Genomic DNA, 111586 nt, shown 5'->3' on the forward strand with positions numbered 1-111586 from the left:
GACGATGCGAGAGCCTCGTCCCCCGAAAAACCGGGGATCGATGCGAGCAGAACCTTGCCGATGCTGGGTTCTGCCGGTGTTACGGTCGCTTCATGACTGCGGAAAATGTTTCTCCTCGCCCCGACGACGGCTCAGCACCGTTAGCGGTCATCGCCGGAGCCTCCGGTTTCATCGGCAGATCGCTCCTCGCTCCTCTTCAGTCGTGGGGTTACCAGGTGCGCACCATCGGGCGGGCTGCTTCCTGGGGCACACATGTCTCCTGGGACGATCCGGACGGAATCGCTGCCGTGATCGACGGCGCCGATCTGCTCATCAACTTCGCCGGCCGCAGCGTGGGGTGTCGATACAACGATCGCAACCGGCAGGCGGTCTGGGATTCACGAGTCACGACGACTCGGATCTTGAACGATGCAGTCAGGGCCGCCTCGGCGCCACCGCGTCTGTGGATCAACTCGAGCACGGCCACTATCTACCGCCATGCCATGGACCGGCCGCAGACCGAGAACGATGGGGACATCGGTGAGGGCTTCTCAGTGGATGTGGCCAAAGGCTGGGAGCGAGAATTCTTCCGTGGTGATCTCCTGCTGACCAGACGGGTCGCTTTGCGGATGGCGATCGTACTCGGTGACGGCGCGGCGTTGAACATGCTCGCGACCGCAGCCAGATTCGGCGCCGGCGGTCCCCAGCTGGAAGGGCGCTGGTTTGGCCATACTCGCTACCGCGGCATCGGACCCGATGCGTCAGGACCTGAGGACTGGCGGGGACATCCGCTCAGTCGTGGGAAGCAGAGGTTCAGCTGGGTGCACATCGACGATGTTGTGCGTGCAATCCGTTTCATCGATGCCCACGAGGAGATCACCGGTCCTATCAACGTCTCGAGTCCCGGTGTCTCGGACAACACCGCGCTGATGGCTGCCCTGAGACGAGCCGTCCGGATGCCGATCGGCATTCCGGCACCACGCTGGCTCTTGGAAATCGGGATGATCGTCCTCCGACAGGAATCGGAGCTGGTGCTCAAGAGCCGCTGGGTGCTGCCGCAGAGATTGGAGCAGGCAGGGTTCGAGTTCAGGTGGACGGATATCGGTGCGGCGACGAAGAGCCTGCTTCGGTAGAAGCTGCACAACACGGGTCCGGCACGGACGGCGTCAGCCTGCGGTCACCTCGGCGGGGATCCCGGCCTGCACACAATCGGGGCAGTAGGGCTGACGGTTCTTCTCCGTGCAGTCCTCACAGCGCAGGTACTGCTCACGGCAGTCGAGGTTCGCGCAGTTGACGAAGTTCGGGGTCGCCTTCTCACACGCGACGCAGTGACCGATCGATTCGGCTCCTTCGCCGAACTCCACGTGCATGCGCTTGTCGAAGACGTAGAGGGAACCGTCCCAGTACCCGGTGTTGCCGAAGGTCTCTCCATAGCGGACGATGCCGCCGTCGAGCTGGTAGACCTCTTCGAAGCCCCGGTTCTTCATCAGCACGGACAGGACCTCACAGCGGATGCCGCCGGTGCAGTAGGTGACGACCGGTTTGTCCTTGAGGTCGTCGTACTTACCCGATTCGATCTCGGCGATGAAGTCCTTGGTTGTGTCCGTCTCGGGCACGATCGCATCGCGGAACTTCCCGATCTGAGCTTCCATCGCATTGCGGCCGTCGAAGAAGACGACATCGTCGCCGCGTTCGTCGAGGAGTTTGTGCAGAGCTCCCGGTTTGAGATGCTCGCCGCCGCCTTCGACTCCGCTCTCAGTCACCGTGATCTCGTCGTCGGTGCCGAAGGTGACGAGCTCGGGTCGGACCTTGACGCTCAGGCGGGGGAAATCGTCTCCCTCGCCGTTGGACCATTTGATGTCGGCTTTCTTGAACGGCTCATAGGATCGCGTCGCCCGCACATACTGCTTGACGTCGAAGATATCGCCGCCGATGGTGGCGTTGATGCCGTCCTTCGACACGATCACGCGCCCCTTGAGCCCGAGACTCTCGGCCAGAGTAAGTTGCCACAGCTTGACTGCCGCTGGGTCCGCCAAGGGGGTGAAGACGTAGAACAAGACGATTTTGGGAGTTGCCATGGCCCATATTCTAGTTGGCGAGACCTCGGGCGGTACCCGCATAAGGCGCAGACCAATGGTCGACTCGATCACATAATCCACTCAAGGATGAGACCGGTTTCTTCCCCTCCCCCGCACCACGGCTAAGATTGGCCCTGATGCCGTGTCGTATGAAAGGGCCGTTAAGAGGACATGTCGAGTAACCTCAACTCTGCGAATTCCACGCAGGTCGAATCCCAGCAGATCGAAACCGATCAGGCCGCCTCCAAGAAGGTCAAGGAGACCGTTGAGTTCGCTGCTGCGAATCCCGACGTGGACCAGCCCTATGCCGACCTCGGACTGAAGGCCGACGAATACGCGCAGATCCGCGAGATCCTGGGACGTCGCCCCACCTCGGCGGAGTTGGCGATGTACTCGGTCATGTGGTCCGAGCACTGCTCCTACAAGTCGTCGAAGGTGCATCTGTCGAAGTTCGGTGACAAGGTCACCGAAGATATGAAGAAGCACCTGCTCGTGGGCATCGGCGAGAACGCCGGCGTCGTCGACATCGGCGACGGCTGGGCCGTGACCTTCAAGGTCGAGTCCCACAACCACCCCAGCTACGTCGAGCCCCACCAGGGTGCGGCCACCGGCGTAGGCGGAATCGTGCGCGACATCATCTCGATGGGCGCACGACCCGTCGCCGTGATGGATCAGCTGCGCTTCGGCGCCATCGACCACCCCGACACCTCTCGCGTGCTCCACGGAGTCGTCTCCGGAATCAGCAACTACGGCAACTCCCTCGGCCTGCCCAACATCGGCGGCGAGACCGTCTTCGACTCCGTCTACCAGGGAAACCCCCTGGTCAACGCCCTCGCAGTCGGCGTCATGCGCCACGAGGACATCCGTCTGGCCAATGCTTCGGGCAAGGGCAACAAGGTCATCCTCTTCGGCGCCCGCACCGGTGGCGACGGCATCGGCGGAGCCTCGATCCTTGCCTCGGAGTCCTTTGATGACACCAAACCTTCGAAGCGTCCAGCTGTGCAGGTCGGCGACCCCTTCGCAGAGAAGGTCCTCATCGAATGCTGCCTCGAACTCTTCCGCGCAGGCGTTGTCGAAGGCATCCAGGACCTCGGTGCTGCCGGCATCAGCTGCGCTACCTCCGAGCTGGCCTCGAACGGTGACGGCGGGATGCACATCGCCCTCGACGACGTGCTGCTGCGCGATGAGACCCTGACCCCTGAGGAGATCCTCATGTCGGAGTCCCAGGAGCGGATGATGGCCGTGGTCACCCCCGAACGCCTCGACGACTTCCTGGCGATCGTGGGCAAATGGGACGTCGAAACCTCCGTGCTCGGCGAGGTCACGGACTCCGAACGCCTCATCATCGAATGGCACGGAGACGTCATCGTCGATGTGCCTCCTCGCTCGGTCGCCCACGACGGCCCCGTCTACGAACGTCCGATGGTCGAGCCATCATGGACCGCCGAGGTCGCCGCGAACACCGTGGAATCCGCTGGTCTGGTCAAGCCCGAGGGCGACGAGCAGCTGCGCGCGACCGTCCTCCAGCTGGCAGGGGCACCGAACCTGGCGTCGAAGGACTGGATCACCTCCCAGTACGACAAGTACGTGCAGGGAAACACTGCGCAGGCGTTCCCCGATGACGCGGGAGTCATTCGCGTCGACGAGAAGTCCGGGCTCGGCGTGGCCATCGCCACCGACGCCAACGGTCGCTACTGCTACCTCGATCCGGCCCGCGGCGCGGCGCTGGCGCTGGCCGAGGCCTACCGCAACGTCACCACTGCCGGGGCCATCCCGCGCGCGGTCACTGACTGCCTCAACTTCGGCTCCCCCGAGGACCCTGAGATCATGTGGCAGTTCGCGGCCGCAGTCGAGGGCCTCGCCGAGGCGTGCCAGGATCTGGGCATTCCCGTGACCGGTGGCAACGTCTCCCTCTACAACCAGACCGGCGGCGTGGCTATCCACCCGACCCCGGTCGTCGGTGTCCTCGGCGTCTTCGATGACGTCACCCGCGCCACTCCGAGCGGTTGGAAGGAGCCGGGCCAGACCATCTACCTGCTCGGAACGACCGAAGCCGAACTCGACGGTTCGGCGTGGGCCGACGTGACTGCCGGCCACCTCGGTGGAGTGCCTCCTCAGTACAAGCCGGGCACGGAGAAGGAACTCGGTGAGATCCTCATCAACTCCTCGCGTGACGGCATGATCGATGCTGCGCACGACCTGTCAGAAGGCGGTCTGTCGCAAGCACTCATCGAATCCTGCCTGCGCTTCGGCACCGGTGCCCGCATCTGGCTCGACGAGGTGTGCGAACGCGACAACATCGACGTGTTCACCGCTCTGTTCTCCGAGTCCACCGCGCGTGCGATCGTGGCCGTGCCGCGGTCCGAAGAGGTCCGCTTCAAGGACATGTGCACCGCCAGGCACTTCCCGTTCATCCGCATCGGCATGACCGACACCGGCGACGAGGCACCTGTCCTCGAGGTCGTCGATCACTTCGAGATCGGACTCGACGAGCTGCGCGAGGCTCACGAGGGGACGCTCCCGAAGCACTTCGGCTGAGCCGGAATTCAGCTGAGTTCGTCGGCTGTTCGCGGCGGCGGGCAGCACGTCCTCACCTGCACGCTCAGTGGTCCCCTCGGCGATTCACACACGGCGTAGCTGATCGTTCACATGTGGAGGAAGGGCACCAGCAGGGACACGATGAAGAGGTTCACAGCCCCGCCGAGTCGAGTGCTCAAGGCCGCGAAGGGCATGAGGTGGATGCGGTTGGCGGCGCTGAGCACCGCCACATCTCCGCTTCCTCCTGTATCTGCCATGACCAGCCCCGGGGTGATGGCGGCTTCGACGAAGTTGAACTTCAGCAACCAGCCCAACACACCTGCCACCAATCCTGCCGAGATGACTGTGAGCACTGTCAGTCCCATGAAGATCGGGTCCGAGATCGCACCGACGACTTCGTTGATGTCGATGTAGGTGATGCTCACGGTGACAAGTAGAGCCGGTAAGAAGTAGGAGGTCATGAGCTCTCCCCATTCGGTGCTCGCCTCTTCTAGCTCCCTGGGGAACAGGCCGAATATCTTGATCAGCGCTGCTGCGATGATGGTCCACGCATAGGGGTGGAGGAATGGCATGATCGCACCCAGCAGTGTCCCCAGGATGAACAGCCCGGCGGCGATCGCCACTCCGATTCCCAGTTGCTGGAATGTCGACCCGCTCTTCTTCTCCGGCAAGCTCAGCTCGTTCTTCCGTCCCTTGACTCTCATCAGCTCGCCGTCGCCGTTGAATCCGACGAACCATTGCCTTCCGGACCGTCCGAGGCCGTTGAGCAGACCGGCGAAGATGATGCAGAAGATGTTGCCGATCACCAGCGCTGCCATGAGGTCGGCCATGAAGACCGATGCGTCGGTGCCGGTCTGAGCCGCATACATCTGCGACATCGGGACCGCCCCGATGCCGAGGCCACCGGCCATGATCGGTCCCGCGACGAAGAGGATGCCCTTGATGAATCCGAACCCGAGAATTGCGCTGATGCCTCCGATGACGAGGAATGTGATGACGATGCAGCCCAGCAGCGGGATGAGGAAGCGCGGGCCTGCTTTGAGCAGGAGTGCCCTCGGCATCCCCAGGACAGAACCGGCGATCACGGCGACGACGAAGAAGTCGAGGAAACCGTAACCGTCGAGGAAGTTCGTCACCACTGGCGGGATCGAGTCCGGCATCACTCCGGCGTAGATGAGGATGGCCGGGACGAAGGTGCACAAGAGCGTGGGCAGTCCGTAGTCGCGGACCTTCGGAATCGATTGGCCGATGGCCATGAGTGCCCCACCCAGTACGACCGTGATCCCGAAGCCCACGAGCATGCTGTCGGGCAGATTGTCGGTCAGTGCCGCAACAAGGAAGGTGATGAACAGTGCGCCGAAGTAGAGATAGGGCATGCCTGCGATGCGAAGCAGATCACGTTTCCTGCGGGTACCTGTGGATGAGTCGAGCGCGGGGGCGGCAGTAGCTTCAGTCTCGGGGTGAGCGGGACGACGAACTTCTGACATCATTGTCTCTTTTCGTTTGATGCGAATGGTGCCGATTCTCTTACTGGGATGACCGTTGTACGGAGAGACCGAGCTGTGTCGATCGTCCGTCGTATTCAGGCGGCGACGGGTGTACCTCTCGCGAGGGCTGCCGTCAGGAGTTCTCTGACTTTCGCCAGCCCCTCAAGGTCGATGCCGGTCTCGAATCCCCGCGCGTTCAGGTGCTCAACGAGTTCTTCCGTGGCGATGTTTCCGTGGGCACCAGGTGCGAAGGGGCAACCTCCGTATCCTCCTGTGGCTGCGTCGAATTCGGTGATGCCGAGGTCGAGTGCTCGATCAACGGTGTCGAATGCCTGTCCTTGGGCGTTGTGCAGATGCAGGCTGAGGTCGATGTCGGGCAGTTCGGCTCGCAGATGCTCGAGACTAGTCTGCACATCCTGCGGTCTCGCGGTGCCTATGGTGTCGGCCAGACCGATCCTGCTCACGCCGATGTCGGCGTACGCTCCGGCGATCTCGGCCACTGCCTCAGATGCGATGTCGCCTTCGAAGGGGCACGCGAATGCTGTCGAGATTCCTCCGCTGAAGTCCACTGCGGGATATGACTCAACGATCGGAGCCAGTTCGGCGATCGCCTCGCTCGGACTCCTTCCGGCGTTGGCCCGACTGTGAGCGGCACTGGCGGAGACTACCAGGGTGACGGTGGTGAATCCGGCTGAGACAGCTCGATCGACTCCACGTCGATTGAGCGCCAGTGCCCGCCATGTGATCGACGGGCGTTCAGAGACCAGACCGGCCAGCTCCTCGGCGCCGCTCATCTGCGGGACCCGTCGCGGATTGACGAACGAGGCCGCTTCGATGTCGTTGATTCCGGCTTCGACGAGGGCTGCCGCGATGAGCAGTCGGTCCTCCACCGAAGTGACTCGGGGTTCGTCCTGCAGACCATCGCGCAAGACGACGTCGGTGATCCTCGCTTGCGGTTTCGTCATCAGACCACTCCTTTGCGTTTGAGGTCCGAGTAGTCCTCGGCACTCACTCCGAGGACGCCGGTGAGAATGGATTCGGTGTGCTCTCCCAGCTCAGGTCCGACCCATCTGATGTGCCCTTCTGACCCGGGGATCCGCGGTACGACTCCGGGGAAGCGGATCGCCTCGGTCGTATCGTCCTCGATGCTGACATCGATGGACTCGAGCATTCCCCTGGCCGCGAAGTGCTCGTCCGCAGCTATGCCCGTGGCATCGTAGACGGGACCAGCGGGCACTCCTGCAGCGGCGAGTTCGTCCACGGCTTCAGAGACCGTACGGTGCAGCGTCCAGTTCCGGACGATGTCGTCGAGTTCGGTCTCGCGTTGGCTGCGTATGTGCCCGTCAGCCAAGGTCGCGTCGTCTGCCAGATCCGGACGGCCGCACAGCTGCATGAGCGCTCGGAATGGCTTTGCCGCGTTGCCGGCGATCATCACTGACTGTCCATCGGCCGTCGGGTAGCTTCCGCTGGGGACGACCCCGGGGAGGTTGGCCCCGCTGCGTTCGCGCACCATTCCGTAGGCATCGTAGTCGGGGATGAGAGATTCCATTGCCGAATACACTGCCTCGTAGAGAGCGACGTCGACCACACGAGCCTGCTCGACCCTATGACCGTTCTTGAGTGCGAACAGCTGGATCACCGCGCCGAGGGCACCATAGAGTCCGGCCATCGCATCTCCGATCGGAGCGGCAGGTCGAACAGGGGCGCGGTCGGCGTGGCCGGTGACATGTCGCAGTCCGGCGAACGCCTCGGCCACTCCCCCGAACCCGGCACGGTCACGGTAGGGCCCGGTCTGCCCGTACCCGGAGATGCGCACCATGATGATGTCGGAATTCACCGCTTTGAGGTCATCCTCACCGAGGTGCCAATTCTCCAGGGTGCCCGGACGGAAGTTCTCGATGACGACGTCGGACTTGGCGACGAGGTCTCTGACGATCTCCTGACCCTCTTCGGTGCGCAGATCTACGGTGACGGATCGTTTGTTGCGGGCCAGAGTTCGGAACATCATCGACACTTTGCCGCGCTGGCGGCGCCAGGTGCGCAGTTCATCCCCGGTGCCGGGCGTCTCGACCTTGATGACTTCCGCTCCGAAGTCGGCGAGGAGACGGGTGGCGAATGGTGCTGCGATGAAATTGCCCAGTTCGAGTACCCGCACGTCGCTGAGCAGCGCGCCATCATTTCGGCTGTCGGCCTGTGGTGCGTTCTTGGCTTCCTCTGTGGTGGCCAACTGCGCCCTCCCATCCATTGATTATCAGTATTTGATAACATACGATCATAATATGATTGGACATAATGTAACGGACGTCGGAGTCCTTGACAAGAGCATGGCCATAATCTCAGCCTGCGAAGCCTCACCGAGGATGGCAGCAGACATCGCCGAAGCTCTGGGTCTCTCTGTTCCGACGGTCCACCGACTGGCTCGGGCACTGGTGGCACATGGGCTACTCGCAAGAGAATCCAGCGGAGCGTTCCGACTCGGTGCACGCTTCATCAGCTTCGGCTTGGGCCAGATCGCTCGTGGACCTCTGCGCACCCTCGCCGAGCTCACAGGTGAGGCATGTCAGCTGTGGGTCCCCCGCGGACCCAATCGCCTGTGCCTGGTCAGCGAGGCCATGCCCAACGAACTTCATGTCGAGCTCCACGAGGGCACTCAGCTGCCCCTCGAGGACGGAGGGACCGCGGCCCGCGTCATCGGGGGTGAACGTTCGGAACAAGGGTGGGTGCTCACCGTTTCGGAGCGGACGGTCGGTCTCACCAGCGTCAGCGCACCGGTAGAGACCAAAGATGGTCTGGTCGGAGCCGTGTGCATCGTGGCACCGGTCGCCAGAGCCAGCAGCAACCTCGGCGAACTCTACGGAACCCGCCTGCTCGTCACTGCCTCGGCGATCGAGCGGGCACTGGCCGCGGCATAGCGATCCGATGGTCCGCTGGCCACTCGGCCGAGACCGTGCAGAAGTCCCAGGCCGCCGAATGAGGCTCCCAGCAGGACGAACTGTGTCAGGACCATTGACGTCGCGAACGAGGAACCAAGCGAGTTCATCGCCCATTCGACGAAGGCGACGACGAGTCCCGCGCATACCGCATAGCCGGCGGCGACGAGGTGCGTCCACCAGGGCCTGTTGCGCGCGAGGTTCCAGGCGATGAGCAGTCCGGCCAGCACGACGCCGCCGTGGAAGGTCCAGATGATGCTCTGGATGTTCATCGCCAGATCGACGCTGCTGACAGCACGGTTGACGATGATCGGCAGCAGATGCGGCAAGGCGAATGCGTAGATGCTGATGAAGATGAGCAGTCCCATCCCGAACAGGCGCATCGTCATCGGACTGGCCTTCACGATGAGCAGTGCGACGACGCCGAGGATGAGTTCGAGGATCGCGACCACGACGGTCACGGCCGGATACAGGGTGAAGAATTCCGGGCGCACTCCATCGATCATCATCGGCATCAGCACGAATTCCGGCAATGAGCCGACGGCCATGGCGGACCAGAACAGGAGTCGCGCCGTCCACCCTGGACCGGCTGCGCGTTCGTATCCTCCCGAGGAAGCCTGCTGACTCATGTCATCACTGTAGGTCTGCAAGGGCGTGGACCGCATTCTTTTCACCAGGTGAAAGCCGCAGCACGTGACCCAACATGACAACCCCCTCGCATGCGGGACCGCTTATGTGATTGCCTGAAGGAGAACGCTGCGGCTGAACTGCCGCCGAACAACCAGAGGAGTCACCTATGGCCACGATCCGCACCTCGCACGCAGGATCCTTACCCCGCACCCCCGAGCTCATCGAAGCCAACAAGGTCAAGCAGGCTCAGAACCACGCTCGCCTCGCCGGTGAAACCGTCTCCGACGCTCAGACGCAGGAATTCGATGATCTCCTCGCCGCCAGCGTGGCCGACCTCGTCAAGCGCCAGAAGGATCTCGGCATCTCGAACCCCAACGACGGGGAGTACGGCCATTCGATGGCCGCGGACTTCGACTACGGCGCCTGGTGGCACTACTCCTTTGCCCGTACCGGCGGACTCGAACTCGACAATGTCGACAAGTGGGATGCACCGGCTGTGCGCTCAGAACCGGGCAAGACGGTGCTGACCAGCTTCGGCGACCGCCGCGATCGCAATCTCTTCCCCGGCGTCTACGGCGATGCCAACGCCGGCACCGACACCGGTGACCAGCCGCAGTTCCCCAAGGCCACCAGCGCCATCAGCTACGTGGGCCAGGACCAGGTCGCCAGCGACATCGCCAACCTCAAGGCCGGTCTCGCAGCGGCCGGGTACGGTGAACGCGACGGCTACATCAACGCCCTGTCCCCCGGCTCGGCGTCTCGCATCGCCAATGAGTACTACACGACCGATGAGGAGTTCATCTGGGCGTGGGCCGATGTGCTGCGTGAGGAATACCTCGCCATCACCGAGGCGGGTCTGACCGTTCAGATCGACGATCCTTCCCTGGCCGAGAACTTCGACCAGATCAACCCGGAACCGTCCTTCGCCGACTACCGGTCCTTCATCCAGGTCCGCATCGATGCACTCAACCACGCACTGCGCGGCATCAATCCGGCCCAGGTGCGCGTCCACACCTGCTGGGGTTCCTGGCACGGGCCCCACGTGACGGACCTGCCGTTCAAGGAGATCGTCGACCAGGTACTCACACTCAATGCCGCTGGCATCACCTTCGAGGCTGCCAACGTCCGCCACGAACACGAATGGCGGATCTGGGAGGACACGAAGCTGCCCGAAGGCAAGTACCTCATCCCGGGCATCGTCTCCCACTCAACGAATGTCGTCGAGCATCCCGAACTCGTCGCCAATCGCATCGAACGTTTCGCGAAGCTCGTCGGTCCCGACAATGTCATGGCTTCGACGGACTGCGGCCTGGGCGGTCGCGTCCACCCTGAGATCGCCATTGCGAAGCTGCAGTCGCTGACCGCAGGTGCCGAAATCGCCGGAAAGCGTCTCTGAACTCAGGTTCCTCCGAGGCCCACGAGCCTCACCTGAAACCTTTCGCCCACTTCACGCTCCGCTGCCGAGTTCCTCCTCAAGGCAGTCGGACAGCGTGGGGTGGGCGAACTGGTATCCGGTCTCTTCCAGCTTCTCCGGACGCACCTTCTGGTCAGCCAGGGCGAGTTCCTTGGCCCCGTCGGCCCCGAGCACCAGCTCGGTGACGAAGCCGGGCGTGGGGATGCGGGCCGGGCGGTGCAGGTGGGCGGCGAGCGCCTCGGCGAACTCCTGCTGCGAGATCATGTCCGGGGCCACCGCGTTGACAGGCCCGCGGACATAGTCGGTGAGCACCGCATGGACATAGGATCGGGCCAGATCGTCGAGGGAGATCCAGGCCAGCCCCTGTTCACCGCTGCCCAATCGCCCTCCGGCGCCGGCCAGGTACAGAGGCGTCTGAAGTCTGAGGAATCCACTCAGTGAGGTCAGCGCAATGCCAGATCGGATCGAGACCCGGCGGATGCCCAGCTCTTCGACACGGGCGGCTGCGGCTTCCCATTCCTGGCACACCTCGGCGAGGAATCCGTCCCCGGCCGGAGCGGTCTCGTCCACCGGCGCTTCAGCGTGGGATCCGTAGATCCCGACGGCGGAGGCGCAGACGAAGACGTCGGGTCGTTTCGCCTCGGGCAAGGTACGCATCGTCTCCGCCAGCAGGGTCGTCGAATCGATGCGTGAGGAGCGGATCTCCTCTTTCGCCTTCTTCGTGAACCGAGTGGCGATGGTGCGCCCGCCGAGGTGGACGACCGCATCCGCCCAGGCCAGGTCGCGCGGGTTGATGATTCCGAGTTCGGGATTCCAGTGGGATTCGTATTCGGCCTTCGGAGAGCGACGCACGAGCAGACGCACGAAATGTCCTGCGGTGGAGAAGAGTGCCGCGACCTGCCGGCCGACAAGTCCGCTGCCGCCGGCGATGAGGATGCGTTTACCCTTCTTACGCGTCAGCAGTGGTGCGTTCATGCGTTCGAGGAACTCGATGTCCATGAGCATGCGCTGTTGTCTGGCCTCGAAAGTCGCTTCCAAGTTGTGGATGAGGCTGCGGTCGATCGAGTCGAAGCCAGCCGGTGCCATCGAGAACTCGATGTGGTCGTCGATCTTGGTTCCCCCGGCCACTGAGGAGAATTCGTGGGTGTGCTTCCACTGGCTCAGCGGACCCTTCTTGAGCTCATCGACGAACGAGAACCGGGAGGGGCCTTCGGAATGCACAGAACTGAATGGTCGTCGGACGAGGCCGTAGCTGCCGGGCACACTGGCCCTGACCTGTGCCACCGACCCGGGCGCGAGCGGAGGGTAGCTCTCCTCGACGATCTCTTGGGCCCAGTGCGGGGACAGTCTGGTCAGTGCTCCGGGCTGTGCGTGCCACAGATAGGTTGTCTCGGCGGCAAGCGGGACTTCAGATGTCCACTCGAAATTGGTCATGGCATCCCTCCTACTCCCGATGATGCCACCGGAGTCTGAGAGTGTGACCTGCAACTCGCCCACTCCTGAGTGAATTATTCCTGCCGAGGTGGGGAGTCGGCACGAGCTGGGCCTCATCGAGCGCACGCCTCACCGTCGAGAGCCGACCGCAGGGACTCACCTTTCGATGCTGCAGTCGGCTCTCGACGATTCGGGGACTAGCCCGCGGGCGCCTGCGCCTCGCCTCAGGCGGTGGTGTCGGGAATCTTTCCGAACCTGAACGCGGTCCAGAAGTCTCCGCGGACGTAGCCGTTCTCGGGTTCCGGATCGTAGTCCCAGTGCCGGACCGTGCCGATCTTGAGCGCATCGGCGACGAGCTGGCGGCTCGACTGGCTGCCCAACACATGCTCCTCAAGATGCTCGAGGTCGTAACGCGAATCGAGCTCGGCTCGCATCGTGGCCACGAGCTCCGCGTATCCGGCGTCACCGGCACGGTTGACCAGCTCGTCCGGATCCGTTTCGAGGTCGAAGAGCAGCTCCGGATCTCCCGGGCAGATCGTCAGCTTGTACTGTCCGCGGATGAGCGTCACCTGCGGTCGGTATGTGCCCTCGGCGAAGTACTCAATGATGACATCACGATCGGCAGGTTCCATCTCTCCTGCGGCTTCCCGTCGAGCGGACTCGAACAGGGAGACACCTGTCGCATCGGGATCCGAGGTTCCTGCCAGGTCCAGCAGAGTCGGCATCAGGTCGACGAGGCTGACGGGGTTGGCATACCGACCCGGCGTGACTGCCTCGGCGGGGCCGTTGATGATGATCGGGACGCGGGAGGACTGCTCGTACGGGGACATCTTGTACCACAGGCCCTTCTCCCCCAGCATGTCTCCATGGTCGCTGGTGACGATGATGACCGTGTTGTCCTCCAGGTCGAGCTCGCGCAGACGCTGGCGGATCTTGCCGATGTGATCGTCGATGTAGCTCACCGACGCATAATAGGCGCGGCGGGCCCGACGGATGTCCTCGGTTCCCGGTTCCCGCTTGTCCAGTCCGCTCATCGTGCGCAGCCGGTGGCTGTGCGGGTCCTCGGCGATGTCGGGGACCTCGGGGTGGGCTGGGTCCGGGATGTCCACCTCGGCGAATCTGTCCCAGTTCTCCCGCGGCGGCTCGTACGGGTCGTGCGGGTGGATGAACGAGGTGACCATGAGGAACGGCTGGTTCTCACCGGCGGCCTGGTTCGCGCGCACTCGTCCGTTGAGGTGACGCAGGGTCCGGAAGATCACCTCGTCGTCGAAGTCCTGCTGGACGTTCGCCTTCGCGGCACCGGCGGTGAACACCGGATCGGCTTCGTGATACCACTGCAGCTTCTGGTCGAGGGGACGCTGCCAGTCGGGAACCATGTCGAGATCGGCCGGGTAGACGTCGGTGGTCAGGCGCTCTTCGAATCCGTGGTGCTGATCGGGGCCGATGAAGTGCATCCGCCCGATGAGCGCGGTGTGGTATCCGAGCTTGCGCAGGCGGTGGGCGAACGTCGGCACCGAGGCGGCGAAGTCGTCGCCGTTGTCGAGGCAGTCGATGTCGGAGGGCATCCGGCCGGTCATCATCGACGCCCGGGAGGGCGAGCACAGCGGGGTGTTGCAGTAGGCGCGATCGAAGACCGCTCCGTCCTCGGCCAGGGAGTCTATGTTCGGGGTGAGTGCGGCGGTGTCTCCGTAGGCCCCCAGTGCCTGTGCGGCCATCTGGTCGGCCTGGATCACTACGATGTTCGGCGGTTGCATATGCTTGGTCACGTCCTTTCTCAAAAACGTATGGTCTGCTTGTGAAAGCATGATCTGCGAAGTCAGCTGCGTTGAAGACCTGCGCAGGTGTGTCAGATGGAACAGATTCTTGCGAAACCGGTTCTTAGATATGGATTGAAGGTGGCGACATTGGCCTCATGCTGTGGCCCGGCACGGAACTCGCCCGTCGGAGCGAGCCAGGGCAGTCCTGGGTCCGCCGAGGTGGGTGTTGAGGAAGAAGAATCCCCCGCCGAGGTGCGAACGTCGAGCCGGGAATCGGCCCCCGTGCCCACTCCCGATCGGCTGCTGCTGATCGAGCTCGCGGCTCTGGCCCCGCGGGATCTGGCGATGATCGGCCTCAGCGGCGGCACATTCCTTATGGGCAGCGAGGACCCGCTGGCCTATCCCGAGGACGGTGAAGGCCCGGTCCGCGAAGTCGGCGTCGAAGGTTTCGCCATCGGTGCGACGACCGTCACGGTCGCAGAATTCGCCGCGTTCGTTGCAGCGACGGGTCATCGCACCGATGCCGAAACTCATGGTGACTCCTTGGTCTTCACTGGCCTGTTGGCCGAAGGTCTGGCCGAGATCTCTCCCTCTGTGCAGGCTACCCCCTGGTGGCGTCAGGTCACAGGGGCCACCTGGTTCCACCCCGGCGGACCCGTGCCGACCGGTGTGGCAGGTGTGACTGGTTCGAGTCTCGAAGCTTCGAGTCTCGAACAGTGGGCCAGGCATCCGGTCACCCATGTCTCCCGCACCGACGCCGAGGCGTATGCGCAGTGGGTGGGTGCCCGGCTGCCGACCGAAGTCGAGTGGGAGTTCGCGTCCCGCGGCGGCCTTGAGCAGCAACCCTACCCCTGGGGTTCGGTGCGCGAACCCGACGGCGTGGCCCGCATGAACACCTTCGCCGGTGTCTTCCCCAGCGGACCGACGGCGCCGGTCGGCACCGTTCCCGCCGACGCGTTTCCTCCCAACGGCTTCGGTCTGCACAACACGACCGGAAACGTATGGGAATGGACGAGCAGTCACTTCAGTGCACTCGACCAGCGACCGGTGCTGCGTGGCGGATCCTATATGTGCCATGACTCGTATTGCCGCAGGTACCGGACCTCGGCACGCTCGGCCGCGACACCGGACACCTCACTCGGTCACACGGGATTCCGTCTTGCCCTCGACCTCTGAACTCGCCGAGGTGGTGCCGGGGTCATCGCTCTCGTCCTCCTCGGGAGTCCAGCCGTCGGCCCATTCGCCGGTTTCGTAGTCGAAACCGACCGGCTCACCGTCGGCATTGGTGCGCTGGTACCAATCGGTGTAGTCCCCATGCTCGGAGTCGATGCCGCCGTTGGCACCGTCGCCCGGTTCGGTCTGCACGACCTGGAACGCGAAGTCGTCACCGAATCGGTCGGCACCTTCGACCACTGCATTGTCCACAGCGTTCTGCGCGTACTGTCGCCGCAGAGCCAGCGGGTCGGTGCGCAGTTCTTTGAACCAGGCGATGATGATGAACAGCATGACGACCGCGAACGGCACTGCGGTGACGATCACGAGCTGCTGCAGACCTTCCAGTGCATTGGCATTTCCCAGCAGCAGCATGACCACGGCGATGCCGGACATCACGAGACCCCAGAAGACCACGACCCATTTCCTGGGTTCCTGGTCACCGCGACTCGTGAGCATTCCCATCACGATCGAAGCAGAGTCCGCAGATGTGATGAAGAAGATGGCGAGTACGACGATCGCGACGAAGGGCAGCCACTCGACGAAGGGCAGATTGTCGATGAGGGTGAAGAACACCTCGGGGGCGGCCATGCTGTCGGTGAATCCGGGCGCGCCCTCTCGGTACATCCAGATCGACGTTCCGCCCATGATGCCGTAGGCCACGAAGAGAAGCGTCGAGGGAATGAAGATCGTGCCCAGGATGAACTGCCGAATGCTGCGCCCGCGCGAAATGCGGGCGATGAACGTGCCGACGAACGGCGACCAGGAGATCCACCATGCCCAGTAGTAGACCGTCCACACGGATTGGAACTCCTGTGTCTCCGCTCCCCAGGACAGTGACTTGCCCATCATGTCGAAGAGCGAGCCGAAGTATTCCATCAGCGCCGAGGGGAGAAGGTTGAGCAGGAACAGTGTCGGTCCGAGGAAGAGCACGAGGCCCACGATTCCTACGGTGAGGATGATGTTGATGCTCGACAGGTAACGGATGCCCTTCGAGACACCGGAGACTGCGGAGATGATGAAGCCGACAGTGAGGACGCAGATGATGACGACGAGCATGTTGTTCGTCATCTCACCGACGCCGCTGACGATGCTGACGCCAGAGCCGATCTGCATCGCAGCGATCCCCAATGCCGCGGCGGTGCCGAACAGGGTCGCCACGATCGCGAAGATGTCGACGAGCTTTCCTGCGAGGCCTTCGGTGTGGCGCTTGCCGAAGAGCGTCTGGAAGATCGAGGACAGAAGCAGGGAGCGACCGCGTCGGTAGGCAGCATAGGCGATCGCCCCGCCGACGAGAGCGTACATTGCCCACGCATGGAAGCCCCAGTGGAAATATGTCTGGGCCATGGCGCCGTGCAGTGCCTCGGTGGTTTCGGGAGCGTTCGTCATCGGCGGCGGGGACACGAAGTAGGTGAGCGGCTCCGATGGTCCGAAGAAGAGCACGCCGATCCCGATGCCGGCGGCGAACAGCATCGCCACCCACGAGAAGGTGCTGAACTCGGCCTTCTCATCGTCCTTGCCCAGCGGAATCTTGCCGTAGGGGGTGAACGCGAGAATGATCAGCGCGACGAGAACGATGATCGCCACGAGGTTGAAGAACCAGCCGACGTTCAACGTCGACCAGTTATAGGCGGCTGTGGCCACCGTGGAGACGCCGTCCGAATCGACGATGCCCCAGATGACGAAGGCGACTGTCAGCGTGCCGGCGACGGCGAAGATGATCTTGTCGAGGGAGTAGTGGCGACGCTGTTCGTCGATCGCGATTCCCGGGACCAGAATCGGGTGGGTGTTGTGCGGATACTGAGTGTTGTTCTCCGGCTCGGCATCTTCCGGACGCCGGGGACGACTGTAGTCGAGCTTGCCCAGCCTCTTGCCCGTCGCTTTGCTCACACGCCTGGCATCGGCCTTGAGCTTTTCGCGTGAGGCTCTGCGTTCGGGGCGCAGGGAGCCGGAACCGTCAGAGCCGAGGGTCGGCGCGGTGGTCGCCGAGGTGTCAGCATCTGCTGCCGAAGCATCGGTCCCCGTGGTGTCTGTTCCTGTGGGTCTGGATGTGTCTGGTGTGGAGTCATCGGACATGCAGCGATGGCCCTTTCTCAATCGTCGAGGAAACTGATGATCGAAAGTTGCCAGAGTGACCTAAGGCTCTGAACCGCACCACCCGATTGCTGCGCCTTCCCAGGAATCATTGGCGAAACCGGCAGTGGGATGAGGTGCTGTGCGTGTGGCAGAAAGGGTCCAGGCACAGAGGTCTGCCCCAAAAATACCCGTCTGTGCCATAGCTTCGGACCTTAACAGCTTCCTGAGAGCTTCTCAAAGGAATCCTGCCATATTGCTGCAGCGCCCCACGCAATCGCACGGAGGTTTGCGCTGCCCCCGATCAGTCGGTGAGGTAACGCTCCTCGATGAGATCCACGATCTCCTCGCTCGCAGCAGCGGTGTCGTATCCCGGATCCTCGAGTGCCTCGCCGACGACAGCGTCAATGGCACCGCCGATGATGAGTGCAGCCGTCCGCGAATCGGACGGACCCTTGACTCCGCGCGCTTCACGTGCCGCTTTGAGGAGCTCAGCCACCGGCTTCCACCTTGCGGAACTGTCTGTTCTTGCCCCACCGTGGATCAGCGCTTCGACGCTCAGTCGGGAGTGACTGCGATGACTGACGAAATGAGCGACTATGGATCGCACATAGACCCTCGGCCTCTCGGCCACCTCGGCAGACGACACTGCTTCTCCGACCGATTCGACCATGGCGTCGAGCACATGCTGATAGGCGCCACGGACAAGAGTGGCTTTGTCGGTGAAGTGATACAGGACAGTCGGCTTGGTCACCCCTGCACGATCAGCGATCTGAGACAGTGACACACCGGAGAATCCGTGCTCGGCGAGCAGCTCGATCGTGACGTCGATGATCTGTGCGCGCCGTGCGCGTTGTGTGAAGGTCGACTGCCGATCCTTCGTCTTCTCCTCTGCCGAGTCTTGTCCCATGACGCAATCATACTATACGGTTGAATCACTGACCGATCGGTAGAGGAGCGCTGATGACGGATCACGATACCCAAACCCCCAGACGCCGAATGCTGCGCTTCCGGGTGCTCATGCCGATAGCCTCGGCCATTGTTGCTGCGGTTGCCATCGGGTACTTCCTCCGCGCTCCCGCGCCCGTCGGCCACTGGGACAGCGCCGAGGGAGAGGAAGAGTTCGACTCCGCCTATACCGAGGCTTTCGCCAGCATGCCGAAGCCAGCAGACACTTTGGACATACGCACCGACTTCGGATTCGTCCGGGTCTATCGCTTCGAAGGAACCGGCGACGCCGCGCCGATGATGCTGCTCCCCGGCACCGCCTCATCGACTCCGGTCTGGGCAGACAACATGCCGTCTCTGCTCCGGACGGCCGATGTCTACACCCTCGATCTCCTTGGTGAACCGGGTCGGAGCGTACAGAGTTCGCCGATCACCGATAGCGAAGATGAGGCCGCTTGGCTCGCTGAGACGATCGCTGCGCTTCCAGAGGATTCTGTGAACCTGGTCGGGCTCTCGCTCGGGGGTTGGACAGCGGCCAATCTCGCCATCCGTCATCCGGAGCATGTGAGGACCCTGACCCTCATCGATCCCGTCCAGACCTTCGACGGCATACCAGTGGAGACGGTCCTTCGTGCGATCCCTGCAACGGTTCCGTGGATGCCCAAGGCCGGACGGGATGCGTTCAATTCATACACCGCCGGCGGCATCGAGGTCGAAGATGTCCCGGTAGCCGACATGATCGAGTCCGGGATGCATCATTACGCTATGAAGAAGCCCCAGCCGTCCCGGATCACCGAAGGACAGCTGTCCGACCTGCCGATGCCGGTGCTCGCGATCATTGCGGGACGCTCGGTCATGCATGACCCGGAAACTGCCTCGGCCACGGCAAAGCGAACCCTGGGTACTGGTGCGGTGCATGTCTATGAGGACGCCTCACACGCCGTCACCGGCGAATATCCCGACGAGGTCGCAGCTGACATCGAGGAATTCATCACTCGACGGTGACCGGCGCCAGGTCAGTTCAGCAGCGCCCGGTCCCCCAGTGTCGCGCCCTTGAGTTTGGAGAACTCGCCCAGCAGCGTCTTCACCGTCAGCGTCTTCTTCTCTTCGGCCGAGGCCTGGTAGATGATCTCGCCTTCGTGCATCATGATGAGGCGGTTGCCCAGCGCGATCGCCTGTTCCATGTTGTGCGTGACCATGAGCGTGGTCAGCCCATCGTTCGACACGATCTTCTGCGTCAAGTCCGTCACGAGTGCCGCACGCTGGGGGTCGAGTGCCGCTGTGTGCTCGTCGAGGAGCAAGATGCGAGGCTGGGTGAATCCGGCCATGAGCAGGCTCAGCGCCTGGCGCTGTCCGCCGGAGAGCAGGCCCACCTTGGTCTTCAGCCGGTTCTCCAGGCCGAGCTCCAAAGTGGCAAGCTCATCGCTGAACAGGTCCCGCCTCGCCGAGGTGGTTCCTCGTCCCAGCCCACGTGCTTTTCCGCGCTTGAGTGCCAGAGACAGGTTCTGTTCGATCGTGAGGTCCGGTGCGGTGCCGGCCATCGGGTCCTGGAATACCCGGCCCAGATATTTGGCCCGTTTGTATTCGGGCATCCGGGACACCTCGGCGCCGTCGATCGTGATCGATCCGGAGTCGATGGGCAGTCGGCCCGAGATCGTGTTGAGCAGTGTCGACTTTCCTGCGCCGTTGGAGCCGATGACGGTGACGAAGTCGGACTCGTCGAGCTCGAGCGACAGATTCTGCAGGGCCTTGCGTTCATTGACGGTGCCGGGGAAGAAAGTCTTCGAGATGGTGTCGATCTTCAGCATGTGTCTCAGTCCTCCTTCTGATCTGACGCCGCAGCGGTTCCTGCGGTCCTTGCAGACGTCCCCGCCGGGACGTCGGTGGTCCCGGCGGGCACGTCGACCGTGCCAGCGGGCACTTGGGCACCCGCCTCGTTCGCAGGATCGCCAACTGCCGCAGCTCCTGACACGGCTCGGTTGCCGCGCGATCTCAGCGACGGTACTCGCTTGAGGAATCCCCACCTGGGCAGCAGCAGTGCGACCACGACGAGCAGTGCCGTTGTCAGCTTCATGTCGTTGGTGTCGAGGCCGGCACGCAGCGCCAGGAAGATGATGAGGCGGTAGATGACCGAGCCCATGAGAGCTCCGAGGCTGGCCATGAAGATGTTGCGGCTGCCGAAGACTGCCTGCCCGAGGATGACCGAGGCGAGTCCGACGAGGATGAGGCCGATGCCCATGCTGATGTCGGAGAATCCCTGGTATTGGGCGATGAGCGCGCCGCAGAGTGCGACGAAGCCGTTGGACAGGGCCAGGGTGAGCATCGTCGTGTTGTCAGTGTTCACGCCGAGGCTGCGGATCATCTGTCTGTTGTTGCCGTTGGCCTGGATCGCCAGGCCAAGGTCGGTGGTGAGGAACCAGTCGATGGCGAATTTCAGAATCAGGGTGAAGATGAGGAGCACTGCGATGGAGACCCAGGTGCCCAGCCACATGTTCTCCCGCAGCGGGGTGAACACGGTGTCTTCTCGCAGGAGCGGGAGATTCGCCTTGCCCATGATCCGCAGATTGATCGACCACAGTCCGATCATCGTCAGGATTCCGGCGAGCAGGCCGTCGATGCCGCCCTTGGTGTGGAGGAGTCCGGTGATATAGCCGGCGATGAGTCCTGCGCCGATGGCTGCCAGGGTCGCCAGGAAGGGGTTGACCCCGGCGATGATCAAGGAGGCTGCGGTGGCACCACCCGTGGTGAAGCTTCCGTCGACGGTGAGGTCGGGGAAGTTGAGAACCTTGAAGGTCAGGTAGACCCCGAGCGCCATCGCTCCGTAGATGAGCCCGAGTTCCAGTGCTCCGAACATGTGTTTCCGATCAGGTGGTGATGTGAGGCGTGGATAGGTGTCGCCGACCGGTCCCGTGACGCGGCCGGCGACGGGGGCCGATCAGTCGATGACCTTGTCGGCTTCGTCGATGATCTTCTTCGGGATCTCAACACCCTGGGCCTTGGCGGCCTTCGGGTTGACGACGAGCTCGAGGTCGGAGCTGGTCTCCACTGGCATGTCGGCTGGCTTCTCACCATCCTGGAGGATCTTCAGTGCCATCTTGCCGGTCTGTTCGCCCAGCTTCGTGTAGTCGATGCCGCGAGTGATCGCCGCACCCTGTTCCACCTGACCCGCTTCAGAACCGACGAGGAGCGCCTTGTTCTTCTCAGCTGCCTGGACCATGGTGGTGACGGCGGAGACGACGTTGTTGTCGGTCGGAACATAGTAGGCGTCGACCTTGCCGAGGGAGTCCACTGCTTGCGCCAGCTCACTGGAGTTGGCGATCGTGGCTTCCTTGATCTCGACGCCCATGTCCTTCGCGGCCTTCTTCGCGAGCTCCACCTGCACCTCCGAGTTGACCTCGCCGGAGCTGTAGACGATGCCGACAGTCTTGGCATCAGGCTTGAGATCCTTGACCAGTTGGAGCTGTTCGGCGACCGGGTTGAGGTCGGAGGTGCCGGTGACGTTGGCTCCCGGTGCATCGTCGGACTTCACGAGGCCGGCTTCTTGGGCGTCGGTGACGGCAGTGAAGAGCACAGGAACGTTGGTGATTGCCTGTGCGGCTGCCTGTGCTGCGGGGGTGGCCACTGCGAGGACGAGGTCGAGGTCTTCGTTGGCGAATGTCTGCGCGATCGAAGTCGCGTTGGCCTGCTCGCCCTGAGCGTTCTGCTCGTCCCATTCGACGGTGACGTCGGCATCTTCGAAGGACTTCTTGAATCCTGCGCTGGCCGCGTCGAGTGCCGGGTGCTGAACCAGCTGGGAGATGCCGATCGAGTAGGAATCGCCGCCTTCCCCGCCACCGCTGGAGCCGTCTCCGCCCGAACATGCTGACACCGCAATAACCGAACTCACCGCCACAATCGCTGTGGCCAGATGCCTGAGACGCATTCTTCTCCCCTTTGAATAAACCGGTCCACCTGCGCAGAACCGGAACGAACCCTGTCACTTGTTCCCGGTCGGACCCATCGGTGGGCCGCACGTGGAACTGCAGACGCCCCACGCACCGACGCAGCTCAGATCATTCTGATTCCGCAGTCGGTCAGGGGTGCGACTGTGATGACAACCACTCTATTGGGCGCCGCTGACACGACCGACCAAAACAATGTTTTGGAGACAATCGTCCCAGTATTGTTATCTGTCGCGACAAACGTCCCCTGGCGCCGCACATCCGCCATCCAAGCGTCCTGGCACGGCGTTCCCGCGGGGACGCCGTGCCAGAGGATCAGGCATCGATGTCGACGTCCGATCGACCCAGCACATCAAGGATCCACGCGAAGTCGAAAGCGGTTTCCTTCCAGGAGTCGTAACGTCCCGACGCGCCCCCGTGACCGGCGACCATTTCGGTCTTGAGCAGTGCATCGGCTCCGACCTCACGCAGTCGGGCGACCCATTTGGCCGGTTCGACGTAGAGGACTCGGGTGTCGTTGAGCGAGGTCACGGCCAAGATCTTCGGATGGGCCACCTCGGCGACGTTCTCGTAGGGAGAATAGGAGCGCATGTACTCATAGACGTCCTGGTCATGGAGTGGGTCTCCCCATTCCTCCCATTCGATGACGGTCAGCGGAAGTTCGGGCATGAGGATCGAGGTCAGTGCGTCGACGAAGGGCACATGAGCGCTGACCCCGGCGAAGAGATCCGGTGCCATGTTCGTCACCGCTCCCATCAGCAGGCCTCCGGCCGATCCCCCTGTGGCAACGAGCCTGTCCGGGCTCGTCCACCCCTCGGCGACGAGGTGGCGTCCGGCGGCGATGAAGTCAGTGAAAGTATTCTTCTTCGTTGTGGTTTTGCCCTGGTCGTACCAATGGCGGCCCATCTCGCCGCCGCCGCGCACGTGGGCGATGGCGAAGACGACCCCGCGGTCGAGCAGGGAGAGCCGAGACACGGAGAAGTACGGGTCCATGCTCATCTCATAGGAGCCGTACCCGTAGAGCACCAGAGGCGCAGGCTCGACGGGGGCTGCTTCGTGGACTTCGGTTTCCCTCGCCGAGGTGGTGCTCGCCGAGGTGCTCGCCGAGGTGGTCGCCGAGGTGGTGGTGCCGTTGGCAAGTGCGATGAGGTCGGTGCGATAGACCAGGGAGATCGGAACCTGCGTTCCGTCCTCGGCACTGGCCCAGACGAGGGATTCGCTGTAGCGGTCGAGGTCGACCGAGCCGAGGACGGGCTGGCGCTTGAGGACCGTGTCAGTGCCGTCTGCCACGCTGTGCTGATAGATCACAGCGGGCGTGGACATGGAGGTGAAGAGCAGTCGGATGCTCGTCTGTGTGAACTCGGGATTGCCGGCGAATCCCAAGGTTCCGGTCTCTCGCGAGAAGGGCAGTTCCTGCAAAGGGCCGAAGGGCGATGCGGTGTCACCGGACGTGGGCTGCTCATGCGCGGCCAACTCGATGATGCCGACTCGGGCGAATCCGCCGCGGCGATAGCTGACGACGATGAAGCTCGCGAAGGCATCGACATCTTCGATGCGCAGCCCGTCGACGTCAGCGAGCAGCGGACGACCGATGGAGGTCGGATCGGCGACGATGTCCGGTTCGTCGACGGCATCGACGCTTTCACGTGCTGTACCGGCTGGATCGGAGACGGGCACGTCGACGATGTCGAAGTCCTCGCGCTCCTGGTTGTGCGTGATGAGGAAGCGATCCTCACCGGCGATGATCGCGTGCTCCACAGAGTATTCGACCCCGTCGACGCGGGGCCAGACGACCTGCGGTGCGGATTCGAGGTCATCGGCTTCAAGCGACCAGAAGCCCGTGGTGGTCTTGGACCCGGTGACGATGAACATGTATTTGCCCGAGCGGGAGAATCCCGAGCCGACGAAGAAGCGCTCGTCGGGCTCGTGGAAGATGCAGACATCGTCGCTGCTGTCGGTGCCGACACTGTGACGCCAGACCTTCTCTGGTCGCCAAGCCTCGTCGACGGTGGTGTAGAAGACGTAGCGGCCGGTGGGGTCGATCGAGGCTCCGGCGAATGTGCCGTCGACGGTGTCGGTCAGATCCTCGCCTGTGCTCAGGTCGCGCAGTCTCAGTGTGTACCGCTCGTCGCCGGAATTATCCACGCCGAAGAGCAGATACCGGCCGTCGTCGGTCAGCGAGAAGGTGCCCAGCGAGAAGAATTCTTGGCCTTCGGCGGCGATGTTCGAGTCGAAGATGACCTCTTCGCCGAGAAGCGCCTCCTCGCCGACCTCGGGCGGAGTCCAGTCGTCGACATCCGCGATGGGCGCGCGAACGCTGATCCCGTAGTCGAGGCCGGCCTTCGTTCGGGAGAAATACCAGTAGTTCCCGCGCCTGGTCGGCACCGACATGTCTGTTTCCTTGATGCGGGTCTTGATCTCGGTGAAGATCGATTCGCGCAGCGGCCCGAGCCCGGATGTCTGCGTGCTCGTCCACTCGTTTTCGGCTTCGAGGTGGGCGATGACCTCCGGGGACTCCTTCTCGCGCATCCATTCATAGTCGTCGACGAAGGTGTGGCCATGGTGGGTGCGCTGTTGGGGGATCTTCTTAGCCACAGGGGCGCTGGGGGCAGTGTCGTTCATGGTCCCAGCCTAGCTACTTCGACACCGACGACGCAGTACAGGACGACGAAGCACCAGAAGCACCGCTGGGACCGGATGCCCTTGCCACGTTCCAGTCCCGTACCATCGAGTGAGCAGAATGAGCAGAACGCGATCAGTGCGCACAAGCGCGTAATGTGACCTGCATCAATCTAAGCTATGACGAGCCTCACATGCAGTTCACAACAGATATGAAAGTTTGGTCAATGACGAACCAATCCGCCTCAGGTCCTGGCGCAGATCCGGGGTCCGCGCCGCCCCATCCGACTCGGCGCATGTTCGGCCGAATCACCTACGGCGCAATCGCAGTGGCAGCCATCGGGACGGCCACCACCTACTCGGTCAGAGCCGCATCGGCCAAGGGTGATCTCTCCTCCAACCTCACGCTCATCGCACCAGCCGGTGCCGGTGGCGGTTGGGACGGGTTCGCCCGGGAGACCCAGCAGGCCATGCGCGCGAATAAGCTGGCCAACAACGCCCAGGTCGTCAACATCCCCGGAGCCGGTGGCACCATCGGTCTCGGCAAGTTCTCCACCATGGGCGGGCAGGCCGATACCATTCTGGCCACAGGCACCGCGATGGTCGGCGGCATTGCGCTCAACAAGTCGCCCGTTGGGTTCGATGACACCACCTTGCTCGCCAGGGTAGCGGAGGACTACGACGTGCTCATCGCCGCCGCCGATTCCCCCTACAACACGATCGACGACGTCATCAGCGCCTGGAAGAAGGATGCGGAAGGGTTCGTCTGGACCGGCGGCTCCGCCGGTTCAGTCGATCACCTCACGATCGCACAGCTGGCACTGCTGGCCGACATCCCTGCCTCGAGCATCACCTACATTCCCAAATCCGGCGGCGGTGAAGCGATCCAAACACTGCTCTCGGGCACCACGGACTTCGCGTCCTGTGGCTTCAACGAGGTCTCTGACCAGATCGAAGCCGGCCGAGTCAAAGCAATCGGCGTGGCCGCACCGAAGCGCATCGCCGGCTTCGACGACGTACCCACGATGACCGAACAGGGCTACAAGGTGACGCTGACCAACTGGCGCGGCTGGCTCGGCGCACCAGGCATCACCGAGGACGAGGCCCCACAGCTTGTCGACATTCTCAAGCAGACTCGCGACAGCGCGGAATGGGCAGATGCCCTCGAACGCAACAAATGGACGGACGTGTGGCAGACAGGTGATGAGTTCGCTGAATTCATCAAAGAGGACACCTCCCGGATCGAGAAGCTGCTGAAGGAGTTGGGACTGTGAGTGCTCAGACGTCAACGAAGAAGAGAACCAGGACGGCTCACCTCGGCGCCGGGACCTGGTGGCAGGGTCGATCAGGTCTCCTGGTCCCCCTCATCATGGCAGGGTTCTCGACCTACCTGCTCATCGGCATCATCACGATGGACATTGCCGAGGACACTGATCTGCCCGGACCGCAGTTCTTCCCTATGATCATCATGATCGTCGGCTACGTGCTCACGATCCTGCTGACGATCGCCTATATCCGCAATCCCGAACCCGTCGATGTCGATGATGATCTCCCCGCCGAGGTGGAGGAGCAGAAGGCGTTCTCGACACCTGTGACTTCCGCGGTGTCGGCCTCACGTCTCGACCCGCATGTCGAGGATGAACCGGCTCAGGATCGCAAGGCACTCGCCGAGGCGCGGGTCGCCGATTCGCGCCACCGCACGCACAGCGACTTCGTGTCTCTGGCCTGGAGCGCCGGCGGATTCGCAGCCTTCGCCCTCATCCTCGAGTTCGCCGGGTGGATCCTCGCCGCGGCACTCCTGTTCTGGTGCGTGGCCAGGTCGATGGGCTCAAAGCGACCCCTGTTCGACCTGACTATGGCACTGACATTCTCTTCCCTGGTCTACATCGCGTTCTCGGTGCTGCTGGGGCTTAATCTTCCTTCGGGAATTCTGGGAGGTGGTTTCTGATATGGACGCTCTCATGTCCCTCTTCGAAGGTTTCACACATGCGCTGACGCCGATGAACCTGCTGTGGGTCCTCGTCGGCTGCTTCCTCGGCACCGCCGTCGGCGTCCTGCCGGGCCTGGGCTCGTCGATGGCCGTGGCCCTGCTGCTGCCGATGACCTTCGCACTCGACCCGACCGGCGCATTCATCATGTTCGCCGGCGTCTACTTCGGTGGTCTCTTCGGTGACTCCACCATGGCCATCCTCATGAACACCCCCGGCCAGGCCTCGGCGATCGCCTCGACGTTCGAAGGCCACAAGATGGCCCGCAACGGGCGAGCACCCCAGGCTTTGGCCACGGCCGCGATCGGTGCGTTCATCGGCGGGTTCATCTCCTGCTTCCTGGTCGTCTTCGTTGCGCCTGCTCTGGCGGACTTCTCGACGAACTTCGGTCCCGCCGAGTTCTTCGCACTCGCCCTGTTCGCATTCGTGGCAACCTCGTCGGTCGTTGCGGACTCTGTTCTCAAGGGCCTCATGGCTCTCGTGCTCGGCATCGGCTTCTCGGTCATCGGCATCGATTCGGTCTCCGGCACCGAGCGTTTCACCATGGGTGTCCCCGAACTCTTCGACGGAGTTTCACTGGTCACGGTGACCGTGGCGATCCTGGCCCTGGGCGAGGTCTTCTTCATCGCCTCCCGGATCCGCCGCAAGGTCAACGACAATACGATCAACTCATCGGGTCGCCCATTCCTCTCCCGCAAGGAGTTCGGCGAGGCGCTGCCCGCGTGGCTGCGCGGCACTGCGATCGGTCTGCCCTTCGGCGTGATCCCAGTCGGCGGTGCCGATGTGCCGACGTTCATGTCCTATGGCCTCGAGCGCAAGCTCGACTCGAAGCGCAAGGATCCGCAGTTCGGTGACAAGGGCGCCATCCGCGGCCTGGCTGGCCCCGAGTCTGCGGGTTCTGCCACCACCGGTATTGCAATGGGCGCTCTGCTGGCTCTGGGCCTGCCGATCTCCGCGACGGCTGCGATCATGCTTGCCGCATTCCGACAGTACGGCCTGCAGCCAGGACCGCTGCTCTTCGATCGGTCTCCGGAACTCGTCTGGGGTCTGCTGGCGAGCTTCTTCATCGCCATGATCGTCCTGCTCATCATCAACCTGCCCTTCGCTCCCTTGTGGGCGAAGCTGCTCAAGATCCCGGATCCCTACCTCTACGGCGGCATCGCGGTGTTCTGCGGGCTGGGCATCTATGCCACCTCGGCGTCGCAGTTCGAGCTCATGATCCTGCTGGGAATCGGCATCATCAGCTTCGTGCTCAAGCGCTACGGTGTACCGCTGGCGCCGCTGATGATCGGCATGGTCCTCGGCCCGCTGGCCGAGTCCAGCCTGCGCGATGCCCTGCTGGCTTCGGGCAACGATGTCTCGGTCCTCGTGTCCTCACCGATCACGATCGTCCTCTACGTCATCCTCATCGGTGCGCTGCTCTACACGGGCATCGGCCGAGTGCTGGCACGCAGGCGACAGAAGAATGTCGCCGAGACGGTGCCTCGGAACAGCGAATCGTTCAGCTCATGATGTGAGGTGACGCGGCGGGCGTGACGCCAGACGCGTTCGGTGGCCCGGGCCGAAGGAGAATCCCCCTTCGGCCCGGGCCACCGGCGCATTCACTGTGGAAAGACGTTCGCATTCCGCCCCGCCGACGACCATCTGTGGACAGTGATTGCCTATTCCCCCCAAGCATTCGGGGATGCCCGCCGGGTTCAGTGGGTTCAGTGGGTTCAGGCCAGCGCGATTCCCGTCGCGGCCCCGACGAACGCCTCTGTTAGTTCAGCGCGATGATCTCAAAGTCTTCTCGGCCGTGGTGCCGAGCTTCAGGCTGGGTCCCGAGTCCGGCCCGCACCCTTGAGGCCGAAGGACGTGAGGACCGCAGCGATGAGCACCAGGACGACCGCAGCCCCCGCCGCCCATTGGACGCCGAGGTCGAAGGACGTCACAGCCGCCTCGGCGATCTGTTCGCCAAGACGTCCCCCTTTGGCGCTCGCATGTTCGAGGGCTGAACCGAGGGTCTCGAATTCGGCTCCAGCAGCCTTGGCCCCGAGCGCTGACTGCAGTTGAGAGCTGTAGACCATGGTCGTGAGTCCCCCGAGGACGGCGGTTCCCATGACAGATCCGAATTCGTACGCAGTCTCGGAGATCGCCGAGGCGGCTCCGGCCTTGTTCGCGGGCACTGCAGACAGGATGAGATCGTTCGTGATGACCTCTGCGGTACCGAGTCCCACACCGAGGATGAGGAAGGAGATGAGCATGCCTGCCACCGAATGTTCGGGCGTGAAAGCTACGATCCCCAGACCGACTGAGTTGAGCACGAGGGCACAGGGCACGACCACGCGCGGTTGCAGTCGGGCGATGATCGGCACCGCGGTGTAACCGGCGACGATCGAAGTGATGAGGCCGGGCACGAGGACTAGTGCAGCTTCGACCGGGGAGAGTCCGAGCACCAGCTGGAGCAGCTGCGTACCGAAATACAGGAAGCCCGCCAGTCCCATGACGCTGAGCAGGTTGGACAGCACTGCCGAGGTGAAGATCTTGTCGGCAAAGAGCCTGACATCGAGCATCGGGTTCGCCGAGGCGAGCTGCCGCATGACGAAGCCGGTTCCCGCAATGACGGTGACCGCGAGACTGGCCCAGAAGAGCATGTCCACGCCATCGGCCATGACGTGCTTGATGGCGAAGACGAGCGGGGCGAGCATGAGCATCGACAGCCCGATCGACAGCGGATCGATTCGGCCCGGGTTCGGATCACGCGATTCGGGCAGCAGCAGAAGAGCCGCCGGGATGAAGAGCGCGATGAGCGGCAGGTTGATGAAGAAGACCGAACTCCAATGGAAGTGCTCGAGCAGGATTCCGCCGACGATGGGCCCGAGCGCGGCACCGCCGCTGAACATGGCAGCCCAGGTGGCGATCGCGACGCGGCGGTCCTTGTCGTGGAAGAAGATATTGCGAATGAGCGAGAGGGTCGAGGGCATCAGCGTGGCGCCGAAAATGCCCAACAGTGCGCGAGCAAGGATGAGCATCTCCGGTGACGTCGAGTATGCCGCCAACAGTGAAGCCAAGCCGAAGCCGAAGGCGCCGATGATGAGCAGTTTGCGGCGTCCGACCCGGTCGCCGATGCTGCCCATGGCCACGAGCAGGCCTGCGAGCATGAGTGCATAGATATCGACGATCCAGAGGAGCTGGGTACCTGTGGGATGGAGTCCGGTGCTGATGGCCGGTATAGCGAATCCCAAGACGGTGTTGTCGATCGAGATGAGCAGAACAGGAATCATCAGCACAGCCAGGCCAGCCCATTCGCGCCGGCCGGCGCGCACTTGTGGTGTCTGTGTGGTGAACATGAAATCTACTGTACCGTCTAGACGGTACAGTAGGCAAGATAGGTCGCAGACGATGATTGGCCTGCGGGCTTCGGCTAGGCTCGGCGCTATGGCACGCAACTCCACCGACACCAAAGAGAAGCTCCTCGACGCCTTCGACATCCTCTTGGACAAGCAGGGCATCTCCGGCGCAACCCTGGATGCGGTCGCGGCAAAGGCCGGTGTGTCCAAGGGAGGCCTGCTTTACCACTACGGCTCGAAGGCGGAGCTGATCAAGGGAAGCCTTGAGCGGCTCGACAGGCTCGTTGATGAGGATGTCGAGTCGATGAAGGCCGCCGGCGAGCGCCTCCACCTCTATTACCTCGAGACCTCGGCTGAGATCGGAACGCCTCTGGACCGCAGCCTCATCGCCGCCAGCTGTCTGGCACAGGAGAACGACGAGGCGAAGAGCGCTCTGCGCAGGACCCGTGAGGCCTGGTTCAACGCACTCAACAATCACCTCGGCGATGCCGATATGGCCATGACGATCCAGCTCATCGGCGACGGCATGTACTTCAATCAGAATTTCGGGCTGTCCCAGGACGAGGCCCTCGCCCACGTCAAGAACGTCCTGGCACGGTTGGGACTGTAGACAGCTCACCGGTGCTTTAACACCGCACCCCGGGGCAGGGATCGCCTCGGCGAGCTTCGTCCGCGCATGCGGAGCCTCCACCCTCAGAGCTAGGTGCCCGGCATCAATCGAGTACCTGCGAGTGATTCTCGAGTCGGATCTTGCATGTTCACATGGTGGACGTCGACAACCGCCCCTGGAAGAAACGAGAATCGTCGTGCGCCCAACGGACAACCGCCCCCTTCCCGCGAGCACCGCAACCGACCGGATTCAACGCCTGCGGCACCTCTCGGTCGTGGCCCTCTTCATCGCCTTGGCGGCAGGCGTCGCAGAGATGATCGCCCACCTGTGGGAAGCGGAGGACCTCAGCGGAGAAGGACCGGCAATCCTTCTCCGCCTCGGAATCTACGCTGTTGTCGCCGGCCTCGTACTCGCCTTCGCCCGCGGTCACAGGTGGGCGGCGGTGGTGCTCATCGTGGGACTCGGCGTCGTCGGCATGGCGTCGCTGATCGCCGAACCGTTGACCTGGCTCTTCACCGACAGTGATATAGGTTCACTGCTCGCCACCGCGGACGCCTCAATAACGCTGATCATCCTCATCAGAATTGTGCACATCGCTGCCGTCGTCGTCGCGGTCCCACTCATGATCCGAATCCTTGCGATCACTCGCAGAGTCAGGTAAGCGCGCCTAGCAGCACACTCGACGCAATACTGATCGTGCATACGATTTCCCACCTCACCGATGCGTCGCCTCAGCTCAAGTGGTGCACCTCCTGCACCCCGTACACCGGGGTATCCAACCCCTCAAATCGAGCCTTGAGCTGGAGCCCCAAGTACAGCGAGTAGTGCCGCGACTGGTGAAGATTGCCGCCCATGAACCACAGGTTCTCCTGCTGAGTGGGCTTCCACATGTTCCGCTCCTCGCCCTCCCATGGGCCGGGGTCCTTGGCAGTGTCCGAGCCCAGGCCCCAGCATTTGCCCACTTTGTCCGCCGTCTCCTGATCGACGAGGTCGGCCACCCAGCCGTTCATTGACCCATATCCGGTGGCATAGACGACGAGGTCCGCAGGCAGCTCGGTCCCATCGGCGAGGACCACAGAGGTCTCGGTCAGATGATCGACGTCTCCCTTGGCCAGCTTCACCTTGCCGTCGGCGACGAGTTCTGCCGAACCGACGTCGATGTAGTAGCCCGAGCCGCGGCGCAGGTACTTGAGGAAGAGCCCGGACTCGTCGTCGCCGAAGTCGAGATCGAAACCGGCGTCTTCCATGCGCTGGTAGAAATCCTTGTCGCGTTCCTTCATCTGGTCGTAGAGCGGAATCTGGAATTCGTGCATGATCCGATACGGCAAGGAAGCGAAGATCAGGTCCGCCTTCTCGGTCGTCACGCCGTTGGCCAGCGCCTTCTCCGAGTAGAGGTCGCCGAGCCCGATCTCCATGAGGGAGTCGCTTTTGACGATGTGTGTGCTCGAGCGCTGCACCATCGTGACATCGGCCCCGTGTTCGTAAAGAGCGCCGCAGATGTCGAAGGCGGAGTTGTTGCTGCCGATGACGACGACCTTCTTGCCCGTATAGGCGTCGGGACCCCGGTGCTGCGAGGAATGCTGCTGCTCTCCTCTGAATATGTCGGCACCAGGGAAGGATGGGACATTCGGTTTGCCCGACATCCCCGTGGCCATTACCAGGTGCGCCGGGTTGAGCGTCACATTCTTACCGTCGCGGTCGACTTCCACCGTCCACTTTTTGGCCTCCTCGTCATACCTCGCCGAGTTCGCAGTCGTCGATGACCAGTAAGGAATCTCCATCACCTTGGTGTAGAACTCCAACCAATCGGCAATCTTGTCCTTGGGCGCGAATACGGGCCAGTTATCGGGGAATTTGAGATAGGGCAGGTGGTCGTACCACACGGGGTCGTGCAGGCACAGCGACTTGTACCGTGAACGCCACTGGTCTCCCGGCCGTTCCCACCGATCGATGACGAGCGCCGGGACTCCCATCTGACGCAGGCGAGCGCCGAGCGCAATGCCGCCCTGTCCCCCGCCGACGACGAGAGTATACGGCTGCGCGGTGTCTCCCCAGGCTGCGTCCTCCTCTGCAAGCTTCTCCGACCAGCTCTTCCGCGCAGGATCGACGCCGTGTTCGGCTCCCTTGACCCGTCGGTCTCCGCGAGGTTCTTCATAACCTGTCAATTCTTGCAACGAGGTGAGCATGGTCCATGCTTTGGTCCCGTCCTCGTCGATGAGTCGCACCAGACCCTTGCCGCGGCCGACAGAGGTGGCGAAGGTGAACCATGCTTCGGTGACTCCGTCGGCGGTGGTGGCGGGATCGCTGAGCTCGAAATCGGATGGCGAGACCCGGTCCGCGTTCACGGTCAATATGTCCCTGACCCCGTCATGGTTCTCCACCGTATTGAGATTCCACGTGAAAGACACGAGATCCCTCCAGTAACTCGTGGTGGCGAACAGTCCCACTGCTGCTTCGATGTCACGCACCCGCAGTGCAGATTCGAAGCTGCTGAGCCACTCGGTCGCAATGTCATCGGCGGTGAGCTGTGTGCGATCAATTGTCGTTGTCATGTCACTCCTCTTCGTTGAGCTGTGTGTCCTCAAGCTATCCCGCCAAGAACAGCCGCGGAAGAGTTGCATCGAGTTGCATGGTCAGTGCCGACGACCGCACCTATACTCGTCATATGCCTCAGCCGGATCTGGCGCATCTCGCCAGAGATCTGACACGCATTCACGATGCCGTGATCACCGGCGGTTCACCGCCGGAGCAACCGCGAGCGCTCGTTGCGCGCTCGTGGGACCGAATGCTGCGCCTGGGTCTTGACCCGGCTGGTGACAATCGCAGAATCTTCTCCGCCGAGGCGGACGTCGAGTCCCGTAGGCACAGATCGAAGCTTCGCCTGATCGTCGAAGAACTGAAATCTGTGCTTCTGAGGATGCCCGATGCCAGCAGCTTCATCCTCGTCGTCGCCGATGCCGAGGGCGTGATCTTGTGGCGCGACGGAGCCACCGCGGCCAGACGTCAGGCTGATGTTCTCGGATTCGCCGAAGGCGCCCACTGGTCCGAGTCCAAGGTGGGCACGAATGCCATCGGCACAGCTCTGGCCGAGGAAGCTCCAGTTCAGCTGTTCTCCGCCGAGCACTTCGAAACGTCACAGCACCCCTGGTACTGCAGTGCGGTTCCCATCCATGACCCAGTAGACGGCAGGCTCCTCGGGGTCGTGGACATCAGCGGGCCTGCACTCACTCTTCATCCTGCTGTTCAGTCTCTGGTCACGACTGCCGTTCACCTGGCGCAGGCGAGGCTCTCGCTCATCCAGCAGGAGCAGCTGAGCAGTTTGCGGAATCGCATGTCCATTGTCCTCAGCGGCAGTCACGGTCCTGCGCTGGTCGTCGACGACGATGGATGGGTCGCCTATCAGCAGGGTGTGCGCAGCCGCGATCGGATCGAAGTGCCGGCACCTGACCGCACGATCCTCATCCCCGGCGCTGGACTATGCCTGCCGGAGAAGATCACCGGCGGGTGGCTGTTGAGACCAGCAGAGACTGTCGACGATGCACAAGTCTCGGTCACGCTGCGACAGACAAGCCAACCCGCGGTGCTCGAGATCAACTCCGGCGGTGATCCGGTCACCGTTCCGCTCACGCCACGGCGTGCGCAGGTCCTCGCCGCGATCACCTCGGCGGGGCCTTCTGGAATCAGCGCTGCCGATCTCAGTCGCACGCTCTACGGCGATGCCGAGCATCTGGTCACGGTGCGTGCAGAAGTCTCCCGCCTCCGCCGCTCGATCGGCGCGCTTCTTGCGACTCAGCCTTATCGCTGGGCAGAGGGCGTCAGCGCGAGACGCGCGTAATCCAGCATGACCCGCAGGTGAGAAAGCACGTGCAGGATCAGTTTCCAGCCGCGTCGAGCCACCACCGATAGCGCATGCGCAGTGCTCTTTCCGTGCTGGCGAGCGCGGCAACGAGACCCAGACCGATCGACAGCCATAGGGGAAGGTGGATCAACGGCTCGACGGGCCCGATCTGTTCAGCAATCGGCGGAATTCTCAAGATCGGCACGGCGATCTGCTGCAGCAGCAGGCCGACGCCCACCAGCAGCGCAACAATTGAGACTATTCCGATCAGCCGGCTCAGTTGTGGCCGGCGCTCGTCGAAACGGGCTCGGCGGCCTTCTGCGGAATGAACATCGGGGTGCATTTGCCGTTCAACTCCGGCATCGGACACGAAGTGGCAGCGCTTCAATCCGAAATTGCTGGCGGCAACTTCAATCGCTCCGCCCTCGACCGGGAAGACTGCGGGGGCCCGGGATACTGCGTGCTGGAGGCCATTGCGATAGAGAAACACCTTCACGTAGCCGTTCTCGTCCGTCTTCCACTGCCGCACGTCCACTGAGTATTCACTGCAGCGACCAGTCGAATCGGCGATTTCCAAGTGAAAGAGTGACCGACCCAGCAGTTGCCACCAACGGAATCTCTTCACGGGCCTTCCGTCTCCGGCCTCTATCCGTCTGACTGCTCGCTGTCGGCGCCATTGCTTGAACATCTGGGTACCCTCCCTGGCCCTAGACACAGGACCAACACAGTGTGTTGGTGGAAACACCAGTACACTAACACAGTGTGTTGTTTGGAGGAATCGCAGAGAAGAAGCCGGTATGTGAATGAGTGAACGTGAGGACTCGAACACCCGTGAGCGAATACTCGCCGCGGCTGCAGACATCATCACCGAAGACGGCGTGACAGCGAAGCTGAGTGTGCGTGCGATCGCTGCGCGAGTCGGGGTGAGTACAGGGTCGCTGCGTCACCACTTCCCCACCCAGCAGGCGCTGCGGGACGAAGTCATGCGGCGCGCCTATGACTGGATGCTGGCGGACACCGACATCCACAACGCGACGATTCCCGCCCGAGATCGGCTCGTCGAGTGCCTTCTTCAGGTGCTGGCAACGGCCAGAGCCGGAGCTGAAGCACGCGAGGCGATGACGGCGGTCAGCACTGCCTTCATCGTCGCGGACCAGAACGAGCAGGTACGCGAGACGTACCTCGCTATTCAGCGTGATGGGCAACGGAGAACAGAGGATTGGCTGCGTGTGCTCGCTGATGAGGGTGGGGTCCCCGACCGAGGCGACATCCCACGCCTTGCGCGCTTCCTATGCACCGTCCTCAATGGAATCGCCCTCGAACGAGCTCTGCCCGCTGAGGACTCACTCTCGCAGCTGGAGAAGCAGACTCTCTACGTTGCGGCCGACGCTGTGCTCGGGGATCACTCCTGATCTGCGCCCGCACCCCGATAGGTCCCGAAGCTCCACAGCACCCCTTCGGGGTCGGTGACACTGAAGTCCTTGGACCCATAGTCCTGTTCACTCAGCCCCATGACCTTCGTGGCACCGGCCGCGATCGCGCGTTGATAGAGCTCCTCGACTCGGCCTGTGGCGATGTACACCGAGCCTGCTGCGACTCCGGTCTTCGTCATGACACCGCCGTCGTCACGCGTGGAGCCGAGCATGACTCCCCCACCTTCTGGCCAACGCAGTTCAGCGTGATCGACTCGCTGCGGGACATCGGCGTTCGCGTACTCAGCGACGACTTCGAAGCCGAAGGCGTCCTGTAGGAACGCGATCGCGGCCTTCGCATCTCGGTAGCGGAATGTGGGCCAGACATTGGCTCCGGTGGTCGTTGACATGATGTGTCCCTTCTTCGTCGTATCGGTCCACACCATCGTGGACCCGGCGCCACCTCGGCGGCTTGGACATTTGGGAACGGCGCGGGCCGCGGAGACAAAGGGTGCAGCTGCACCGACACTCGCCGAGGCGGCGCTTACCGATCCAGCGGACGCCGATCCCGGTCCTGCCGCACCATGGGGTCCTCGGTCAGCCACAGGGACGGACTGGTGCCGGCGAGCAGTCGGAAGTCGCGGTTGAGATGGGATTGGTCGGCATAACCGCAGGTCGCGGCGATATCTGCCAACGTCCGAGACTGCGCCGAGATCATTCGTCTCGCCCGATCGAATCGCATGACCCGCGCCGCCTCCTTAGGTCCGATGCCGAATTCTGCACGGAACACTCCGTTGAGGTGGCGTCTGCTCCAACCGATCCGATCCGCCACGAGAGAGACGGGCAGCCCGCCGTGGCTGCGGGCGATCAGCTGCCAGGAGCTGACCACCTCGGGCCGAGGCTGGGTGCCTTCGTGAACGGCGCGCACGAGGACCTCGTCGATGGCATCGAAGCGGGCAGACCAGGTCGTGGCTTCGTTGACGCGCCCGTGCAGCTCGGCGGCGATGGGTCGTGCGATCTCGGCAAGATCGTGCGTGCGATGAGCGAGGTCGACGGCAGGGGTGTCGAAGAGGATGCGAGGAGCGAAGGGGGTGAAGTTGATCTGAATTCCGGCCATTGCGCCGTTATGCCTGATGAGGGTCGGCCGCAGATGCAGGCCCGCGAGCAGTACGTCGAACGACTCGGTGCACTCGGTTGCCGCGTCGTATTGGTGCAGCGGTTCGTCGATGGAGACGATGAACGTCAAGGTGCCCGATGGCAGCCCGAGATGTGTCCCGGCGGGGACGCCCGAAACGTCGTAGGCGACATAGTCACCCACGAAGGGGCACAGGCGCGGGTGTGGCCTGCGAATGAGGTCATCCCGAGTCGCCGCGGACATGACAGCAGTGTAGACCCGGGGTCTGACACTGGCTTGGCCCACCGGCCGCTGTTCAGGTCTGCCCGCAGATCCTCAGACCGGGCACTTCACCCCTCAGCGGTCGCGCTCCACACCAGATCCGTGAATTCCCTGTCGAGGTCGAGTCCGAATTCAGTCGACAGCAGCTCGGCGAATTCCGTGGCATCAGACAGGGTCCGTTCGTGTCGGTCGGGTCGCGCACCGCCGATCATGCGCCCCAGTCGGCGCCCCTCCAAAGTGACCCTGCCGCCTTCGGGCAGCAGCAGAGCGAGGATCGGCGGACCGGTGAACCGCGACCCGGGTTTCGTCGAGGTGAACCAGTTCGCCAGGTCCAGATCGGCCTGCTGGCGAGGGACTTCGCTGAACGCATAGACGGTGCGAAAGTCCTGGTCATCTCTTGCTCGTGATTGGAGCACCCAGTCGCTGTCGGCGCGCAGCTGAGGTGTGAGAACAGACCTGGCGGGGACAAGTCGGTGTTCGCCGTGGGACGTCATTCTCGCCGCAGCGGATTCGGAGAGCTCGAGCGCAGCTTCCGGTGTTCCCCCGCCGAAGCCGGAATCAATGAGAAAACGACGGCCGTCGAGGTCGACGATGGTCGCCTGGTGAGTCAGTGCTCCCGGTGCCGTCTGCCCGTCGCCGAGGTGGACTCGGGCCAGAATCGGGTGTGCCCTCAGACCCAGATCGGTGACGACCCCGCGGATGAGTGACGCATGCTCGTGGCAGTATCCGCCCCGACCATCAGTGAGCAGTTTGCCCGCGGCTCCGTCGACATCGATGGCAACGGCCTTGAGGTCTCCCCTGGCGCGAAAGGCAACGACGTCGAGATTCTCAAAGCAGATCGAGTGCGTGTGCGCGACCAGGATCTCGTCGAGAAGTTCGACAGTCTGCGCACAGGATCCCTGAGCACGTCGATGCAATTCGGGGGCAGAATCACTCAATCCGAGCCGATCCGCATAACGGCTGAGAAGCGAAGCGTGCGTCATGTGACGACCTCCTTGGGGTTCCTGTCATTGTCTGATTCGATCCTATGACTGAGGGGGCTGGGAACCCTATTGCGGTTTGATGCCGCCACCCTATTGACATATGCAGGCAAATGCCTGCATATTAGAGATGTGACCGACGCCGACACACTCGACAAAGTGTTCAAAGCCCTCGCCGACTCAACCCGCCGACGACTCCTTGACGTCCTCCGCCAAGAGGATGGGCAGTCACTGAGCGAGCTCTGCGAAGGACTCTCGATGGCCAGACAGTCAGTGACACAGCACTTGAATCTGCTCGTCGACGCCGACCTGGTCACGATCGTCCGACACGGAAGAGAACGACGACACTACCTGAACTCGCACCCGATCCATGAGATGCAGAATCGATGGACCCGCGAGTTCGACCAGCACCACTTCGACGTCATCGACGCCGTCAAGAGAAGAGCCGAGGAGACAGCCATGACCACCACCGAAGAATTTCCCGATTTCGTCTATGTCACCTATATCCGAGCCACTCCGCAGCAGGTCTGGGACGCGCTCACCGACCCCGAGATCACGCGCCTGTACTGGGACGATGTCGCCGTTGTCTCCGACTGGCAGGTCGGGTCGTCATGGGCTCACCACAAAGGCGGACCGGACGGCAAAGCCGATGTCTGGGGCAAGATCCTTGAGACGGATCCACCGAAAAAACTCGTCTTCACCTTCCAACCCATCGACCAGGATCTCGACGACGAGGGCTCCGTTGCCTCATACCTCATCGAGCAGTCCGGCGAAGTGGTGAAACTGACCGTCACCCACACGAACTTCGCCGATTCCAGTCTGCACACCGGAATCTCGAAAGGCTGGCCCGCGGTTCTCGCCGGGCTCAAGTCCTACCTGGAGACCGGTCAGGCACTGCCCGACGACAGCTGGGACATGGCGGTGCGCTGAGCACCGTCACTCCTGCAGCGCAGACTCCGCCTGCAGCACGGACTCCAGCAAGCCCGGGAAGCGCGCATCGATGTCGTCCCGCCGCAGCGTCAAGCGGCGGTTCCGGCCGTGCAGTTCACTGATGATGACGCCGGCTTCGCGCAGCACCTTGACCTGATGCGAACGCGTGGACTTCGGTGCGCTCGGATCCAGTGCCGAGCAGTTCGCCATGTCCATTGGACCCTCCTTAAGCTGCTGAACCAGAGCGAGTCTGGCCTCGTCGCTCAGCGCGAAGAGCACAGACGTCAGTTCGATGTCCTCACGATCGGGATGCGGCAGTTTTTCGTTAGCAACCATAGTTCGATAATAGTTGAACTGTTTGAGAATGTCGTATAACCTCCAAGAATGGTTCCAAAAGTTTCGAACACTATGGAGGAGGCTTCTGTCTCCGCGGTTCAGCCGGCACCCACCTATGTTTGGCGGTCACGCGAGCGCTGGCGTCTGCGCCTAGTCCTGATCGCCACCTCGGCGATGATGGCCGGAGCCAGCGCTCCGTCGCCGTTCTACCCTGTCATCCAGGCCGATTTCGGCTTTGCTCCGGTGATGATCACGGTGGTGTTCGCCGCTTACGCCGTGGCATTGCTGGCGGCACTGCTCACTGCAGGCGCACTCTCCGATCACATCGGACGCCGCCCCGTCATCTGCGCGGCGTTCGTCGTGCTCGCCATCAGCATGTTTCTGTTCTGGCATGCCGACAGCGCTGCAGCACTGATCCTCTCCCGAGTCATCCAAGGAATTGCCAGCGGAATTCTGCTGTCGACCCTCTCGGCGACGGTCGTCGACCTGGAACTGCCGCACAAGCCAGGATCAGCCTCGTCATGGAACGCGATTTCGGCAATGGCTGGCCTAGCCATCGGCGGACTGTTCGCCGGAGCAACTCTCGCCGCACTCGTCGTGAGCAGCGGCGCCGCGGTGGTCTTCGGAACCCTCGTGGGAACATATCTGCTGTTGGCCATCATCGTCTGGGTCCTGCCGGAGACCTCGGCCCGACGACGAGGAGCCTGGGCATCTCTGCTGCCGCGCGCGGCTCTGCCCCGGGAAGTCCGCAAGGCGTTCCTGTTCGCCGTGCCTGCCTTCGTCGCCGGCTGGGCCACGGGAGGCTTGTACCTCTCCCTCGGCTCAAACATCATCACCACCGAGTTCCATACGAGTTCCCACCTCGTCAGCGGACTCGTCGTCACGATGCTCGCCGGTTCCGGAGGACTGGCCGGATTCTTCATGCGCAACCGATCCGCGCGCACCGTGACCCTCTACGGCACGATCTCACTCGCCGTCGGCAGCACTCTCACCCTGGTGGCCTTGCCCCTCACCTCGCCGGAACTGTACTGCCTCGCCGTCATCATCACCGGAACCGGCTTCGGCACGGCCTTCCCGGGTGCCCTGAAGACCATCCAGGCAGTCGTGAAGCCGGAGGCCAACGCCGAGGTGATGGCCGCAGTCTTCGTCGTCTGCTATCTGGCATTCGGCCTTCCGGTCGTCATCGCCGGGATCCTCGTCCCCGCCATCGGACTCTTCGCAACCGCATGCTGGTACGGCGGCTTCGTGGCATTCCTTGCCCTCTGCGCGGCACTCCTGCGCTGGTTCAGCGGCGGACGCCTAAACTCGGCCGGCACCCAGAGCGCTTAAGTTCACCCCCAGGGCTGGGGCTTCAGCCCGTGCCCGCCCCGATAATTCGGTGAGTTCGGTTCCCTCCAGTCGCCGAGGAGGCCCTCCGGCAACGCATAGACGGTGACCTTGAGTGGGTGACAGTTCTCGACAGGGTCCTCGTTGTCCTCGCCGAACATCGGCTTGGACAGGTCTCCCCCAGGACAGGTCGAGAGTGCTGCCAACAGATCCTGCTCCGCGAAGAATTCGAAATGGTCACCCTGTTGGGCAGGACAGGTCTTCATGAAATATTCGTCTTTGTCGTTCAGACCCGTGCATTGGAAGACGTTGAGGACATCGTGGACGTCGAACTCCGTCAGTCCGAACGGGAGAATGGCTCGGACAAGATTCGAGTGACAGTGATAGTCGAAGTCGACGCCGTTGAGCATCGTGGAGACATAGGGATCACAACGCGTGCCGAGAGTGTCGTGGAAGCGACCGCCCTCGGAATCTGTGCCATAGTCAGCCAAAGTGTCGCCGACGATCGTGGCCATGGGGCGCAGGAACGGCAGTGTCGACCACAGCCGGTCGAACGTCGAGACGTGTGCCGCCTGCAGCTGACGGGTCCGCGATGCCCAGAACCTCTCCCGAGGATCGTGCCGATTCCACAGGTTGAGGTCCCCGACCTGCGGCCCCTCAACGGTGGAGATCCGACAGACATGACCGGCTGGTACCTCCCAAGCCTGTCCCGAACGGATCGGGATAGTGAACTCCCCGACGACTTCGCGCCGTTCGGTCTGCTCACCGATGGGCCGATAGAAGTCACGATCGACTTCGAGGGCTGGGCCCTGATAGGCGGCCTCGGTCAGTCGCGGTTGCTGCGACATTTGGTGTCCTTTCCTTGGGCGGCTACTTGAAAACGTCGTGTTCTACCACCCAAGATATAGACTCAGCGAGCGGAAGTACCAGCTTCGGACTTCGTGGCCGTTTCAGGCCGTGACTTCTCAGTGAGGCGCTTAACGGTGAAGCCGGTGTATCCGTAGATGATGTTCAACAGCGGAACGATAAAGGCGAATAGGATCCACGGAATGAATTCCGTCGGTTGCAGTCCGAATACCCCGGCAGCAAATATTGCGGGCACGCCCCAAGGCACTAGGTTGATGCCGACCGTTCCCGCAGATTCCACCGCTCTTGACAGGTTCAACGGAGAGAGGTTCATTCGCCTATACGGTTCCAAGAATCCTCGGGCCGGCAAGATGATAGCGAGGAATTGAGCACCGCTCGAGAACCCGACCAAGAATGTCGAGAGGATCGTTGCTGCAATGAGCGATCCGGCTCGCCGGATGCGTCGGATCATTGGTTCAATGAGAGCGGCGAATATACCGGTCTTTTCGAGAATTCCGCCCAGCGCAGTAGCAACAATGACCAGACCGACCGTTTCGAACATGGAGGTCACACCACCGTTGCTCAGCAAACTGTCAATTGCTTTCTGTCCCGTTTCCGAAATGTATCCGGCAGTCATTGCCTGCATGGCATCGGCGAGTGTTCTGCCCTGCACTAACAGTGCGGTGGCTCCACCCATCAGAGCGATAAGGAACAGGGCTGGCACAGCCGGCACTCGCATGGCGATAATGGCTAAGGACAATACGACTACGACCAACAACAGCGGGTGGATGACGAATTGGGCCTGCAAACCAGTGAGGATCGCTTCCTGCCCTGAGGATGCCATTTCCGAAGTACGAGCAACGTTGAGACCGATGATCCAATAGAGAATCGCGCTGATGAGGAGCGCCGGTATCGTGTCCCACAGCATGTGTCGAATATGATCGAAAAGTTTCTCACCCACCATCGCCGGGGCCACATTCGTGGTGTCTGACAATGGAGACAGCTTGTCCCCGAAAAAAGCTCCGGAGATGACCGCTCCAGCGACAATTGGCAGTGGCATCTGCATGCCCTCCCCGATCGCAATGAACGCAAGGCCGATCGTGGCAATAGAAGTGAACGAACTGCCCAAAACCAGCGATATGAACGCTGTGATCAGACATGCCAAGGGTAAGAAGATGCTCGGATGGATGAAACTGAGTCCGTAATAGATAAGCGTCGGGATAATGCCGCCGCTGATCCATGTACCGATGATCATGCCGATCAGCAGCAAAATGAACACTGCGGTCAAGGCTTTGCTCACCCCGTCGGCCAAGGACTGCTCCAGCTCCGGCCACGAAAATCCGAGCAGTTTGCCGATGACGGCAGCTACCGCCACTCCGGAGATGATGGGCACAATCATGCCGATGCCCCAGTTGGTGGTCGACATGAATGCCATGCCGACCAGAGTCAGCAAGGGCAGGATCGCGATCATAAAGTGTGGCTTCTTGTACGTGTGCATCATCGTCACCCGGTGAGAGTCGTCGGTCTGATGGTTGGCGGAACATTCTGCGTTCAGTGACCCCGCAGCGGAAGAACACTCAGGTCATCTGGAACGATTACTCTCGTCTCTGCCTCCGTGGCCAGTTGCTTCCTGAATGAGGGAGCAGACGTTCCTGGCACCAAATGGTGCAGCGCAAGCTGACCGACACCTGCGTATCGTGCGATCTTCGTAGCGTCTGTGATCGAGGTGTGTGAGCGTTCGTGATGGCTGCGAGTGGCTCGGGCGCTGGGTTCACTTGGGTCCGCAAATTTCGACAGCAGCCATTCCAGATCGATAGCTTCGTGCAGGAGCAGATCGGCGTTCTCGGCGAGCGTGATCATGTTCGAGGTGTAAGCAGTGTCCCCTGAGACCACCACCGATCCATCATCAGTGTCGAAGCGGTACCCGAACGCGGGAGCCATCGGCGGATGTTCTACAAGAATGGCAGAGACTCTGACTTTGGAGTCCTCATACACGACGAAGGGTGCCATCTCGGGAGACGCGTTCTCGTTCGGCTGGAATCCCACCGAGGCAGGGATGACGATGTCCTGCGCCGCGATGACATCCAGTGGAGATGGTCGCAGGCTGTCGAGAATACGTTCATTGAGGTCGGTCGCGTGTGCTTCGACGAGGCGGGTCAGAGTGTCGACTGTCCCCGGTGTCGGAGCACCCTCCGATACTGGCCGGGGCGCCGACTTCGCATGAGGTGAAATAAGCGGGAGTGCGCCTCGGTCTCCCGGCCCGATCAGAGCAATAGGGTCGCGAATGTCATCGGTAACTTCATACGTGCTGAAAAGAGCGATTGAGGCTAGGTCGGCAATGTGGTCCGAATGCAGATGAGTCAGGAATATGGCCGTGACGTCATTGAGTCCGAAACCTGCTTGGATTAGTTGACGGCCCGAACCGTAGCCGCAATCGACCAGATAGACGGCGCCACCGACAACGATCGCGGTCGAGATCCCCGCGCGGACGCTCTGCCCCTTGTAGCGCCACCATCGTGGCCCACCAGCGGTTCCCAGCGTCACTACGTAGGGCTTAACGGTCTCAGGCATATTCGGCAGTCGTCCTTCACATCAGGCAGTGATCGTGTTGCAGTCAAGTGTGCGTCACGTCACCGGTTTTGTAGAATCAATTGATCCTAAGAAGTAGATAGGAAACATTGATGAGTGAGATCACCCTGCGGCAGTTGGAGTACTTCGTCGCCGTCGTCGACGCGGAGTCAGTGACTGCTGGCTCACGGAAGGTCAACGTCTCCCAGGCGACCGTATCGATGTCCATCGCACAGTTGGAAAAGACTTTGGGAGCAGATCTGCTCATCCGTCAGAGGGCGAAAGGCATCGCTCCGACACGCTCGGGGCGAGAGTTCGCGGCACGCGCCAGGCGCGTGCTGGCTCTGACGGCCGAACTCGAAGACACCACGACATCAGAGATGTCCGGACCCATCAAGGTCGGGTGCGTCTCTTCTCTGTCACCCCAGGTGGTCCCTCCACTGGCCGCACATTTCAGTGCTGAATTTCCCGAAGTCGACTTCACGTACCAAGAGGGATCGGCCGACGAGCTGCAATCTGCCCTCTTCGAGGGCACCGTGGACGTAGCCATCGTATTCTCCCGGCAGCGTGTCGCCACGGTAACTGCTGTGGAAGTTGCCAACGCCACCCTTAAAGTGATGCTTCCAAGTACCCATGCGCTGCGCCATCGGTCAATGATCTCCTTCGCCGATATCGCGGGCGAACCAGCCATCTTCATCGATCTTCCTCCCAGCAGAGACAGATCCATCGAGTTCATGCGTGCAGCCGGAGTCGAACCGCAGATTCGCTGGACAAGCTCGAACCTCGCAACGGTGGTGGCGCTCGTTGCAAACGGGCTCGGCTATTCTTTGCGCTACTCGCTTCCCGGAGAAACTCGCTCATCGGATCACGGGATCATCGAGATTCCGGTTTCCGATCCAATTCCGGACAACGGAGTCAGTGCTGTATTGCCCACCGGAATACGGGCTCCATACCGAGTCGAGGAAGTCATTCGCTACCTGCGCCAGCATTTCGAATGAAGAAAACACTTCGGCGGTGACCTTCGCCGAGAAGATCACCGCCGATGAGACACAGCCGTTGCTGTCCGTCAGGCGCTCAGTCCAGCAGGTCGTGCCGCACGATCGACTGTTCGCGATCGGGACCGACGCCGATGACCGACATCCGGCAGCCCGAACGCTCTTCGAGTGCGAGCACGTACTTCTGCGCGTTCTCGGGCAGGTCTGCGAAGGTGCGAGCCCCGGTGATGTCCTCTGCCCAGCCCTCGAAGTATTCGAAGATGGGCTTGGCGTGGTGGAACTCGGTCTGCGACATCGGCATCTCGTCCTGACGGACACCGTCGACCTCGTAGGCCACGCACACGGGGATGGACTCGATGCCGGTGAGCACATCGAGCTTGGTGAGCACATAGTCGGTGAACCCGTTGACGCGTGCGGCGTAGCGGGCGATGACGGCGTCGTACCAACCGCAGCGGCGTGGGCGTCCTGTATTGACTCCGAACTCACCGCCGGCCTTCTGCAGGTACTCCCCCATGTCATCGAAGAGCTCGGTGGGGAACGGTCCGGCCCCCACGCGCGTGGTGTAGGCCTTGACGATTCCGACGACGCGGTTGATGCGTGTGGGTCCGATGCCCGAGCCGACGCAGGATCCGCCGGCGGTCGGGTTCGAGGAGGTCACAAAGGGGTAGGTGCCGTGGTCGACGTCGAGCATCGTGGCCTGTCCGCCTTCCATGACGATGACCTCGTCACGATCCAGGGCGTCGTTGAGCAGCTGCTCGGTCTCGGCGACGTAGGGGCGCAGTCGTTCGACGAAGGGCAGGAAGTAGTCGACGATCTCTTCGACGTCGACGGCTCGGCGGTTGTAGACCTTGACGAGGAGTTCGTTCTTCTGCCGCAGCGAGCCTTCGATCTTCTGGCGCAGGATCGACTCGTCGAAGATGTCCTGGACGCGGATGCCGAGGCGTCCGATCTTGTCCATGTAGGCCGGTCCGATGCCGCGTCCGGTGGTGCCGATGGCGCGCTTGCCCAGGAACCTTTCGGTCACCTTGTCCAGGGTCTGGTGGTAGGGCGCGACGAGGTGGGCATTAGCCGAGATCCGCAGCTTCGAGGTGTCTGCACCGCGGGATTCCAGGGCTTCGATCTCTTCGAAGAGGGCTTCGAGGTTGACCACGACGCCGTTGCCGATGACCGGAGTGACGTTGGGCGAGAGGATGCCTGCCGGCAGAAGCTTGAGTTCGTACTTCTCACCGCCGACGACAACCGTGTGGCCTGCGTTGTTCCCACCGTTGGGCTTGACCACGTAGTCGACGCTGGTGCCGAGGATATCGGTCGTTTTACCTTTACCTTCGTCGCCCCATTGAGCGCCGACGACAACGATTGCTGGCATGAGAGTTCTTCACCTCAAAGTGAAAGCGGGGATGTCATTACCGCATTAGTCTACTGGGTCACCATGACACGACGGCGAGCAGGCTCTACATCCGGGTGCTCGGGATCTGAGCCCGCTGCGCAAGGACCTGCTCTCGCAGGATCTCCGCATGGCCGCAATGCTGGGCCAGCTCACGCAGCATGTGAAGGTAGATCCAACGCAGCGGCATCGGCCCCGACCGGTGCCCGGTGAGCACCGTGTCCAGAGTCATCTCCTCCACCGCGTGATGCGAGCGCTCGACAGCCTGCCAATACGCCTCAGTGACGCTTGCCACGGTGTCCTCATCAGCAAGGTTGAACGAGTCTCCGGAATCACTCGGCAGCCCGTATTCGGTTCGGTACCGCCCGGTCACGACCTCCCCGAACCACACGGTCTCGACGAAGATCGCGTGCTTGGCCAAGGACAGCAGAGTCGTCCGGCTGGGCACCAGAGAACGGCGTGCCTCGTCCTCGCTCACCCCCTCCAAACTAGCAAGGAGCTTGCCCCGGTATTCGTCGACGAGTGCGGGCAGCTGTTCATCGATGGGAGCAGTCCTGATGTCACGCTCTTTTGAGTCGGCCATGACCACCAGCATAGGCCTCACCCTCGCCGAGGTGGCCCGCCGTTGGCCTGCCGACTCACCCACCCAGCCGCGCCTCTTGCCCCGCCGAGCTCGTCGTACTTATGCTGAGACCACCAGTAGTTCCGTCGTTCGGGCAGATTGCTCCTGAACATCGCCGGTGACGTCGACGTCAGGCATGCAGCCCCGTTGGAGGTCATCATGTCAATCGCGAGCCCGTCAGCTTCATCCTCAGCGTCATCGCGTCCCACCCTTCCCTTCGCCAGCCGGGCCGACAGCCTCGTCGGCTCTGTCATCGATTCCTCCGTGGCGATGCTCGCTGCCTACGACCACGACATCGTCAAGTTCGGCATGGGCTCACCTGCACCCGATATGCTGCCGGCCGAGGACTTCGCTCGGATCGCGAACAGCGTCTTCACTCCGGAGAGCTTCACCTACGGGGAGACGCAGGGCGAGCCTGTCCTCATCGATGCGCTGCTGAACTACCTGCATGAGACCGGTCAGATCCCGGCCGAGCATTTCGGCAACCGTGAGCGCCTGGTCATCACCACCGGCGGCATGCAGGGAATCGATCTCGGCTTCAAGCTCTTCGTCAGCCCCGGCGACCTCGTCCTCTGTGAGGCCCCCACGTATACGAACGGCTCGGCCACAGCCCTGAGCTATGAAGCGGAGATCGCCGAGGTGCCGGTCGACGACGAGGGGATGCAGGTAGACGCGCTCGACGACATCGTGGCCCGGGCCGGTCGCGCCCCCTCGGTGATCTATACGGTCCCGACATTCCAGAACCCGGCCGGCGTGACGATGTCCCTGGCCCGCCGTGAGAAGCTCCTCGAATTCGCCCACCGCCACAATTCGGTCATCCTCGAGGACAACCCCTACGGCACTCTGCGCTTCTCCGGGGAGGACATCCCCTCCCTCAGCCAGCTCAGCCCCAATGATCCGCTGATCTTCGGTGTGCGCACCTTCTCCAAATTCGTCGCCCCCGGCCTGCGCATCGGCTGGCTCGACATCGACCCGGACCTGCGCGGTCTGATCATCAACGCCAAGCAGACCATGGACTCGTGCACGAGCCTGCCCACCCAGCACATGGTCGCGAAGTGGCTCAATGACGGCAATGCCGAGATCCACGTCGCCCATCTGCGCAGCTCCTATGGCGAGCGCAAGACGGCGATGACGTCCGGGCTCGAACGGCTCTTCGGCGAGGAGATCCGGTCAACGGATCCCGATGGGGGCTTCTTCCTATGGGTGACGTTCAATGACGAGACCATCAACACCGAGGACCTCATGCCCGTGGCTCTGGAGGAAGGCGTGGCCTACATTCCCGGAACCGCGTTCTCCCAGACCGGTGACTTTACGAACGCGCTGCGCCTGTGCTTCGCCTCGGCGGAACCGCAGCGCATCGAGGAAGGGCTGCAGCGACTGCACCGAGCCGTTGGCAAGTACTCGTCGGCTCACTCGCACGCCCGTCACTGATCCTGTTCTGTCCACTCACCCTCGCCGAGGCGGCTGATCCATTGGATGAGCAGCTGGGTCTCGGCTGCACCGAGGACCTCCGGATGCGCTGCCGCACGTTCGATCACCGAGTGCCCCAAGTGCTGCCCATCATCGCCGGCCTGCCCCGATCCGGTGATCGCGGCGAGCACGCCCTCACGCACTCCTGCTGAGAGATCCGGATCGGCTCGGCCCTGGATGATCAGCCGCAGTGTCACTCCGATGTTCGTCGCCAGGATGTGGGCCGCGGCCTGTTCATAGCCAACCACCAGCCGCCCCTGCTCTTCGGCCCGACGTGTCAGTGAACGGAGGATCTCGCTCGGCTTCGATTGCGCTTCCGGTGAGTACCCGGGCCTGACCTTGCCGTACATGAGCGTGTAGAAACCGGGGTTCTCCAACCCGAAGGACACATGAGCATCCCAGCCCATCCGCAGGTCCTGGATCGGATCACCGCTGGATTCGGAGGCTGACTTGGCAGACAGATACATGTCGAAGCCACGTTCGATGACGGCCTCGATGAGCCCCTGCTTGTTGCCGAAGAAGTGATACAGAGTCGGCATCTTCACACCCACGGCATCACAGACCGCCCGCAGGGAGAAGTCCTCCCCGGGGGTTGCAGCAATGAGGTCCGCAGCCGCGTTGAGCAGCCGCGTCCGTGTATCAAGCGATGCCACCTCTGTCATGTCGCTATATTATCGTGTATTGTCGCTACAGTCAGATGTACCACCGATACAAGCGGAGATGCCATGACCGATCAATCACTCCAGGGCAAGCACATCCTCATCGCCGGCGGCGGAAAGAATCTGGGCGGGCTCATCGCCCAGCAGGCCGCCGAGGCAGGTGCCGATATAGCCATTCACTACAATTCCGAATCCTCCCGCAGTGAGGCCGAGGCCACTCTCGCCGCGGTCGAGTCGAGCGGGGCAAAGGGCGTGCTCCTGACCGGAGACCTCACCCGGCCTGCCAACGTCGAGAAGCTGTTCGCTGATGCCACCTCGGCGCTGGGCACGATCGACATCGCAGTGAATACGACGGGCAAGGTGCTGCGCAAGCCGATCGCGGACACCACAGAAGACGAGTACGACTCGATGTTCGACATCAACTCCAAGGCCGCCTACTTCTTCATCAAGGAGGCGGGGAAGCACCTTGCCGACAACGGCAAGATCATCACCATCGTCACGGCGCTGCTTGCGGCATTCACAGACGGGTATTCGACATACGCCGGCGGAAAGAGCCCTGTGGAGCACTTCACCAGGGCTGCGGCGAAGGAGTACGCTGAGCGTGGAATCTCGGTCACGGCGATTGCCCCGGGGCCGATGGACACTCCGTTCTTCTACGGTCAGGAAACACCCGAACGGGTGGAGTTCCACAAGTCGCAGGGCATGGGCAATCAGCTCACTCAGATCGAGGACATCGCTCCGATCGTGCGGTTCCTCGCCACCGAGGGCTGGTGGATCACCGGCCAGACGATCTTCGCCAATGGCGGATACACCACTCGCTGACACACCGCATAAACACAGCGCATACCTCACAGAAGCTAAGGAGCACCAAATGTCAGATCTGCAGATTCCCGAGCCCGTCGCCGGCTTCATCGACGCCGTCAACGCCCACGACGAACAGGGCTTCCTCGACGCCTTCACCGCCGATGGCACGGTCGACGACTGGGGCAGAGAATTCACCGGCCGCGATGCCATCAAGGCCTGGAGCGACAAGGAATTCATCGGCGCGACCGGCACCCTCACGCCCGAAGAGGTCTCGAACGATGGTGATGAGGTCACCGTCATCGGCGACTGGCGTTCAACTCACGCGAATGGCCGATCTTCGTTCACCTTCGCCGTCGACGGCGCCAAGCTGAGCCGGATGACGATCCGCGAGGGCTGAGTCACCTCATCCCATCAGGGGCCGTCGGATGTCAGCCATCCGGCGGCCTCTTCGTGTGCCCGTGTGGCAGAATTGCAGTGATGTTCACCAGCGTCACGGCGGTGGGGCTCGCCGTACCCAACCTCGGTTCTCCGACAACAGTCCCTACCTCGACCGGCGTCAGCGTGCCCAGAAGGTAGGAGTTCCCATGAGCAACGCCCCCAGCAACAGCAGGCCCGCCCATCTGCGCCTGCCCTATCTGGGATTGGCGCTCATCGGCGGCACGTTCGGCACTGCTGCCCGCGAAGCCATCACGCTTGCGTTCCCCTCTGCCGACGGCATTCCTTGGGCGATCTTCGCCGTCAACATCCTCGGCGCCTTCCTCCTGGGGCTGCTTCTCGATGCCCTGGCTCAAATGGGTCCCGATGAGGGTCGCAGACGTCGGCTGCGCATCCTGGTCGGGACCGGGTTCATGGGTGGCTTCACCACCTACAGCGCGCTGGCTGCGGATACGGCGAGCCTCCTCGGCGAGGGTGATGCCGGTGCTGGGGTCACCTACGGCCTGGGCACAGTGCTCGTCGGCGGTCTGGCTACGTGGGCGGGCATCGCCACGGCAACTGTCGCGCACAATCGAGGGGCGAAATGACGCCGCTGATCTTCATCGCGCTCGCCCTGGCCGGGGGCATCGGCGCCTCCGCGAGGATGCTGCTCGACGGGATCATCAGATCACGTGTGAGCAGCGCCATCCCCTGGGGCACGATCACCATCAACGTCAGCGGGTCACTGGCGCTGGGACTTCTGACCGGACTGGCCAGCGCCTCGCTCCTGCCCGAGGCGTGGCAGCTTGACATCGGCACAGGATTCCTCGGCGGGTACACGACATTTTCAACCGCCAGCTTCGAGACCATCCGCCTCATCCAGGATCGCCGGTGGGCCCTCAGCCTATTCAACGGCCTCGGCACGCTGGTGGTGGCGACCGCAGCGGCAGGATTGGGGCTGTGGATCGGCGGGCTGATATGACGCCGGTGCGGGCGGAGTCAACTGCTCCACCCGCACCGGTACTCACAGCCTCAGACCGTTCAGCCTACTTGTGGGCCCGCAGGTACTGCGTCGGCTTGTAGTCGATCTCGTGACGCAGTGCGGCTGCGGCGCGGATAGGGAAGTTGGGATCGCGCAGCGATTCACGGCCGAGGAGAATGACGTCGGCCTGCTCGGTCGCCAGAATGTGCTCGGCCTGGAACGGCTCGGTGATGAGTCCGACTGCAGCGGTGGGAATGTCGGCCTGCTTGCGGATTCCGGCAGCGAAGCTCGTCTGGTAGCCGGGGCCAACCGGGATCTTGGCCACGACGTTCGCACCAGTCGAAACGTCGACCAGATCAACCCCGTGGTCCTTCAACCACCCCGACAGCTGAGCCGTATCGTCGAGAGTCAGCCCGCCTTCGGTCCAATCCGTCGCGGATAGGCGCACGAGCACGGGAACGTCTTCGCCCACCTCGGCGCGGGTGGCGTCGACAACCTCGAGGAGGAAACGGGCCCTGTTCTCCGGGGTTCCGCCGTAAGAGTCGCTGCGGGTGTTGGACAGCGGGGAGAGGAACTCGTGGAGCAGGTAGCCGTGCGCGCCGTGGATTTCCACGAAGTCGAAACCAGCCTCCATCGACCTGCGAGCTGAGTCCGCGAAGGCAGTGACAGTCTCACCGATCTCTGCTTCGGTGAGCTCACGTGGCGTGTTCAGTCCGGGGAAGGCCACCGCGGAGGGCGCGAGAGTCTCCCAGCCGCCTTCGCTCTCGGACAGGCTGCCTTCATTGCCGTATCCCAAGTCGGGGTAAGTCGAGGCCTTACGCCCCGCATGGGCGAGCTGGATTCCAGCCGCGGCTCCCTGCGAGTGCATGAAGTCGACGATCGGCACCAGAGCATCACGCTGCTCGTCGTTCCACATACCCAGGTCCCGCGGAGAGATCCGCCCTTCGGGGGTGACGCCTGCGGCTTCGACGATGATGGCGCCGGCGCCGCCCTTGGCCATCGATCCGTAGTGGACGAAATGCCATGGTGTGACAACGCCGTCAAGGTGGTCTGCCGAGTACTGGCACATCGGCGGCACCCAAGCACGGTTGCGGAAAGTCACGCCACGCAGGGTGAGTGGTTCGAACAGCAGGTTGGACATAAGACCTCGTGATCATCGGTAGTGGGCTCGAGTCGTGGATGCTGGACTCGAGATGAAGTACGAAGCTCCTCGTACTTCGACAGTTACCGTACTACGAAGAAAGACGTACAATCAAAGGACAGTGAAACAATGTGACAGGAAGATCACCGAGATGCTCAGACGAGGAGGCAGCACATGAGGACTCTTAACCACCCCGAACGGGATGAGATGCGACTCGACACCGTGCTCGCCGCGCTCGCCGACCCGATTCGCAGACACATCGCCTGCCGCCTGAACAGCACCGACGACGATCATGCCTGCGCTGCATTCGAGCTGCCGGTATCGAAGTCGACGTCGACCTATCACTTCAGAACCCTGCGCGAGGCTGGTGTGATCCGACAGGAGTACCAGGGCACGTCGATCATGAACTCGCTGCGCAAGGACGACCTCGACGCCCGCTTCCCCGGACTGCTCGACGCGGTCTTCACCGCCCAGAACATCGAAGGCGGAGCAGCAGTCGTTTCGGCCTGAGCCGCGGACCACACCCTCAGCCGCGGACTGCAGCCAGCCGAGTCACTCGCTGCCGCGCCCGCCGCAGACAGCAAGCGCCAGGCGCATCACCATCGACCGTTGACCACTGACTTCATTGCCCAGCACTCAATTTCTCTGATATATTGCTTACACTGTAAACATTGATTACAGTGTAAACATCGAGAGGCCTCGCGCTTCCTCGCACTATCAAAGGAAACTACCCATGGGCTTCATCGCTTACCTCGTCCTCGGCCTCATCGCCGGGGCTATCGCAAAGTTGATCCTGCCGGGACGTCAGGGCGGCGGCTGGATCGCCACCCTCATCCTGGGCGTCATCGGCGCACTCCTGGGCGGCTGGATCGGCAGCGCCGTATTCGGCGCGGGAGTCAGCTCGTTCTTCGATATCTCCACTTGGCTGTGCGCCATCGGCGGTTCGCTGATCGTCCTCGTCGTCTGGGGGCTCATCACCGGCCGCAGTCGGGCTGCCAAGGCCTGAGGATCGATCCCCTCGATACCTCACATCCCCAGTGCACTCCGCGCCCCGAGCTCACCTGAGTTCGGGGCGCAGAGTCGTCTCCGGTGACCACAGGACCGCTAGGATGAATGGCGGCCGGGCCCGTTCTCGAATGTCCGCCGATTCACCGATGTGAGGAGATTCCATGATTCGCCGGCGTCTGAGTCGCACCGAAGTCGTTCAGGCTGCAATCACCTTCATCGACGACAACGGAGTCCAAGCCCTCACCATGAGACGGCTGGGTGCCGCCCTCGGTGTCGAGGCCATGGCCCTGTACCGACATGTTCCCGGGCGCGAGGAACTCATCTCTGCGGCCGTCGGTGAACTCATCGACGATCTCTTCAATGACGATCTGATGCAGGAGAAGCCTTCGTCCTGGGAGGGCTATTTTCAATACGTTGCGAATGCGATGCGCAAGCTCGCACTGACCCACCCGAAGATGTTTCCCCTGATGATCACCCAACCGCCAGATGCCCCGTGGCTGCGCCCACCCTTGCGCAGCATCCGCTGGGTCGACTATTTCCTCACGTCACTGAAGGGGTATGGGTTCTCCGACGATCGTGCCGTCAGCGCCTACAAAGCGTTCACCAGCTTCCTCCTCGGCGATCTTCTGCTCCAAGTATCGGCCCTGGGCGTCAGTCCAGTTCCGCTTGCGGAGAACAGCAGCGACGAGCAGGACAACGAGAATCTTGGTGACTATCCGACGGTGCAACGGCTGCAGAGCAAACTCGCTGAGAACCATTCCGCCCGAGAGTTCGACGACGGACTCGACGACCTCATCGAACGACTCCGCACCGCGATGGACTCCTAGCGCCCTGCTCTCTTCCGTCCAGGCACCAATGGCCCTGAAAGGAACGACATGAGCAGAGGCTCCGCCAGTTCCGACTCAGGTGTGTTCTCCTCTCCGCTGACCCCATGGCTCGAGCTCCCCCGAGGGTCCTCCCGGCACGAGGCCCTGATTCAGCTGGTCACTGACGGCACTCCCCCACCGACGAAGATCACCTCGCTTCAGAACCATTTGGAGCTCACCGGCACTTCCCCCCAATTGCACCAGTGGGAGGCTCTGTCGATGGTCGCTTCGATCGATGTGGCCGTCGCCCGCATGCTCGAGCCCCATATCGATGCCCTCGGCATCATCGCCGAGGCGAGTCTCGAGCCACCCGGAGACCAGACCTCATGGGGTGTCTATGCTGCGGAAGTCCCTGGCAAGGTCGTCACTGTCGCCGAGGCGGATGGCAGCACCGTCATCACCGGAGAGAAGGCGTGGTGTTCCTTGGCATCAGAGTTGAGTCATGCATCGTCATCGCCCATCGCAACGGACGCGGGCAGGCTGTGGCGGTGAGCATGGATGATCCGCGAGTCCACCCCGACCAAACCGCATGGCCGAGCCTTGGCCTCCGCGAGATCCCCAGCGGGTCTGTGACTTTCGACCGGGCTCCCGCCGAGGAGGTCGGTCCGCCCGGCTGGTATCTTGATCGTCCGTCGTTCGCCTGGGGCGGGATCAGGGTCGCCGCCTGCTGGTTCGGTGGGGCCCTGGGCCTGGCGCAGAATGCGGCCCGCCGACATCTCGCGCGCCCCACCCCTGCACCGATGGGAGACCTGTGCCTGGGACAGCTCGATGCGGAGGTCTTCGCGACCCGTTCGGTACTCGCCCAGGCCGCCGAGGCTGCCGACAGTGAAGAAACGTTCACGCGCGATCGAGCCTGGTCGCTGGCGCTACGAGTCCGCAACATCGTCTATCGCAGCTCCCAACGCATTCAGCTTTTGAGCCGAGAGCTCGCCGGACCCGCCGCACTCACCAGCGACAAGGCCTTCGCGAAGGCGGACGCTGACCTCACCGTCTACCTCAGCCAACACCATGGGCCCCGCGACGAAGCGTCCCTGGGCGAAGCGCTCGTGAAGGACTTCACAGCACAATGAGCTTCAGTCACCTAGATGAGAGCACCAGTGAAGAGGCGTGGGTCCAGGCCGGAGCCCTCGACCTGCCCCTCCTGACCGACGATGTCTGCGCTGAGGGCGGGTCCGTCCTGGTGCTCGCGGCACACCCCGATGACGAAGCATTCGGCGCCGCCTCGCTGCTGTCTCACACTCGGGCGTACAGCGCCGATGTGACGGTGCTTCTCTTCACTGCCGGGGAGAAGTCCCACCCTCATTCGACCACGCACACTCGAGACCGCCTCAAACAGATTCGTCTGCAGGAATTCGATGCTGCGCTGAGCTCGCTGAGCCCGTCAGTGACGAGCAGATTCCTCGAATTCGCGGATGGCAGTTTGGCCGAGCACAGTGACCAGGTGCTGCAGGAAATAGTGTCAGAGCTCTGTGCAGCTCAGGGGCCAGTCTCTATCGTGGCCCCATACAGCGGCGATGGGCACGCCGATCATGAGGCACTTGGTCAGGCCGCTTTGGCCGTGGGACGACGAAGTCGGGCAACGGTGCTCGAGTACCCCATCTGGTATTGGCACTGGGCCACCCCCAAAGACGCAAAGTGGCGGTCGTGGCGTTTCCTGCCCGACCCTGAGGACCTGGACAGGCAGGACATCTTCGAATGCTACCCCTCTCAGACTCTGCCCCTATCCGACCAGATCGGCGATGAGGCGATCCTCAGTCGAGCACAGTTGAAGCACTTCCACCGCGGCGGCGACACCTTCAAAATCACGGACTTCAGCGCCGACAAGCCAGAGACAGCCGCCGAGGCGGGTGTCAATAACGCGCACACAGCCTCACGGGTCTTCGACGGTGTCCACATTGACCGCAGTGACCCCTGGGCCGTGCGTGATTCCACCTACGAGATCTCCAAACGCGCGACCCTGCTGACTCACCTTCCGCAGACCTCGTTTGCCCATACGCTGGAGATCGGCTGTTCCATCGGGGTCCTGAGCGAAGAGCTCGCTGGGGTGAGTGAACGCGTGACTGCTGTCGATGCCAGCAGTCAGGCTCTGACCATCGCCGAGGGGCACCGCCCGGACAGCTCCCGAGTCAGCTACGTTCGCGCCACGGTTCCCTTCGAATGGCCCGAGGGGCTCTTCGACTGTGTTGTCCTGTCGGAGACGGGCTTCTACCTGTCTCGAACCCAGTTGCATCAGACTCTGCAGCGCATCGATGAGTCCACAACTCACAGTTTTGTGTTGGTGCTCTGCCACTGGACGGGCGATATCCGCGATTGGCCTTTGAACGCCGATGAGGTCCACGAGCGTTGCTTGAACTTTTGGCCCGATCGCAGAGTCGAGTTCCATGCCGATGCGAAGTATCGTCTCGACATCCTCACGGTGACGAAGTCCCCGAACATTTCAGAAGACACTGCCGGGGGTGACACCGATGGTTGATGGCTTTGCGGTCATCGTGCCGGCGCACAATGAGGAAGACGAGATCGAAGGCAGTCTCGAATCGGTGATGGCTTCGGTTGCGCATGCGCGTCGCACCTGCGCAGTCGTGCACATCCGGGTGATCGTCGTGGCAGATGCGTGCACGGACAATACGCTCGACCTGGTCACGGACTTCGCGTCTCGGAATCCGATTGTCGAGGTGGTCACAGTCTCATTCAACAATGTGGGATTCGCCCGCAATGCTGCTGGCGAACACTTCATCGGACAAAGGCGCATTCACACCCAGCAGGAGCTTGGTGCGCTGTGGCTCGCCTTCACCGATGCCGACAGCCGCGTGCCCGAACATTGGATCGCCTCCCATATCCGCAATGCCGAGCTCGGTGTCGACTGCATCGTGGGCACGGTTGCTCCGCGACCTGAGACCGGGACGGTCGAGCTCCTCGCAAAATGGCATGCCGCGCACGAACTGGGCGAGGACCACCCATATGTCTTCGGGGCCAACCTGGGTGTCCGCGGAACCTACTTCGAACTCGTCGGCGGCATTCCGCCCCTGCCCTGTGGTGAGGATGCGGCCTTAGTGGCAGCGGTTCTCGATGCCGGTGGTCGGGTGCTGCGCACCGACACCTGTCGGGTCCTCACCTCAGCCAGGTTGGAAGGACGCGCCGCAGGCGGCTTCAGCACCTACCTGCAGGAGCTGGCGTGAGCTGGCTCCGCGCCATCCGGCGGCACGCAGGGAATCGAGGCCACGGTGGTAACCGACGCGAGCAGCAGGCACATCGCCTGCCGCCTCAACGCGAATCATCACGACCATGCCTGCGTAGCATTCGAGCTGCCGGTGTCGAAGTCGACCGCGACTGATCATTTTCGAACACTGGGCGAGGCTGGGGTGATCCGCCAAGAATACCAGGGCACCTCGATCATGAACTTCCTGCCCAAGGACGACCTCGAGGCTCGTTTCCCCGGACTGCTTGATGCCGTGTTCGCGGCGCAGAACATCGAAGGTGGAGCCGCGTTCGTCTCGGTTTGAGCTCGACTATCAGGCGGAGCCTGAGTCGCGGAACACAGGCGGAAACACCGTCCGCCGCCGACACTGATATCGCGAAGTTTCACCGGGAATCACAAGGTTTGCCCACCAGACAATCGAAACCGCTAAGAGACCATAAAATGTGTGCACCGGACGAGAATTAGAATATCGTCCAAGACTCTTTGTGATGAGCAGACGAAAGGCCTCACATGTCAGCCGACAACGAGGTCCGTACACTCTATCTGCGACTGCTGACGGCGTGGAACGAACGAGACGCCCACGCAATGTCAGCGTGCTTTGCCGCGGAGGGAGTCATGATCGGATTCGATGGGAGCGTGACCGACGGAGCGTCCTCCGTCTTGGATCACCTGTCGCCGATATTCGCGGACCACCCCACCGCGCAATTCGTCACGCTCATTCGGAGCGTTCGCGGTACAGGTAATGTCCGCATCCTCCTTGCCGATGCGGGGATGGTGCCACCGGGCGCAGCACAGATCAATCCCGATGCCAATGCACGGCAGTCTCTGGTGGCCAGGCGCACCGACGAAACGTGGCAGGTCGAACTGTTCCAGAACACTCCGACTGCGTTGCACTGGGATGAGGCACTACGCATCAGCCTGTCCGAGGAGCTGAACACGGCTCGCCGAGAACGAGGCCTGCTGCCGAATTGAGTCAGTGCCCACATCCCCGGAGTTCCGTCGGGCGCCGTTCGGGCCCCGAATAGCATTCGAGCTCCGAACGGTCAGAGAACTGTCACTCCCCCGCCGCAATCGCGTCGATGGCTGCAGGGTCCGAAGACCGCAGGAACTCTTCGATCCGAGCGGCCTCTTCACCCTCGCCGATCGCGCCGGCAGCACGGCCCAGGGCGTTGAGCGCGCGCAGGAATCCGCGGTTGATCTCATGCTTCCATGGGATCGGACCGGCTCCGCGCCATCCGGCGGCACGCAGGGAATCGAGGCCACGGTGGTAACCGACGCGAGCATAGGCGTAGGAGTCGACGAGGCGGCCCTCGCTGTGTGCTTCATCGGCCAGAATCGCCCAGGCCAGGGATGAGGCGGGCAGGCTGGCGACGATGTCGATGGGCTCTTCGCCGGAGTCGAGGCGCTTCTTGGCTTCAACGTCCGCGTGGTCATCGGGCAGGTAGGTCGGCTGGGGGCCGAGCTGCGCGGCGTCGAGGTTACCGATGTGCGATGGGTTGCCGATGGGCTGTGTCATGTCATCTCCTGATCATTGAACTGGTGCAGAGTTTTCAGTTGGACTTCACTTCTGAGGGCTGGATGGAATACGGGTTGGTGCTCAGGGCTCCGTAAATCCCAGCGTCGGCGAGTTCCTTGAGCTGCTTCTCGTCCTTGACTCCGGTGGCCCAGACCTTGAGATTCGACCCGGTCCATTTTGCCGCCGTCGCCGCGTCCACGGCAATCATCGTATATCCCGAAGAGGACAAGGACTCCGACGCGGATGCGGTCGGATCACCTGTGAACATCACCGCCACCTCGGCGTCGGATGCGGCATTGGCGACCTCGGCGTCATCGGTGCGCACGATCGTCGAATCGGCGATGTCCGCCTCGGCGATCTTCTTCAGCACCGGGGTCGCCACCTCGGGTGATTCGATGAGGGGCATGAGCACAGTGGCTCCAGCCATCTCATCGACCATCTGGTCCCAGGTGATGGGCTCACCGGGTGCGGTGTTCTTGCGCGGAGGCTTGATGTCCTGGCCCAGGAACGAACCACGATCCAGCGAGGCCAGGTCGTCCTTGAGCTCCATCGCCTTAGGCGCGGCCTTCGGATCCGCGGCGACGATGGTGCCATCGCCCAGTTCCGACAGGGTCGGTGCGGGCAGGTAACCGAACTTCGCGTTCTCGGTGAAGGCGAATTTGGAGTTCGCCGGGTAGACCTCGGAACCGCCGTCGAGGGCAGCGACTACGGGCTTGTTGAGCGAATCCACGGTCAAGTGGTCCTTGCTGCTGAACATGTTGAACCCGACGACGGCGACGACCGCGATGACGACGATGATGCCGGCCCACAGAGGTGCGTTGAATTTCTTCGGCGCCGGACGCTCGGGCACCGGATCGCGTCCGGTCTCGAACGACTCCTCGGCAGGCTGTCCGCTGCCTGTCTGTGCGCGGGTGCTCTGTTCACGTTCGCTGCGACCGTACCGACGATTCTTCTTGCTCAACGACTGCCGTCTTTCGTCGATCCGGCGCCGGTGACCAGGCCCCGCAGGAACCCGGCACCCCAGCAGAGGTGCATGGTGGGCAGGATGAGCCCGAACCAGGCGCGTTCGCGTCGTCCGCAGTCCTTAGCCGCCGAGGCGGTCGCAAGGATTGCCGACACGTATCCCAAGCTGGGCACGTGGACCAGAGAGGTGAAGCGGCGCAGGAATTTCGGCCATGTCTTCGTGCGACCGGTGAGTTGCAGGAGGGCTTCGATGACGCTGGCGACCATCCCGAGGACCAGTACTGGTGGCGCGAAGTAGCGCAGCGAGTTGGCCGATCCGTAGCGACGGATGAGTTCAGCGCGCCAGATGCCCGTGGCCCAGAACTGTTGGGAGATCTTCGACCAGGAATCCCGAGGCCAATAGGTGACCTCCATATTCGGGTTGAACCAGATGCGCCCGCCTGCTGTGCGGATGCGCAGGTTGAGTTCCCAGTCCTGTCCGCGTTTGATGCCTTCATCGAACCCGCCGAGGTGGTCGAAGACCTCACGACGGTAGACACCGAGGTAGGCCGACTCGGCCTCGCCCGCTTCGTCCCCGGAATGGTAAGCAGGACCGCCGAGGCCGACGGGTGACATGTAGGCCCTGGCCACTGCCTTCTGGAAGGAGGTGCGTCCGCGGGCGAGCATGAGTCCCCCGCAGTTCGCGGCCTGTGTCTGGCGCAGGGTGTCGATTGCCTGCTCGGTGTAGTCGGTGCGCAGCCCGGAGTGTGCGTCGACGCGGATGATGACCGGGTGATGAGTCGCGGCGATGGCCAGGTTGAGGCCGATCGGCGTAGCCGCCTGCGGATTGTCAACGGTCTGGATCCTCGGATCGTTGGCCGCCATGTCCGCGATGATGCGGTTCGTGTCATCGGTCGAGGGTCCGAGAGCTAGGACGATTTCCTTGTCTCCCTCGTAGTCTTGGGCCAGGATCGTGGTGATCGCCTTGGCAATGTGCTCGGCCTCGTTGAGCACCGGCATGATGAAGGAGACACCGGGGCGTTCGGCCAGTGGCGGCAGACCCTCCGGCGTCAGGATCTCAAGAATTTTCGACACGCCTCCAATCTTCCCACACGCCAGCGGCATCGATCTTGAGGGGTTGCTCAGGAGCGGCCGTGAGCATCAAGGCTTGTGCGCCCGCATGCATTCAGCGTAGATTTGCAACATAGGACATCAGACGTCTTATGTATCAATCGGGATCTGCATCGACGCATTCCCGTTCGGACTCACGTGAGGAGGGAGCATGGACGCTCCGGGACTCGGCGGCCTGAATTGGGCCGTAATCATCATCTATCTGCTGGCAACGCTGGGAATCGGGGTCTGGTTCACCCGCAAGGCGAGCGCCGGAACCGATTCCTTCTTCAAAGCCAACGGCCGCATCCCTGCCTGGGCAGCAGGCTTCAGCATCTATGCGACGACGTTGTCTGCCATCACCTACATGTCCACACCTGAGCAGGCCTTCCTCACCGATTGGTCCTACGCGGCCGGCAATGTCGCCATCTTCGCGATCGTGCCGCTCCTCGTCCTGTTCTACATCCCCTTCTTCCGCAAACTCGACGTCACCACTGCCTATGAGTACCTCGAGGAACGCTTCGGCCCCACCATCCGTGTTCTCGGATCGGCCCTCTTCGTGCTCTTCCACATCGGACGAGTGGCCATCGTCGTCTACCTGCCGACACTGGCCATCAGCTCGGTGACCAATATCAGCCCTGTGCTCGTTGCCGCCGCGGTCGGCGTTCTCTCCGTCGTCTACACCTTCCTCGGCGGTATCGAAGGCGTCATCTGGTCCGACGTGGTCCAAGGGATCATTCTCCTCGTCGGCGCAGCCGTGATTCTCATCTTCGGCATCGCCGCCCTCGATGGGGGTCTGGCCACAGTCGCCGCCGACGCGGCAGCAGACGACAAGTTCATCTCGGCCGACAATTGGAAGTTCGGCGGAGCGGCGGCTGCCATCCCGATCGTCTTCCTCGGCTCCGTGTTCAACAATCTCCATCAGTACACCGCCAGCCAGGATGTGGTCCAGCGCTATCAGACGACCGATTCCCCCAAGAGCACGATCCGGTCCCTGATCGTCAACGGGTTCCTCGCGCTGCTGACCATTCCTCTGTTCTACGGAATCGGCACCGTCCTCTACAGCTACTACCAGCACGCCGAGGCTCTGCCCTCCGGTTTCAACACCTCAGCTTTGGTGCCCTACTTCGCCGTCACCGCGCTGCCGGCAGGCATCTCGGGTCTGCTCATCGCCGCGATCTTCGCGGCCGCACAGTCGACGATCTCGTCGAGCCTGAATTCGATCTCCGCGTGCGTCACGGTCGACATCAGGGATCGGTTCTTCCCGCCCAAGAACGGCCCGGCACGCACGGGCGTCGGCTTCTCCCGACTGGTCATCGTCATCGTCGGAGCGATCTCGGTCGGAGTCGCCCTCTACCTGTCCGCGACCGACCAGGCCCAGACCTGGGACCTCTTCCTGTCCATCACGGGACTCTTCGGGGTTCCCCTCGCCGGTGTCTTCGCTCTCGGCATCTTCACCAAACGAGCCAACAGCGCCGGAGTGCTCAGCGGACTGGTGCTCGGTGCCGCTGTCGCCTGGTACGTCCAGGACGTCGCGGGTCTGACACCTTTCGCAGTCTCGGCCGTGGCCTTCGTCGGCGCCGTCGTCTTCGGCTACGTCATCTCCCTGTTCACCGGGGCCCAGAACCGTCGCGCCGACCACGACGTGACGGCCCTGACGATCCACGGCAAACGTGACCAGTACACGCGTCGCATCCCAACATCCCCGACGACAACCTCGGCGGGGGACAGCAACAACATCAAGCAAGGACAGACCAATGAGTGAATTCCACGGCATCATCCCCCCACTGCTGACCCCACGCACCGAAAGCGGAGAGCTGGACCGCGAGGGCACTTCGGCCCTCGTCGATCATCTCGTTGACAGCGGGGTCCACGGCATCTTCGTTCTCGGCTCATCAGGCGAGGTCCCCTATCTCACTGCGAGCGAACGCGATCAGGTACTGGAAACCGCGCTTGAAGCTGCCAACGGTCGGGTCCCGATTCTGGTCGGCATCAGCGAGCAGACGACCGGCCGCGTGCTCGACGAGGCCGATCGACTGCTCTCGATCGGCGGAGACGCCGCCGTGGTCACCACCCCCCTTCTACGCCCTCTCCGATGCCGCCGAGATCGAGCGGCACTTCCGCACGGTTGCCGAACGCCTCGACGTTCCGGTCTTCGCCTACGACGTCCCTGTGCGCACCCATTCCAAACTGCCCCATGACGTCACCGTGCGCCTCGCCCTCGAGGGTGTGCTGGCGGGCGTCAAGGATTCTTCGGCCGATGACGTGTCCTTCCGTCACCTGCTCATCGAGACCAAAGATCTTCCCGACTTCGCGGTCTTCACCGGCCACGAGGTGGTTGCCGACGGTGCGCTCCTCGGCGGCGCTGCCGGCATCGTCCCGGGTCTGGGCAATGTTGATCCGGCCGGATACGTTCGCCTCTTCGACGCCGCCCGAGCTGGTGACTGGATGACGGTCGCAGCCGAGCAGGACCGCTTGGCCCGACTGTTCCAGATCACCGCCGCGCCCACTCCTGGACGCGTCTCCCCCGGTGCAGCTGGCCTCGGAGCATTCAAAACGGCCCTGGCGCTCATGGGCGTCATCGCCTCCAACCGCATGGCCGAGCCGATGCTCGCACTCGATGCAGAGGAGACCAACCGCGTCAGGGAGGTCATCTCCGCCGAGGGGCTTCTGTGACCTCAGCTGCCATCGTCGCCGTCGATGTCGGAGGCACGAAGATCCGTGCCGGTTCCGTCATCGACGGGGTCCTGGACCATCTCCGGGAGGTGCCGACGCCCGCAGCCGCTGGTGCTCGCGCCATCCTCGACTCCATCGCCGAGGTGGTTCGCGGGGTCATCAGCGACACCGACGTATCGACCGTGGGTGGACCCACCCCCGCTTGGAAGGTCGGCATCGGGTCCGCCGGGGTCATCGATCCCGAATCGGGAACCGTCGTCTCGGCCACGGACTCCCTCTCCGGTTGGGCAGGGACAGCGTTGACGTCCGAGATCACGGAGCGTCTCGGAGTCGAGACAAGAGCCGTCAACGATGTCCATGCTCATGCGCTCGGGGAGGCCCTGTCCGGTGCCGCCTGCGGAACCCGAAGCTCGCTGCTCGTGGCCGCGGGAACGGGCATCGGCGGCGGATTCATCACGGACAACCGACTGCTCACGGGCCGCCAGGCGGCTGCGGGACACATCGGTCACGTTCCGGTCGCCGCCGCGCAGGGTCTGCCCTGCCCCTGCGGGGGCCAGGGACATCTTGAAGCGATCGCCTCCGGGCCGGCTGTTCTCTCGGCCTACCGTCGAGCAATCGGCGAACGAAGCCCGGGTGGGCCACAGGTGACCACGACGCGTGAGCTGGCCGAAGTCGCCCGTTCCGGGGACCCATCGGCGAAACGTACGTTCGAGCAGGCGGGCCGAGCCTTGGGCACTGCCCTGGGCGGTGTGGCCAATGTGCTGTCTCCGGAGGTCATCGTCATCGGCGGCGGCCTTTCGGGAGCCGGTGAACTGTGGTGGATCCCGCTGCGCGAGGCGTTTGCGGCCGAACTCATTCCCGCTGTTCGCGGGCTGCCCCTCCGCCCGGCACAATTGGGACAGGACGCGGCCCTGATCGGCGCGGCGAGCCTGTGGTCGACCGGCCGCGGATCCGGCAGGGACACCATCAGCAGCGACACCTACGGGACCACTATGACCACCGGCGAGGAGCCCCAATGATGTTGACCAAGCAGGAGATCGTCGATTCCCTCCGCGGAGGTCTCATCGTCTCAGCCCAGGCCTACCCGGGTGAACCCATGCGGGACCCTCGCACGATGGCTCAGGTCGCGGCCTCCGCTGTGCGCGGCGGTGCGGCCGCCGTGCGCATCCAAGGCATCAGCGACATCCAGGCCACCCGGTCCGCCGTGGAGAGTCCGATCATCGGCCTGTGGAAGGACGGTTCCTCCGACGTCGTCATCACACCGACCTTCCAGCACGCGCACGCCGTGGCTCTGGCTGGCGCTCATGTGATCGCCCTCGATGGCACTCGCCGAGCGCGCCCGGACGGACTGAGCCTGGCGCAGACCATCGCACGTCTGCGTGAGGAGACGAATGCCCTGGTCATGGCCGATTGCGGCAGTCTCGAGGATGCACGTGCCGCGGCCGCCGCCGGTGCTGACTTCATCGGCACCACCCTGGCCGGATACTCAGGTGAGCGCCCGCCGACGACCGGTCCGGATCTTGAGCTTGTGCGTGAGATCCGGGAGGCGGATCTGGGACCGATGCTTGTCGCCGAAGGTCGCATCCATTCACCGGCCGATGCGGCAGCGACCTTGGCCGCCGGTGCCGAAGCCGTGGTCGTGGGCACAGCGATCACCCATCCAACGACGATCACATCCTGGTTCGTCGACGCCTGCCGGGATCGCTGACTGCAGGCCCTGAGATCAGAGCCGCTGTCCCTCGAGTTTGCTCGCGTAGGTGTGTCGGTAATAGTCGCCCAACTGCAGTCGAGACGCGGCCGCGTCGTCGACGAGGATCGTGACATGGGGATGCATCTGCAGCACGGTGGCAGGCCACATCGATGACACCGGACCTTCGACCATCTGGTGCACTGCCTCTGCCTTGTGACCCCCGGTAGCGATGAGCACGAGGTGACGGGCTTCGAGAATCGTTCCCAGGCCCTGAGTCAGGCAGTGCTGCGGGACTGCGTCGACATCATCATCGAAGAAGCGAGCATTGTCGATCCGCGTCTGCCGGGCCAAGGTCTTCACCCGCGTCCGTGAGGACAGGGACGATCCGGGTTCGTTGAAGGCGAGGTGACCATCGGTGCCGATGCCGAGGATCTGCAGGTCGATTCCCCCAGCCTCGGCGATGGCATGATCATAGTCCGCCGAGGCGGCCCTGAGGTCTTCAGCCGTCCCATCCGGACCCTGCACCGCCCCCTCGGCGAAGTCCACACGGGAGACGAACTCGGCGTCGATCACATTGCGGTAGCACTGCGGATGCGAGGCCGGCAGCCCCACATACTCGTCGAGCATGAAGCCGCGAACCCCGGCGAACGAGAGTCCGTCCTGCTCGTGACGCTGCGTCAGCTCATCGTAGACGCTGAGCGGACTCGATCCGGTTGCCAGGCCCAGCACGGATGAGGGCTCCTCGCGGACGAGACGCTCGATTGCGTCGGCGACGAGCGTGGACAGCTCGTATTCAGGGGCGATGATGACTTCCATCAGTTCTCTTCTCTCAAACGACGTCGCGGTCGAGGGCTCGGGCAATCGGGTCATAGTGGATTGTGATCGCAGCGTGGAAGGCCTCGACATCTCCAGATTGGGCTGCTTCCAGCATCTGACCGTGCGCTTGTGCGGTCTGTTCCAGATCGGCGGCCACGGCGACATTGAGCCGGGGAAGCACTGCCGTGTGCACGTCCCAGAAGGCGGCGACGAGCTGGCCGACGAGAGAATTGTCCAAGGCCGACAGCAGTCCCGTATGGAAGGCCCGATCCTGCTGGGGAAACGACTTCCCGTCCTTGGCCATGGCGACCATGTCGTCGACGAGCGCTGAGAGCTCAGGGTTCGTTGTGCCCTGCAGACTTCTCACTATCGCCTCGGACATTCCGAAGTCGAGGGCCCGGCGGACTTCGACGACGTCCCGCAGTGCTCGCAGGTCATCGCCGGGACTGAGCACTCCGCGGAAGACCAGAGCCTCGACGAGCGCATCGAGGGTCATCTCGCCGACGTAGGTTCCGTGCCCGTGCCGGACGTCGACGATGTCGAGCGTCGACAGCTTGCGGATGGCTTCCCTGACATTCGATCGGGAGACGCCGAGGCGGTCGCACAGTTCCCCTTCGGTGGGCAGGAGATCGCCGGGCCTGAGCCCATCGGAGAGAATGAGATCCTTGATCCGATCAGATGTCGTCGTCTTCGCCATCCTCACCTTCCACAGATCGTCTAGCACCGGAACTCCATTATACGTCTGACATCAGATGTACTGCCACCGATTGATTTTGAGAACCCTTACACAGCACCCGCCGTTGTCACTAGAGTGGTCAGCAACAGATGTTGTCCGAAGCACCGCACCTACCCAAGCTCGGAGGAGCCATGGAAATTCTCACCGGCGGCGTCATCGTCGTCATCGTCATCGTCCTCATTCTTGCCGTCCTGCTGTTCGGCAAGCTGAGGACCAGCTTGTTCTTCACGGTCAAGACGCAGGAGAACATCGTCGTCGAGCGATTCGGCAAGTTCAAGAAGGTTGCGAAGCCGGGCCTGAACTTCAAGATGCCGCTCGTCGAAACCACCAGCAAGCCGATATCTCTGCGAGTTCAGCAGCTTGAGGTCAACATCGAGTCGAAGACGAGCGACAACGTCTTCGTCACCGTTCCGGTGGCCGTTCAATACGTCGTGGAGGAAGACAACGTCACCGACGCCTACTACAAGCTGGCGAACTCCGAGGAGCAGATCCGATCCTATGTCTTCGACACCGTGCGCTCCGCCCTGTCGGGACTGACCCTGGACACGGCCTTCGAATCGAAGGACGATATCGCTGAAAACGTCGAACGTCGCCTCTCGGAATCGATGCGCCGGTACGGGTTCAAGATCGTGAGCACCCTGGTCACGGACATCACCCCGGACTCGAAGGTGCGCGACTCCATGAACTCGATCAATGCCGCACAGCGCGATAAGGTCGCCGCGCAGTCCCTGGCCGAGGCCGACAAGATCAAGCGAGTCACCCAAGCTCAGGCCGAATCCGAAGCGATGCGACTGCACGGCGTGGGCGTGGCCGCTCAGCGTAAGGCCATTGCCGAAGGTATCGCCGAACAGTACGCGAAGCTGCAGGAAGTGGGTATCGACAAAACCGCCGAGCAGCTGCTCATGATGACCCAGTACTTCGACACCATGCAGAACGTGGCCCAGGAGGGCCGCTCGAATGTGCTGTTCATGCCCTCAAACCCGGGCGGCCTGGGCGAGATGACGCAGGAGATCAGGAACACTCTCTTCGCGGCCAACGCATCCGAGGATGCGAAGAACACCACTGGGCTGCACGGAGCGACCGGGCCCCAGTCTCAGCAGCAGTCTGTGTCGAAGGCGGCACAGAGCGCACGAGCTGACACGAAGTCGGCCCTCGACCGGGCCGCCCAGCAGGCGCGCACCGAGGACTGGAATTCACCCGCCGACGATGCCTGAGGCGAACAGCCTGCGGCAGGTCTTCTGAAACGACCACCTGATATGCGCAACCGGGCGCCAGTGCGAAATTTCGCACTGGCGCCCATCTGCGTGCTGACAGGAACTTGCACGCATGCAGGCACTGATCGAAGCAACCGACTCCGAGTGACCCCATCAGCATCCGCCTGGGAATCAGCGGTTCAAAATTTCAGTTGTGCACAATTTAATGGTGTGCAACCATTAAGGCATGGACCCGCTCGCACTCGACAGGCAGCTCTGCTTCGCCCTCTACTCCGCCTCTCGAGCGATGACCTCGACCTACCGTGATCTCCTCGACGATCTCGGCATCACCTATCCGCAGTACCTGGTGATGTTGGCCCTGTGGGAGCACCGCCCTTCGGGGAACTCGTCGCAGGACAACAGAGCCGAACCGAACCACGACCCCGGGACGAGGAACACAGGCCTCTCGGTCAAGGAGCTGGGTTCACGACTGCAGCTCGATTCGGGAACCCTTTCGCCGCTGCTGACCCGCCTCGAGGGTCTCGGGTTTGTCACCCGCCGACGCTCGACAGCGGACTCGCGCAGCGTGTTCGTCGATCTCACGTCGCGAGGAGCAGCCGCCAGATCCGATGCCGATTGCATTCCGCGCGAGCTGGCCGAACGCACGAAGATCGACACCGACGAGATGTCGGATCTGCTCGACGCACTGCAATCGCTGACGCGCAATCTCCGCGAGGCCCCCACGACACACCACACAATGCATCACCGATGAAAGGACTGATCATGAAGGCTCTCTACACCGCAGAGGCGCTGGCCACAGGAGAAGGACGCGACGGGCACGGACGCACAAGCGACGGGAAGGTCAATCTCGACCTCGCCACCCCAACCGAGATGGGAGGGTCCGGCAAAGGCACGAACCCGGAACAGCTCTTCGCCGTCGGCTATGCCGCGTGCTTCCACTCGGCCCTTCGCCTCGTCGCCGGACAAGCCAAGGCCAATATCGACGACTCCGCCGTCGGGGCACAGGTGAGCATCGGCAAGAACGATGAGGGCGGCTTCCAGCTCGCCGTCGCACTCGAGGTCACTCTCCCTCACCTGGAGCAGACCGAGGCCCAGGCGTTGGCCGACAAGGCTCACAAAGTCTGCCCGTATTCCAATGCCACACGCGGAAACATCGAGGTCACAATCACCGTCACCGACGACTGACCTCGTCAGCCTCGACCGATCCACCCTCCCAAGAGGGTCCCAGCGATCACAGACACCAGAAAGAGCTTCGGGCTCGGAGGGCATCTGCCCGCCGAGCCCGAAGCTCTCATCTCATCGAATGCCGAGTCAGCGCCTCGCGACGCCTTCGGCATCCGCAGCGGCCTCAACCGCAGCCGCCACAGCAGGAGCAACCCGCTCGTCCATCGCACCGGGCACGATGTAGTCCGGACGCAGGTCATCGCCGACCAGGTCGGCGATGGCACGCGCGGCGGCAAGCTTCATCGCGTCTGTGATGTCGGTGGCTCCCACGTCCAGGGCTCCGCGGAAGATTCCGGGGAACGCGAGGACGTTGTTGATCTGGTTCGGGAAGTCGCTGCGTCCGGTGGCCACCACTGTGGCGTACTTCGCGGCGATGTCCGGCAGAACTTCCGGGTTCGGGTTGGACAGGGCGAAGATGATCGCGTCATCAGCCATCTGCGACAGGTGCGCCTCGTCGATGGTGCCGCCGGAGACTCCGATGAACGCATCGGCGCCGTTCAGCGCTGTGTCGATTCCGCCGGAGATGGCCCGTGGGTTCGTCTCGGCGGCGAGTGCCTGCTTCGTTTCGGTGAGATCGCTGCGGCCAGCTTCCACGATACCCTTGGAGTCGAGGACGACGACGTCGTCGACACCGGCATCACGCAGAATCTTGACGACGGCCACACCGGCTGCACCAGCACCCGAGACGACGACACGCAGTGACTCGAATGGCTTGTCGACCACGCGCAGCGCGTTCGTCAGCGCGGCGAGCACGACGACGGCGGTTCCGTGCTGGTCATCGTGCATGACGGGAATGTCGAGGGCGGCCTTGACGCGGTCCTCGATCTCGAAGCAGCGAGGCGCGGAGATGTCCTCGAGGTTGACGGCACCGAAGGTGGGAGCCATGCGCACAATGGTCTCGACGATCTCGTCGGTGTCGTTGGTATCAAGCACGATCGGGATCGCGTTGAGTCCGCTGAAGCTCTTGAACAGCGCACACTTGCCCTCCATGACGGGCAGAGAGGCCTTAGGGCCGATGTCACCGAGGCCAAGCACAGCCGAGCCGTCGGAGATGACGGCGACTAGGCGGCCGGTCCAGGTGTGGGTGCGAGCCATTTCCGGCTCGTCCTTGATCGCAGTGCAGACCTTAGCCACGCCCGGCGTGTAGGCGATCGAGAGATCGCGCTGGGTCTCGAGCGGTCGAGTGAGCTCGGCGGAGAGTTTTCCGCCTTCGTGTGCGGCGAAGATCTCCCCATCGGTGATGGCAGGAGCAGAGGCCTGTGCCGCCTGTGCGGCAGTTTCGGTCGTAGTCGTCATGTTTGATCCCTTAAGGTCGTGTGACGGCCGGCGGAAAACCAGTGCTGTCATCGAATGTCGTCATTGGAATGCGCCCGGATCTCAGAATTCTCGGGACAGCGTTCATGTCGGAACAAAAGCCACGCGATGGTTAGCGCGGCAACGTCGGCGCACGTGAACGATCGAATTCCTTTGTGAAGGGTCGAACGCATGCGCGCAGTGCAGGAGAGCGACGCATCTCAGCGGATCTCGACTTGGTCAGTCGCTCCTGGCAACTGGATCAGCATAACGCACCGATTCGGTGGTGCCTATGAAAATCGCCCCCTTCGCCGAGGCGGCTCACCGGTGCGCACCCCGCTCAGCGGCCCTGTTGATGAGTTCGCCGGATAAACGGCCGGGCCCCCTGCCCTCCCCCGGAATGTCAGGGAACTCTACGGTTTCCCCACCGCCTGCCTGAGCGCGAAACAGGGCTATTCAATAGGACTTTCCTGGCCGCAGAATAGACGCGGGAGAGCCTGCACCCCTACTGAAGGCATGAAGTTCACACCACCACATGAGCTCGAGCTACGTACCGCTGCCTGCCCCACGAAGCGAATACGTCACCAGGCGATCGACATTGAGATCGGCGAGCGGCACCTTGAGGATGAGGAGACGGTGATAGCAGGCTCCCCACAGCTGGTCGACCATGATGTCGAGATCTGCCTCGGCGTTGAGTTCACCGGTCAGCTGGGAGACCCGCAGTCGCTGCCGTGCCAACTCGCGTCGGGGAAGGGCGTAGGTGCGGCTCCATACATCGGCGACATCTGGGTCGATCTGCACCGCGCCGATGAGCTCCGTGATCGGCTTGCCCACCTTCTCATCGGTCAGGAGTGTCACGAATGCGGTGAGCTGAGCAACCAGATCCGCATGCAGGTCACCGGTGTCTGGGAACTCGAGCGTGGGTTCGCTGCTTGCGAAGTACGCCTCTGCCGCTATCGCACCGGGCGAGGGCCACCATTTGTACAATGTGGTCTTACTCGCACCGGATTCCCTCGCGATCCGCTCAAAGGTGACCGCCTGCATGCCTTCCTCAAAGAGAAGTCGAACCGTTGCGGTCAGCACCTCGGATCGAACCTCGGCGGCGGACCGACGGCCACGCCCCCTCTTCTCCGCTGACGCCTCCACTGATACCTTCATCGCTGCCCCTCACTTATGAACACACCGTCCATAACCGTGCTAATCTATTTATGAACGAATTGTTCATATCATATCGCAAGGAGAGACCATGGCCAGCACACAGGATCGGGTCGCAATCGTCACCGGCGGCTCCGGAGGGATCGGACGCACCAGCGCTGAACGCCTGGCCGCCGACGGCTTTGCCGTCGTCGTCCACTACGCAGGCAATAAGGACCGTGCCGACGACACCGTCTCCGGCATCGTCTCGAATGGCGGCAGCGCCATCGCCGCGGGAGGCGACATCGCCGACGAGCACGCCATGGCCGCCTTGTTCGATGTCGCCCAGGATGAGCTCGGCGGCGTGGACGTGCTTGTGCATTCGGCCGGCATCATGCCCTTGTCGCCGATTGCGCAGCTGGATCTGGAAGTATTCGACCAGGTGCAGCGCACAAACGTGCGCGGCACATTCGTCGTCGACCAGCTCGCAGCGCAGCGCATGCGCGACGGCGGGGCGATCATCAACTTCTCAACGTCTGTCACTCGCCTGCAGATCCCTGGCTACGGCGCGTACGCCGCATCCAAAGGTGCAGTCGAAGCAATCACGCTGATCCTCGCCCGGGAGCTTCGCGAACGCGACATCACGGTCAACGCAGTCGCTCCCGGCCCGACCGGCACCCCGCTGTTCTTCGAGGGCAAGACCCAGGAACAGATCGATGGCATCGCGTCCGCAAACCCCATGGGACGCCTGGGCACACCGGAGGATATCGCCGAGGTGGTGTCATTCCTTGCCGGCCCCGGCCGATGGGTCAACGGTCAGACCCTGTACACCAACGGAGGCGCCGCGTGAGCACGGTCTTCCGCCGGGTCGCTCACCACTACCGGTCGGAAGCCGCACTGCAGAAACAGCCCGAAGAAGCCGTCACCCGGCACCACTGACCGAGCATTGCCGATGTAAAACGATCGTTGTACAGTTGTCGATATGACCACCACACGATCGGACATCATCGCCAGCAGTGAGCGCGTCTTCGACCGCAAGGGCTTCGCCGCCACCGGCATGGACACCCTCACCGAGGCGGCCCACGTGTCCTCGCGGACACTGTACAAACACCTGGGCAGCAAGTCAGAGCTGGCCGTCGCCGTCCTCGAGACCCGCATGGAGCGGTTCTTCGACTCGTGCACGGCCGCGAGCATCGATGATCTCTTCACCGGCCTCGAGACGTGGATTCGGGCCGAAGGTGCGCGGGGCTGCCTATTCCTCCGCGCACAGGGTGAAACCGACTCGCCTGACTCCGGAATCTCCACGGTCGTCTCCGAATATCGGAGGCGGTTGCGCGAACTCATCGGCCACCTCGTCGAAAACGTGCTCGGGCGCGCGGACGAAGCGCTGACCAATGAGATGCTCATCGTGTTCGAGGGCGCCACCTCGGCGGCGTCCTATCTGGGCACAGGCGCGGTGACCGCGGCCCGAGGCGCAGCGAGCGCGCTGCTTGATCGTGCGCGTTGAATCGATCCCACTGACTGCCACCGACCGAAGGATCAGGCCCATGCACCTGCTGACCGTCTTCGCCCACCCGATCCGCACAAGCTACCCGGGCACGGTGATGGATGCCTTCCACGAACCGTTCGTAGCCGCAGATCACTCGATCGATGTCCTCGACCTCCACGCCGAGGACTTCGACCCACGATTCACCGAGGCGGACCACAGCCACTTCTGGGGCGGTCCGATCCCGTCCGGCATCGCCGATATGCACCAGCGGGTTGAGGCCGCAGACCGATTGGCGTTCGTCTTCCCGGTCTACTGGTGGTCGATGCCGGCGCTGATGAAGGGGTGGATCGAACGGGTCTTCACCGGCGACTGGGCCTATCAGTACGGTGCGGGTGTTGCCGACAGAGGCAAGGAGCCGCTGAACGGGCTCCTCCCCCGCGTACCGACAGCACTCCTCGGAGTCGGCGGTTCCAAGCAGCGCACTTATGACAAATACGGGTATGGGGAAGCGATGCACGCCCAACTCGACATCGGCATCTTCGCCTACTGCGGAATCACAGATGTCGAAAGCCACCTCATCTACGACGTCGAAGGTGAACACAACGCCGCTAACCGAACCGCCGGAATCGCCCAGGCGCGAGACATCGCCACCGCATTCGCGTCTGAGACCCGCACTCCGAGAAACGCGAAAGTGGACTATCTCGAGAATCGTTCAGGCCGTTCGGCCTGATCATCATCCTCGTCCTGCTGTTCCACGACCCATGGTTCGCCGACTTGTCTGTCGACGGCAGCTCGACTCAGCGCAGATAGATGCGGGTGGGGTCGAGATCGTCCCTGAGCACGGCCAACTCTTCGGGCGTAGGTGCGTGAGTCGCTTCGAGGTCAGTCGCGACCTGCAGGTCCCATCCGGTCTGTCGGACAACCTCGGCGGGGTCGACTCCTGGGTGCACCGCCGTCAGCGTGAGCTCCTCGTCTTGGGCGAATCGGGTCATGATTCCCAGGTCCGTGATCACGTGCGTGACTCCTGCACCGGCGGGCATGGTGCCGACTTCAGACTGTGCCGCCCGGTGGGGACTGGGCGAGGTGACGAAGTCGAGAGTCTCGACGAAGGTGCGCGGGGTGTGGCGACGCATGACGAGGAAGATCTCAGCCGCCCCGGCCATGGCCTCGATTGCTCCCCCGGAACCGGGAAGCCTGCTGTCAGGGTGCTCCCAGTCGTCACCGATCAGAGTCGAGTTGAGGCTGCCGTAACGATCGACCTGAGCTGCACCGAGGAATCCGACGTCGATCCGCTGCCCCTGCAGGACATAGTTGAACAGGTGGGTCATCGGAATCACCGAGGCGGCTCCCGGCACCAGCACAGAGTCGGAGATAGTGCGCGGAAGGTCCGGTGGCCTGGCCCCGGTGACGCCCGATTCGTAGACGATCTCGATCTCCGGTGCCACGGTGCGCTGAGCCAGTGAGGTGGCCAGCGTCGGCAGTCCGTGTCCGGCGAAGACGACTCGGCGTCCGGCGAGGGCTCGAGCCGAATGGATGGTGAGCAGTTCACTGCTCGTGACGTCCTCACCAATGCTCTTCGTGTCGGTGTGCTCAGGTGTGCCAGCGGTCATTCCCGGCCTCCATAGTTGACGGGTGTCGAATAGGCGTCACGGATGCCCAATTTGTCGAAATGGTCGGCTCCGAGCAGGGCAAGGAACTCCTCATGGTCTGCAGTGTCATGGATGTTGGTCTGCAGCCACTGCTTGACCGACTCGGCATCACGGGCCATTGCCGACCAGTCGCGAGAGAAGGCGTCGTCGCGGTCGTAGTATCCCTGCACTGCGTGCGGGTGCGCGCCGCGTGGCACCTCAACGACGGCGTCGACGACGTGGGAGGGAACGATCGTACGGTTCGGGTCGGACCGGATGATGGACTCGTCGACGATCTCTTCAACGGTGACGATGAGCCGGCGGCCCGCGAAGGCTGCCTCGGTCTGGATCCCGAGCATTCCCCAGGCCTGCACGTTGCCGGCGGAGTCGGCCCGTTGGGCATGGATGACCGTGAGATCAGGGTTGAGAGCGGGGACGACATAGATCGGCGGGCCGCCGAATGGGTCACCCACGGCCTTGATCCGAGGATTCTTCTGGGCGAGATCGCTTCCCCGGTAGGAGGCGATCGGCTGGAATGGCAGCTTCGAGGCGCCGGCCTGGTATCTGGCCACCATTCCGCCGTGGCTGTATTCGTCGAACCACAGCGGCTCAGGATCCGAATGCTCGACTCTCCGGCGAAGTTCGTAGAGGGAGCCTGCCGAGCTGTTGGCCACGAAGGCAGCGATCAGTCCCGTGAGACAGTTCGCGCCGAGGAGCTGGTCGACGATGACATCACAGGACATGCGTGCCAGGGTGAGATTCGAGAATCTCTGACGGATGATCTCGTGTGCAGCAGCGACTGGCACGAGGTGGCCGAAGCCCTCCAGCGCGACCGTGTCTCCATCATTGAGATGGGCGCTGATCGCCTCCGACAGACTCATCGTCTTGTCCATCGCGTCCTCCTTGAGCATCGATTGACTGTGACCTCGATCATCCTGCCAAAACAATTTATGCCAGTCCAATGCAGAAACTGTCCGCCATTCATACATTTTGAGCATTATTTACAATTGGTCGCTGCCTCGCGAAATTGTTTCGACCGAACGATCGCTCAGGTTCGATCGGCACCGTAGACTCGAACTCGATCGGCAATTGCGCGCACCGGCTCCGATGGCGGACGGTCGAGATGAGGAGAAACATGAGTGTTCTGTATCTGGTCCGACATGGCCAAGCATCATTCGGCACCGATGACTATGACCGGCTGTCCGACCTCGGCAAAGATCAGAGCCGCATCACCGGCAAGCATCTCGCAGCACAGAGAGTCGCGCCGGTTCGCATCGTCCACGGTGAGATGCTGCGCCAGCGGCAGACTGCCGAAGGCATCCAGACCGGCCTCGGCAGCGGCCTGGATCCTCACATCGATTCCGGCTGGAACGAGTACCAGGCCTGGGAACTCACCGGGGCCCTGACCGACCCCGATCCTCGTGCGCAGAAGGATTCCAAGATTTTTCAGGCCGAGCTCGAACGCGGAGCTGCCCGCTGGGCCAGTGGAGACTACGACGGCGACTACACGGAGTCGTTCAAGGAGTTCACCACTCGCGTCAACACCGCCCTCGATGACGCGTGCGCGACAATGAGTTCTGGCGAATCCACGATCATCGTCTCCAGCGCCGGGGCAATCGCGTGGACGGCGGCCAGATTGCTCGGAGGCGGCTTCGACCAGTGGATGGCATTCAACCGGGTGACCGTGAACACCGGAATCACCCGCATCGTCACCGGCCGCAGCGGCACCAGCCTCATCTCCTTCAACGAACACGGCCACCAGATCCCGGAGAAGGTCACCTACCGATAGTCGACCTCTACAGCAGGTACGGGGCCAATGCAGACAAGGCAACGAGGACCAGCCCACCGCCGATGCGCGAAGAGATCGACAGGAACGGCAGCAGATTCAATCTCTGCGAGGCCTGCAGCACAGCGAGGTCACCGCTGGATCCGAAATCGGCCAGCCCCAGACCGGCCGCGATCGCCGATTCGATCCAGTACAGCTTGACCAGCCAGCCCACGAAGCCGGCGACAAAAGCGGCCACAACCACGGTCAGCACAGTCATCGCCATGTATCCGGGGTCCGAGACCAGCGACAGGACCTCGTCGATGTTGATGGCGATCATGCTGATAGAGACGAGGATCGCAGGAATCATCGAATTCGCGACGAAGACGTACCACAGGTCGACCGACTCTTCCACGTACTGCGGCATCGGAACGAAGATCTTCGCCAGCGCGCAGATGAGGATGAGGAACACATAGGCATGCAGCACCGGAAACAGGTCGCTGAGCAGATTCGACACGGCGAAGAGTGCGCCGGCGATGAAGAAGCCCATTACAGCCAGCTTGACTGCCGCCGCCGGTGAGCCGAGCTTCTCGGCCGTCGCTTCGGGCAGACGAACCCCCTGAGCGAGGACCCCATTGCCGTTGAACGCCTTGAGCCGGTGTCCGTGCTTCTTGCCCACATTGTTGAGGACCGCGGCAACGACGATGCAGACGATGTTGGCCACCGCGACCGCCGGCACCAAGGCCGTCAGGTATTCGGCCGCTGATCCGCCGCTGTTGTGAGCGATGATCTCTGAGATCGGAATGGCTCCGGCTGCAACGCCGCCTCCCAGAACCGGTCCGGCGACGAAGAAGATCGCATAGCCCGCACCGACTCCGGTGACCTGCCCAATCAGTCCGATCACGGTGAAGCACGCTGAGATTGTGACGATGATCGGGATGAGAATTCGGGCGCCGGCCTTGATGAGCAGGCTGCGAGGCATCCCGAGGATGCTGCCTGTGATGAGCGCCGCCACGACGAATTCTCCGAACCCCGAGGTGTCATAGAAGCTGGTCACCAGGCCTTCGATGGAACCGGGGAGAACACCGACGTATTTGAAGATCGCCGGAACGAGGATGCAGAGAATGACTCCGCCGCCGATCACCTTGAAATAGGGGATGGAATTTCCCACCCACATCAGGATTCCGCCCAAGGAGATGACTACCGCGAAGGCCGCCGTCATCCCGGTCCCCTCAGATGTGAGGCTCACTGCGATGAGGGCGATGATCGCCATCGGAATGAAAGCCAGGATGGGCAGCCCCATTATCGTGCGATCGACGGTCGTCTTCTCCTCCTGCACGTTCTCCGCCTGCTCAGAGTCCTCTTTGACTTCTCGACTTGTCATAATTGTTCCGGTCCTACCTGGTAGACAAACTTCATTGATTGCATACAGATTCGTGTATGGTGTTTCTGTAATCGGCTCCATTGCTGGGAACGATTGAAAGCATACCTCAGAATACCGACTGATTGTATGCAACTTATTGTTTCAAAGGAGAACCAGTGAACGAAGTGACACCGCGCCCCTCAGGTACAGGACCGCTGAGGGGAATTCGAGTTCTTGAGATGGGACAGCTTATCGCCGGTCCCTTCTGCGGACAGCTGTTGGGCGACCTGGGCGCCGAGGTCATCAAGATCGAGGACCCCAAGAACGGTGATCCGATGCGCCAATGGGGACAGGCCACCATCAAGGGCTCATCACTGTGGTGGTCTGTCCTGGCCCGCAACAAGAAGTCCGTGACGCTCAACCTGCGCACCCCGGAGGGCCAGGAAGCTGCACGAGCATTGGCGAAGTCCGCCGACATCGTCGTCGAGAACTTCCGCCCGGGCTCGCTCGAGAAATGGGGCCTGAGCCATGAAGAGCTCCGGAAGTCCAACCCCGGGCTCATCATGCTGCGCGTCTCCGGGTTCGGCCAATCAGGGCCCTATGCCAAGCAGGCCGGCTACGGGTCCATCGGTGAAGCCATGGGCGGTCTGCGCTATGTCGTTGGGGATCCATCCACTCCCCCATCACGGGTCGGGGTTTCGATCGGTGATTCACTGGCGGCTCTGTTCGGAACCATCGGCGTACTCGCTGCACTCCAGGAAAGGCACAACAGCGGCCTCGGTCAGGTTGTCGACTCTGCGATCTACGAATCCGTCTTGGCAATGATGGAGTCCATGGTGCCCGAATGGGCAGACGACGGCATCCAACGCGAACGCAGCGGTTCGACCTTGCCCAAGATCGCTCCCAGCAACGTCTACCCCACCGCAGACGGTCAGTGGCTCGTCATCGCCGCCAATCAGGACACGGTCTTCGCACGCCTGGCCGCGGCCATGGGCAATCCCAGACTCGCCGAAGATCCCGAGTACTCCACCCATACAGCCAGGGGCGAGCGCCAAGTCGAACTCGACGAGCTGGTTGCCGAATTCTCAATGCAGTTCAAGGCCGACGACCTGGTCGAACTCCTCAACGAGCATTCCGTGCCTGTCGGGAAGATCTTCCGGGTCGAAGACATGCTCAGTGATCCGCAGTACAAGGCCCGCAGGTCCGTCCTCGAGGTCGAGAGCAAGGACTATGGAACAGTCACAATGCAGAACGCCTTCCCCCGGCTCAGCCGCACAGACACCGCCGTACGGTGGGTCGGACCCGAGCTCGGCCAGGACACCGACGAGGTGCTCACAGAGGTCGGCTACGACCACGACGCGCTCACAGCTATGAGAGACAAGGGAGTGATCCGCTGATGTGGAATCTGCCGGAGAGTGCTCGCGTCGTCGAGGTGGGGCTCAGAGATGGTCTCCAAGCAATCGAGACACCGCTGTCCACCGATCGTAAGATCGCCATCGTGTCCGAGATGATAGCCGCCGGATTCAAGGAGATCGAGGTCGCCTCCTTCGCTCACCCGAAAGTCCTGCCGCAATTGGCCGACGCAGAGGCTGTCCTGGCCGGAATCCCCCGCCCACCTCATGTGCGCTTCCGCGCTCTCGTCCCCAATGCCAGAGGTGCGGTTCGAGCCGCACAGTGCGAAATCGACGAGCTGACCTTCGTCATTCCGGCAGAGGACGGCATGGCATCGAAGAACCAGGGCACGACGACGGACGGCCTGTTGGCCCAACTGGAGGAGATCAGAGAGGTCTCACAAGGTGCAGGTCAACGACTCATCGTCGCCGTCGCCTGCGCCTTCTTCTCCCCCTGTTATGGACCGGTGTCGAAGGCGGCACGCGACAAGGTCGTTCGGAAGGCGCTTGAGGTCGGTGCCGATGGTATCTACCTCGCCACGACAACCGGCGAGGAGACGCCGCTGGAGGTCTTCTCCGGCATCAGCGAGACCAAGCGCGATTTCCCAGGCCTGGAAGTCGGTGCGCATCTGCACAACCGCAACGGCTTCGCCCCGGCGAATGCATTGGCTGCCCTGTCTGCCGGCGCCGACTGGCTCGAATCCTCGGTGGCCGGGCTCGGCGGAGACATGTGGTTCCCCGGGGACCCGAGCGTGCTGGGCAACATGGCAACCGAGGATCTCATCCACCTGCTTGATGGAATGGGCATCTCCACCGACATAGACTTGAGCCGTGTCAGACATATATCTGAAAGTCTCATCGAAGAGACGAACTTCCCAGTCTCCTCGTTCGTCAGCCGAGGTGGCACCCGTGAGGAACTCGCCAACGCATCGTGGGGATAGTTCCACATGCCTGTAGACAATGACGCGACGCTGCCCCAGTTCGGCGACTCACACTGGACCGAAGTCAGCTCACGCATTCTCGGCTTGGTGGTGTCCGGGGACCTGCCACCTGGATCATGGATACGTGAGAACGACCTCGCAGGTCGCCTCGGTGTGAGCCGGACCCCCATTCGCGAGGCGTTTCGTGAATTGGTGGGCGTCGGTGTCGTCGAGGTCGTTCCGCGCCGCGGAACGCGTGTGCGCAGCTATGACGCCGAGGAGATCGAACAGATCTACCGCTCACGTGCGGTCATCGAACCATATGTCATGTCCGAAAGCGTCGGGCGGCTGACCGAGGATGACTTTTCCTCACTGTCCGAGCTGACCGAACAGATGAAGAGCCTTGGGTCCGATCCGACGACGCGGCACCACATCGCCTCGGTGAACAACGAATTCCACGCCATCTTCATCCGCAGCAGTGCGGCCCAATCCCTCATTTCGACGACGTACAACCTCATGATTCCGATCGTGGTGGCGAAGCTGTTCGCGTCATACTCGGACAACGATGTGTCATCGAGCATGAACCATCACGATGAGCTCATCGCTGCAGCCCGGGCCGAGGACAAGGAATGGGTCGCCGCGGTGAGCAAGGCCCATATCATCAGTGGGCTCAACCGGTTCAAGGCCATGCAGATCGAACAGACGCCGGAGCACGACGACCCCCAATAGGCATCGTGCGCCGGGGTCGGGAATACCAGGCGGCCCGGCTCGGTGGCAGACCGAGCCGGGGCCGCCGAAGTCACGACCGCCGCGCGGGTCCCTACTGCCCGGCCGAGCGCCCGTCTTTTCGCAGCGGCGGTGCCACGACGCCGTCAGGGATCGGTGGCAGGTACGGAGTCTTCGCCATGATCTGGCCATGCTCACGTTGGGCATCGGCCAAGAGCTGAGGATTGCTTGCAATTGCCGTCGCGGTGGCCGCCATGGACTTCGCCGCGTGGATCATGCCCTTGTGCGCGGACGGCAGTTTGCCCTGTGCCACCGTCTGCCAGGCGTGGAATGGTGTGCCGAGAGCTGCCGTGGACGAGCTGATCTGGACTGTGGGAACCACCCAGCTCACATCACCGACATCAGTAGAACCGGTTCCCTGACTACGCGGCATATCTGGATGAAATGGAGCAATGTCGTCATGAATGGCCCGCTGGTCATCAGCTGCCCATCCGACGTTGCGCTTCGCCTCGGCGATGGCACGATCATCCAGACTGACGGCGAACACGGCAGCTGCAGCCTGATCTTCGGCGTCGAAGGGCACCGGCCCCAACTGATTCAGCACTCCGTCGAGTGCTTGCTCGAGTGCCTCGTTGGGCAACACCTCGGCACAGGCACCGTCGAACTCGATCTCCAATTCAGTCTCGGTCATCAGCTCAGCACCGCGGGCGATCTTGACCACGCGTTCGTAGAGGTCCTGCATCTGCCGGGTGTCCTCGGCCCGGACGACGTAGTAGACGCTGGCGTGGGCTTGGACGACGTTGGCAGACCTGCCGCCGGCATCGGTGATCGCGTAATGGACTCGGGCGCTGTCGGGCATGTGTTCGCGCAGGAAGTTCGTTCCGACGTTGAGCAGTTCGACGGCGTCGAGAGCGGAGCGTCCCAGGTGGGGCATGGCGCCAGCGTGCGCGGCGAGCCCAGTGTAGTGGAAGTAGACCTGTGAGTACGACAGGGTCAGGTGCTGTCTGGCGCTGGTCGTCGGGAACGGGTGCCAGGTGACGGCAGCGTCCACGTCGTCGAAGGCACCGGACTGGACCATGAAGGTCTTACCGGCGGCGGCTTCTTCGGCAGGGCAGCCGTAGTAACGCACCTGGGCCTCGATGCCTGCGGCCTCGAAGTACTCGGCGGTGATGACCGCTGCCATGAGCGCACCCGAACCGAGCAGATGATGGTGACAGCCATGTCCATCGCCAGACGTGTTCGCCGGGTCTGGAGTGCGCTCGGGATTGCCTGCCTCTTGGCTGATGTCGGCCAAGGCATCGTACTCGCCGAGGAAGGCGATGATCGGTCCAGAGGTGCCGCGATGGGCACTGAACGCAGTCGGGATGCCTCCGACCGCCTCGGTGATGGTGAATCCGTGTGCCCGGGCAGCAGCCTGGTGCTTGTCCTGGGCTCGGAACTCCTCCCATCGCATCTCAGGATCGTCCCAGATCGAATCCGCCATCGCGGTGAATTCCGACGCTGCGGCATCGGCTCTCTCGACGATGGCGTCCAGGTGTTCCGCTTCCAGCGGTTGACGGATAGGTGTGGTGGGGTCTGCGGACATGGTTGCGCCTTTCACTGGTGGGGTGGTGTCGCTGGCTTCAGTCTGGCCCGGTCGGTGTCAGTCCTGCTTGGCCGCCTCACCTCGCGGACTCGCGAGCGGCTGCGCTCCCGCTTCGGCCGAGACTGTCGATTCGGTCGCCTCGGTCGCTTCGACCTTGGGTGCGGGCTTGAACATCAGCATCGCGATGACGGCAGTGAGGACCACGCCGAGGAACGGGGCAGCGTTGGCCAGGGCCGGCGCCAGCGGGGCCAACACGTAGATGACGACGATGCCGACGATAAGTGCCGTGACGATGAGCTTCGGCTGCCTGCGGTTGCCGATCACGTTCTGCATCACGAAGGCACCGAGGACCGCGGGTACCACGTACGTGGTCACAGCACCCAGCACATCGGCGGGGATGACGGTGAGCAGCCATTGGCCGAAGACGCCGACGATGAGCATGAGCCCGATGACGTGGATGAGTGCGGCCGAGCAGATGGCCAGGGCCGCTGCGATCTGTGCCTGAGGCGTGCCCGGTTTGGCCTTGATGCTCTCCTGCGCGGTGACGGCCGCGGGAAGGAGCTTCGTGGAGATGTTGCCGATGAGGAAGGCCTGGTACATGGCGCCGGGGCCCAGGATCGGGAAGTACGAGATCGGTTCGATGACCCAGATGACGCCCATCACCGCGGCGATCGCCACGACACAGGTGACCAGGGTGATCGGTTCGATGGAGTAGCCTCCGAACGCGAGGAGCATGATCGGGCCCGAGAGCATGGCGGCCATACCGGCGAGCATGGTGATCGGCCCCCATGTGGACGTCGTCTTGTCGAAGTCGGCCATGGGATTGGCTGTGATGGAATGAGTGATTGCAGACATGGTGTTCTCCCTGGATCTCATGAGATGAAGTAGCCGACGGCGATGGCGACGATCATGGCCGCGCCGAGTGAGAACTCGCGCAGCATGGGCTTCTTCAGCCACTGTGCGACCAGCGTGAGCAAGAGCATCACGCCCGCCGAGGTGGCGAAGACGATCGCGGCATCTGAGCTGGCCGCGAACTCCTTCAGCCCCAGAGTGAAGAAGGCTCCCAGGAGCGCTGCGGTCGGCAGGAGTGCCCAGCGTGCCGAGCGTTTGCGTGCGGTCTTCGTGGTCGTTCCTTCGCCCATGCCGCGTTTCATGATCGGGGTCATGATGAGGGTGACGACCATCCAGCCGCTGCCGCCGATGGCCAAGGCCAGCAGCATGGTCACCAGCATGTTGCCGTCGACGTTGGGCTCACCGAGTCCGGTGCCCATGACGCCGAGGGCGAGGTTGGCCGCGATCGTCTCGTAGGCGGCGCTGCCGATGAGTCCCAGGCGGGTGATCGTGCTGGGGGTGCCGAAGAGCGGAAGCAGGGCGAGCGCCACCAAACAGACCGCGATCGAGGGGCCGATCGCCGAGATGCCTCCGGCGCGGAAGGCCGTGTTCACCTCGGTCCCGCTCATACCAACCTTGACCGCGGCACTCTTCGCTGCGCGCAGGTAGATCACGCTTTGGACGGCGATGATGACGAGGACGGCGATCGCACCGATCCACAGCAGCGGATGGCTGACCGTCTGTGCCAGAGTCGACGTGGTCTTCTCCATATGTTGTGCCTTTCGCGTCGAGTCGTTTCCCGTCGTTGGGTCAAACGATCTGCCAAGTGATGCTAGTCACGTAGTGTTCTCTGGACGCCAGATCGCGATGAATCTGTGACAATTGACGATATTGTGATCGATTCCTTGATGTCAGACAGCGATGCCCGGCTGATTCACGCACTTCAGCTCGCTCCCAGAGCGACCTGGAGCGAGCTTTCACGGGTCCTGGCGGAGAGTCCCGTCGTCTTGTCCCGACGCTATGAGCGTCTGCGTGAGTCTGGGGTAGCCAAGGTCATCGGCCACCCTTCCGGATTCAACATCAGTCGCAATCTCGCCTTCGTCGAGATCGATTGCGAACCTGGGTCACTTGCCGCGGTCACGGCGACCTTGGTGGAGCTTCCGATGGCGATGACCTTGGACGTCACATCATCGGGCACCTGCCTGATCGCCACGTTGATCGCGCCAGACGATGAGTCTCTCGCAACTGTTCTGCTCGACACTCTGCCGAGCCTGCCGGGCATCCGGGAGGTGCAGACGCACATTGCCACATCGACGCTGAAGACGGGTGACAACTGGAACCTCAGGGCCTTGGACGCCGAGGAGGCCGCCTTGCTGCCTGCCCCACGTCCTCCACGGGCTCGAGCCGCGCGAACACTTGACCCGCAGTTCCGCAGTGATCTGATGGCCAGTTTAGGCAAGGATGCGCGCAAGCCAGCTGCGGCCTTGGCACGCGAACTGGGTGTCAGCGAACAGAAGGTCCATGATGCGATCGCTCGGCTCGTTCACACCAAGCAGTTCCTGCTGCGCACCGATGTGACCAGCGCGTGGAGCGAATGGCCGGTCCACGTCTGGTACTTCGCCGACATCCCACCGCGCCAGCTCAGCACGGTCGCAACGGCGCTGTCCGCGCATCCGGAGATCCGCTACGTCGGCACCTCAGCGGGTCCGGCCAACCTGGCCTTCGATGTGTGGCTGCGCAACTTAAGCGTCATACACGTGTTCGAGGAGAGAGTCTCATCGCTGGCCCAGGCCGGAATCAAACTGCGCCGCCAGGTCATCCTGCGCACCCCCAAACGCGTGGGACACGTCCTCAATGATGCCGGTCGGTTCACAGATCGCTACATCCCGCTCTCTGGGCTGTGAACCTCACACGCCACCCGACCTGAGCGACACATATACTCGCAGGCATGGAGCCTGAGACGAGATCGCCGTACGAGCGGGCTCTCGGTTCCCAACTGCCTGAGCTGCATCCGGTGCTCCAACGCTACTTTGCAGCGATTCCCCCAGGCTCCGTCGGCATCGGCGAAGGCATCTTCGAACGCTTCGGCACTGAACGTTGGTGGCTGCGGCCGCTGTTCGGGTGGTTGGCACGACGTCGTGTGATTGTGCCCGGGATGCACCACAAGGTCCCGTTTCGGATCGAGAACCGAACTGTTGCTGGCTATCAGACCGCGGCCCGCACCCTGGAACTGGAGTCGAGCACATGGACGATGGTCGACGCGGTGTCACTGTCTGAGTCGGGCCGAGTCGTCGATAAGCTTGGCCGACCAGCCCTCGTGGAGGCTGCCTTCGATGTCGCGGCGGATGACGGTGGGCTGAGCCTGAGCAGCCGTGGCGTCACGGTGCGGTTGGGGGCCATTCGTCTGCCTGTCCCGAAGGTCATTCGTCCGGTGATCGCCCTGAGTGAGCGCTTCGACGCCGAGGCGGCTCGCCAGTACGTACGACTCACCGTTCATGTCCCTGCCCTGGGTCGGGTGTATGAGTACACCGGGTCGTTCACCTATCGAATTGAGAAGGAGACGTAAAAGCGGAGGCGTCCGGGCTGTTTATCTGAGTCTTGTCGCGACCTTGTTCCTGCGAAGCCCACTGCGTAGCCTCGGGACATGGTGAAGTATCAATGGACAGCAGCGGACATGCCCTCAATGGATGGCCGCACCGTGGTCGTCACCGGGGCCACCAGCGGTCTCGGCGCCGCCACCGCGACCGCATTCTCACGCGCGGGGGCGCATGTTGTTCTGGCCGTCCGGGATGTGCAGCGCGGAAGGGATGCCGCGCGCACCATGGGCGGAAGCACCGAAGTCCGAGAACTCGATCTTGCCGATCTGTCCTCGATCAGATCATTCGCGCAGTCCTGGGGCGGTCCACTCGACATTCTGATCAACAATGCAGGAGTCGCCGGGCACCGAGGTGCTCAGACAAAGGACGGTTTCGACCTTCAGTTCGGCACCAACCATCTGGGCCATTTCGCACTGACGAACCTCCTACTGCCACACATTTCCGATCGCGTGGTGACTGTGGCGTCGGGCGCGCACAAAGCAGGCGAGATCCATTTCGACGACTTGACCTTGAGCAGACGCAGATACGGATTCACCGAGGCCTATGGCCAATCCAAGCTGGCCAATCTGCTGTTCGTCCTCGAACTCCAGCGTCGCCTGCGCAGGGCCGGTACGAAGGTTCGCTCTGTAGCCGCCCATCCCGGCTACTCGGCGACGAACCTCGGGACCAAAGGTCAGCCCACAGTCCTCGTCGCCGCGGCGAATCTGGCAGGACGGCTGTTTGCCCAAAGCAGTGAACACGGCGCCCTGCCCACACTGTTCGCCGCGACTCAGGACCTCCCTGAAGCCAGCTATGTCGGTCCGGACGGCCGCGGGGAGCTGCGCGGATCCCCCACCTTGGTGGGACGATCAACAAGGGCCAGCGATCTCACGACTGCTCGTCGCCTGTGGGAGGTCTCCGAGCAGCTCACCGGCGTCAGCTTCGAACTCGATACGGATTAGCTCACCCGGCGGATGAGGAGAGCTGCGCCCCTCAGTCCGTGGTGGCAACGATGACGACGACCTTGCCCTTGCCGCTCTCGGCATTGTCATGTGCCTCGGCGATATCTTCCAGCGGGAGTTCAAGGTCCACGCGGGGCGTGTAGAGTCCGCGCTCACCCAGTTGGGCCCCACGTTCGATCAGGGCGGATTCGTTCCGAGCGTCGACCTTCTTCGCGCCGAGCTGGGCCGCCCCTTCGTCATCGATAACAGTGACGACGCGAGCCGGGTCACCCACGATCTGGACGAGGTCGGGCAGGGACGCGGACGGCGCCAAGTGCACGGCAGCGCCGATTCCCTCGGGAGCGAGTTGGACCAGACGCTCGGCAAGACCATCGCCATAAACTGTCGCAGTGATACCCAGAGCGGTGAGGTAGTCCAGATTGCGTTGTCCTCCAGTACCGATCACGGTGGCTCCGGCAGCGAGGGCCATAGCGACTGCTGCTGTGCCGACTGCCCCCGACGCCCCCTCAATCAGGACGGTCTGACCATCGAGATCACCGAACTCCTCGATTGCTGCGGCCGCGGTTGCCGAAGCGAGCCCTGCTGCAGCTGCCTGAGCTGTGGACCACCCCGAAGGAGCGTGACTCCATGCGGTGAGCACGGCGTATTCACCGCTGGTATCGCTCACCCCGCCAAGACCGAATACGCGGTCGCCCACGCTGGTTCCTTCGACCCCATCGCCTACTTCGTCGACGATGCCGACGGCGTCTCGCCCAGGGACAGCAGGAAGATCCAAGGGCAGAAACTCCCGCACACTGCCCGCGCGGATGATGTAGTCGATGGGATTGACGCTGACGGCCTGCACAGCGATGCGAACTGACCCTGGAATCGCGTGTGGGTCGGGGGCGTCTTCAACAGTAAGGACCCGCGGTTCGCCGTAGGAGTGGAAACGTGCTGCTTTCATAGGACTTCCTTGCTGAGCGGGAGAGACAATTCTTTCTGCGGAAAGTAACTCTAGCAGAAATGCTTTCCACGGAAAGCAACGCTATGATTCCATATATGATGTCGGACCCACACCTCACCTCTCAGCAGGATCGCACCTGGAACCTACTGGTCGGCGTCATGATGTGGCTCCCCGCTGAACTCGACGCCTTCCTCCAGCGAACCACCGGGCTCAGCCACTGTGAGTACCAAGTGCTGCGCTGGCTCTCAGCAGGCGAGGATCGCGAAATTCATATGAGCCGTCTTGCCGCAACAGCAAACGTCACGCCCTCCCACCTCTCACGGATCGTGGCACGACTCGAGAAGCAGGGCTCTCTCACTCGTTCTGCCGACCAGACCGACGCCCGCAAGACCCTCGCACGTCTGACCGATGCTGGGACTCTCATCGTCGAGGAGACCGAGCCTGCATACGTTGCCGAGGTGCGCCGACATGTCTTCGACCGACTCGATCAGCAGGCGATCGAACAACTCGAGACTCTGACCGAGACGATCCTCACGCCCCTCCGCAGCGACTGCGTAGCAGTGCTGCCGGCCCGGAACTCGCACGAGAAACGTGCAGTTTAACTGCGACGGTCTTCCCCTGCCTGCTTCCGCGCCGAAAGTTCGGCGACCATCGAACGCACGAGCGAACCCAAGCGGAACCTCTCGGGGATCAACGGCGTTATTCCGTGCTCCACCAGCGGTGCCGCCGTGACGTTGCCGACCACCGCGGCGAGCACACCGTTCTCGTCGGCGAGAGCAGCAAGGACTTCCGGCAGCAGACCCTGGTCACGAGCTGCGTCCAGAAATGCGCTGACCCCGGGCGCCGAGGTGAAGGCCACGGCATCGCAGCGACGGTCCGCGATGAGGCCGACGGCTGCATCCACGGCCTCCGGATCGGGCGCGGGGCCCCACCGGTAGACCACCAGCGAACTGACCTCGGCGCCGGCTGCCGCGAAAGCTTCATCTAGACCATCAGCGCCGGCACCATGGTGCTGCACCGCAATCCGAAGGCCGCGCACGCCTTCTTCGAGCAGGACCTCCTGGATCTCAGAGTTGGTCTCTGATTCGGCGACCCAGGCCGGTGTCAGCCCAGCGGCTTGGATTGCGCCGCGTGCCTTGGGACCGCGGGCGATGATCCGGGCACCGGCGAGCATGGCGTGCCACTGTTCGCTGAGGCCCTCTGCCTCGGCGACTTCGGCCCAGCCGTTGAAGCCGACCCCGGTCGTGACCACAACGACATCGGGCTGAGCGTCGATGAGGGCACGCGTGCGTGCGACGAGCTCAGGGTCATCGATGTTCGGGATGACCGACAGTGTGGGCGCGTGCACGATGGTCGCACCATGCCGTTCGAGGGCACCAGCAAACTGTTCGGCCTTCCGCTGGGCAGTCAGAACCACACGGCATCCGGCCAGCGGGCCGCTCAGGTCACTTCGAGACTCGTCCATGCACACATCCTTGCTTTCGCAGGACGTCAGGGCAACTCACGGATCAATGCAAGGGACGCTGAAATCGGCTCGGTTGATCTCTCAGAGTCACAACGGCCTTTCACAGATATGAGGCAGGCGTCGAGAGCAGGTCAATCCCCCACAGCCAGGGAAGTACGAGGAACACTGCTGCAATGATGAACGCCAGGGCGAGTATGTTGATCCAGAATCCGGTCCTCACCATCTCCAGGATTGTGATCTTCCCGGTTCCGAACATGATCGCATTCGGTGGCGTCCCCACTGGGAGCATAAACGCGCAATTGGCCGCCATTGCGCATGGCACCATCAGCGCGTAGGGGTGGATGCCCAGGGCAAGTGCGAATGCCGCCATGACCGGAAGGATCATCGTCGCAGTTGCAGCGTTTGACGTGATTTCCGTGAGGAACAGCACGAGCGCGGTGGAGATGACGATCACGAGGAAGATGTTGATCCCGTCCAGGGTACGCAGCTGTTCGCCGATCCACTCGGAGAGACCGCTGTCGACGAAGCCTGCAGCAATTGCCAGGCCGCCGCCGAACAATAGGAGGATGCCCCACGGAATCTTGGTGGAATCCTCCCACCGGAGAATTCGCTTCTCTTGGGTGCCGCGACTCGGCAGCGTGAACAGAACAATCGCGCCCATGATGCCGATGACGCCGTCGCTGATACCCGGAAGCAGGTCCTCCCAGATGAATGAGCGGGTGACCCACATAAACGCAACACCGATGAAGACACAGAGAACTGTCTTCTCCTGACTCGACATTTTTCCAAGGGCAGCCTTTTCGTCCCTGATGAGTTCTTCTCCGCCCGGCAGTTGTTTGAAGCGGACTTTGAACTTCACGCCTGTGAGGTAGAGCCAGGTGAGAGTCAGCAATATGACGACGATTGGGACTCCGAACAACATCCATTGCGCGAACGAAATGGTCTCGTCGAACAACTCTCCGACTGTTGCAGAGAGTACGGCGAGAGGTGGCGTGCCGATCAGAGTTCCCAGCCCACCGACGGTGGCCGCGTACCCGATACCGAAGATGATCGATTTCTCGAACTTGGGGAGTTCGTCCTGGTACTCGCCTCCTCGCAGAGATCGCGCGGCCTGGTAAGCGACAGCCAAGCCGACGGGGATCATCATCATTGTGGCCGCGGTGTTGGATACCCACATGGAGAGGAATCCTGTTGCGACCATGAAGCCGAGCACAATGCGGCGCGGGCTCGTGCCGATCGCTGCGACGATCGAAAGTGCGATTCGTTGATGCAGATTCCACTTCTCCATCGCAATCGCCAGTGTGAAGCCCCCGATGAACAGGAAGATGATGTCGTTGCCATAGGCGGCAACGACCGAATCTCCGTCGAGCGCTCGGGTGAGAGGAAACAGGACCACCGGAAGCAGAGACGTAGCAGGGATGGGGATCGCCTCGGTGATCCACCATGTCGCTACCCAGAGCGTGCTGGCGAGGACTGCCTGCGCCTCAGAACTTAGCCCGTCAGGTTTGAAGAAGACGAGAGTGAGTGTGAAGAGCAGTGGTCCTAGAAACAGCCCCGTAAGGCGTGCAGGCGTGTAACCGGGCCCAATGGGGTCCGGAGCCTTCGCCGCCCCGGCCTCGTCAATGTGGTCCGAGCGGTCTGTGGTCGACGTGCCCCCAGCTGCGCTGCTCATTGCCATGGTTTGGATACCGGTTGGCTTCCGGACATTTGAGAACGTGAGGATCTTCTTGATCTCGTAGTGCGACGCCCACAGGCTTCCCCATATGGCGTTGAGATGAGAGTGTGCTGTTGCCATTGCTGTACCTTCTTTGGTCTCTTGCTCGGCGTATGTATTGCAGTGTCAGTTCGTGTGTCGCGTGCGAAGCGATGTCCGACTTCGTCATCAGATGGAACTGTGATGCCGGGTGTGTAGAGGCCGGTCGGTGTGAGAGGAAAAGCCGGCGGCGTTGACGGCGATCGCTTGGTGATCCGGTATAGACAGATCGTTCGTAACAGCTGGCGGCCCCGTTCTGCCGAGAAGGCCAGGGGACCGCCAGCCGGATGTGGTGAGATCAGGCGTGCAAGTTCCGCAGCACCTCGTAGAACGCGGCCTTTCCTTCCAGCCCGATGCCCGGTAAGTCTCCGGGTGATACACGGCCATGGGAGATGACAGCGTCGTCGGTGAATCCGCCGGTGGGCTGGAATTCCCCGGGATATGATTCGTTGCCGCCAAGTTTGAGCGCGGCGGCAATGTGCAGTGAGAACTGGTGACCGCCGTGCGGGATGCAACGACGCGATGACCACCCGTGCTGGGAGAGCATGTCGAGGACACGTCTGTACTCTGTCAGGCCATAGCTCAGAGCGGGGTCCACTTGGATGTAGTCACGGTCGGCACGCATGCCCCCGTATCGAATCAAGTTGCGAGCGTCTTGGACAGAAAAGAGGTTCTCACCGGTGGCAATGGGATTGCGGTAGTTCTCCGACAACGTTGCATTGAGTCCGTAATCGAGAGGATCGCCTACTTCCTCGTACCAGAACAGGTTGTACTGGTCGATGGCTTTGCCGTATTCGAGCGCGGTGTGGAGGTCGAACTTGCCGTTGACATCGACCATGAGCCGCGAACCATCCCCGTCGAGTACGTCAATGACGGCCTCGATGCGCTCGAGGTCTTCGGCGAGGTCGGCACCGCCGATCTTCATCTTGACGTTCTCATAGCCGGAAGCCAGGAAGCCTCGCATCTCGTCCTGCAGGTCGTTCAGTGTCTTGCCGGGGGCGTAATAGCCACCAGCTGCATAGACGAAGACGTCATCGTCGGGATCGCCATCGCCGTAGTGGTCGGAGATCCAACGGTACAGAGGGACTCCAGCGATCTTGGCGGCCAGGTCGTGGAGTGCCATATCGGCAACGCCCACGGCAACAGAACGTTCACCGTGACCGCCCGGCTTCTCGTTGGCCATCATGATGCCCCACGCCTTGGCTGGGGAGAGCTCACCGTTGTCGGTGAGCTCGTCAATCGCTGCGTTTTCGAGTCGCGGCAGGATGCGGTCGTTCAATATGGCAGTGGCGTTGTACCGACCGTTCGAGTTGAAGCCGTAGCCGACCACCGGCTTGCCGTCGACAATGACATCGCTGACAAGCGCCAGGATCGTGCAGTCCATCTTGCTGAAATCAATGTAGGCATTGCGCATCGACGAACTGATCGGAATGGTGCCCGCATGAGCAGAGACAATCCTCATGGTCCTCCTTCTTCGGATTAGGATCTTATAAGACTCTTATAAGATGGTTATACCGTACACTGGCCGGACTAGCGGTACAAGGTCAAAAGGGCCTTTTCTTGGGAATGGGGTCACCATGAATGGCGCTGGCGTAATGCCGAGCAAAGGTTCGCAGGCGTACGCGGAGCTTCGGCGCCGGATCACATCAGGCGAGCTGGCACCCGGGTCGCGTTTGTCGCAGTATGAACTCGCAGAAAACCTGGGGATGAGCATCACCCCACTTCGTGAGGCAATCCGACGATTGGCGAGCGAAGACTGGCTCACAATAGATGCCCATCGGGACGCACGCGTCGCCCCGATGAGCGCATCCGAGGCCCGTCATCTGCTGGAGGTTCGCTACTCGCTGGAACCATCAGCAACCGAACTGGCCGCCAAACGCAGAACCGAGAGGGACATTGCCGCAATGAAGGCCGCGGCCGACAACCTGCTGCCTGTGACTCGGGACTGGGGGGAGGAAGCCATCGGTGCGCACCGAGCCTTCCATCGGTCCATCTACGTCGCCTCGCACAATGACGTGATGGTCAAGCTATTAGACGACCTGTGGGACAAATCCGATCGGTACCGACGCATAGGCCTCGAGCTTCCCGCTGGCGCCAAGCCTCGCACCATCGATCAGAATCAACACCATCAGATTCTCGAACTGGTCATTGCCGGCGATGGAATCGCAGCCGCCGATCTCGTCCGCACCCATGTCAGGAACAGCCTCGGCGCCGAAGTCACGGGAGCTCTGGAGAACCAAGAGTTCGGCTATTTCCCGTTTGCAGAGCATTTCGCCTGAGAGCCGGGAACCTGCGGATTGAGATCACCCGTGCATCCGCGCGCCTTTCACCAACCGATCCACCGCATTCTTCGGCCCGCGCAGAGCAATGCCGACTAAGTTGAGATCATCGGCAGCGACCGCAGCCACAGCCTCACGGTTGGCGGCATCGTGGCCGGTCGAGAACAGTTCCTGCGTGTACACAGCCATCGGTATCCCGCGGCCCAGTGCCTTCGTCCGAGCCTTGGCCAGCACCTCCGCGCCACCAGTCATGACGAGAACTGGCTGGCGCAGCATCGGAAGATAGTCGTTGCCGTCGGCATCTCGGTAGCTCTCCCCCACCAGGTTCGGTTCGCTGGTCGCGATGCCGGACATGAGGAAGGCGGTGACGTTGAGCTCCTGCCAGGGCAGCAGGTCATCGCGGAGGACCACGACGACCTTCGTGTCGAAGCGGACCACCTCGGTGCGGGCGGGACTGACCGTATCGGTGGTGCCTGCGACTGTCTCTGCTGTGTTCGTGTTTTCGTGCATGCTCACACTCTTGTTCAATTCCCCAGGTGGGTCTTGTACGTTTGTGACATGGCTGATGTAATCCATGCGTGGCACCCGGATGTGCCCCTGGTGCAGGAGGTGCTCCACGCACAGTTCGAACATCATGCCTATCCGTCGCACACTCATGATTCATGGACGGTTCTGCTCGTCGATCAGGGCACCGTGACCTACGATCTGGACCGGCACGAACACCAGACAACGAACTCGACGGTGACGCTGCTGCCGCCCCAGGTGCCCCACGATGGCCGCTCGGCGACTCCTGATGTTCCGTTTCGCAAACGTGTACTCTACCTCGAACCCGAATGGCTGCCCCTGGACGCCATCGATGCCGCAGCGCAGACACCGATGTTCGTCGACCCAAGCGTCACCTCGACCGTCGACCAGATCCATGCCGCATTGAGTGACCCGGCCGATGTCCTCGCTGCCGAGTGCGGAGTCCTTGCGCTGCGTGACCTCGTGCAGCCGCAGCTGAAATCACCAGTCGACACGGCTTCCGACAAGCCACTTGCCCGTCGTCTGCGCCACCTGCTCGATGATCGTTTGGAAGAGGCCTTCACCATCGCCGAGGCGGCCGCTGACTTAGGTGCCCACCGCAGTCACCTGGTCCGGGTGTTCACCCAGACTTACGGGATCGCCCCGCACCAGTACGTCATCGGCCGTCGCGTGGACCGCGCCCGCAGGCTTCTCCTGTCCGGGCTCTCCCCTGCCGAGGCGGCCGCCCAGTCCGGCTTCCACGACCAGTCCCATCTCACCCGGCACTTTCGCCGGACCTTAGGAACGACCCCGGGGGTCTTCGCTGCTTGAGGCTCTCAGTGGTAGGTCCTCGGTTCAGGCCACGAACGTGCAGGTGACATCCCCCAGATCGTCGAACCTCGCTGACAGGGAATCACCCGGTTCAACTGGGATGGGTTCGCTGCACGTGCCCGTAGTGATGAAATCCCCCGCGGCCAGGCCGATGTCGACGGCGGAGAGCTCATTGACCAGCCAGGTCAGTGCTGCGGCTGGGTCACCGAGAACGTTTCTGCCTACCCCCTCAAAGGCTCGGGACCCTGATGGGCCGTCGACTTCGGCGGTCATCGACACCTCGGCCAGATCGCGCAAGGACCAGGTCTCCTTCACCGCAGGCCCCAGCACAAACCGGTGTCCGCAGGCGTTGTCGGCGATCATCTGCAGTGCACCGGCTGTGGTGACATCGGTGAAGCGGGAACTTGGCAGTTCGATGCCGAAGTGCAGCGCAGCCACCGCCTCCATCACCTCGTCGAGAGTGTACGCGCTTCTGCGCGGAGGCAGCGCCGTGCCGAGGACGAACACGAACTCCGGCTCGGCCAGACACATCGAGTTGCCGCTCAGCGACACAGCCTCCCCGTCGCCTTGGATGCGGTCGGCGAGCACGCGACCACCCAGCGGGCCCTCGACATTGATATGCCGTTGCCCGGCCTCACTCGTCGCCGCGATCTTCCACCCTCGGGTGGGCTGCCCTTCCAACTCGGCATAGCGGGTCTGCATCGCGTAGGCCTCTGCCCGAGTCGCAGGAACTGCCTCTGCCGGCATCGCATCGATCGCCGCCCCCTGTAGACCCACCTTGTGCACGGCGGTGGCACCGCGTTCGATCTTCTCCGTCGAAGACATCGCATTCACGTCCGTCATGGGATCAGTGTGGCACGGCACGATCGAACCGTAGAGGTGTGACCGTCAAGCGGTCATATCGCCAGCGCTGTCTTCGGCAGGTGGCCGTCGTCCATCTGCCGGTGAACGGCCACAACGTCCTCGAGCGGGGCCGTGGCCGGTGCGGGCACATGAAGCTCCCCGTTTTCGATGAGCTCAGCGACGTATTCGAGCGCAACATGATCTGGTTCGACGATTACGTTCGTCCAGCGGACGCCCGCCTGAGCGGCAGCCGCGTCGAGGCCCTGCTGCTGCCCCGACGGCACTCCGACGACGACCCCGTCGGGTTTGGTCAGTGGAACTGCGCGAAGGGCGAACTCCCCACCGATGAGGTCGATGACGATGTCGACATCACTGATTCCTCCGGCGCTGAGGTTGGGGTCGTCGAATTCCTCGCTCGCATAGTCGATCGCCCGGTCCACACCGAGAGACTCGAGATGTCTCAGCTTCTCTCCCGTTGCGTGACCGATGACAGTCGCGCCCAGCTTCTTCGCCATCTGCACAACATAGGTGCCGACGGTGCCGCCACCGCCGAGGACGAGCACGCTCTGCCCGCTGCGCACATCCGCGGCTTCGTGCACGATCTGGTACGCCGTCGTGGCAGGCAGAGGAATCGATGCGGCAGTCGCGAAATCCAGAGAATCGGGAATGCGTACGAGGTGGCGAGACGGTGAGGTCACAAATTCGGCATACCCGTCGGCCGGGTAGGGAAAACGGGGCATCCCGAAGACGCGATCACCGACAGCGAAACGATTCACCCCATTGCCCAGAGCGGAGACCTCACCGGCGATATCCCATCCGACGGTGATGGGGAATGCGCCCATGAGCTTTGCCACGGATGCTCCACCACGGGTCTTTCCATCGACCGGGTTGACCCCCACATGGCTGACGTGCACCTGGACCTCGGTGGGACTGGGCTCGGGGATCGGTGCGTCGTGGATCAGGGTGAGGACTTCCGGCCCGCCGAATTCGTTCTGGACTACCGCACGCATCTTGCTCATGTCTCCTCACGTCTGCTTCACTCTGGCCTGCTGCAGTGACTCATCGAGGGCAGAGGATGGGGTCAGCATATCCCGCACATCGGCATCACTGGAGTTGACGTCTCACTCCTCGTCTCCGCTTTGGAACCCACCATCTGGGGTGCGAGCGGGGCCTGACTTGCGTGTCCACCACCAGATGATCGCCGTGATGACCACCATGACGAGGGCGGGAAGAAGCTGATAAGGCGTTCCGACCCCGGCGGATCGGTCTCCGATGGCCGCTCCGAAGTCGATGCGCAGATAGAAGGCTGCAAGGAAGCTCAGGGTGTTGAGCAAAGCGTGGAGGACGATTGCGATCTCCAACCCACCCGTGCGCCAAGTGATGACGGACAAGCATGTGAACAGAGTCAGGTACCAGGTGATGATGTACGGATCGGTGGATCCGTGCATGGCGGTGAATGCCGCGCTGGTGACGACGATTCCGATGATCAACCCGAGGCGCCGGCTGTGTGTCCAGCTCCCGAGGATGCGGAAGACCAATCCGCGGAAGCCGTATTCCTCACCCGCCGCCTGCAGCGGAGTCAGGAGGAAGGTGATGAGGAACATTGCGATGAGATCCGCGTGCGACCAGGGGACTTCTTCAACTGGTCCCAGAAATCCGAAGGCGTTGACGATGAGCCACGCGGGTCCGAAGACCAGAAGCGATTTGCCGAGCAGATCGAATCGGAACCGCGAGGACACGGAGTGCAGCGACCCTGTGGGCTTTCCGTAGAGCCAGCGCTGGATGAGCATGCTCCACGGGATGAGAAGGGCAAGGCCGATCATGCTCCCGGCATGCCGGGCAGGCGTGTAATCGGATGGACTGTTTCCCAGCCCCGTGTCGATGACGGCGCTGAGCCAGTTGGCCGCGAGGGAGAAGAAGACCAGTCCTGCCAGCAGGAGCACGATCGCAAGGATGCCTCGTCCTATGCGCCGATGGCTGCCGGCGAGGACTCGGTGATACTCCACTCCGCTGGGAATGGCAGAGAAGTCCTTCGGCTTCCCCTCAGGGCCGAGAAGCCAGACAGGCCTGCTTGACGTCGTCATGAGATTCCTTCCACGGTGACCACCGGAATACCCCCTCGGGCAATACAGTGTATTGGTGACTTGATGGTCACTAGCGTAAACTACTAATACGGCGTAATGGAAGGGGGATGATGGAACTTCAGCCACCAGAGGGCATCAGCAGCAGAGACAAAATCCTGTGGGCCGCCGCGACGATGCTCGGAGAAGAGCCCGGAGCGATGATGAGCGTGCGGGCAGTTGCCAAGCGGGCAGGAGTGAGCACGGGGTCGCTCCAACACCACTTCCCCACCAAACGTGCGCTGATGGATGAGGTGATCGCTCGGGTGTACGACCTGATCATTCCCGCAGACGCAATGCACGACACCTCAATACCTGCACGGGAGAGACTCGTGGCATGCCTGCAACGACTTCTCGTATCGGCCGGAGCCGACCCACGAGACGCGTGGCGTGAGACCTTCGACCGATACATCGCAAACGAACCCTCCGAAGGGGCCCGGGCACAGTATCTGGCCAGCGAACGAGAGCTTCACCGCCGCATCGAATACTGCCTGAATACCCTCGAAGACGAAGGCGCACTGCTGCCAGGTGACAACGCTCGACGAGCCCGCATCCTCTTCACCTTCATCAACGGGCTCTCGATCGCACAAGCACTGCCCTCTGACGACACGCATCTGCCCACCGAAATCGACGCGCTCTATGCGGTCGCCGATTGGGTCTTATCGCAATGACTCTTGGTCGCCAGCGGCGCGAGCACCTTCGATAGGCACCTGCCCTGCCTGCACTTATGAAGCCGAGTGCTCCCGCACTCGTTCGAGGACGGCACGTGCGATGTCCTCGGGCCGTGATTCCGGGAGCCAGTGCGAGGCGCCCTCGAGCGGGACGAAACGGTAAGGGCCCTCGACGTAGCTGGCGCTGAGTTCAGCCGAACCGCGGGTGAAGGCAACATCTTCGCTGCCCCACACGAAGGTCGTGGGAACAGTGATCGGGGTGCTCGCTGTTCGTTCGCGGCCATCAGCGGCCTGATAGTACTTGAGGACTGAGAGCATCGCGTCGGGTTCGCTCAGCCGCTCCACGTAGGAGGCCGCCATGTCGTCGGGGACGTCACCGTCGTAGAGCTCGACGAGGCGCTGACCGTCGTTGCGCAGCAGTGTCCTGGCCACGCCCTCCGGGTGGTCTTGGATCGAACGCATATAGGCCATGCGCTCGTACTGATCCGGGTCCGCTCGCACCTGCTTGGCATGGGCGATCGGGTGCGCCGTCGAGACGACGGTGCTGGTGAGCAGCCGCTCGGGATGGTTGGCCGCATAGTGCCAGGCGACCATCCCACCCCAGTCATGGCCGACGAGGTGGAAGCGCTCGAGCCCCACCTCACGTGAGATCACATCAAGATCGGCGACGAGGTGAGCCATCGTGTATTCGTCGGCCGATTCGGGGCGCACATCGGGCGAATAGCCTCGCTGGTCGTAGGCGACGATACTCATCCCCTGCTCGAGGAGGAGCGCAGCCGTCGACTCCCAACAGGACGCGAACTCCGGCCACCCGTGCAGCAGCAGCGCATCGCCGAGGGCCGGGTCATGGCGGACAGGGGTTGCCCGGAACCCGAGGAAATCCCCGCGCTCCGTGCTCATCTTCAGTTCCCGCGCCTCGGCGGTGACCGGCAGCTCGGCCAAGCGCGCTGCCACCGAGGCATTGTCGAAGGGATGGCCGCTGGGTTCGTGTGACGTCGTTGTCATTGCTGACTCCTAGGTGCGTCGGGAACCGTCGGCAGGGATGCCCAGTGCGTTGAGCCACAGCTTCGTTGCGGTCTCCACCAAGAGCTCATCAGTGCCCCAGCCCGGTTCGTTCAATGCGTACTTGTAGAACGCCATGCGTCCGACCATCAGCGATAGGGCTTTGGCGGACATGTCAGAATCGAGACTCGGATCGGCGAAGCCTTCATCCTGAAGCTTCTTGACCCACTTGCTGTTGCGTTTGGCGAAGGCCTGCCCGCGATTGAGGCGCAGCTGCCGGAACTCCGGATCAACCGAAGCGACCTGCTCCAGCAGGAGCATCAGCCTGGCATTGCGCTTGTACGCCTCGATGTAGGCCCGATTACCGGCCTCGAGCGACTCCACGACGGTGCGATTCTCGTGATGCTCCTGCGGAGGACCAGGATGGAGCATGTCCTCCTGGGCCTCCTGCAGAACCGCGGCCAGTGCCTCTTCTTTGCTGTCGAAGTAGGTGTAGAAGGTACCCGTTGAACACTGGGCTTCCTTCGTGATGTCCGTCAGACGCGAATCGATGAAGCCGTCGCGCTCGAACACGGCACGGGCAGCGGCGACGAGGGAGGCGCGAGTGCGCAGTCCGCGTGCGGTCGTCGGGAGGTCACGCTTCGGTGCCGCACCGCCGTGTGCAGGCGGATTCTCACCGTGTTCTTCGGTCTTCGACATCATCAGTCCATCATACGATCCGCCGTGTCGCCGGCAGCTGGCGTCGAGCGCCTCATGATGCCAACCCGTTCTCTCTGGCGACATCCCAGCCGTGGTCGATGAGCGCTTGGATGTTCTCCGGCGTCGGGGTGAAGCCGGCGGCGTTGGCGGGGTTGTCGAGAACCCTGCGATAGACGCCTTCGGCGATGATGGCGACCTTCCAGACGCCGAGCACGTGCCAGAAGCCCAGGCTCTGCCCGCTGCGCCCGGACGCCTGCAGATATTCCGCGGTCATCTCGGCTCGAGTCGGAAAGCCCTCGACCATCGATGCGGCGAACATTCCGCCGGGCATCTCACCTGCCTGAGTCCAGTAGGCGAGCGCACTGCCGGTATCCGCCAGCGGATCCCCCAGGGTCGAGAGCTCCCAGTCGAGAACTGCACGGATCTCCCCGCTGCGCTCATCGATGATGACGTTGCGGACGTGGAAGTCACCGTGGACCAGCCCGATCTCGTCCGATTCGGGCTGATGGTCCACGAGCAGCTGGGTGAGGGCGTCGAGATCAGGCCGCTCCTGGGTTCGGCTCTCCCCCAGCTGCCGAGTCCACCGTTTGAGCTGCCTCGGCGCGTAGGGCTTCCGCGAGGCCAGCTCGCCCAGTCCCACAGCATCGATGTCGACGGCGTGGATCTTCGCCAGCGTCCGTGCCAGGTCGAGGCCGAGCCTGCGCCGCGCCTCTGGACTCAGTGCCCGTGTGGTCTCCTCATCATCGACGACCGTTCCCTCGACGTGTTCCATGAGGAAGACGGGGACGTCGGCGACACCACCATCGGTGCACACGCCGATGGTGGTCGGGACCGGCACGCCGGTTCCCTGCAGCGCCGACATGATCCGGTACTCACGTTCGACGTCGTGCGCCGAGGCGAGCAGCCGGCCCAGCGGGGGCCGGCGGGCAATCCAGGAATGCCCTGCCTCGTCGTCGATGCGGTAGGTGAGGTTCGATTGCCCTTGGCCGACCCTGGTTCCGCTCAGCTCTCCGGTGACCGGTTCGCCGATGCCGCGCATCCAGGCGGCGAGCGCTTCCAGGTTGAGCTCGACGCTCATCCGGCTTCCCGAGCATTCTTTCGCCGGCGCAGCTCCCGCCGCGCGATCGAGCGCTTGTGCACCTCGTCGGGTCCGTCGGCCAGTCGCAGGGTGCGCAGGTGAGCGTAGAAGCCTGCCAGCGGGAAGTCGTCGGTGACGCCACCGCCGCCGTGTACCTGGATGGCGCGGTCGACGATCTTCAGCGCCATCTCGGGTGCTTTGACCTTGATGGCCGCGATCTCCGTCGCCGCTTCCCTGTTGCCCACGGTGTCCATCATCCAAGCCGCCTTGAGCACGAGGAGACGGGTGGCTTCAATCTCGATGCGCGCCTCGGCGATCCACTCTTGGATGTTGGCCCGCTCGGCAACTGGCTGCCCGAAGGTCACCCGCTGTTGAGCCCGGTCGATGAGCAGGTCGAGGGAGCGTTCTGCCATACCGATCGACCGCATGCAGTGGTGGATGCGGCCGGGACCCAATCGCGCCTGGCTGATGGCGAAGCCTTCGCCTTCACCGGAGAGCAGCGCGGACTTGGGCACCCGCACGTCTTCGAAGAGGATTTCGGCGTGACCTTCGCGGTCCATGTACCCGAACACAGGCAGTCCGCGGACAATCGTGATTCCCGGAGTGTCTTTGGGCACGACCAGCATCGACTGCTGGCGGTGGGTCTCGGCGCTGGGGTCGGTCTTGCCCATGACGATGAAGACCTTGCAGTTGGCGTGAAGCGCATTCGAGGCGAACCACTTCCGACCGTTGAGCACGTAGTCATCACCGTCGGAGGCGATGCTCATTTCGATGTTCGTCGCATCGGAGCTGGCCACGGCCGGCTCTGTCATGCAGAAGGCTGAGGCGATCTCACCCGCCAGCAGGGGCTTGAGCCACTTCTCCTTGTGCTCGTCGGTCCCGAAGAGGGTGAGCACTTCCATGTTTCCCGTATCCGGGGCATTGCAGTTGATGGCTTCGGGCGCGATCTCCGGGCTTCGGCCCGTGATCTCAGCGAGGTGGGCGTACTGCACATTCGTCAGTCCTGCGCCCCATCCCTCGTAGGGCAGGAACAGGTTCCACAATCCTTGGCTCTTCGCCTCACGTTTGAGGTCCTCGAGGATCGGCGGGTGGAAGTTCGGATCTCCGGATTCCGCACGCTGCTGGTGGTAGACCGACTCTGCCGGGTAGACGAATTCGTCCATGAAGGCGTTGAGCTTGTCTTGGTATTCGCGGGTCTTCTCATCGGGTGCGAAGTCCATGGTTCCTGCTTTCTGATCAGTTCTGTTGAGTGGTGCGACGTGTATCGAAGGCGCCGAGGCGGCTGGTCATTGCGCGGCAACGGCGCCGTCATCGCCCTCACCGTTGACCTCGAGGAGCACCTTGCCCCGCACGGAGCGGGAGTCTATGATCTCGAGTGCTTCGCCTGCCTTCTCCAACGGCAGGACAGTGTGGACGGCCGGGTTGAGATCACCGGCGGACAGATGAGGCCAGAGCGATTCCCATTGCTCGGCCACCATCCCCGGGCGCACGGCCACAGCAGCACCCCAGCCGACTCCGGCGACGGAGACGTTGTTGAGCAGCAAGCGGTTGACCTTGACCTCCGGGATGGAACCAGCCGTGAAGCCGAGGACCAGGAGGGTGCCGAACGGTGAGAGACAGCGCAGGGAATCGGTGAAGCGATCTCCGCCGACGGGGTCGGCGACGAGGTCGACTCCGCGCGGGAAGATCTCCTTGACGGAGTCCTTGAACCCGTCGGCGAGGACGACATGCTGGGCGCCGAGCTGAGTCACCGTCTCCGCCTTCTCCTGAGTGGAGACGACGGCGATGACTTCCGCCCCGTAGGCCAGTGCGACCTGCACCAGTGCACTGCCGAGGCCGCCGGCAGCACCGTGGATGAGGACGCTCTGTCCTGCTTCGAGCCGCCCTCGCACACGAAGTGCGAAGTCTGCCGTGAGGAGGTTCATCGGCATTCCTGCTCCGGCTTGCAGCGAGACGGTCTCCGGCAGCGGCAGGACGCTTGAGGCGGGAACGGCCATGACCTCTGCGTACGCTCCGGTGCCCGCGACGCCGACGACCCGGTCTCCGACGGCGAAGCCGGTGACCCCTTCTCCCACGTCACGCACGGTTCCAGCGACCTCCGAACCCATGGTGTAGGGCAGAGGCGGCTTCATCTGATACTGCCCGCGCGATTGCAGCAGTTCGGGGAATGTCACTCCCGCGTAGGCGACGTCGATGAGGACTGTGCCCTGTCCTGCCGAGGGGGTGTCGACGTCGGCGAGCGCGAGTGAGCCCGGTCCGTCTGTTGCGTTGAGCTGTACTGCCTTCATGGTGTCTGCTCTTCCTGTTTCTCTGTGTCTGAGGGGCGGAATGTCTGCGGGGCGGAGAGTGCCAGCGGCGGGTTCTCGCCGCCTCAGATCCCTGTTGATGCGACGACGCCGCCGTCGACGACGATCGTTTCGCCGACCACGTAGTCACCGGCGCGCGAGGCGAGGAAGGTCGCGGCTCCTGCCATGTCCTCGGGACCGCCGATGCGCCCGGCGGGGATGCGCTGCTGCACCTCGTCGCCGTTATCGCGGGCATCCTTGTTCATTCGTGAGGGGAAGGCTCCGGGAGCGATTGCGTTGACGATCACTCCGTCCGGGGCGAGTTGAGCCGCGAGTCGCTTGGTCAGGTGGATGACTCCGGCCTTGCTCGCGTGGTAGCTGTACGTCTCGTTCGGGTTCGTCCGGATACCGTCGATGGAGGCGATGTTGATGACCTTGGCGAGGTGGTCTCCACCGGCGGCGGCTGCACGCAGCTCGGGGGCGAGTTTCTGGGTGAGGAAGAACAGTGCCTTGAGGTTGAGGTCCATGACCTTGTCCCAGCCGTGTTCCGGGAACTCGTCGAAGGGTGCACCCCAGGCGGCCCCGGCATTGTTGACGAGGATGTCCAGGCTCGACTCATGCTCTCGCAGTCGCGAGACGACGGCGTCGAGTCCCTCCGGGGTGGAGATGTCGCCGGGGATGGAGGTGCAGGTCCCCTTCTCAGACATCTCAGCTGCCGCTGCGTCGCATTCTTCGGCCTTGCGGGCGGTGATGTAGACGCGCACGCCGAGTTGGACGAATCCTTCTGCGATCATTCGGCCGATGCCGCGCGAACCTCCGGTGATGAGAGCGCTGCGTCCGTCGAGGCTGAATAGTGTTGACATGTTCATGCGGATTCCTTCAGTCGTGTGGAGAGGCTCGGGCGTCAGACTTCGGCGCCGTGTTCGGTGAAGAAACCGATCGATTCGGCCACGCACACGGGCTTGTCGATGCCTTCGGCTTCGAAGACCTGAGTCGTCGTGATCTGGGCGGACCCGGTCTTCTTTCGCTCCACCTCGGTGACGGTGGCATGCATGCGAACTCGTGAGCCCACTGGACGGGGGTTCGGGAAGCGGACCTTCCCGTACCCGTAGTTGAGGCTGTGAGCGAAACCGTCGAAGGCCATCAACTCCTCCATGAAAGCCGGGCCAAGGGAGAGCGTGAACAGGCCGTGGCCGATGGTTCCGGCAAACGGTCCTGCCGCCGCGCGCTCCTCGTCGACGTGGATCCACTGATGATCATTCGTCAGATCGGCAAAGGCGTTGATGTCGTCTTGGACCAGCACATGCCAGCCGGTCGGGCCGAGCTCTTGGCCGACGAGTGCCTCGAGGTCGGCGATCGAGGTGGGGCGAATGGGAGTTGTCATGGTCTGCCTCTCTGTGGGGTGCCAAGCCACACTTGAAATTGAGTTCATATTCGATAACGTAAGAGTAGCCGTGTGAGCCGCATCACTTCAAGTGGCAGTGGCATCTGGTGCACGGTCGAGCCACGTATGCGAAGGAGCAGCACCTATGGCACAAGTGCAGACTGTCACCGGTCCCATCGACAGCAGCAGCCTCGGCAGGACCCTCGTCCACGAGCACATCTTCATCGTCAACGAGGAGATGCGGCAGAACTACGACATGGGGTGGGACGAGGAGGAGAAGATCGCCGACGCCGTGGCGAAGCTCAACGATCTCAAGGCCGCAGGCATCGACACGATCTTCGACCCAACCGTCGTCGGACTCGGACGCTACATCCCCGGGTTCAGAAAGTGGCGGAGCAGATCGATCTCAACATCGTCGTGGCCACGGGACTCTACACATTCAATGATCTGCCGCATAAATTCGATCACCACGGCCCGGGGCTGCTCATCGATGAACCGGAGCCGCTCGTCGGTCTCTTCATCGCTGATATCGAGACCGGCATCGCAGACACAGGAGTCAAGGCGGCGTTCCTCAAGTGCGCCATCGAAACGCCCGGCCTCACTCCTGGAGTCGAACGCACGATGCGCGCCGTCGGTCAGGCGAGCGCGCAGACCGGTGCGCCCATCACGGTCCACACGAACCCGAGCACCGAATCGGGCCTGGTCGCACAGAGAGTCCTCAAGGAGGAGGGCGCGGATCTGAGCAAAGTGGTCATCGGGCACTCCGGGGATTCGACCGATATCGACTACCTGATGACGATCGCGGACAACGGATCCTTCCTGGGAATGGATCGCTTCGGAATCGATGCCTATCTCCCGACCGAGCAACGCGTGAAGACAATCGTCGAACTCGTCCGCCGCGGATATGCCGAGAAGATCACTCTCGCCCATGACGCGTCGTGCTATATCGACTACTTCACGCAGGAGGAGAAGGAGACAGCGCAGCCCAACTGGCATTTCCGTCACATCAGCGACGAGGTCATTCCGACTCTGCTCGAACGTGGCGTGAGCGAGGACGACATCGACACGATGCTGGTGAAGAACCCGCGCCGCTATTTCGAGTGACATCGCTGCCACGACGGACATCACCACGACACACATCACCCACCGAGCAGCCTTCAACGAACAAAGGACGCCACATGCCCCCAAACTCCACCGCGAACCTCAGCCGCAGAGACTCAAAGGTCCACGCCGGAAAGCACGGCCGACTCCGCGCGGCCGGACTCATCGGCTCATCGATCGAGTGGTACGACTTCTTCCTCTACGGCACCGCCGCCGCACTCGTCTTCCCGCACGTGTTCTTTCCGGACGCGGAGGGCATCAACGGCGTACTCCTGTCGTTCTCAACCTTTGCCACCGGCTTCATCGCCCGACCGGTCGGCGGGCTGCTCGCCGGCAACTACGGGGACAAGCTCGGCCGCAAACCCATGGTCGTCATCTCATTGCTGGCAATGGCGATCTTCACGTTCGCCATCGGATGCCTGCCCGCAACCGCGACCATCGGCCTCACAGCACCGATCCTGCTCGTGACGTGCCGGTTCCTCCAAGGCATCGCCTGTGGGGCGCAGTGGGGTGGCCTTGCGCTGCTGCTCAGCGAATCAGCCGGGCCCAAACATCGAGCGTTCTCGGGTTCCTTCATGCAGGTGGGAGTCCCCTGTGGAGCACTGTTGGGCAATCTCGTCTTCGTCATCGTCTCCACGTCCATCAGCCATGAAGCCTTCATCTCCTGGGGATGGCGGGTGCCGTTCTGGGCCACAGCACTCCTTGTGCCGGTCGTCATGTACATCCAGCTCAAGATCGAGGACTCTCCCGAGTTCGAAGCGCTCAAACGCGAAGTCTCGGAAGTCTCGGCAAGCAAACCCGCTGTCGTGCGTGCACCGCTGTGGCAGGCAGTGAAGTCGAACTGGAAGACGATCCTGCTCGCCTCCGGCACACTGTCGGCCACGAACTGCGTCTTCTACATCACGATCGCCGGTGCCCTGTCCTATGGCACGACGTACCTGGGCATGGATTACAACAGCATGCTCATCGCCGCCATGCTCTCCACCGTCGTCGCGATCCCAGTGACCCTGCTCGGCGGCAGGCTGGCCGATCGGATCGGACGTCGACCGGTCATCATCATCGGCGGAGTCGGGATCCTCATCTGGGCCTTCCCCTACTTCGCTCTCATCAACGCAGCGAACATGGCCATGTTCACGATCGCGGTCAGCGTGGCTGCCGTATTCCAGTCACTCGTCTACGCTCCGGTCGCCTCGTATTTCGGGGAGTTGTTCGCACCGCAGATCCGCTTCTCCTCGGTGTCCTTGGCTTATCAGCTCAATGCGATCATCGTGTCGGGCTCGACGCCCATCGTGATGACTTGGCTGATCGCGAAGATGGATGGTTCGACTGTGGGCATCGCGCTCTTCGTCTGCGCCACGGCGTTCATCACCATCGGCTGTGCCATCGCCCTGAGAGAGACCAACCCCAAGGTGGTCAGGCAGTCCCCGACGGCCGTTCCCGGCGAGCACCTGCACGCCAACAGCATCGGAGGCTGAGGTCTCAGACGCAGAATGAGCGGCAGGGACGGATCCCTGCCGCTCAATCATTTCCGCAGTGGCGTTCAGCTCATCAGTGCCCCTGCAGCTTCGCCTGGTAGCGGCGCATGCCGCGCAGCCATCTGTCGTAGTCCGAGCCCTTCATGCGGTACATGTCGAGGACTTCGGGGTGGGGCAGAATGAGGAAGGTCTCGGCCTCGATGGCGGCCATGACGGTGGTGGCGACGTCTGCCGGCTCGAGGACGTTTCCTGCCTCGGCGACTGCTCGCTGCCCGGTCAGCGCGTCCCCGGTGATCGCCTTGGGATCCTCACCCCACAGGATCTTCGTGTTCACACCCATGGGGGCCAGCACTGACACGCGCAGACCCTCGTCGCCATAGGTCACGGACAGCCATTCGGCGAAGGCGAGCGCGGCGTGCTTGGTCACCGAATATCCTGCCTGTCCGATCTGAGTGAGCAGTCCCGCCGCCGAGGCGGTGGCGATGAAATATCCTTCCCCACGCCTAGTCCACTCGGGGACGAGTCGTTCGGCGGCTCGGATGTGGGCCCGCAGATTGACGTCGATGACTCGGTCCCAGTCGTCCTCGCCGCCGAGGCCGGTGGCTCCGGTGATCCCGGCATTGGCGAAGTAGAGATCAACCTGCCCCAGTTCGCCTTCGGCGGCGGCGAGCAGCCCGGTCACACCCTCTGCCGAGGACACATCCCCGGTCCAATGCGGCTGCCCCAGCGTTGCCGCGGTGTCGGCGACCTCCTCGGCGAGGTCAGCGAGGAGCACTCGCGCCCCGCGTTCATGCAGGGCCGCTGCGATCGCGGCACCGATCCCTCCGGCCGCGCCGGTGACTACCGCGTTCCGTCCTTTGAGCTCCATCGACTTCCCCCTTCACCACAATGCCCCACCTCATTGTGTGCAGGGCCACATCCATCTATAGTTGAACCCGCACTCAGTTTCAAGTAAAGGAGTCTCATGGACGCGACCCTGCGCACGTCAATCATCGATCTGCTCGTCCCCTGGGCACAGACGATCCCGGACTCCACTGCAGTGCGCACTCCCCCTGGCCCGGACCGGGTCTCGCTGTCCCATCTGCGCTTCCTCGGCGAGATCGAAGCCGCACGCGATCGTTGCCGTGCCTCCGGGCTTCTCCCGGGCGATCGGACGGTGCTCATCGCCCCGTCGTGCCCGGAGTTCCTCATCGAATTCCTCGGCGCCCACGCCGCCGGACTTGCGACCGTCGCCGTCAATCCGCTCTCGACGGCCCGGGAGCTGGACTACATCCTCGAAGATTCGGACGCACGTCGGCTTGTGGCCCACCCAGCCATGGCCGAGGCCGGACGCAGCGCTGCAATCGGTCGCGGCATCGACTTCGACACCCTGCCGTTGGTCGGCAACGAGGGGCCGAGCCTTCGACTGGAAGAGGACGGCGTCGCCGAGTTCGATCGTGTCGACTTCGACTGGGATGACCTGGCCGCCCTGCTCTACACCTCGGGCACCACCGGCAAACCGAAGGGCGCCATGCTGTCTCTGGGTAACTTCATCGCCACCACGGACATCGTCAAGGAGATGACTCAGACCTCCCCTGATGACCGGTCAGCCACCGGCCTGCCGCTGTTCCACGTCTTCGGGCTCGCCGACATGGCCCTGCCCGCGCTGAGTGCCGGTGCCCCTCTCACGCTTTTCCCGCGGTGGGATCCGCAGGCCTTCGTCAATGCGATGGCGAAGGACGAGGTCTCCATCATCTCCGGCGTGCCCACCATGTGGATGTCGGTGCTCACGAACGCCGATGGGGCCGCGACACCGAACCTGCGGCTCGTGAGCTCCGGCGGTGCGGCGATCGCCGGAGAGGTGCTCCGCAAGGTCGAAGCGCGATTCTCTGCACCCGTCGCAGAGGGATACGGGCTCACGGAGACGGCCGGACTGGGCACGTTCAATCCGCTGTTCGGGACAAGGAAGGTCGGAAGCGTCGGCCTGCCCACTCCTGGGTTCGAGGTCAAGGTCATCGGCCTGGAAGGATCACCGCTTCCTGCAGGCGAGGTCGGCGAGGTGGTGCTGCGAGGCCCGGCAGTCATGCTCGGGTATTGGAAGAAGCCCGAGGCCACCGCCGAGGTGCTCGATGACGAAGGGTGGTTCCGCACCGGCGATCTGGGCCACCTGGATGAAGACGGATACCTCTTCATCGTCGACCGGATCAAGGACCTCATCATCCACGGCGGCTACAACGTCTACCCGCGTGAGGTCGAAGAGGTCCTCTACGAGATCCCCGGAGTCGCTCAGGCCAGCGTAGTCGGCACCCCCGATGAGAAATACGGGCAGCAGGTCACCGCTGTCATCGCCCTATCCCCCGGAGCCCACCTCGACGCTGAAGACGTGGAGAGATTCGCCAGGGAGAACCTGGCCGCCTACAAGATTCCGCGGATCATCGAGTTCGTCAAGGAGCTGCCTAAGGGACCGAGCGGGAAGATCCTCAAGCGCGAGATCGTGGCCATGTATACGAAGAGTTCGTGACCAATCGAACGAGACGATGATCCGTCACCTGTCCGCCTCGGCTTCCGGGTCCATCACGTCTGATTCCCCACCGAATCGATGAATGCCCGAGGGCGTCGCCGAATCTACCAGTGGAGAATTTGACGACGCCCTCGGGGCACGACTCAGAATCATCTACATCATGCCTGACGAGTGCTCCGCCGTTTCGAAACAATGATGGCGACGACGCCACCGATGACAAGCAGCAGTCCGAGGCCGCCGAATGCCATGGTCCCGGCTGCGCCGGTTCTCGGCAGGTGGCCGCCATCACTTCCCTCATCGGAGTCCTCGTCCCCTGACGCAGTGCCCTCTGCAGATGCACCGTCAACATTTGCAGACTCATTCGAACCTGAAGAACTCGTCGAGTCGTGATTCGCATCCGAACCGGTTTCGGCATTACTCGACGGGTCCGCACCAGTCGCAGCGTCGCTTTCCCCACCTAGATCAGTCGTCGCACTGGCATCGATGCCCGGGTCAGACGAGCCGTCAGCCTCAGCTTCCGGATCAGAATTCGACGCAGCGTTCGCCTCCACGCCCGGGTCAGACGAGCCCGTTTCGTCCCCTGTGGGATCGGAAGTGGCATTGACGCCGCCCTCCGGGTCAGCAGCTAAGTTCGCATCCGCCTCCGCACCTGGATCAGAAGAAGCATCGACGTCCGCTTCTGGGTCGGTGGAGGAGTTCTCATCAGCCTCCGGATCGGACGACGCAGCGGCATCGGCGCCCGGGTCAGTTGCGGTGTTTGCGTCAGCGTCTGGATTCGCCGATGCGTCATCGCCCGCGTCGGCCTCTGGATCAGCCGATGCGTTCATGTTTGCATCGGAGTCGGGCGTAGCAGTCTCTGATTTCTCGTTGACGACATCGGCGAAGACCTGTTCAAGATCGTCGCCGTTGACTGCCACCGTCTGCGT

At 62.7% G+C, this 111586-nt stretch carries 112 protein-coding genes and 1 pseudogene (1 of these 113 cut by a window edge); 55 read left to right on the plus strand and 58 right to left on the minus strand.

Features of this window, described 5'->3' with window-relative positions; genetic code table 11:
- Window positions 1–92: 92 nt before the first annotated feature.
- A complete protein-coding gene (locus FO013_RS15960; RefSeq protein ID WP_143923559.1) occupies window positions 93–1112 on the plus strand; it encodes an epimerase in 1020 nt (339 codons plus the stop codon).
- Between the two features lie 33 nt (window positions 1113–1145).
- Here the strand turns inward: FO013_RS15960 and trhO are convergent, their stop codons facing one another.
- Window positions 1146–2057 (minus strand): oxygen-dependent tRNA uridine(34) hydroxylase TrhO, encoded by a 912-nt coding sequence (gene trhO / locus FO013_RS15965; RefSeq protein WP_143923560.1) that lies wholly within the window; start codon window positions 2055–2057, stop codon window positions 1146–1148.
- A 171-nt stretch (window positions 2058–2228) separates the two neighbouring features.
- Between trhO and purL the strand changes: the two genes are divergently transcribed.
- Window positions 2229–4595 carry a phosphoribosylformylglycinamidine synthase subunit PurL gene (gene purL, locus FO013_RS15970; protein ID WP_143923561.1) on the plus strand — a complete coding sequence of 789 codons (2367 nt, stop codon included), beginning with the start codon at window positions 2229–2231 and terminating at the stop codon, window positions 4593–4595.
- Between the two features lie 107 nt (window positions 4596–4702).
- Here the strand turns inward: purL and FO013_RS15975 are convergent, their stop codons facing one another.
- The 3 genes from FO013_RS15975 to FO013_RS15985 form a co-directional block, all read right to left on the minus strand.
- Window positions 4703–6085: a 2-hydroxycarboxylate transporter family protein gene (locus FO013_RS15975; RefSeq protein WP_143923562.1), complete on the minus strand. Its 1383-nt coding sequence runs from the start codon at window positions 6083–6085 to the stop codon at window positions 4703–4705.
- Between the two features lie 92 nt (window positions 6086–6177).
- The gene (locus FO013_RS15980) at window positions 6178–7047 is read right to left on the minus strand and encodes a hydroxymethylglutaryl-CoA lyase (protein WP_143923563.1); all 870 of its coding nucleotides are present in this window, start codon (window positions 7045–7047) and stop codon (window positions 6178–6180) included.
- Complete coding sequence (locus tag FO013_RS15985; protein WP_260848197.1) at window positions 7047–8309, minus strand: CaiB/BaiF CoA transferase family protein; 1263 nt, start codon at window positions 8307–8309, stop codon at window positions 7047–7049. The genes FO013_RS15980 and FO013_RS15985 overlap by 1 nt, the downstream gene beginning before the upstream one ends.
- Before the next feature lie 52 nt (window positions 8310–8361).
- Here FO013_RS15985 and FO013_RS15990 point away from each other — a divergent pair, with 52 nt between their 5' ends.
- On the plus strand, window positions 8362–8994 hold the full coding sequence (locus tag FO013_RS15990; RefSeq protein ID WP_143923565.1) for an IclR family transcriptional regulator: 633 nt from the start codon (window positions 8362–8364) through the stop codon (window positions 8992–8994).
- Here FO013_RS15990 and FO013_RS15995 read toward each other — a convergent pair.
- Window positions 8934–9641, minus strand: coding sequence for a hypothetical protein (locus FO013_RS15995; protein ID WP_143923566.1), 708 nt, complete (start codon window positions 9639–9641; stop codon window positions 8934–8936). The two genes, FO013_RS15990 and FO013_RS15995, sit on opposite strands and share 61 nt — an antisense overlap.
- Before the next feature lie 167 nt (window positions 9642–9808).
- Here FO013_RS15995 and FO013_RS16000 point away from each other — a divergent pair, with 167 nt between their 5' ends.
- Window positions 9809–11038 (plus strand): cobalamin-independent methionine synthase II family protein, encoded by a 1230-nt coding sequence (locus FO013_RS16000; RefSeq protein WP_143923567.1) that lies wholly within the window; start codon window positions 9809–9811, stop codon window positions 11036–11038.
- 51 nt (window positions 11039–11089) lie between these two features.
- On the opposite strand, the gene FO013_RS16005 is transcribed toward FO013_RS16000, so the two are convergent.
- Complete coding sequence (locus tag FO013_RS16005) at window positions 11090–12490, minus strand: TIGR01777 family oxidoreductase (RefSeq protein WP_143923568.1); 1401 nt, start codon at window positions 12488–12490, stop codon at window positions 11090–11092.
- Between the two features lie 224 nt (window positions 12491–12714).
- Entirely contained in the window at window positions 12715–14256 is a 1542-nt protein-coding gene (gene betC / locus FO013_RS16010; RefSeq protein WP_260848198.1) for a choline-sulfatase, read from the minus strand.
- An 84-nt stretch (window positions 14257–14340) separates the two neighbouring features.
- Here betC and FO013_RS16015 point away from each other — a divergent pair, with 84 nt between their 5' ends.
- A complete protein-coding gene (locus FO013_RS16015) occupies window positions 14341–15423 on the plus strand; it encodes an SUMF1/EgtB/PvdO family nonheme iron enzyme (protein ID WP_260848199.1) in 1083 nt (360 codons plus the stop codon).
- Here FO013_RS16015 and FO013_RS16020 read toward each other — a convergent pair.
- Window positions 15382–17535, minus strand: a complete 2154-nt coding sequence (locus tag FO013_RS16020; protein WP_143923569.1) for a BCCT family transporter — start codon at window positions 17533–17535, stop codon at window positions 15382–15384. The genes FO013_RS16015 and FO013_RS16020 overlap by 42 nt on opposite strands.
- A gap of 301 nt (window positions 17536–17836) precedes the next feature.
- Window positions 17837–18442 carry a TetR/AcrR family transcriptional regulator gene (locus FO013_RS16025; protein ID WP_143923570.1) on the minus strand — a complete coding sequence of 202 codons (606 nt, stop codon included), beginning with the start codon at window positions 18440–18442 and terminating at the stop codon, window positions 17837–17839.
- A 53-nt stretch (window positions 18443–18495) separates the two neighbouring features.
- Between FO013_RS16025 and FO013_RS16030 the strand changes: the two genes are divergently transcribed.
- Window positions 18496–19485: an alpha/beta fold hydrolase gene (locus FO013_RS16030; RefSeq protein ID WP_143923571.1), complete on the plus strand. Its 990-nt coding sequence runs from the start codon at window positions 18496–18498 to the stop codon at window positions 19483–19485.
- A gap of 11 nt (window positions 19486–19496) precedes the next feature.
- Here the strand turns inward: FO013_RS16030 and FO013_RS16035 are convergent, their stop codons facing one another.
- From FO013_RS16035 to FO013_RS16050, 4 genes are all read right to left on the minus strand, one after another.
- Window positions 19497–20288, minus strand: coding sequence for an ABC transporter ATP-binding protein (locus FO013_RS16035; RefSeq protein ID WP_143923572.1), 792 nt, complete (start codon window positions 20286–20288; stop codon window positions 19497–19499).
- Between the two features lie 5 nt (window positions 20289–20293).
- Window positions 20294–21334 (minus strand): ABC transporter permease, encoded by a 1041-nt coding sequence (locus FO013_RS16040; RefSeq protein ID WP_143923573.1) that lies wholly within the window; start codon window positions 21332–21334, stop codon window positions 20294–20296.
- A gap of 81 nt (window positions 21335–21415) precedes the next feature.
- Window positions 21416–22402 (minus strand): ABC transporter substrate-binding protein, encoded by a 987-nt coding sequence (locus tag FO013_RS16045; protein WP_143923574.1) that lies wholly within the window; start codon window positions 22400–22402, stop codon window positions 21416–21418.
- Between the two features lie 334 nt (window positions 22403–22736).
- Window positions 22737–25043, minus strand: a complete 2307-nt coding sequence (locus FO013_RS16050; protein WP_143923575.1) for a S9 family peptidase — start codon at window positions 25041–25043, stop codon at window positions 22737–22739.
- Window positions 25044–25267: 224 nt separating this feature from the next.
- On the opposite strand from FO013_RS16050, the gene FO013_RS16055 reads away from it, so the two are divergent.
- The 3 genes from FO013_RS16055 to FO013_RS16065 are packed head-to-tail and all read left to right on the plus strand — an operon-like array spanning window position 25268 to window position 28540.
- Window positions 25268–26314: a Bug family tripartite tricarboxylate transporter substrate binding protein gene (locus tag FO013_RS16055; RefSeq protein WP_143923576.1), complete on the plus strand. Its 1047-nt coding sequence runs from the start codon at window positions 25268–25270 to the stop codon at window positions 26312–26314.
- Window positions 26311–26988, plus strand: a complete 678-nt coding sequence (locus tag FO013_RS16060; RefSeq protein ID WP_143923577.1) for a tripartite tricarboxylate transporter TctB family protein — start codon at window positions 26311–26313, stop codon at window positions 26986–26988. Before FO013_RS16055 ends, FO013_RS16060 begins: the two co-directional genes overlap by 4 nt.
- A gap of 1 nt (window position 26989) precedes the next feature.
- Window positions 26990–28540 (plus strand): tripartite tricarboxylate transporter permease, encoded by a 1551-nt coding sequence (locus FO013_RS16065; RefSeq protein ID WP_143923578.1) that lies wholly within the window; start codon window positions 26990–26992, stop codon window positions 28538–28540.
- A gap of 296 nt (window positions 28541–28836) precedes the next feature.
- Here the strand turns inward: FO013_RS16065 and FO013_RS16070 are convergent, their stop codons facing one another.
- Complete coding sequence (locus tag FO013_RS16070; protein WP_143923579.1) at window positions 28837–30357, minus strand: MFS transporter; 1521 nt, start codon at window positions 30355–30357, stop codon at window positions 28837–28839.
- A gap of 88 nt (window positions 30358–30445) precedes the next feature.
- Here FO013_RS16070 and FO013_RS16075 point away from each other — a divergent pair, with 88 nt between their 5' ends.
- Both FO013_RS16075 and FO013_RS16080 read left to right on the plus strand, forming a co-directional pair.
- A complete protein-coding gene (locus FO013_RS16075; protein ID WP_143923580.1) occupies window positions 30446–30967 on the plus strand; it encodes a TetR/AcrR family transcriptional regulator in 522 nt (173 codons plus the stop codon).
- 196 nt (window positions 30968–31163) lie between these two features.
- On the plus strand, window positions 31164–31628 hold the full coding sequence (locus tag FO013_RS16080; RefSeq protein ID WP_143923581.1) for a hypothetical protein: 465 nt from the start codon (window positions 31164–31166) through the stop codon (window positions 31626–31628).
- A gap of 70 nt (window positions 31629–31698) precedes the next feature.
- Here FO013_RS16080 and FO013_RS16085 read toward each other — a convergent pair whose 3' ends face one another.
- Window positions 31699–33519, minus strand: a complete 1821-nt coding sequence (locus FO013_RS16085; RefSeq protein ID WP_143923582.1) for a flavin-containing monooxygenase — start codon at window positions 33517–33519, stop codon at window positions 31699–31701.
- A 113-nt stretch (window positions 33520–33632) separates the two neighbouring features.
- On the opposite strand from FO013_RS16085, the gene FO013_RS16090 reads away from it, so the two are divergent.
- On the plus strand, window positions 33633–34802 hold the full coding sequence (locus tag FO013_RS16090; RefSeq protein WP_186293163.1) for a GAF domain-containing protein: 1170 nt from the start codon (window positions 33633–33635) through the stop codon (window positions 34800–34802).
- A 37-nt stretch (window positions 34803–34839) separates the two neighbouring features.
- On the opposite strand, the gene FO013_RS16095 is transcribed toward FO013_RS16090, so the two are convergent.
- Complete coding sequence (locus tag FO013_RS16095; RefSeq protein WP_260848200.1) at window positions 34840–35430, minus strand: hypothetical protein; 591 nt, start codon at window positions 35428–35430, stop codon at window positions 34840–34842.
- Between the two features lie 178 nt (window positions 35431–35608).
- Here FO013_RS16095 and FO013_RS16100 point away from each other — a divergent pair, with 178 nt between their 5' ends.
- Entirely contained in the window at window positions 35609–36217 is a 609-nt protein-coding gene (locus FO013_RS16100) for a TetR/AcrR family transcriptional regulator (RefSeq protein WP_143923585.1), read from the plus strand.
- On the opposite strand, the gene FO013_RS16105 is transcribed toward FO013_RS16100, so the two are convergent.
- The 3 genes from FO013_RS16105 to FO013_RS16115 form a co-directional block, all read right to left on the minus strand.
- The gene (locus tag FO013_RS16105) at window positions 36208–36627 is read right to left on the minus strand and encodes a VOC family protein (RefSeq protein WP_143923586.1); all 420 of its coding nucleotides are present in this window, start codon (window positions 36625–36627) and stop codon (window positions 36208–36210) included. The genes FO013_RS16100 and FO013_RS16105 overlap by 10 nt on opposite strands.
- Window positions 36628–36761: 134 nt before the next feature.
- Window positions 36762–37595: a helix-turn-helix transcriptional regulator gene (locus FO013_RS16110; protein ID WP_260848201.1), complete on the minus strand. Its 834-nt coding sequence runs from the start codon at window positions 37593–37595 to the stop codon at window positions 36762–36764.
- 86 nt (window positions 37596–37681) lie between these two features.
- The gene (locus tag FO013_RS16115) at window positions 37682–38596 is read right to left on the minus strand and encodes an arylamine N-acetyltransferase family protein (protein ID WP_143923588.1); all 915 of its coding nucleotides are present in this window, start codon (window positions 38594–38596) and stop codon (window positions 37682–37684) included.
- Window positions 38597–38725: 129 nt separating this feature from the next.
- Here FO013_RS16115 and FO013_RS16120 point away from each other — a divergent pair, with 129 nt between their 5' ends.
- A complete protein-coding gene (locus tag FO013_RS16120) occupies window positions 38726–39523 on the plus strand; it encodes an ArsR/SmtB family transcription factor (RefSeq protein ID WP_143923589.1) in 798 nt (265 codons plus the stop codon).
- Window positions 39524–39529: 6 nt separating this feature from the next.
- Here FO013_RS16120 and FO013_RS16125 read toward each other — a convergent pair whose 3' ends face one another.
- On the minus strand, window positions 39530–39859 hold the full coding sequence (locus FO013_RS16125; RefSeq protein WP_143923590.1) for an ArsR/SmtB family transcription factor: 330 nt from the start codon (window positions 39857–39859) through the stop codon (window positions 39530–39532).
- Between the two features lie 48 nt (window positions 39860–39907).
- Between FO013_RS16125 and FO013_RS16130 the strand changes: the two genes are divergently transcribed.
- Window positions 39908–41188 (plus strand): MFS transporter, encoded by a 1281-nt coding sequence (locus FO013_RS16130; protein ID WP_260848202.1) that lies wholly within the window; start codon window positions 39908–39910, stop codon window positions 41186–41188.
- A 2-nt stretch (window positions 41189–41190) separates the two neighbouring features.
- Here the strand turns inward: FO013_RS16130 and FO013_RS16135 are convergent, their stop codons facing one another.
- From FO013_RS16135 to FO013_RS16145, 3 genes are all read right to left on the minus strand, one after another.
- Window positions 41191–42033: an urea carboxylase-associated family protein gene (locus FO013_RS16135; RefSeq protein WP_143923591.1), complete on the minus strand. Its 843-nt coding sequence runs from the start codon at window positions 42031–42033 to the stop codon at window positions 41191–41193.
- 62 nt (window positions 42034–42095) lie between these two features.
- Complete coding sequence (nhaC, locus tag FO013_RS16140) at window positions 42096–43502, minus strand: Na+/H+ antiporter NhaC (RefSeq protein WP_222103655.1); 1407 nt, start codon at window positions 43500–43502, stop codon at window positions 42096–42098.
- Window positions 43503–43582: 80 nt separating this feature from the next.
- Window positions 43583–44602, minus strand: coding sequence for an MBL fold metallo-hydrolase (locus FO013_RS16145; RefSeq protein ID WP_143923592.1), 1020 nt, complete (start codon window positions 44600–44602; stop codon window positions 43583–43585).
- A gap of 110 nt (window positions 44603–44712) precedes the next feature.
- Between FO013_RS16145 and FO013_RS16150 the strand changes: the two genes are divergently transcribed.
- The gene (locus FO013_RS16150; RefSeq protein ID WP_143923593.1) at window positions 44713–45597 is read left to right on the plus strand and encodes a LysR family transcriptional regulator; all 885 of its coding nucleotides are present in this window, start codon (window positions 44713–44715) and stop codon (window positions 45595–45597) included.
- A gap of 76 nt (window positions 45598–45673) precedes the next feature.
- Here FO013_RS16150 and FO013_RS16155 read toward each other — a convergent pair whose 3' ends face one another.
- Both FO013_RS16155 and FO013_RS16160 read right to left on the minus strand, forming a co-directional pair.
- Window positions 45674–46960, minus strand: coding sequence for an adenylosuccinate synthase (locus FO013_RS16155; protein ID WP_143923594.1), 1287 nt, complete (start codon window positions 46958–46960; stop codon window positions 45674–45676).
- A gap of 85 nt (window positions 46961–47045) precedes the next feature.
- Window positions 47046–47561, minus strand: a complete 516-nt coding sequence (locus FO013_RS16160) for a DinB family protein (RefSeq protein ID WP_143923595.1) — start codon at window positions 47559–47561, stop codon at window positions 47046–47048.
- Between the two features lie 198 nt (window positions 47562–47759).
- On the opposite strand from FO013_RS16160, the gene FO013_RS16165 reads away from it, so the two are divergent.
- Window positions 47760–49031, plus strand: a complete 1272-nt coding sequence (locus FO013_RS16165) for an aminotransferase-like domain-containing protein (protein WP_143923596.1) — start codon at window positions 47760–47762, stop codon at window positions 49029–49031.
- On the opposite strand, the gene FO013_RS16170 is transcribed toward FO013_RS16165, so the two are convergent.
- On the minus strand, window positions 49025–49732 hold the full coding sequence (locus FO013_RS16170) for a TetR/AcrR family transcriptional regulator (RefSeq protein WP_143923597.1): 708 nt from the start codon (window positions 49730–49732) through the stop codon (window positions 49025–49027). The two genes, FO013_RS16165 and FO013_RS16170, sit on opposite strands and share 7 nt — an antisense overlap.
- Before the next feature lie 63 nt (window positions 49733–49795).
- Between FO013_RS16170 and FO013_RS16175 the strand changes: the two genes are divergently transcribed.
- The 4 genes from FO013_RS16175 (at window position 49796) to crcB (ending at window position 51929) form a co-directional block, all read left to right on the plus strand.
- Complete coding sequence (locus FO013_RS16175) at window positions 49796–50551, plus strand: SDR family oxidoreductase (RefSeq protein WP_143923598.1); 756 nt, start codon at window positions 49796–49798, stop codon at window positions 50549–50551.
- A 49-nt stretch (window positions 50552–50600) separates the two neighbouring features.
- Complete coding sequence (locus tag FO013_RS16180) at window positions 50601–50930, plus strand: nuclear transport factor 2 family protein (RefSeq protein WP_143923599.1); 330 nt, start codon at window positions 50601–50603, stop codon at window positions 50928–50930.
- A gap of 187 nt (window positions 50931–51117) precedes the next feature.
- Window positions 51118–51555 (plus strand): fluoride efflux transporter FluC, encoded by a 438-nt coding sequence (locus tag FO013_RS16185; protein WP_143923600.1) that lies wholly within the window; start codon window positions 51118–51120, stop codon window positions 51553–51555.
- Window positions 51552–51929 (plus strand): fluoride efflux transporter CrcB, encoded by a 378-nt coding sequence (crcB, locus tag FO013_RS16190; protein ID WP_143923601.1) that lies wholly within the window; start codon window positions 51552–51554, stop codon window positions 51927–51929. Before FO013_RS16185 ends, crcB begins: the two co-directional genes overlap by 4 nt.
- 64 nt (window positions 51930–51993) lie before the next feature.
- Here crcB and FO013_RS16195 read toward each other — a convergent pair whose 3' ends face one another.
- Window positions 51994–53070, minus strand: coding sequence for an NADH:flavin oxidoreductase/NADH oxidase (locus FO013_RS16195; RefSeq protein WP_143923602.1), 1077 nt, complete (start codon window positions 53068–53070; stop codon window positions 51994–51996).
- A 174-nt stretch (window positions 53071–53244) separates the two neighbouring features.
- Between FO013_RS16195 and FO013_RS16200 the strand changes: the two genes are divergently transcribed.
- The 7 genes from FO013_RS16200 (at window position 53245) to FO013_RS16225 (ending at window position 58120) form a co-directional block, all read left to right on the plus strand.
- Window positions 53245–53580 carry an ArsR/SmtB family transcription factor gene (locus FO013_RS16200; RefSeq protein ID WP_143923603.1) on the plus strand — a complete coding sequence of 112 codons (336 nt, stop codon included), beginning with the start codon at window positions 53245–53247 and terminating at the stop codon, window positions 53578–53580.
- A 223-nt stretch (window positions 53581–53803) separates the two neighbouring features.
- Window positions 53804–54076: a GlsB/YeaQ/YmgE family stress response membrane protein gene (locus FO013_RS16205; protein WP_143923604.1), complete on the plus strand. Its 273-nt coding sequence runs from the start codon at window positions 53804–53806 to the stop codon at window positions 54074–54076.
- 163 nt (window positions 54077–54239) lie between these two features.
- The gene (locus FO013_RS16210; protein WP_143923605.1) at window positions 54240–54905 is read left to right on the plus strand and encodes a TetR/AcrR family transcriptional regulator; all 666 of its coding nucleotides are present in this window, start codon (window positions 54240–54242) and stop codon (window positions 54903–54905) included.
- Between the two features lie 48 nt (window positions 54906–54953).
- On the plus strand, window positions 54954–55436 hold the full coding sequence (locus FO013_RS22930) for a hypothetical protein (protein WP_260848203.1): 483 nt from the start codon (window positions 54954–54956) through the stop codon (window positions 55434–55436).
- A complete protein-coding gene (locus tag FO013_RS22935; RefSeq protein ID WP_260848204.1) occupies window positions 55433–56014 on the plus strand; it encodes a hypothetical protein in 582 nt (193 codons plus the stop codon). Before FO013_RS22930 ends, FO013_RS22935 begins: the two co-directional genes overlap by 4 nt.
- The gene (locus FO013_RS16220) at window positions 56011–57417 is read left to right on the plus strand and encodes a PIG-L family deacetylase (protein WP_143923606.1); all 1407 of its coding nucleotides are present in this window, start codon (window positions 56011–56013) and stop codon (window positions 57415–57417) included. The genes FO013_RS22935 and FO013_RS16220 overlap by 4 nt, the downstream gene beginning before the upstream one ends.
- Window positions 57410–58120 (plus strand): glycosyltransferase family 2 protein, encoded by a 711-nt coding sequence (locus FO013_RS16225; RefSeq protein WP_143923607.1) that lies wholly within the window; start codon window positions 57410–57412, stop codon window positions 58118–58120. Before FO013_RS16220 ends, FO013_RS16225 begins: the two co-directional genes overlap by 8 nt.
- On the opposite strand, the gene FO013_RS23310 is transcribed toward FO013_RS16225, so the two are convergent.
- Entirely contained in the window at window positions 58058–58228 is a 171-nt protein-coding gene (locus FO013_RS23310) for a DUF3151 family protein (protein WP_395949865.1), read from the minus strand. The two genes, FO013_RS16225 and FO013_RS23310, sit on opposite strands and share 63 nt — an antisense overlap.
- Here FO013_RS23310 and FO013_RS22940 point away from each other — a divergent pair.
- Window positions 58166–58444: a helix-turn-helix domain-containing protein gene (locus tag FO013_RS22940; RefSeq protein WP_260848205.1), complete on the plus strand. Its 279-nt coding sequence runs from the start codon at window positions 58166–58168 to the stop codon at window positions 58442–58444. The genes FO013_RS23310 and FO013_RS22940 overlap by 63 nt on opposite strands.
- 206 nt (window positions 58445–58650) lie before the next feature.
- A complete protein-coding gene (locus FO013_RS16240) occupies window positions 58651–59112 on the plus strand; it encodes an SgcJ/EcaC family oxidoreductase (RefSeq protein WP_143923609.1) in 462 nt (153 codons plus the stop codon).
- A gap of 82 nt (window positions 59113–59194) precedes the next feature.
- Here FO013_RS16240 and FO013_RS16245 read toward each other — a convergent pair whose 3' ends face one another.
- Genes FO013_RS16245 through FO013_RS16255 form a run of 3 tightly spaced genes read right to left on the minus strand, consistent with a single transcriptional unit; the run spans window position 59195 to window position 61693 of the window.
- Window positions 59195–59656 carry a DUF3151 domain-containing protein gene (locus tag FO013_RS16245; protein WP_143923610.1) on the minus strand — a complete coding sequence of 154 codons (462 nt, stop codon included), beginning with the start codon at window positions 59654–59656 and terminating at the stop codon, window positions 59195–59197.
- Window positions 59657–59690: 34 nt separating this feature from the next.
- Entirely contained in the window at window positions 59691–60617 is a 927-nt protein-coding gene (locus FO013_RS16250) for a hypothetical protein (protein WP_143923611.1), read from the minus strand.
- Window positions 60614–61693: a glycosyltransferase family 2 protein gene (locus FO013_RS16255; RefSeq protein ID WP_143923612.1), complete on the minus strand. Its 1080-nt coding sequence runs from the start codon at window positions 61691–61693 to the stop codon at window positions 60614–60616. Before FO013_RS16255 ends, FO013_RS16250 begins: the two co-directional genes overlap by 4 nt.
- Window positions 61694–61880: 187 nt before the next feature.
- On the opposite strand from FO013_RS16255, the gene FO013_RS16260 reads away from it, so the two are divergent.
- Genes FO013_RS16260 through FO013_RS16275 form a run of 5 tightly spaced genes read left to right on the plus strand, consistent with a single transcriptional unit; the run spans window position 61881 to window position 66092 of the window.
- Window positions 61881–63473 (plus strand): sodium:solute symporter family protein, encoded by a 1593-nt coding sequence (locus FO013_RS16260; protein ID WP_143923613.1) that lies wholly within the window; start codon window positions 61881–61883, stop codon window positions 63471–63473.
- Window positions 63466–63909: a dihydrodipicolinate synthase family protein gene (locus FO013_RS23165; RefSeq protein ID WP_313900590.1), complete on the plus strand. Its 444-nt coding sequence runs from the start codon at window positions 63466–63468 to the stop codon at window positions 63907–63909. The genes FO013_RS16260 and FO013_RS23165 overlap by 8 nt, the downstream gene beginning before the upstream one ends.
- Window positions 63815–64384 (plus strand): dihydrodipicolinate synthase family protein, encoded by a 570-nt coding sequence (locus tag FO013_RS23170; RefSeq protein WP_313900593.1) that lies wholly within the window; start codon window positions 63815–63817, stop codon window positions 64382–64384. The genes FO013_RS23165 and FO013_RS23170 overlap by 95 nt, the downstream gene beginning before the upstream one ends.
- Window positions 64381–65403, plus strand: coding sequence for an ROK family protein (locus FO013_RS16270; RefSeq protein WP_260848206.1), 1023 nt, complete (start codon window positions 64381–64383; stop codon window positions 65401–65403). The genes FO013_RS23170 and FO013_RS16270 overlap by 4 nt, the downstream gene beginning before the upstream one ends.
- Window positions 65403–66092 carry an N-acetylmannosamine-6-phosphate 2-epimerase gene (locus FO013_RS16275; protein ID WP_395949900.1) on the plus strand — a complete coding sequence of 230 codons (690 nt, stop codon included), beginning with the start codon at window positions 65403–65405 and terminating at the stop codon, window positions 66090–66092. Before FO013_RS16270 ends, FO013_RS16275 begins: the two co-directional genes overlap by 1 nt.
- Window positions 66093–66107: 15 nt before the next feature.
- Here FO013_RS16275 and nagB read toward each other — a convergent pair whose 3' ends face one another.
- Both nagB and FO013_RS16285 read right to left on the minus strand, forming a co-directional pair.
- A complete protein-coding gene (gene nagB, locus FO013_RS16280) occupies window positions 66108–66890 on the minus strand; it encodes a glucosamine-6-phosphate deaminase (RefSeq protein WP_143923615.1) in 783 nt (260 codons plus the stop codon).
- Between the two features lie 13 nt (window positions 66891–66903).
- Window positions 66904–67614, minus strand: a complete 711-nt coding sequence (locus tag FO013_RS16285) for a FadR/GntR family transcriptional regulator (protein ID WP_260848207.1) — start codon at window positions 67612–67614, stop codon at window positions 66904–66906.
- A gap of 143 nt (window positions 67615–67757) precedes the next feature.
- Between FO013_RS16285 and FO013_RS16290 the strand changes: the two genes are divergently transcribed.
- From FO013_RS16290 to FO013_RS16300, 3 genes are all read left to right on the plus strand, one after another.
- Window positions 67758–68840: an SPFH domain-containing protein gene (locus FO013_RS16290; protein ID WP_143923616.1), complete on the plus strand. Its 1083-nt coding sequence runs from the start codon at window positions 67758–67760 to the stop codon at window positions 68838–68840.
- 226 nt (window positions 68841–69066) lie between these two features.
- Window positions 69067–69591 (plus strand): MarR family winged helix-turn-helix transcriptional regulator, encoded by a 525-nt coding sequence (locus FO013_RS16295; RefSeq protein WP_143923617.1) that lies wholly within the window; start codon window positions 69067–69069, stop codon window positions 69589–69591.
- A gap of 11 nt (window positions 69592–69602) precedes the next feature.
- Window positions 69603–70025 carry an organic hydroperoxide resistance protein gene (locus tag FO013_RS16300; protein WP_143923618.1) on the plus strand — a complete coding sequence of 141 codons (423 nt, stop codon included), beginning with the start codon at window positions 69603–69605 and terminating at the stop codon, window positions 70023–70025.
- Between the two features lie 126 nt (window positions 70026–70151).
- Here FO013_RS16300 and FO013_RS16305 read toward each other — a convergent pair whose 3' ends face one another.
- Both FO013_RS16305 and FO013_RS16310 read right to left on the minus strand, forming a co-directional pair.
- Complete coding sequence (locus FO013_RS16305) at window positions 70152–71360, minus strand: NAD(P)-dependent malic enzyme (RefSeq protein ID WP_143923619.1); 1209 nt, start codon at window positions 71358–71360, stop codon at window positions 70152–70154.
- Between the two features lie 543 nt (window positions 71361–71903).
- Entirely contained in the window at window positions 71904–72515 is a 612-nt protein-coding gene (locus tag FO013_RS16310) for a TetR/AcrR family transcriptional regulator (RefSeq protein ID WP_143923620.1), read from the minus strand.
- An 88-nt stretch (window positions 72516–72603) separates the two neighbouring features.
- Between FO013_RS16310 and FO013_RS16315 the strand changes: the two genes are divergently transcribed.
- The 3 genes from FO013_RS16315 (at window position 72604) to FO013_RS16325 (ending at window position 74710) form a co-directional block, all read left to right on the plus strand.
- Window positions 72604–73341: an SDR family oxidoreductase gene (locus FO013_RS16315; RefSeq protein ID WP_143923621.1), complete on the plus strand. Its 738-nt coding sequence runs from the start codon at window positions 72604–72606 to the stop codon at window positions 73339–73341.
- Window positions 73342–73473: 132 nt separating this feature from the next.
- Window positions 73474–73998 carry a TetR/AcrR family transcriptional regulator gene (locus tag FO013_RS16320; RefSeq protein ID WP_143923622.1) on the plus strand — a complete coding sequence of 175 codons (525 nt, stop codon included), beginning with the start codon at window positions 73474–73476 and terminating at the stop codon, window positions 73996–73998.
- Window positions 73999–74038: 40 nt separating this feature from the next.
- Window positions 74039–74710 carry an NAD(P)H-dependent oxidoreductase gene (locus FO013_RS16325; protein WP_143923623.1) on the plus strand — a complete coding sequence of 224 codons (672 nt, stop codon included), beginning with the start codon at window positions 74039–74041 and terminating at the stop codon, window positions 74708–74710.
- A gap of 67 nt (window positions 74711–74777) precedes the next feature.
- Here the strand turns inward: FO013_RS16325 and FO013_RS16330 are convergent, their stop codons facing one another.
- Window positions 74778–75590 (minus strand): CoA-transferase subunit beta, encoded by an 813-nt coding sequence (locus tag FO013_RS16330; protein WP_143923624.1) that lies wholly within the window; start codon window positions 75588–75590, stop codon window positions 74778–74780.
- Window positions 75587–76519, minus strand: coding sequence for a CoA transferase subunit A (locus FO013_RS16335; protein ID WP_260848208.1), 933 nt, complete (start codon window positions 76517–76519; stop codon window positions 75587–75589). The genes FO013_RS16330 and FO013_RS16335 overlap by 4 nt, the downstream gene beginning before the upstream one ends.
- 224 nt (window positions 76520–76743) lie before the next feature.
- On the opposite strand from FO013_RS16335, the gene FO013_RS16340 reads away from it, so the two are divergent.
- Window positions 76744–77397 carry a histidine phosphatase family protein gene (locus FO013_RS16340; RefSeq protein ID WP_143923625.1) on the plus strand — a complete coding sequence of 218 codons (654 nt, stop codon included), beginning with the start codon at window positions 76744–76746 and terminating at the stop codon, window positions 77395–77397.
- 7 nt (window positions 77398–77404) lie between these two features.
- Here FO013_RS16340 and FO013_RS16345 read toward each other — a convergent pair whose 3' ends face one another.
- A complete protein-coding gene (locus FO013_RS16345) occupies window positions 77405–78757 on the minus strand; it encodes a 2-hydroxycarboxylate transporter family protein (RefSeq protein WP_260848209.1) in 1353 nt (450 codons plus the stop codon).
- A 155-nt stretch (window positions 78758–78912) separates the two neighbouring features.
- Between FO013_RS16345 and FO013_RS16350 the strand changes: the two genes are divergently transcribed.
- From FO013_RS16350 to FO013_RS16360, 3 genes are read left to right on the plus strand one after another with little or no spacing between them, the layout of a single operon-like run.
- Complete coding sequence (locus FO013_RS16350) at window positions 78913–80133, plus strand: CaiB/BaiF CoA transferase family protein (RefSeq protein ID WP_143923626.1); 1221 nt, start codon at window positions 78913–78915, stop codon at window positions 80131–80133.
- Window positions 80133–81068, plus strand: a complete 936-nt coding sequence (locus tag FO013_RS16355; RefSeq protein ID WP_143923627.1) for a hydroxymethylglutaryl-CoA lyase — start codon at window positions 80133–80135, stop codon at window positions 81066–81068. The genes FO013_RS16350 and FO013_RS16355 overlap by 1 nt, the downstream gene beginning before the upstream one ends.
- Before the next feature lie 6 nt (window positions 81069–81074).
- Window positions 81075–81776 carry a GntR family transcriptional regulator gene (locus tag FO013_RS16360; protein WP_143923628.1) on the plus strand — a complete coding sequence of 234 codons (702 nt, stop codon included), beginning with the start codon at window positions 81075–81077 and terminating at the stop codon, window positions 81774–81776.
- A gap of 91 nt (window positions 81777–81867) precedes the next feature.
- Here FO013_RS16360 and FO013_RS16365 read toward each other — a convergent pair whose 3' ends face one another.
- Genes FO013_RS16365 through FO013_RS16375 form a run of 3 tightly spaced genes read right to left on the minus strand, consistent with a single transcriptional unit; the run spans window position 81868 to window position 84959 of the window.
- Complete coding sequence (locus tag FO013_RS16365; RefSeq protein ID WP_143923629.1) at window positions 81868–83358, minus strand: amidohydrolase; 1491 nt, start codon at window positions 83356–83358, stop codon at window positions 81868–81870.
- Window positions 83359–83415: 57 nt separating this feature from the next.
- Window positions 83416–84213: a hypothetical protein gene (locus tag FO013_RS16370; RefSeq protein WP_186293164.1), complete on the minus strand. Its 798-nt coding sequence runs from the start codon at window positions 84211–84213 to the stop codon at window positions 83416–83418.
- Window positions 84214–84230: 17 nt separating this feature from the next.
- Window positions 84231–84959, minus strand: a complete 729-nt coding sequence (locus tag FO013_RS16375) for a DUF5058 family protein (RefSeq protein WP_143923630.1) — start codon at window positions 84957–84959, stop codon at window positions 84231–84233.
- A gap of 138 nt (window positions 84960–85097) precedes the next feature.
- Between FO013_RS16375 and FO013_RS16380 the strand changes: the two genes are divergently transcribed.
- From FO013_RS16380 to FO013_RS16390, 3 genes are all read left to right on the plus strand, one after another.
- Window positions 85098–86093 carry an Lrp/AsnC family transcriptional regulator gene (locus FO013_RS16380; protein WP_143923631.1) on the plus strand — a complete coding sequence of 332 codons (996 nt, stop codon included), beginning with the start codon at window positions 85098–85100 and terminating at the stop codon, window positions 86091–86093.
- Between the two features lie 44 nt (window positions 86094–86137).
- The gene (locus FO013_RS16385; protein ID WP_143923632.1) at window positions 86138–86755 is read left to right on the plus strand and encodes a DUF4166 domain-containing protein; all 618 of its coding nucleotides are present in this window, start codon (window positions 86138–86140) and stop codon (window positions 86753–86755) included.
- A gap of 78 nt (window positions 86756–86833) precedes the next feature.
- On the plus strand, window positions 86834–87727 hold the full coding sequence (locus tag FO013_RS16390; protein ID WP_143923633.1) for an oxidoreductase: 894 nt from the start codon (window positions 86834–86836) through the stop codon (window positions 87725–87727).
- Between the two features lie 31 nt (window positions 87728–87758).
- Here FO013_RS16390 and FO013_RS16395 read toward each other — a convergent pair whose 3' ends face one another.
- On the minus strand, window positions 87759–88670 hold the full coding sequence (locus tag FO013_RS16395; RefSeq protein WP_143923634.1) for an NADP-dependent oxidoreductase: 912 nt from the start codon (window positions 88668–88670) through the stop codon (window positions 87759–87761).
- A 95-nt stretch (window positions 88671–88765) separates the two neighbouring features.
- Between FO013_RS16395 and FO013_RS16400 the strand changes: the two genes are divergently transcribed.
- Complete coding sequence (locus FO013_RS16400; protein WP_260848210.1) at window positions 88766–89272, plus strand: MarR family winged helix-turn-helix transcriptional regulator; 507 nt, start codon at window positions 88766–88768, stop codon at window positions 89270–89272.
- Here FO013_RS16400 and FO013_RS16405 read toward each other — a convergent pair.
- The 3 genes from FO013_RS16405 to FO013_RS16415 form a co-directional block, all read right to left on the minus strand.
- On the minus strand, window positions 89269–90135 hold the full coding sequence (locus FO013_RS16405; RefSeq protein ID WP_143923635.1) for a uroporphyrinogen-III synthase: 867 nt from the start codon (window positions 90133–90135) through the stop codon (window positions 89269–89271). The genes FO013_RS16400 and FO013_RS16405 overlap by 4 nt on opposite strands.
- A gap of 100 nt (window positions 90136–90235) precedes the next feature.
- Entirely contained in the window at window positions 90236–91930 is a 1695-nt protein-coding gene (locus FO013_RS16410) for an SLC13 family permease (protein WP_143923636.1), read from the minus strand.
- Between the two features lie 256 nt (window positions 91931–92186).
- Window positions 92187–93350 carry an enolase C-terminal domain-like protein gene (locus FO013_RS16415; protein ID WP_143923637.1) on the minus strand — a complete coding sequence of 388 codons (1164 nt, stop codon included), beginning with the start codon at window positions 93348–93350 and terminating at the stop codon, window positions 92187–92189.
- A 133-nt stretch (window positions 93351–93483) separates the two neighbouring features.
- On the opposite strand from FO013_RS16415, the gene FO013_RS16420 reads away from it, so the two are divergent.
- On the plus strand, window positions 93484–94167 hold the full coding sequence (locus tag FO013_RS16420) for a GntR family transcriptional regulator (RefSeq protein WP_235343673.1): 684 nt from the start codon (window positions 93484–93486) through the stop codon (window positions 94165–94167).
- 24 nt (window positions 94168–94191) lie between these two features.
- Here the strand turns inward: FO013_RS16420 and FO013_RS16425 are convergent, their stop codons facing one another.
- Window positions 94192–94677: a DUF2000 family protein gene (locus tag FO013_RS16425; protein ID WP_143923639.1), complete on the minus strand. Its 486-nt coding sequence runs from the start codon at window positions 94675–94677 to the stop codon at window positions 94192–94194.
- Window positions 94678–94725: 48 nt separating this feature from the next.
- Between FO013_RS16425 and FO013_RS16430 the strand changes: the two genes are divergently transcribed.
- Window positions 94726–95502, plus strand: a complete 777-nt coding sequence (locus tag FO013_RS16430) for an AraC family transcriptional regulator (RefSeq protein ID WP_143923640.1) — start codon at window positions 94726–94728, stop codon at window positions 95500–95502.
- Window positions 95503–95526: 24 nt separating this feature from the next.
- Here FO013_RS16430 and FO013_RS16435 read toward each other — a convergent pair whose 3' ends face one another.
- From FO013_RS16435 to FO013_RS16445, 3 genes are all read right to left on the minus strand, one after another.
- Window positions 95527–96345: a 2-keto-4-pentenoate hydratase gene (locus FO013_RS16435; RefSeq protein ID WP_222103657.1), complete on the minus strand. Its 819-nt coding sequence runs from the start codon at window positions 96343–96345 to the stop codon at window positions 95527–95529.
- Between the two features lie 53 nt (window positions 96346–96398).
- Window positions 96399–97364 (minus strand): NADP-dependent oxidoreductase, encoded by a 966-nt coding sequence (locus FO013_RS16440; protein WP_143923641.1) that lies wholly within the window; start codon window positions 97362–97364, stop codon window positions 96399–96401.
- Between the two features lie 102 nt (window positions 97365–97466).
- A complete protein-coding gene (locus FO013_RS16445; RefSeq protein ID WP_143923642.1) occupies window positions 97467–98429 on the minus strand; it encodes a CPBP family intramembrane glutamic endopeptidase in 963 nt (320 codons plus the stop codon).
- Between the two features lie 107 nt (window positions 98430–98536).
- Between FO013_RS16445 and FO013_RS16450 the strand changes: the two genes are divergently transcribed.
- Window positions 98537–99136: a TetR/AcrR family transcriptional regulator gene (locus FO013_RS16450; RefSeq protein ID WP_260848211.1), complete on the plus strand. Its 600-nt coding sequence runs from the start codon at window positions 98537–98539 to the stop codon at window positions 99134–99136.
- Window positions 99137–99190: 54 nt separating this feature from the next.
- Here the strand turns inward: FO013_RS16450 and FO013_RS16455 are convergent, their stop codons facing one another.
- The 7 genes from FO013_RS16455 to FO013_RS16485 all read right to left on the minus strand — a co-directional run bounded on the left by FO013_RS16455 (window position 99191) and on the right by FO013_RS16485 (window position 105584).
- On the minus strand, window positions 99191–100141 hold the full coding sequence (locus FO013_RS16455; protein WP_143923643.1) for an alpha/beta fold hydrolase: 951 nt from the start codon (window positions 100139–100141) through the stop codon (window positions 99191–99193).
- Between the two features lie 9 nt (window positions 100142–100150).
- Window positions 100151–100840, minus strand: coding sequence for a TetR/AcrR family transcriptional regulator (locus tag FO013_RS16460; RefSeq protein ID WP_143923644.1), 690 nt, complete (start codon window positions 100838–100840; stop codon window positions 100151–100153).
- A 49-nt stretch (window positions 100841–100889) separates the two neighbouring features.
- The gene (locus FO013_RS16465) at window positions 100890–101915 is read right to left on the minus strand and encodes a phosphotransferase family protein (protein ID WP_143923645.1); all 1026 of its coding nucleotides are present in this window, start codon (window positions 101913–101915) and stop codon (window positions 100890–100892) included.
- The gene (locus FO013_RS16470) at window positions 101912–103135 is read right to left on the minus strand and encodes an acyl-CoA dehydrogenase family protein (RefSeq protein WP_143923646.1); all 1224 of its coding nucleotides are present in this window, start codon (window positions 103133–103135) and stop codon (window positions 101912–101914) included. Before FO013_RS16470 ends, FO013_RS16465 begins: the two co-directional genes overlap by 4 nt.
- Window positions 103136–103201: 66 nt before the next feature.
- Window positions 103202–104203, minus strand: coding sequence for an NADPH:quinone oxidoreductase family protein (locus FO013_RS16475; RefSeq protein ID WP_143923647.1), 1002 nt, complete (start codon window positions 104201–104203; stop codon window positions 103202–103204).
- Between the two features lie 83 nt (window positions 104204–104286).
- Entirely contained in the window at window positions 104287–105063 is a 777-nt protein-coding gene (locus tag FO013_RS16480; protein ID WP_260848212.1) for a glucose 1-dehydrogenase, read from the minus strand.
- Between the two features lie 41 nt (window positions 105064–105104).
- Window positions 105105–105584 (minus strand): MaoC family dehydratase, encoded by a 480-nt coding sequence (locus tag FO013_RS16485; protein WP_114385142.1) that lies wholly within the window; start codon window positions 105582–105584, stop codon window positions 105105–105107.
- Window positions 105585–105729: 145 nt separating this feature from the next.
- Here FO013_RS16485 and FO013_RS16490 point away from each other — a divergent pair.
- Both FO013_RS16490 and FO013_RS16495 read left to right on the plus strand, forming a co-directional pair.
- Window positions 105730–106688: pseudogene (locus FO013_RS16490) on the plus strand (phosphotriesterase family protein).
- Window positions 106689–106762: 74 nt separating this feature from the next.
- Window positions 106763–108160: an MFS transporter gene (locus FO013_RS16495; RefSeq protein WP_143923649.1), complete on the plus strand. Its 1398-nt coding sequence runs from the start codon at window positions 106763–106765 to the stop codon at window positions 108158–108160.
- Between the two features lie 73 nt (window positions 108161–108233).
- On the opposite strand, the gene FO013_RS16500 is transcribed toward FO013_RS16495, so the two are convergent.
- Window positions 108234–109028 (minus strand): SDR family oxidoreductase, encoded by a 795-nt coding sequence (locus FO013_RS16500; protein WP_143923650.1) that lies wholly within the window; start codon window positions 109026–109028, stop codon window positions 108234–108236.
- A gap of 96 nt (window positions 109029–109124) precedes the next feature.
- Here FO013_RS16500 and FO013_RS16505 point away from each other — a divergent pair, with 96 nt between their 5' ends.
- Window positions 109125–110660 (plus strand): AMP-binding protein, encoded by a 1536-nt coding sequence (locus FO013_RS16505; protein WP_143923651.1) that lies wholly within the window; start codon window positions 109125–109127, stop codon window positions 110658–110660.
- Window positions 110661–110818: 158 nt separating this feature from the next.
- Here FO013_RS16505 and FO013_RS16510 read toward each other — a convergent pair whose 3' ends face one another.
- On the minus strand, window positions 110819–111586 hold the end of the coding sequence (locus FO013_RS16510; protein ID WP_260848225.1) for a SpaA isopeptide-forming pilin-related protein. 1242 nt of this gene lie beyond the right edge of the window; 768 of the gene's 2010 nt are visible here — the last part of the coding sequence; its start codon lies beyond the right edge, outside the window — the gene reads right to left on this strand; the stop codon is at window positions 110819–110821.

Origin of the sequence: Brevibacterium aurantiacum, from assembly GCF_007558825.1 — a bacterium.
Classification (GTDB): Bacteria; Actinomycetota; Actinomycetes; order Actinomycetales; family Brevibacteriaceae; genus Brevibacterium; species Brevibacterium aurantiacum_A.

What these genes read in the sequence shown, in the direction of transcription:
- FO013_RS16405 (WP_143923635.1), bottom strand. Translation starts at nt 90,135, where the DNA reads ATGGACGAGTCTCGAAGTGACCTGAGCGGCCCGCTGGCCGGATGCCGT.
- FO013_RS16465 (WP_143923645.1), bottom strand. Translation starts at nt 101,915, where the DNA reads ATGAGCGTCGAGCTCAACCTGGAAGCGCTCGCCGCCTGGATGCGCGGC.
- FO013_RS16480 (WP_260848212.1), bottom strand. Translation starts at nt 105,063, where the DNA reads ATGTCAACACTATTCAGCCTCGACGGACGCAGCGCTCTCATCACCGGA.
- FO013_RS16185 (WP_143923600.1), top strand. Translation starts at nt 51,118, where the DNA reads ATGAGCAACGCCCCCAGCAACAGCAGGCCCGCCCATCTGCGCCTGCCC.
- FO013_RS16320 (WP_143923622.1), top strand. Translation starts at nt 73,474, where the DNA reads ATGACCACCACACGATCGGACATCATCGCCAGCAGTGAGCGCGTCTTC.
- FO013_RS16325 (WP_143923623.1), top strand. Translation starts at nt 74,039, where the DNA reads ATGCACCTGCTGACCGTCTTCGCCCACCCGATCCGCACAAGCTACCCG.
- FO013_RS16440 (WP_143923641.1), bottom strand. Translation starts at nt 97,364, where the DNA reads ATGAGCAAGATGCGTGCGGTAGTCCAGAACGAATTCGGCGGGCCGGAA.
- FO013_RS15960 (WP_143923559.1), top strand. Translation starts at nt 93, where the DNA reads ATGACTGCGGAAAATGTTTCTCCTCGCCCCGACGACGGCTCAGCACCG.
- FO013_RS16485 (WP_114385142.1), bottom strand. Translation starts at nt 105,584, where the DNA reads ATGACAACTCCCATTCGCCCCACCTCGATCGCCGACCTCGAGGCACTC.
- FO013_RS16015 (WP_260848199.1), top strand. Translation starts at nt 14,341, where the DNA reads ATGGAACAGATTCTTGCGAAACCGGTTCTTAGATATGGATTGAAGGTG.
- FO013_RS16145 (WP_143923592.1), bottom strand. Translation starts at nt 44,602, where the DNA reads ATGCCTGAGACCGTTAAGCCCTACGTAGTGACGCTGGGAACCGCTGGT.
- FO013_RS22930 (WP_260848203.1), top strand. Translation starts at nt 54,954, where the DNA reads ATGAGCAGAGGCTCCGCCAGTTCCGACTCAGGTGTGTTCTCCTCTCCG.
- FO013_RS16160 (WP_143923595.1), bottom strand. Translation starts at nt 47,561, where the DNA reads ATGGCCGACTCAAAAGAGCGTGACATCAGGACTGCTCCCATCGATGAA.
- trhO (WP_143923560.1), bottom strand. Translation starts at nt 2,057, where the DNA reads ATGGCAACTCCCAAAATCGTCTTGTTCTACGTCTTCACCCCCTTGGCG.
- FO013_RS16415 (WP_143923637.1), bottom strand. Translation starts at nt 93,350, where the DNA reads ATGAGGATTGTCTCTGCTCATGCGGGCACCATTCCGATCAGTTCGTCG.
- FO013_RS16495 (WP_143923649.1), top strand. Translation starts at nt 106,763, where the DNA reads ATGCCCCCAAACTCCACCGCGAACCTCAGCCGCAGAGACTCAAAGGTC.
- FO013_RS16260 (WP_143923613.1), top strand. Translation starts at nt 61,881, where the DNA reads ATGGACGCTCCGGGACTCGGCGGCCTGAATTGGGCCGTAATCATCATC.
- FO013_RS16315 (WP_143923621.1), top strand. Translation starts at nt 72,604, where the DNA reads ATGGCCAGCACACAGGATCGGGTCGCAATCGTCACCGGCGGCTCCGGA.
- FO013_RS16105 (WP_143923586.1), bottom strand. Translation starts at nt 36,627, where the DNA reads ATGTCAACGACCACCGGAGCCAATGTCTGGCCCACATTCCGCTACCGA.
- FO013_RS16180 (WP_143923599.1), top strand. Translation starts at nt 50,601, where the DNA reads ATGTCAGATCTGCAGATTCCCGAGCCCGTCGCCGGCTTCATCGACGCC.
- FO013_RS16275 (WP_395949900.1), top strand. Translation starts at nt 65,403, where the DNA reads ATGTTGACCAAGCAGGAGATCGTCGATTCCCTCCGCGGAGGTCTCATC.
- FO013_RS16170 (WP_143923597.1), bottom strand. Translation starts at nt 49,732, where the DNA reads ATGACAGAGGTGGCATCGCTTGATACACGGACGCGGCTGCTCAACGCG.
- FO013_RS16500 (WP_143923650.1), bottom strand. Translation starts at nt 109,028, where the DNA reads ATGGAGCTCAAAGGACGGAACGCGGTAGTCACCGGCGCGGCCGGAGGG.
- FO013_RS16455 (WP_143923643.1), bottom strand. Translation starts at nt 100,141, where the DNA reads ATGACAACGACGTCACACGAACCCAGCGGCCATCCCTTCGACAATGCC.
- FO013_RS16475 (WP_143923647.1), bottom strand. Translation starts at nt 104,203, where the DNA reads ATGAAGGCAGTACAGCTCAACGCAACAGACGGACCGGGCTCACTCGCG.
- FO013_RS16150 (WP_143923593.1), top strand. Translation starts at nt 44,713, where the DNA reads ATGAGTGAGATCACCCTGCGGCAGTTGGAGTACTTCGTCGCCGTCGTC.
- FO013_RS16420 (WP_235343673.1), top strand. Translation starts at nt 93,484, where the DNA reads ATGCCGAGCAAAGGTTCGCAGGCGTACGCGGAGCTTCGGCGCCGGATC.
- FO013_RS16290 (WP_143923616.1), top strand. Translation starts at nt 67,758, where the DNA reads ATGGAAATTCTCACCGGCGGCGTCATCGTCGTCATCGTCATCGTCCTC.
- FO013_RS16200 (WP_143923603.1), top strand. Translation starts at nt 53,245, where the DNA reads ATGAGGACTCTTAACCACCCCGAACGGGATGAGATGCGACTCGACACC.
- FO013_RS16205 (WP_143923604.1), top strand. Translation starts at nt 53,804, where the DNA reads ATGGGCTTCATCGCTTACCTCGTCCTCGGCCTCATCGCCGGGGCTATC.
- FO013_RS16310 (WP_143923620.1), bottom strand. Translation starts at nt 72,515, where the DNA reads ATGAAGGTATCAGTGGAGGCGTCAGCGGAGAAGAGGGGGCGTGGCCGT.
- FO013_RS16165 (WP_143923596.1), top strand. Translation starts at nt 47,760, where the DNA reads ATGTCAATCGCGAGCCCGTCAGCTTCATCCTCAGCGTCATCGCGTCCC.
- FO013_RS16385 (WP_143923632.1), top strand. Translation starts at nt 86,138, where the DNA reads ATGGAGCCTGAGACGAGATCGCCGTACGAGCGGGCTCTCGGTTCCCAA.
- FO013_RS16085 (WP_143923582.1), bottom strand. Translation starts at nt 33,519, where the DNA reads ATGACAACGACAATTGATCGCACACAGCTCACCGCCGATGACATTGCG.
- FO013_RS16470 (WP_143923646.1), bottom strand. Translation starts at nt 103,135, where the DNA reads ATGGACTTCGCACCCGATGAGAAGACCCGCGAATACCAAGACAAGCTC.
- purL (WP_143923561.1), top strand. Translation starts at nt 2,229, where the DNA reads ATGTCGAGTAACCTCAACTCTGCGAATTCCACGCAGGTCGAATCCCAG.
- FO013_RS16450 (WP_260848211.1), top strand. Translation starts at nt 98,537, where the DNA reads ATGATGGAACTTCAGCCACCAGAGGGCATCAGCAGCAGAGACAAAATC.
- FO013_RS16410 (WP_143923636.1), bottom strand. Translation starts at nt 91,930, where the DNA reads ATGGCAACAGCACACTCTCATCTCAACGCCATATGGGGAAGCCTGTGG.
- FO013_RS16445 (WP_143923642.1), bottom strand. Translation starts at nt 98,429, where the DNA reads ATGACGACGTCAAGCAGGCCTGTCTGGCTTCTCGGCCCTGAGGGGAAG.
- FO013_RS16360 (WP_143923628.1), top strand. Translation starts at nt 81,075, where the DNA reads ATGCCTGTAGACAATGACGCGACGCTGCCCCAGTTCGGCGACTCACAC.
- FO013_RS16020 (WP_143923569.1), bottom strand. Translation starts at nt 17,535, where the DNA reads ATGTCCGATGACTCCACACCAGACACATCCAGACCCACAGGAACAGAC.
- FO013_RS16425 (WP_143923639.1), bottom strand. Translation starts at nt 94,677, where the DNA reads ATGCACGAAAACACGAACACAGCAGAGACAGTCGCAGGCACCACCGAT.
- FO013_RS16000 (WP_143923567.1), top strand. Translation starts at nt 9,809, where the DNA reads ATGGCCACGATCCGCACCTCGCACGCAGGATCCTTACCCCGCACCCCC.
- FO013_RS16390 (WP_143923633.1), top strand. Translation starts at nt 86,834, where the DNA reads ATGGTGAAGTATCAATGGACAGCAGCGGACATGCCCTCAATGGATGGC.
- FO013_RS16430 (WP_143923640.1), top strand. Translation starts at nt 94,726, where the DNA reads ATGGCTGATGTAATCCATGCGTGGCACCCGGATGTGCCCCTGGTGCAG.
- FO013_RS16135 (WP_143923591.1), bottom strand. Translation starts at nt 42,033, where the DNA reads ATGTCGCAGCAACCGCGACTGACCGAGGCCGCCTATCAGGGCCCAGCC.
- FO013_RS16125 (WP_143923590.1), bottom strand. Translation starts at nt 39,859, where the DNA reads ATGGTTGCTAACGAAAAACTGCCGCATCCCGATCGTGAGGACATCGAA.
- FO013_RS16295 (WP_143923617.1), top strand. Translation starts at nt 69,067, where the DNA reads ATGGACCCGCTCGCACTCGACAGGCAGCTCTGCTTCGCCCTCTACTCC.
- FO013_RS15980 (WP_143923563.1), bottom strand. Translation starts at nt 7,047, where the DNA reads ATGACGAAACCGCAAGCGAGGATCACCGACGTCGTCTTGCGCGATGGT.
- FO013_RS16245 (WP_143923610.1), bottom strand. Translation starts at nt 59,656, where the DNA reads ATGACACAGCCCATCGGCAACCCATCGCACATCGGTAACCTCGACGCC.
- FO013_RS23310 (WP_395949865.1), bottom strand. Translation starts at nt 58,228, where the DNA reads ATGGTCGTGATGATTCGCGTTGAGGCGGCAGGCGATGTGCCTGCTGCT.
- FO013_RS16345 (WP_260848209.1), bottom strand. Translation starts at nt 78,757, where the DNA reads ATGACAAGTCGAGAAGTCAAAGAGGACTCTGAGCAGGCGGAGAACGTG.
- FO013_RS16505 (WP_143923651.1), top strand. Translation starts at nt 109,125, where the DNA reads ATGGACGCGACCCTGCGCACGTCAATCATCGATCTGCTCGTCCCCTGG.
- FO013_RS16340 (WP_143923625.1), top strand. Translation starts at nt 76,744, where the DNA reads ATGAGTGTTCTGTATCTGGTCCGACATGGCCAAGCATCATTCGGCACC.
- FO013_RS16380 (WP_143923631.1), top strand. Translation starts at nt 85,098, where the DNA reads ATGTCAGACAGCGATGCCCGGCTGATTCACGCACTTCAGCTCGCTCCC.
- FO013_RS16240 (WP_143923609.1), top strand. Translation starts at nt 58,651, where the DNA reads ATGTCAGCCGACAACGAGGTCCGTACACTCTATCTGCGACTGCTGACG.
- FO013_RS16110 (WP_260848201.1), bottom strand. Translation starts at nt 37,595, where the DNA reads ATGTCCGCGGCGACTCGGGATGACCTCATTCGCAGGCCACACCCGCGC.
- FO013_RS16175 (WP_143923598.1), top strand. Translation starts at nt 49,796, where the DNA reads ATGACCGATCAATCACTCCAGGGCAAGCACATCCTCATCGCCGGCGGC.
- FO013_RS16395 (WP_143923634.1), bottom strand. Translation starts at nt 88,670, where the DNA reads ATGAAAGCAGCACGTTTCCACTCCTACGGCGAACCGCGGGTCCTTACT.
- FO013_RS16155 (WP_143923594.1), bottom strand. Translation starts at nt 46,960, where the DNA reads ATGCCAGCAATCGTTGTCGTCGGCGCTCAATGGGGCGACGAAGGTAAA.
- FO013_RS16035 (WP_143923572.1), bottom strand. Translation starts at nt 20,288, where the DNA reads ATGCTGAAGATCGACACCATCTCGAAGACTTTCTTCCCCGGCACCGTC.
- FO013_RS16365 (WP_143923629.1), bottom strand. Translation starts at nt 83,358, where the DNA reads ATGTCCGCAGACCCCACCACACCTATCCGTCAACCGCTGGAAGCGGAA.
- nagB (WP_143923615.1), bottom strand. Translation starts at nt 66,890, where the DNA reads ATGGAAGTCATCATCGCCCCTGAATACGAGCTGTCCACGCTCGTCGCC.
- FO013_RS23165 (WP_313900590.1), top strand. Translation starts at nt 63,466, where the DNA reads ATGAGTGAATTCCACGGCATCATCCCCCCACTGCTGACCCCACGCACC.
- FO013_RS16435 (WP_222103657.1), bottom strand. Translation starts at nt 96,345, where the DNA reads ATGACGGACGTGAATGCGATGTCTTCGACGGAGAAGATCGAACGCGGT.
- FO013_RS16460 (WP_143923644.1), bottom strand. Translation starts at nt 100,840, where the DNA reads ATGATGTCGAAGACCGAAGAACACGGTGAGAATCCGCCTGCACACGGC.
- FO013_RS16070 (WP_143923579.1), bottom strand. Translation starts at nt 30,357, where the DNA reads ATGTTCACCACACAGACACCACAAGTGCGCGCCGGCCGGCGCGAATGG.
- FO013_RS16210 (WP_143923605.1), top strand. Translation starts at nt 54,240, where the DNA reads ATGATTCGCCGGCGTCTGAGTCGCACCGAAGTCGTTCAGGCTGCAATC.
- FO013_RS16025 (WP_143923570.1), bottom strand. Translation starts at nt 18,442, where the DNA reads ATGGGACAAGACTCGGCAGAGGAGAAGACGAAGGATCGGCAGTCGACC.
- crcB (WP_143923601.1), top strand. Translation starts at nt 51,552, where the DNA reads ATGACGCCGCTGATCTTCATCGCGCTCGCCCTGGCCGGGGGCATCGGC.
- FO013_RS16090 (WP_186293163.1), top strand. Translation starts at nt 33,633, where the DNA reads ATGCCTCAGCCGGATCTGGCGCATCTCGCCAGAGATCTGACACGCATT.
- nhaC (WP_222103655.1), bottom strand. Translation starts at nt 43,502, where the DNA reads ATGATCGCGATCCTGCCCTTGCTGACTCTGGTCGGCATGGCATTCATG.
- FO013_RS16355 (WP_143923627.1), top strand. Translation starts at nt 80,133, where the DNA reads ATGTGGAATCTGCCGGAGAGTGCTCGCGTCGTCGAGGTGGGGCTCAGA.
- FO013_RS16225 (WP_143923607.1), top strand. Translation starts at nt 57,410, where the DNA reads ATGGTTGATGGCTTTGCGGTCATCGTGCCGGCGCACAATGAGGAAGAC.
- FO013_RS15975 (WP_143923562.1), bottom strand. Translation starts at nt 6,085, where the DNA reads ATGATGTCAGAAGTTCGTCGTCCCGCTCACCCCGAGACTGAAGCTACT.
- FO013_RS16115 (WP_143923588.1), bottom strand. Translation starts at nt 38,596, where the DNA reads ATGACGCACGCTTCGCTTCTCAGCCGTTATGCGGATCGGCTCGGATTG.
- FO013_RS16055 (WP_143923576.1), top strand. Translation starts at nt 25,268, where the DNA reads ATGACGAACCAATCCGCCTCAGGTCCTGGCGCAGATCCGGGGTCCGCG.
- FO013_RS16030 (WP_143923571.1), top strand. Translation starts at nt 18,496, where the DNA reads ATGACGGATCACGATACCCAAACCCCCAGACGCCGAATGCTGCGCTTC.
- FO013_RS16045 (WP_143923574.1), bottom strand. Translation starts at nt 22,402, where the DNA reads ATGCGTCTCAGGCATCTGGCCACAGCGATTGTGGCGGTGAGTTCGGTT.
- FO013_RS16375 (WP_143923630.1), bottom strand. Translation starts at nt 84,959, where the DNA reads ATGGAGAAGACCACGTCGACTCTGGCACAGACGGTCAGCCATCCGCTG.
- FO013_RS15995 (WP_143923566.1), bottom strand. Translation starts at nt 9,641, where the DNA reads ATGAGTCAGCAGGCTTCCTCGGGAGGATACGAACGCGCAGCCGGTCCA.
- FO013_RS16300 (WP_143923618.1), top strand. Translation starts at nt 69,603, where the DNA reads ATGAAGGCTCTCTACACCGCAGAGGCGCTGGCCACAGGAGAAGGACGC.
- FO013_RS16305 (WP_143923619.1), bottom strand. Translation starts at nt 71,360, where the DNA reads ATGACGACTACGACCGAAACTGCCGCACAGGCGGCACAGGCCTCTGCT.
- FO013_RS16075 (WP_143923580.1), top strand. Translation starts at nt 30,446, where the DNA reads ATGGCACGCAACTCCACCGACACCAAAGAGAAGCTCCTCGACGCCTTC.
- FO013_RS16330 (WP_143923624.1), bottom strand. Translation starts at nt 75,590, where the DNA reads ATGACCGCTGGCACACCTGAGCACACCGACACGAAGAGCATTGGTGAG.
- FO013_RS16130 (WP_260848202.1), top strand. Translation starts at nt 39,908, where the DNA reads ATGGTTCCAAAAGTTTCGAACACTATGGAGGAGGCTTCTGTCTCCGCG.
- FO013_RS16335 (WP_260848208.1), bottom strand. Translation starts at nt 76,519, where the DNA reads ATGCTCAAGGAGGACGCGATGGACAAGACGATGAGTCTGTCGGAGGCG.
- FO013_RS15990 (WP_143923565.1), top strand. Translation starts at nt 8,362, where the DNA reads ATGATTGGACATAATGTAACGGACGTCGGAGTCCTTGACAAGAGCATG.
- FO013_RS16065 (WP_143923578.1), top strand. Translation starts at nt 26,990, where the DNA reads ATGGACGCTCTCATGTCCCTCTTCGAAGGTTTCACACATGCGCTGACG.
- FO013_RS16050 (WP_143923575.1), bottom strand. Translation starts at nt 25,043, where the DNA reads ATGAACGACACTGCCCCCAGCGCCCCTGTGGCTAAGAAGATCCCCCAA.
- FO013_RS16400 (WP_260848210.1), top strand. Translation starts at nt 88,766, where the DNA reads ATGATGTCGGACCCACACCTCACCTCTCAGCAGGATCGCACCTGGAAC.
- FO013_RS16100 (WP_143923585.1), top strand. Translation starts at nt 35,609, where the DNA reads ATGAGTGAACGTGAGGACTCGAACACCCGTGAGCGAATACTCGCCGCG.
- FO013_RS16220 (WP_143923606.1), top strand. Translation starts at nt 56,011, where the DNA reads ATGAGCTTCAGTCACCTAGATGAGAGCACCAGTGAAGAGGCGTGGGTC.
- FO013_RS16005 (WP_143923568.1), bottom strand. Translation starts at nt 12,490, where the DNA reads ATGACCAATTTCGAGTGGACATCTGAAGTCCCGCTTGCCGCCGAGACA.
- FO013_RS16195 (WP_143923602.1), bottom strand. Translation starts at nt 53,070, where the DNA reads ATGTCCAACCTGCTGTTCGAACCACTCACCCTGCGTGGCGTGACTTTC.
- FO013_RS16370 (WP_186293164.1), bottom strand. Translation starts at nt 84,213, where the DNA reads ATGTCTGCAATCACTCATTCCATCACAGCCAATCCCATGGCCGACTTC.
- FO013_RS16040 (WP_143923573.1), bottom strand. Translation starts at nt 21,334, where the DNA reads ATGTTCGGAGCACTGGAACTCGGGCTCATCTACGGAGCGATGGCGCTC.